General features: G+C 37.9%; 99 protein-coding genes, 1 tRNA gene and 1 pseudogene (1 of these 101 running past the window's edge). 70 read left to right on the top strand and 31 right to left on the bottom strand.

What is annotated here, in order from left to right:
* The 3 genes from DRF61_RS12865 to DRF61_RS12855 form a co-directional block, all read left to right on the top strand.
* Positions 1-426, top strand: the 3' portion of a protein-coding gene (locus DRF61_RS12865) for a hypothetical protein (RefSeq protein WP_111957633.1). 24 nt of this gene lie to the left of the window's left edge; only the last 426 of its 450 coding nucleotides appear in the window; the start codon falls outside the window, past its left edge; its stop codon occupies positions 424-426.
* A gap of 21 nt (positions 427-447) precedes the next feature.
* Positions 448-1,467: a UDP-glucose 4-epimerase GalE gene (gene galE, locus DRF61_RS12860; RefSeq protein WP_111957631.1), complete on the top strand. Its 1,020-nt coding sequence runs from the start codon at positions 448-450 to the stop codon at positions 1,465-1,467.
* 103 nt (positions 1,468-1,570) lie between these two features.
* Complete coding sequence (locus DRF61_RS12855) at positions 1,571-2,023, top strand: adenylyltransferase/cytidyltransferase family protein (protein ID WP_111957629.1); 453 nt, start codon at positions 1,571-1,573, stop codon at positions 2,021-2,023.
* 39 nt (positions 2,024-2,062) lie between these two features.
* Here the strand turns inward: DRF61_RS12855 and DRF61_RS12850 are convergent, their stop codons facing one another.
* From DRF61_RS12850 to pnuC, 5 genes are all read right to left on the bottom strand, one after another.
* Positions 2,063-4,618: a TonB-dependent receptor domain-containing protein gene (locus DRF61_RS12850; protein ID WP_111957627.1), complete on the bottom strand. Its 2,556-nt coding sequence runs from the start codon at positions 4,616-4,618 to the stop codon at positions 2,063-2,065.
* 168 nt (positions 4,619-4,786) lie between these two features.
* Positions 4,787-5,812, bottom strand: coding sequence for an endolytic transglycosylase MltG (gene mltG, locus DRF61_RS12845; RefSeq protein ID WP_111957625.1), 1,026 nt, complete (start codon positions 5,810-5,812; stop codon positions 4,787-4,789).
* A gap of 30 nt (positions 5,813-5,842) precedes the next feature.
* Entirely contained in the window at positions 5,843-6,610 is a 768-nt protein-coding gene (dapF, locus tag DRF61_RS12840; RefSeq protein ID WP_111957623.1) for a diaminopimelate epimerase, read from the bottom strand.
* 90 nt (positions 6,611-6,700) lie between these two features.
* Positions 6,701-7,405 (bottom strand): hypothetical protein, encoded by a 705-nt coding sequence (locus tag DRF61_RS12835; protein WP_111957908.1) that lies wholly within the window; start codon positions 7,403-7,405, stop codon positions 6,701-6,703.
* Positions 7,402-8,079, bottom strand: a complete 678-nt coding sequence (gene pnuC, locus DRF61_RS12830) for a nicotinamide riboside transporter PnuC (protein WP_111957621.1) — start codon at positions 8,077-8,079, stop codon at positions 7,402-7,404. Before pnuC ends, DRF61_RS12835 begins: the two co-directional genes overlap by 4 nt.
* Positions 8,080-8,245: 166 nt before the next feature.
* Here pnuC and DRF61_RS12825 point away from each other — a divergent pair, with 166 nt between their 5' ends.
* The 3 genes from DRF61_RS12825 (at position 8,246) to hemN (ending at position 12,395) form a co-directional block, all read left to right on the top strand.
* The gene (locus tag DRF61_RS12825) at positions 8,246-9,790 is read left to right on the top strand and encodes an APC family permease (RefSeq protein WP_111957619.1); all 1,545 of its coding nucleotides are present in this window, start codon (positions 8,246-8,248) and stop codon (positions 9,788-9,790) included.
* A gap of 53 nt (positions 9,791-9,843) precedes the next feature.
* Positions 9,844-10,857: a WD40/YVTN/BNR-like repeat-containing protein gene (locus tag DRF61_RS12820; RefSeq protein ID WP_111957617.1), complete on the top strand. Its 1,014-nt coding sequence runs from the start codon at positions 9,844-9,846 to the stop codon at positions 10,855-10,857.
* 179 nt (positions 10,858-11,036) lie between these two features.
* Entirely contained in the window at positions 11,037-12,395 is a 1,359-nt protein-coding gene (gene hemN, locus DRF61_RS12815) for an oxygen-independent coproporphyrinogen III oxidase (RefSeq protein ID WP_111957615.1), read from the top strand.
* A gap of 50 nt (positions 12,396-12,445) precedes the next feature.
* On the opposite strand, the gene DRF61_RS12810 is transcribed toward hemN, so the two are convergent.
* Entirely contained in the window at positions 12,446-13,816 is a 1,371-nt protein-coding gene (locus DRF61_RS12810; protein ID WP_111957613.1) for a PQQ-dependent sugar dehydrogenase, read from the bottom strand.
* A gap of 218 nt (positions 13,817-14,034) precedes the next feature.
* On the opposite strand from DRF61_RS12810, the gene secD reads away from it, so the two are divergent.
* From secD to DRF61_RS12780, 6 genes are all read left to right on the top strand, one after another.
* Positions 14,035-16,944: a protein translocase subunit SecD gene (gene secD, locus DRF61_RS12805; protein WP_111957611.1), complete on the top strand. Its 2,910-nt coding sequence runs from the start codon at positions 14,035-14,037 to the stop codon at positions 16,942-16,944.
* 312 nt (positions 16,945-17,256) lie between these two features.
* Positions 17,257-18,492: a TCR/Tet family MFS transporter gene (locus tag DRF61_RS12800; protein ID WP_111957609.1), complete on the top strand. Its 1,236-nt coding sequence runs from the start codon at positions 17,257-17,259 to the stop codon at positions 18,490-18,492.
* Between the two features lie 320 nt (positions 18,493-18,812).
* A complete protein-coding gene (locus DRF61_RS12795; RefSeq protein WP_111957607.1) occupies positions 18,813-19,148 on the top strand; it encodes a Sec-independent protein translocase subunit TatA/TatB in 336 nt (111 codons plus the stop codon).
* Between the two features lie 3 nt (positions 19,149-19,151).
* Positions 19,152-19,718, top strand: a complete 567-nt coding sequence (locus DRF61_RS12790; protein WP_111957605.1) for a phosphatase PAP2 family protein — start codon at positions 19,152-19,154, stop codon at positions 19,716-19,718.
* On the top strand, positions 19,715-20,527 hold the full coding sequence (locus DRF61_RS12785; RefSeq protein ID WP_111957603.1) for a tetratricopeptide repeat protein: 813 nt from the start codon (positions 19,715-19,717) through the stop codon (positions 20,525-20,527). The genes DRF61_RS12790 and DRF61_RS12785 overlap by 4 nt, the downstream gene beginning before the upstream one ends.
* An 86-nt stretch (positions 20,528-20,613) precedes the next feature.
* Complete coding sequence (locus DRF61_RS12780) at positions 20,614-21,072, top strand: tRNA (cytidine(34)-2'-O)-methyltransferase (protein ID WP_111957601.1); 459 nt, start codon at positions 20,614-20,616, stop codon at positions 21,070-21,072.
* Positions 21,073-21,110: 38 nt separating this feature from the next.
* Here the strand turns inward: DRF61_RS12780 and DRF61_RS12775 are convergent, their stop codons facing one another.
* The gene (locus DRF61_RS12775; protein WP_111957599.1) at positions 21,111-21,584 is read right to left on the bottom strand and encodes a 23S rRNA (pseudouridine(1915)-N(3))-methyltransferase RlmH; all 474 of its coding nucleotides are present in this window, start codon (positions 21,582-21,584) and stop codon (positions 21,111-21,113) included.
* Between the two features lie 344 nt (positions 21,585-21,928).
* Between DRF61_RS12775 and DRF61_RS12770 the strand changes: the two genes are divergently transcribed.
* Positions 21,929-22,939 (top strand): YihY/virulence factor BrkB family protein, encoded by a 1,011-nt coding sequence (locus tag DRF61_RS12770; RefSeq protein WP_111957597.1) that lies wholly within the window; start codon positions 21,929-21,931, stop codon positions 22,937-22,939.
* Here the strand turns inward: DRF61_RS12770 and nhaA are convergent.
* The 12 genes and pseudogenes from nhaA to DRF61_RS12710 form a co-directional block, all read right to left on the bottom strand.
* Positions 22,936-24,114, bottom strand: coding sequence for a Na+/H+ antiporter NhaA (gene nhaA, locus DRF61_RS12765; RefSeq protein WP_111957595.1), 1,179 nt, complete (start codon positions 24,112-24,114; stop codon positions 22,936-22,938). The genes DRF61_RS12770 and nhaA overlap by 4 nt on opposite strands.
* A gap of 2 nt (positions 24,115-24,116) precedes the next feature.
* Positions 24,117-26,327 carry a RelA/SpoT family protein gene (locus tag DRF61_RS12760; RefSeq protein WP_111957593.1) on the bottom strand — a complete coding sequence of 737 codons (2,211 nt, stop codon included), beginning with the start codon at positions 26,325-26,327 and terminating at the stop codon, positions 24,117-24,119.
* A 112-nt stretch (positions 26,328-26,439) separates the two neighbouring features.
* Positions 26,440-26,805, bottom strand: a complete 366-nt coding sequence (locus DRF61_RS12755) for a hypothetical protein (protein WP_111957590.1) — start codon at positions 26,803-26,805, stop codon at positions 26,440-26,442.
* 310 nt (positions 26,806-27,115) lie between these two features.
* Positions 27,116-29,029 (bottom strand): annotated as a pseudogene (gene acs / locus DRF61_RS12750) (acetate--CoA ligase); the annotation flags it as partial.
* 54 nt (positions 29,030-29,083) lie between these two features.
* Positions 29,084-30,970, bottom strand: a complete 1,887-nt coding sequence (locus DRF61_RS12745) for an AMP-binding protein (protein ID WP_111957586.1) — start codon at positions 30,968-30,970, stop codon at positions 29,084-29,086.
* A 171-nt stretch (positions 30,971-31,141) separates the two neighbouring features.
* On the bottom strand, positions 31,142-31,504 hold the full coding sequence (locus tag DRF61_RS12740; RefSeq protein WP_111957584.1) for a response regulator transcription factor: 363 nt from the start codon (positions 31,502-31,504) through the stop codon (positions 31,142-31,144).
* 6 nt (positions 31,505-31,510) lie between these two features.
* Positions 31,511-34,207 (bottom strand): ATP-binding protein, encoded by a 2,697-nt coding sequence (locus DRF61_RS12735; protein WP_167409430.1) that lies wholly within the window; start codon positions 34,205-34,207, stop codon positions 31,511-31,513.
* Complete coding sequence (locus DRF61_RS12730; RefSeq protein ID WP_034731116.1) at positions 34,200-34,394, bottom strand: hypothetical protein; 195 nt, start codon at positions 34,392-34,394, stop codon at positions 34,200-34,202. Before DRF61_RS12730 ends, DRF61_RS12735 begins: the two co-directional genes overlap by 8 nt.
* A 68-nt stretch (positions 34,395-34,462) precedes the next feature.
* Positions 34,463-34,690 (bottom strand): DUF6814 family protein, encoded by a 228-nt coding sequence (locus tag DRF61_RS12725; protein WP_111957580.1) that lies wholly within the window; start codon positions 34,688-34,690, stop codon positions 34,463-34,465.
* Positions 34,691-34,734: 44 nt separating this feature from the next.
* Positions 34,735-36,315, bottom strand: coding sequence for an MFS transporter (locus tag DRF61_RS12720; RefSeq protein ID WP_111957578.1), 1,581 nt, complete (start codon positions 36,313-36,315; stop codon positions 34,735-34,737).
* 50 nt (positions 36,316-36,365) lie between these two features.
* The gene (locus DRF61_RS12715) at positions 36,366-37,745 is read right to left on the bottom strand and encodes a porin (protein ID WP_111957576.1); all 1,380 of its coding nucleotides are present in this window, start codon (positions 37,743-37,745) and stop codon (positions 36,366-36,368) included.
* A 283-nt stretch (positions 37,746-38,028) separates the two neighbouring features.
* Positions 38,029-38,445, bottom strand: coding sequence for an IS1/IS1595 family N-terminal zinc-binding domain-containing protein (locus DRF61_RS12710; RefSeq protein WP_111957574.1), 417 nt, complete (start codon positions 38,443-38,445; stop codon positions 38,029-38,031).
* Between the two features lie 160 nt (positions 38,446-38,605).
* On the opposite strand from DRF61_RS12710, the gene DRF61_RS12705 reads away from it, so the two are divergent.
* The 8 genes from DRF61_RS12705 to argH all read left to right on the top strand — a co-directional run bounded on the left by DRF61_RS12705 (position 38,606) and on the right by argH (position 47,330).
* Positions 38,606-39,211 carry a GNAT family N-acetyltransferase gene (locus DRF61_RS12705; RefSeq protein ID WP_111957572.1) on the top strand — a complete coding sequence of 202 codons (606 nt, stop codon included), beginning with the start codon at positions 38,606-38,608 and terminating at the stop codon, positions 39,209-39,211.
* Complete coding sequence (gene argG / locus DRF61_RS12700) at positions 39,180-40,373, top strand: argininosuccinate synthase (RefSeq protein ID WP_111957570.1); 1,194 nt, start codon at positions 39,180-39,182, stop codon at positions 40,371-40,373. Before DRF61_RS12705 ends, argG begins: the two co-directional genes overlap by 32 nt.
* Positions 40,374-40,435: 62 nt before the next feature.
* Positions 40,436-41,398, top strand: coding sequence for an N-acetyl-gamma-glutamyl-phosphate reductase (gene argC / locus DRF61_RS12695; protein WP_111957568.1), 963 nt, complete (start codon positions 40,436-40,438; stop codon positions 41,396-41,398).
* A gap of 270 nt (positions 41,399-41,668) precedes the next feature.
* Entirely contained in the window at positions 41,669-42,808 is a 1,140-nt protein-coding gene (locus DRF61_RS12685; RefSeq protein WP_111957564.1) for an aspartate aminotransferase family protein, read from the top strand.
* Positions 42,809-42,855: 47 nt separating this feature from the next.
* Positions 42,856-43,815, top strand: a complete 960-nt coding sequence (locus tag DRF61_RS12680; protein WP_111957562.1) for a Rossmann-fold NAD(P)-binding domain-containing protein — start codon at positions 42,856-42,858, stop codon at positions 43,813-43,815.
* An 82-nt stretch (positions 43,816-43,897) separates the two neighbouring features.
* The gene (gene argB / locus DRF61_RS12675; RefSeq protein WP_111957560.1) at positions 43,898-44,692 is read left to right on the top strand and encodes an acetylglutamate kinase; all 795 of its coding nucleotides are present in this window, start codon (positions 43,898-43,900) and stop codon (positions 44,690-44,692) included.
* On the top strand, positions 44,667-45,749 hold the full coding sequence (locus tag DRF61_RS12670) for a M20 family metallo-hydrolase (RefSeq protein WP_111957558.1): 1,083 nt from the start codon (positions 44,667-44,669) through the stop codon (positions 45,747-45,749). The genes argB and DRF61_RS12670 overlap by 26 nt, the downstream gene beginning before the upstream one ends.
* A 276-nt stretch (positions 45,750-46,025) precedes the next feature.
* On the top strand, positions 46,026-47,330 hold the full coding sequence (gene argH / locus DRF61_RS12665; protein ID WP_111957556.1) for an argininosuccinate lyase: 1,305 nt from the start codon (positions 46,026-46,028) through the stop codon (positions 47,328-47,330).
* Positions 47,331-47,493: 163 nt separating this feature from the next.
* Here the strand turns inward: argH and DRF61_RS12660 are convergent, their stop codons facing one another.
* Positions 47,494-47,955: an Lrp/AsnC family transcriptional regulator gene (locus DRF61_RS12660; RefSeq protein WP_111957554.1), complete on the bottom strand. Its 462-nt coding sequence runs from the start codon at positions 47,953-47,955 to the stop codon at positions 47,494-47,496.
* 241 nt (positions 47,956-48,196) lie between these two features.
* Here DRF61_RS12660 and DRF61_RS12655 point away from each other — a divergent pair, with 241 nt between their 5' ends.
* The 7 genes from DRF61_RS12655 to DRF61_RS12625 all read left to right on the top strand — a co-directional run bounded on the left by DRF61_RS12655 (position 48,197) and on the right by DRF61_RS12625 (position 57,256).
* Positions 48,197-49,087: an aspartate carbamoyltransferase catalytic subunit gene (locus tag DRF61_RS12655; RefSeq protein ID WP_111957552.1), complete on the top strand. Its 891-nt coding sequence runs from the start codon at positions 48,197-48,199 to the stop codon at positions 49,085-49,087.
* Positions 49,088-49,193: 106 nt separating this feature from the next.
* Positions 49,194-50,267: a carbamoyl phosphate synthase small subunit gene (locus DRF61_RS12650; RefSeq protein ID WP_111957550.1), complete on the top strand. Its 1,074-nt coding sequence runs from the start codon at positions 49,194-49,196 to the stop codon at positions 50,265-50,267.
* Between the two features lie 58 nt (positions 50,268-50,325).
* Entirely contained in the window at positions 50,326-50,676 is a 351-nt protein-coding gene (locus DRF61_RS12645) for a four helix bundle protein (RefSeq protein ID WP_111957548.1), read from the top strand.
* Between the two features lie 56 nt (positions 50,677-50,732).
* The gene (carB, locus tag DRF61_RS12640; protein ID WP_111957546.1) at positions 50,733-53,915 is read left to right on the top strand and encodes a carbamoyl-phosphate synthase large subunit; all 3,183 of its coding nucleotides are present in this window, start codon (positions 50,733-50,735) and stop codon (positions 53,913-53,915) included.
* 171 nt (positions 53,916-54,086) lie between these two features.
* The gene (locus tag DRF61_RS12635) at positions 54,087-55,256 is read left to right on the top strand and encodes a serine hydrolase domain-containing protein (RefSeq protein ID WP_111957544.1); all 1,170 of its coding nucleotides are present in this window, start codon (positions 54,087-54,089) and stop codon (positions 55,254-55,256) included.
* Between the two features lie 180 nt (positions 55,257-55,436).
* Positions 55,437-56,207: an isocitrate lyase/PEP mutase family protein gene (locus DRF61_RS12630; protein ID WP_111957542.1), complete on the top strand. Its 771-nt coding sequence runs from the start codon at positions 55,437-55,439 to the stop codon at positions 56,205-56,207.
* Between the two features lie 2 nt (positions 56,208-56,209).
* On the top strand, positions 56,210-57,256 hold the full coding sequence (locus DRF61_RS12625; RefSeq protein WP_111957540.1) for a bifunctional transcriptional activator/DNA repair enzyme AdaA: 1,047 nt from the start codon (positions 56,210-56,212) through the stop codon (positions 57,254-57,256).
* Positions 57,257-57,266: 10 nt separating this feature from the next.
* On the opposite strand, the gene DRF61_RS12620 is transcribed toward DRF61_RS12625, so the two are convergent.
* Positions 57,267-58,121 (bottom strand): hypothetical protein, encoded by an 855-nt coding sequence (locus DRF61_RS12620; RefSeq protein ID WP_111957538.1) that lies wholly within the window; start codon positions 58,119-58,121, stop codon positions 57,267-57,269.
* Between the two features lie 76 nt (positions 58,122-58,197).
* Here DRF61_RS12620 and DRF61_RS12615 point away from each other — a divergent pair, with 76 nt between their 5' ends.
* Genes DRF61_RS12615 through DRF61_RS12590 form a run of 6 tightly spaced genes read left to right on the top strand, consistent with a single transcriptional unit; the run spans position 58,198 to position 61,396 of the window.
* Positions 58,198-58,716, top strand: a complete 519-nt coding sequence (locus DRF61_RS12615) for a Crp/Fnr family transcriptional regulator (RefSeq protein WP_111957536.1) — start codon at positions 58,198-58,200, stop codon at positions 58,714-58,716.
* A gap of 54 nt (positions 58,717-58,770) precedes the next feature.
* A complete protein-coding gene (locus tag DRF61_RS12610; protein ID WP_111957534.1) occupies positions 58,771-59,319 on the top strand; it encodes a DinB family protein in 549 nt (182 codons plus the stop codon).
* Between the two features lie 42 nt (positions 59,320-59,361).
* Entirely contained in the window at positions 59,362-59,874 is a 513-nt protein-coding gene (locus DRF61_RS12605; protein ID WP_111957532.1) for a methylated-DNA--[protein]-cysteine S-methyltransferase, read from the top strand.
* A 29-nt stretch (positions 59,875-59,903) separates the two neighbouring features.
* Positions 59,904-60,509: a DUF2911 domain-containing protein gene (locus DRF61_RS12600; protein WP_111957906.1), complete on the top strand. Its 606-nt coding sequence runs from the start codon at positions 59,904-59,906 to the stop codon at positions 60,507-60,509.
* 3 nt (positions 60,510-60,512) lie between these two features.
* A complete protein-coding gene (locus DRF61_RS12595; RefSeq protein WP_111957530.1) occupies positions 60,513-61,040 on the top strand; it encodes a GNAT family N-acetyltransferase in 528 nt (175 codons plus the stop codon).
* A complete protein-coding gene (locus tag DRF61_RS12590; protein ID WP_111957528.1) occupies positions 61,037-61,396 on the top strand; it encodes a cupin domain-containing protein in 360 nt (119 codons plus the stop codon). Before DRF61_RS12595 ends, DRF61_RS12590 begins: the two co-directional genes overlap by 4 nt.
* Positions 61,397-61,688: 292 nt before the next feature.
* Here the strand turns inward: DRF61_RS12590 and DRF61_RS12585 are convergent, their stop codons facing one another.
* The 3 genes from DRF61_RS12585 to DRF61_RS12575 form a co-directional block, all read right to left on the bottom strand.
* Positions 61,689-62,432 carry a dienelactone hydrolase family protein gene (locus DRF61_RS12585; protein ID WP_111957526.1) on the bottom strand — a complete coding sequence of 248 codons (744 nt, stop codon included), beginning with the start codon at positions 62,430-62,432 and terminating at the stop codon, positions 61,689-61,691.
* Between the two features lie 122 nt (positions 62,433-62,554).
* Entirely contained in the window at positions 62,555-63,166 is a 612-nt protein-coding gene (locus DRF61_RS12580) for an HAD family hydrolase (protein WP_111957524.1), read from the bottom strand.
* 337 nt (positions 63,167-63,503) lie between these two features.
* Positions 63,504-63,935: a type I restriction enzyme HsdR N-terminal domain-containing protein gene (locus DRF61_RS12575; protein WP_111957522.1), complete on the bottom strand. Its 432-nt coding sequence runs from the start codon at positions 63,933-63,935 to the stop codon at positions 63,504-63,506.
* Positions 63,936-63,942: 7 nt separating this feature from the next.
* Between DRF61_RS12575 and holA the strand changes: the two genes are divergently transcribed.
* From holA to DRF61_RS12525, 9 genes are all read left to right on the top strand, one after another.
* Entirely contained in the window at positions 63,943-64,980 is a 1,038-nt protein-coding gene (gene holA / locus DRF61_RS12570; RefSeq protein WP_111957520.1) for a DNA polymerase III subunit delta, read from the top strand.
* A 225-nt stretch (positions 64,981-65,205) separates the two neighbouring features.
* Positions 65,206-66,147 (top strand): thioredoxin-disulfide reductase, encoded by a 942-nt coding sequence (gene trxB / locus DRF61_RS12565; protein ID WP_111957518.1) that lies wholly within the window; start codon positions 65,206-65,208, stop codon positions 66,145-66,147.
* Between the two features lie 154 nt (positions 66,148-66,301).
* Positions 66,302-66,529 carry a glyceraldehyde-3-phosphate dehydrogenase gene (locus tag DRF61_RS12560; RefSeq protein WP_111957516.1) on the top strand — a complete coding sequence of 76 codons (228 nt, stop codon included), beginning with the start codon at positions 66,302-66,304 and terminating at the stop codon, positions 66,527-66,529.
* Between the two features lie 127 nt (positions 66,530-66,656).
* A tRNA-Ser gene (locus DRF61_RS12555) sits at positions 66,657-66,741 on the top strand.
* Positions 66,742-67,224: 483 nt separating this feature from the next.
* Positions 67,225-67,989 carry a hypothetical protein gene (locus DRF61_RS12550; RefSeq protein WP_111957514.1) on the top strand — a complete coding sequence of 255 codons (765 nt, stop codon included), beginning with the start codon at positions 67,225-67,227 and terminating at the stop codon, positions 67,987-67,989.
* Positions 67,990-68,187: 198 nt separating this feature from the next.
* Positions 68,188-68,817, top strand: a complete 630-nt coding sequence (locus DRF61_RS12545; RefSeq protein ID WP_111957512.1) for a hypothetical protein — start codon at positions 68,188-68,190, stop codon at positions 68,815-68,817.
* 89 nt (positions 68,818-68,906) lie between these two features.
* Positions 68,907-69,389 (top strand): hypothetical protein, encoded by a 483-nt coding sequence (locus DRF61_RS12540; RefSeq protein ID WP_111957510.1) that lies wholly within the window; start codon positions 68,907-68,909, stop codon positions 69,387-69,389.
* 344 nt (positions 69,390-69,733) lie between these two features.
* Positions 69,734-70,315, top strand: a complete 582-nt coding sequence (locus tag DRF61_RS12530) for a hypothetical protein (RefSeq protein ID WP_111957506.1) — start codon at positions 69,734-69,736, stop codon at positions 70,313-70,315.
* Between the two features lie 385 nt (positions 70,316-70,700).
* Complete coding sequence (locus tag DRF61_RS12525; protein ID WP_111957504.1) at positions 70,701-72,500, top strand: POTRA domain-containing protein; 1,800 nt, start codon at positions 70,701-70,703, stop codon at positions 72,498-72,500.
* 303 nt (positions 72,501-72,803) lie between these two features.
* On the opposite strand, the gene DRF61_RS12520 is transcribed toward DRF61_RS12525, so the two are convergent.
* From DRF61_RS12520 to DRF61_RS12510, 3 genes are all read right to left on the bottom strand, one after another.
* Positions 72,804-73,160: a response regulator gene (locus tag DRF61_RS12520; protein WP_111957502.1), complete on the bottom strand. Its 357-nt coding sequence runs from the start codon at positions 73,158-73,160 to the stop codon at positions 72,804-72,806.
* Positions 73,161-73,526: 366 nt separating this feature from the next.
* Positions 73,527-73,697 (bottom strand): lmo0937 family membrane protein, encoded by a 171-nt coding sequence (locus DRF61_RS12515; protein WP_111957500.1) that lies wholly within the window; start codon positions 73,695-73,697, stop codon positions 73,527-73,529.
* A 37-nt stretch (positions 73,698-73,734) separates the two neighbouring features.
* Positions 73,735-74,055, bottom strand: a complete 321-nt coding sequence (locus DRF61_RS12510) for a hypothetical protein (RefSeq protein WP_111957498.1) — start codon at positions 74,053-74,055, stop codon at positions 73,735-73,737.
* A 462-nt stretch (positions 74,056-74,517) separates the two neighbouring features.
* Between DRF61_RS12510 and DRF61_RS12505 the strand changes: the two genes are divergently transcribed.
* From DRF61_RS12505 to DRF61_RS12470, 8 genes are all read left to right on the top strand, one after another.
* Positions 74,518-75,900, top strand: coding sequence for a tetratricopeptide repeat protein (locus DRF61_RS12505; protein WP_111957496.1), 1,383 nt, complete (start codon positions 74,518-74,520; stop codon positions 75,898-75,900).
* Between the two features lie 490 nt (positions 75,901-76,390).
* Positions 76,391-76,777: a helix-turn-helix domain-containing protein gene (locus DRF61_RS12500; RefSeq protein ID WP_146896851.1), complete on the top strand. Its 387-nt coding sequence runs from the start codon at positions 76,391-76,393 to the stop codon at positions 76,775-76,777.
* A 348-nt stretch (positions 76,778-77,125) separates the two neighbouring features.
* Positions 77,126-78,556 carry a hypothetical protein gene (locus DRF61_RS12495; RefSeq protein WP_111957492.1) on the top strand — a complete coding sequence of 477 codons (1,431 nt, stop codon included), beginning with the start codon at positions 77,126-77,128 and terminating at the stop codon, positions 78,554-78,556.
* A gap of 39 nt (positions 78,557-78,595) precedes the next feature.
* Positions 78,596-81,934, top strand: a complete 3,339-nt coding sequence (locus tag DRF61_RS12490; RefSeq protein WP_111957489.1) for a hypothetical protein — start codon at positions 78,596-78,598, stop codon at positions 81,932-81,934.
* 29 nt (positions 81,935-81,963) lie between these two features.
* On the top strand, positions 81,964-82,482 hold the full coding sequence (locus DRF61_RS12485) for a hypothetical protein (RefSeq protein WP_111957487.1): 519 nt from the start codon (positions 81,964-81,966) through the stop codon (positions 82,480-82,482).
* Between the two features lie 35 nt (positions 82,483-82,517).
* Positions 82,518-83,492, top strand: coding sequence for a hypothetical protein (locus DRF61_RS12480; protein ID WP_146896848.1), 975 nt, complete (start codon positions 82,518-82,520; stop codon positions 83,490-83,492).
* A gap of 185 nt (positions 83,493-83,677) precedes the next feature.
* Positions 83,678-84,103: a transposase gene (locus DRF61_RS12475; RefSeq protein WP_228452490.1), complete on the top strand. Its 426-nt coding sequence runs from the start codon at positions 83,678-83,680 to the stop codon at positions 84,101-84,103.
* Positions 84,104-84,108: 5 nt separating this feature from the next.
* Entirely contained in the window at positions 84,109-84,420 is a 312-nt protein-coding gene (locus tag DRF61_RS12470; RefSeq protein ID WP_111957483.1) for a helix-turn-helix domain-containing protein, read from the top strand.
* A gap of 119 nt (positions 84,421-84,539) precedes the next feature.
* Here the strand turns inward: DRF61_RS12470 and DRF61_RS12465 are convergent, their stop codons facing one another.
* On the bottom strand, positions 84,540-85,073 hold the full coding sequence (locus DRF61_RS12465; protein WP_111957481.1) for a hypothetical protein: 534 nt from the start codon (positions 85,071-85,073) through the stop codon (positions 84,540-84,542).
* Between the two features lie 25 nt (positions 85,074-85,098).
* The gene (locus DRF61_RS12460; protein WP_111957479.1) at positions 85,099-88,785 is read right to left on the bottom strand and encodes a DUF6923 family protein; all 3,687 of its coding nucleotides are present in this window, start codon (positions 88,783-88,785) and stop codon (positions 85,099-85,101) included.
* A gap of 701 nt (positions 88,786-89,486) precedes the next feature.
* Between DRF61_RS12460 and DRF61_RS12450 the strand changes: the two genes are divergently transcribed.
* The 5 genes from DRF61_RS12450 to DRF61_RS12430 all read left to right on the top strand — a co-directional run bounded on the left by DRF61_RS12450 (position 89,487) and on the right by DRF61_RS12430 (position 99,275).
* Positions 89,487-91,073: a histidine kinase gene (locus DRF61_RS12450; protein ID WP_111957475.1), complete on the top strand. Its 1,587-nt coding sequence runs from the start codon at positions 89,487-89,489 to the stop codon at positions 91,071-91,073.
* Positions 91,074-91,185: 112 nt separating this feature from the next.
* Positions 91,186-93,768 (top strand): zinc-dependent metalloprotease, encoded by a 2,583-nt coding sequence (locus tag DRF61_RS12445; protein WP_111957473.1) that lies wholly within the window; start codon positions 91,186-91,188, stop codon positions 93,766-93,768.
* A gap of 6 nt (positions 93,769-93,774) precedes the next feature.
* Positions 93,775-97,104 (top strand): SusC/RagA family TonB-linked outer membrane protein, encoded by a 3,330-nt coding sequence (locus DRF61_RS12440; RefSeq protein ID WP_111957471.1) that lies wholly within the window; start codon positions 93,775-93,777, stop codon positions 97,102-97,104.
* A gap of 11 nt (positions 97,105-97,115) precedes the next feature.
* Positions 97,116-98,435 carry a RagB/SusD family nutrient uptake outer membrane protein gene (locus tag DRF61_RS12435; RefSeq protein ID WP_111957469.1) on the top strand — a complete coding sequence of 440 codons (1,320 nt, stop codon included), beginning with the start codon at positions 97,116-97,118 and terminating at the stop codon, positions 98,433-98,435.
* 75 nt (positions 98,436-98,510) lie between these two features.
* Complete coding sequence (locus tag DRF61_RS12430; RefSeq protein ID WP_111957467.1) at positions 98,511-99,275, top strand: LytR/AlgR family response regulator transcription factor; 765 nt, start codon at positions 98,511-98,513, stop codon at positions 99,273-99,275.
* Between the two features lie 55 nt (positions 99,276-99,330).
* On the opposite strand, the gene DRF61_RS12425 is transcribed toward DRF61_RS12430, so the two are convergent.
* Positions 99,331-100,173 (bottom strand): AraC family transcriptional regulator, encoded by an 843-nt coding sequence (locus tag DRF61_RS12425; protein ID WP_174772290.1) that lies wholly within the window; start codon positions 100,171-100,173, stop codon positions 99,331-99,333.
* A gap of 92 nt (positions 100,174-100,265) precedes the next feature.
* Here DRF61_RS12425 and DRF61_RS12420 point away from each other — a divergent pair, with 92 nt between their 5' ends.
* The 7 genes from DRF61_RS12420 to DRF61_RS12390 all read left to right on the top strand — a co-directional run bounded on the left by DRF61_RS12420 (position 100,266) and on the right by DRF61_RS12390 (position 109,029).
* On the top strand, positions 100,266-101,213 hold the full coding sequence (locus DRF61_RS12420; RefSeq protein ID WP_111957465.1) for an NADP-dependent oxidoreductase: 948 nt from the start codon (positions 100,266-100,268) through the stop codon (positions 101,211-101,213).
* Positions 101,214-101,753: 540 nt separating this feature from the next.
* Positions 101,754-103,229 (top strand): hybrid sensor histidine kinase/response regulator, encoded by a 1,476-nt coding sequence (locus tag DRF61_RS12415; RefSeq protein WP_111957463.1) that lies wholly within the window; start codon positions 101,754-101,756, stop codon positions 103,227-103,229.
* A 7-nt stretch (positions 103,230-103,236) separates the two neighbouring features.
* A complete protein-coding gene (locus DRF61_RS12410; protein ID WP_111957461.1) occupies positions 103,237-106,842 on the top strand; it encodes a response regulator in 3,606 nt (1,201 codons plus the stop codon).
* Positions 106,843-107,208: a response regulator gene (locus DRF61_RS12405; RefSeq protein WP_167409425.1), complete on the top strand. Its 366-nt coding sequence runs from the start codon at positions 106,843-106,845 to the stop codon at positions 107,206-107,208. It abuts the gene before it with no gap.
* A gap of 1 nt (position 107,209) precedes the next feature.
* The gene (locus DRF61_RS12400) at positions 107,210-108,040 is read left to right on the top strand and encodes a CheR family methyltransferase (protein ID WP_111957459.1); all 831 of its coding nucleotides are present in this window, start codon (positions 107,210-107,212) and stop codon (positions 108,038-108,040) included.
* 9 nt (positions 108,041-108,049) lie between these two features.
* Positions 108,050-108,622 carry a chemotaxis protein CheB gene (locus DRF61_RS12395; protein WP_111957898.1) on the top strand — a complete coding sequence of 191 codons (573 nt, stop codon included), beginning with the start codon at positions 108,050-108,052 and terminating at the stop codon, positions 108,620-108,622.
* A 41-nt stretch (positions 108,623-108,663) separates the two neighbouring features.
* Positions 108,664-109,029, top strand: coding sequence for a response regulator (locus DRF61_RS12390; RefSeq protein WP_111957457.1), 366 nt, complete (start codon positions 108,664-108,666; stop codon positions 109,027-109,029).
* A gap of 88 nt (positions 109,030-109,117) precedes the next feature.
* Here DRF61_RS12390 and DRF61_RS12385 read toward each other — a convergent pair whose 3' ends face one another.
* Entirely contained in the window at positions 109,118-109,420 is a 303-nt protein-coding gene (locus tag DRF61_RS12385) for a hypothetical protein (RefSeq protein WP_111957455.1), read from the bottom strand.
* A 167-nt stretch (positions 109,421-109,587) separates the two neighbouring features.
* Between DRF61_RS12385 and mug the strand changes: the two genes are divergently transcribed.
* The 7 genes from mug to DRF61_RS12350 all read left to right on the top strand — a co-directional run.
* Complete coding sequence (mug, locus tag DRF61_RS12380; protein WP_111957453.1) at positions 109,588-110,097, top strand: G/U mismatch-specific DNA glycosylase; 510 nt, start codon at positions 109,588-109,590, stop codon at positions 110,095-110,097.
* Positions 110,098-110,190: 93 nt separating this feature from the next.
* Complete coding sequence (locus DRF61_RS12375) at positions 110,191-111,357, top strand: cytochrome-c peroxidase (protein WP_111957451.1); 1,167 nt, start codon at positions 110,191-110,193, stop codon at positions 111,355-111,357.
* Between the two features lie 101 nt (positions 111,358-111,458).
* A complete protein-coding gene (locus tag DRF61_RS12370) occupies positions 111,459-112,247 on the top strand; it encodes an SDR family oxidoreductase (RefSeq protein WP_111957449.1) in 789 nt (262 codons plus the stop codon).
* A 133-nt stretch (positions 112,248-112,380) separates the two neighbouring features.
* Positions 112,381-113,238, top strand: coding sequence for a DUF4240 domain-containing protein (locus DRF61_RS12365; RefSeq protein WP_111957447.1), 858 nt, complete (start codon positions 112,381-112,383; stop codon positions 113,236-113,238).
* A 39-nt stretch (positions 113,239-113,277) separates the two neighbouring features.
* Positions 113,278-113,820 (top strand): helix-turn-helix domain-containing protein, encoded by a 543-nt coding sequence (locus tag DRF61_RS12360; protein ID WP_111957445.1) that lies wholly within the window; start codon positions 113,278-113,280, stop codon positions 113,818-113,820.
* Between the two features lie 87 nt (positions 113,821-113,907).
* On the top strand, positions 113,908-114,846 hold the full coding sequence (locus DRF61_RS12355; protein ID WP_111957442.1) for a hypothetical protein: 939 nt from the start codon (positions 113,908-113,910) through the stop codon (positions 114,844-114,846).
* A gap of 110 nt (positions 114,847-114,956) precedes the next feature.
* A partial coding sequence (locus tag DRF61_RS12350; protein WP_157963383.1) for a glycosyltransferase family 117 protein occupies positions 114,957-115,343 on the top strand: 387 nt, incomplete at its 3' end.

Below are 115,343 nucleotides of genomic sequence, written 5' to 3'. Positions count from 1 at the left end.
AAAAATAAGTTTGCTTATTTTTTTGCAATTATTTTTGTCCTTTGCTGGATGATATTTTTTGCATATAATATGTTTAAAATTTTTTTAAGAGGATATGGATTGGCAGAAGAGTATACTGCATTTAAAATACCTATTTATGCATTATATTTTTTAATACTTCCATTATTAACTGTTACATTTGTGAGTATATTTAAAGAATCTAGGAAAATGTTTTTCTATTTAAACATCTCTTTATTCTTAATGATTATTTTTCATGCAATAATTTTTTATGTTAAATATCAAAGGACTACCAGTCCTGCAACATATTTATTTTTATATGTTTTTTCAAATTTATTATTTGTTGTAGGTCCAGTTGTACTTATAAATTATTTTAAACATATTCCGGCAAAAAGCGAAATAGAAAACATAGGAAAACACAACGATTAAAAAAAATATTAAACAAAAAAAATGGCAATACTTGTTACAGGAGGATTAGGATATATAGGTTCCCACACGGTAGTAGAACTCATCAATAATGGCTTTGATGTTGTTATTGTAGATGATTTATCCAATTCCGAAAGATTTATTTTAAAAAATATCGAAGAAATTACAGGTAAGAAGCCCGTTTTTTATCCTTTCGATTTAAAGAGGAGAGAGCTCCTTACTCAGGTATTTGATGCTCACCCAATTGAAGGATGCATCAATTTTGCAGCTTCCAAAGCGGTGGGGGAAAGCCAGGTAAAGCCTGTGGATTATTATGAAAATAACTTATTCACACTCATTAACATTCTTCAGGAATTCAAGGAAAGAGGAATTTCAAATTTTATTTTCAGCTCTTCATGCACGGTGTACGGACAGGCAGAGAAAATGCCGATTGATGAAAATACACCATTGAAAATGCCTGAAAGCGTTTATGGTAAAACAAAACAGATGGGAGAAGAAATTCTGATTGATTTTGCGAAAGCTTATAACAGAAGGATTTCTCTTTTAAGATATTTTAATCCAATCGGAGCTCACCCGTCTGGAAAATTAGGAGAACTTCCATTGGGAGTTCCTAATAATTTGATTCCATATGTTACCCAAACTGCTGCAGGAATCCGCGAGAAGCTGAATATCTGGGGTGATGACTATGATACGGAAGACGGAACTGCGGTTCGTGATTATATTTATGTTGTCGACCTAGCTAAAGCTCATGTAAGTGCACTTAAGAGCTTGTTACAGAGCAGTGAAGAAACAGTAATTGATATATTTAACCTGGGAACAGGAAAAGGATCATCTGTTCTGGAAGTTTTGAAAGCATTTGAAACGGCTAATGACGTGAAAGTCCCTTACCAGATCTGCGCCAGGAGAGAAGGGGATATTACCATTGCTTATGCTAATGCGGATAAGGCTGAAAAAAAACTTCATTGGAAGTCCGAAACTTCATTAGAGGAATCTTTAAGAACAGTCTGGAAATGGCAGCAGTATCTTGACTCAAGAGCTGTTTAATTAAATTTAAAAGATAAAACAAATTATAAAACCCTTCCCTCAATATTGGTCTTTTATTGGCTAAAAGAATAATTGTTGTAGCGGAATTTTAATTGAACTTATTATGAAAACACAAAAAATAGGTATTACATTTTCCTCATTCGATCTGCTGCATGCCGGTCACATTAAAATGCTTGAAGAAGCTAAAACAGTATGCGATTATTTAATTGTAGGGCTGCAGATAGACCCTTCCCACGACCGTCCTAATAAGAACAGACCGAGTCAGACCATTGTAGAAAGATATATTCAGTTAAAGGCTGTAAATGCTGTTGACGAAATTATCCCATATTACACAGAAGAAGATCTTGAAGATATTTTAAAATCTTTTGTTATTGATGTAAGAATTATTGGTGATGATTATATGGACAGGGATTTCACCGGTAAAAAGTATTGTGAAGAGAAAGGAATTGAGATCTTTTATAATAAAAGAGATCACAGGTTTTCCACCAGCGACCTTAGAAGAAGAATTTATGAAGCTGAAAAGGAAAAATCCGAACACCCTGAAACCGTAAAATAAAAAAAATCCCGAAAAATATTTTTCGGGATTTTTTGTGTATTACATTGGAGCTTGCTGATCGTCGCCAGCTGCATTGGAATTGATATCTTTTTTCCTTTTAGGCTGTTCTACCTTCTCACCCTGTTTGAACCTGTAGGTCAGGGAAACTGAGAACTGTCTCGGCTGCCATTGCATATAAGAATCTCTTACGCTGTTTGCTGTATATGTTGTAGATCTCATCGCTCTGGTATTGAAAATATCCTGAACGTTAAACGCTAAAGTTCCGTCACCTTTCCAAATTGTTTTAGATGCACCGAAGCTGATGGCATACATATCTTTTCTATCCTGGTAAGCCGTTTTCTGGCCTCCTCTATAGAATCCTTGTAGTTGGAAACTGAATGTTTTATCCACTTTAATTGTTGAAGAAAGTCTCGCTCTTGTTGAAAAACCTTTGCCATTAAAATCAGCAACAGCCTGAATAGGGTTTCCATCTTTATCAAAGGTGTCATATAGAGTGCTGCCTTTTGTATTGTAACCAAACATATCTACATTTCCTAAAAATTTCAACCAGCTTGTTGCATCCCAGTTGAAGTTTAAATCTAAACCGAAACGGTCATCTGTACCAAGATTAAGTGGTTTTGTGTGAGATTCTATACGCTTTGGATCAATAATAGCCCCATTTTCATCTGTAGCCAAAATATTATACACTAACATTTTTGTATCATCAGTCTGATGTCTGTAATACAGCGTAGGGTTAATTGTGAATTTCTTTTTTGAAATGCTGTACCCAAATTCAAAAGAATCTACATATGATGGATTAAGATCAATGTTTCCGTCAAAAATATTTTGGTTATCATTATAACTTGGGTTAGGAATCATAAAGAATGATCTTGGGCGGTCTATTCTTCTTGTGTAGTTTAATAGCAACTGATTATCCTTAGCGAATTCATAACTTAAATAGACGCTTGGGAATAAGTTATTGTAATTTTTAGTAGTTGCAGGTACATTTTTCTTGGGGTCAAGGCTTAGGTAATTAATGTCTACATTCGACAATTCATCTCTTACACCCACCTGATAACCTAATTTTCCGATTTTACTTTTGAACTGTAAATAAAAAGCATTGAAAGTCTCCTTATATGTTGCATCATAAGTATATGGCTTAAGGAAATCTAATGGCTTTGTTGTCGTGCTCTCACGAACATCATTACTATAATCATTGGTATTGATATCAATTCTATATCCTGCTTCTAATTTTGAATATTCACCAATAGGCAACTCATAATCAGCCTTACCAATAACAGATCTGTTGATGGTATTTTGATTAATGATATTTTTCAGATTATCATTAGTATCATCAATATTAGTATCGTTGTATGATCGGCTTCTCTGTAAACTTAATGATAATGATAAATTTTGTCCTTTATCATCAAATTTATGATCTAGTCCGAAATCACCTTGAAAAGCGAGGTTGTTATTTGTTCCGAAAGTACTTCTGTTTGATGTATAAAAAGGATTTGTAAGAGGAGTGTAGCGATAATCAATATTTCCGAAATTTTCACTGTCAAAAGTTCTTACGGTTCCGGATGCGTTTACTGAGGTTTTTTCGGAAATGTCATAAACGATACCTGCAGAAGCGTTATAGTTGTTATTTTTACTTTTAGTTTCAGAATCGGTATTTCTTTGTACCAAATCATCCTTTAATACAGCATTGTTAAAATAATCATCATTTCTACTGGTATTTTTTGATTCTCTGTAACCTCCGCCGCCATTTAGAAACCATGTAAAATTTCCTTTTCTCCAGTTAAGATTCGCATTAAGGCTGGTTTGGGGAAGATAACCTAGAGCCCCGATAACACTACCATTAAAACCGGTCTTCTTGCTTTTCTTTAAAATAATATTCAAAATACCCGCTGTACCGCTAGCCTCGAACTTAGAAGAAGGATTGGTGATTACTTCAATTTTCTCGATCTGGTCTGCAGGAATACTCTGAAGTGCATTGGCACCATCATCTATCCCAAGAAGGGCAGAAGGCTTCCCGTTGATCAGGAACTTTACATTGGAGCTTCCTCTCATCGAAACAGTACCATCAGTATCCACGGAAACGGAAGGAACATTGGAAAGCACATCCTGAAGATTTCCTCCCTTGCTTACAATATCCTGGGAAGGATCGTAAGTCCTTTTGTCAAGCTCCACTTTATAAGGTTTTGTTGCCGCTGCAGTGATCACCACGCCTTGTATTTCCTGGGTTTTGCCATCCAGAGTTGTTGCTGCTTCCGGCTGAATGGATAAAGCTCCAATATTTCCGGGACCTGCAATGCTTTTATTGACCACACTTTTCTTGTAGTCGATGGCTTCTACTGTAATGTCGTAATTTCCAGGAGCCAGTTCCAGCTTGTACTGTCCTTTTTCATCGGTCAATACAGCATCGCTTAATGTTTTGTTCGCTTTATTGCTGAACGTCACAGAAGCGTAAGGAACCGGCTGGTTGTTTTTGTTGACAATCATTCCCGTAACTCCTGCTTTTTCCTGGGCAAATGCCATGGCAGCTGCCGAAAGTACAAAAGTAAGCGCTAGCGTTTTTTTTGTGAAAATGTTGACAATTTCCGTCTGATTCATAAGGTATTTTTTGTGTAAAATCGTAAAAGTATAAGTCTTAATATTGTGAAATCATTAATTGGTTCTGATTCCAGATATTACGATTTATGTATTATTTATAGATGTATAAGTCGTATAGAAGTGTTAAAAGTTAATTATCATATTGTTAATAAAAGTTAAATTTATCTTTTATTTTATATTTTTTGAATTCAGCCAGTCCTGATAAGCTTTCGCATTGATGGCATGCTCTTCAGCGCTTGCTGTAAATTTATGATAGCCAAATCTTGCAGGGTCAGCACACATAAATATATAATTGTTGTTTTCTGCATTCAAAACCGCATCTACAGAGCTTTTATCTACCACGCAGATAGGCCCTGGAGGAATTCCTGCATTTGCATAGGTATTGTATGGTGATGGCGTAGACAAATGTTTATAAAGTACTCTTTTGATCGGATCTTTAAAATTGGTCTGTTTGTTAATTGCATAGATCACCGTAGGATCAGACTGTAGCTTCATTCCTTTTCTATAGCGGTTCAGATATAATCCTGCAATTGTTTTCATTTCATCCTTTTTCCCGCCTGACTCTTTATAAACGATAGAGGCCAGCGCATAGATCTGATCTCTCGTCAGGCCGGATTGCTGTTCCTTGTTTTTTCTCTCAGCTGTCCAGAATTCATTGTACTGTTCATCAAACTTTTTGAAAAATTCTCTCGGGCTTACCGTCCAGAAAAAATTATAGGTATCAATGAAAAAATATTTTTTTAAATCTTCTGCATTTTTGTACCCCTTTTCTGCTGCTACTTTATCCAGGTCGTTTACAAAATGTAAAGAGTCCAGCTCCGTTTTTTTTGTAACCTTTCCTATCATCTGGTACATATCTCCAAAATCACCGATCCTGAAACTGTTTTCAGACTGATTTCCTGCTTTAATCATGTTCACAAGGTTGGTATTTCCTGCTCCTGACTGGAAATGATAGCGCCCCGGTTTAAAAAACTTATCAAGATCTTTATCCCTGGCAACCGCTTCAAAAGCTTCCTTATCTTTTACATATGGACCCACAGAATCAAGAATCTGCTTGAAATCCGCTTTATGGGGAATCAGAACATATCCGTCTTTCTCTACGTTGTTTCCATAATATTTATTATAAAATCTCAAACCAAAAAATCCTGCCGCTCCTACAATAATGAGAGCGATAATGAGAACAGTTTTTTTCATTATTAAAAATTTGATTAAAAAGTTTAGTTTTTAAATAAGATCTATTTTACCTCTAAAAACTTGCTTTGCGGGACCTTCAAGCCAAATGTTTTGGAATGAATTTCCGTTTTTTTCAGCATGAACCTTAAGATTTCCTCCTAAAGTTTTAACTTTTACGGAAATTAGATTGTTTTTTTGCAGAAAAGTTAAAGCAGAAGCTGTAACTCCTGTTCCGCAGCTGTAAGTTTCATCCTCAACGCCTCGTTCATAGGTTCTTACGAAAATTTCATCATCAGTAATTTTTTCTACAAAATTCACATTGATGCCTTTTTCCTTATAATTTTCCGAGTTTCTGATGCCGTGTCCTTCTGCAAAAACATTGTAGTTCACCAGATCTTCTACATATTTTACATAATGAGGCGACCCTGTATTCATCACGGCGTCTTCACCATCGCCGGAGATGGTATCCACGTCAATCATCTTTAATTTAATGATACCGTTATGGATCTCTGCTTCATGTTCACCATCTGTTGCAATGAATTTACATTTATCTTCAAAAATATCCAGAAAGAAAGCAAATGCTACCAGGCATCTTCCGCCATTTCCACACATGGTGCTCTCGCCACCGTCAGAATTATAATAGACCATTTTGAAATCATAGGCATCATCATTTTCCAAGAGGATAAGCCCATCGCCACCAATTCCGAAACGTCTGTCACATAGTTTTTCAATAAGATCTTTCTCTTTAGGGAACTGTAGATCTCGGTTATCAATCATGACAAAATCATTTCCAGTCCCTTGATATTTATAAAATTCCATATTTTTAGTCTAAAATTAACGAGCAAAATTAATATATTTAAAATGAAAAACGAACAGTGTTAGCTGTCCGTTTTCTTATTTATAATCGTTTTATCTAAATCCACCTCCGCTTGACTGCTGTCTCGTAGAACCGCTGCTTTGCTGAGTGTTACCCTGGGTGCTTGTACTTCCTCTGAACCCACCGGAAGACTCTGTTCTGGTGCTGTTCTGGTTCTGGTTGTACTGTTGTGTATTTCTGAACCCACCACTGCTTTGGCTATTCTGGCTTCTCTGATTGTTCTGAGAATTTCCGCCTGAATTTCTAAAGCCTCCGTTATTTTGGTTGCTCTGTGGTCTTTGGTTATTATTAGAATTGCTGTTATTCGAATTTCTGAATCCGTTATTACTGCTGTTATTTCTTGTGCTGGTTCCTCTGTTGTTATTGAAACCGTTATTATTATAATTACCTCCGTTGTTAGTATTAGTACGGGTATTCTGGAATCCGTTATTTGGTCTCTGTGAAGTTACCGTAGTTCTTCTTTCAACGTATACTTTTCTTCTGCTGTCCCCTGAATTATAGTAATAATAAGGAACACCGTTATCATAATAATAATTGACATCGTTTCTGTAATAATAGCCGTCATTTCCATAATAACCGCCGTTTCCGTAATATCCGGAAGGTGCATAGTAATATCCGTTATTATAATACGGATCTCCGTATCCGCCATTGTTTGCATATCCGTCACTATACGCCAAACACGATGTTAAACTGCTTATAGCTACGATACTGAATGCTATTTTAAATAAATTTTTCATGACTTTATTGTACTTTTTTCTTTTAAACTTTTTTTCCAATTAAGGTATCCTAAGATAGCCATTATAGTAAATACCAAATATTGAACCGAAGTGATACCAAGTTCCTTAAAAATCATCATAGGGATACAAATAAAATCTCCGATGATCCAGAAAATCCAGTTCTCAATGCGTTGTCTGGCCATGAACCACATACCTACTAAAAATATAGAGGTGGTGATCACATCCAGCCAATTCGCCCAATCCAGATGATACAATCCTAAATGAGTACCCTCCATAGAAAATTGATTGTCGATATAAGGTTTGTAATAATAAATAAGGGTAACCAGTGCCATGCTTAATACAAAAAGCACTCCTGCGAATAATCTCTCTTTTTTTGTTGCCCAGCTTACCTCTACATGAATATGGTCTTCAGAATTTTTCGACCAAAGAATCCAGCCGTAAATACTCATTGCGGTATAATACACATTAATCATGCAATCTCCCAGAAGACCAAAATTAAACAGAATATAAACGTATATCAGCGTAGAAATAATGCCGGTAGGGTATACCCAGATATTCTTTTTTATTGAAAAATAGACGCTCAAAATTCCGAAAAATGTACCGGTGGCTTCCAGCAGAATTTGTAGACCACTGTAGTTTTCATACGGCTTTACAAAAAGATCATATAAATTCATGCGATCAAAAATAAGCAAAAATTAGCACTTTTGAAAATAAATTAAATAATGTGTAAATCAGTTTTTTAAATATTTTTATTTAAAATAAATTACGAAAGTTTATTAATAAACGTTAAGGTTTGTAATTTTTTTATATTTTCGTAAATCTTTAATTAAATAAAAAAACATGTCTAAAATTTGGGTTAAGAAGCCAATGAGCGCTTATGAAGCTGATATCAAAAAGAGTCAGCTGAAACGCGTTCTGGGAAAATGGAGCCTTACTGCTATCGGAATCGGAGCAATCATTGGAGGAGGAATTTTTGTACTTACAGGAACAGGTGCGTATTATAATGCAGGGCCTGCACTGGCACTTTCATTCGTAATTGCAGGAATCGCCTGCGTATTTGCAGCACTTTGTTATGCAGAATTTGCTTCCATACTTCCCGTAGAAGGTTCAGCTTATGCTTATGCTTATGGTACAGTAGGAGAAATTTTTGCATGGATCATAGGATGGGGGCTGATACTTGAATACGCTATGGGATCTATGACGGTCGCCGTATCCTGGTCAGGATATTTTGCCAAACTTCTCAAAATGTTCGGGCTGCATCTTCCTGCTTATCTTACCTCAGATCCACAAACTTATATTGCAGCAGGAAACTCCGGATTTTCTATGAATTTGCCCGCATTTTTAATTGTTTTCTTTGTGATTTCTATTCTGGTAAGAGGAACAAAAGGTGCTGCTAAAGCCAATAACTTTATTGTAATACTTAAAGTTTCTGCCATTATTTTTGTAATCGTTGCAGGAGCATTTATTATTTTAAATTCAGCTGAACCTTTTAAAAACTGGGTTCCTTTTATTCCTGATCCAACCACTATTACCGAAAATGGAGTCTCGCATTCCGCTTACGGTCTGGCAGGTGTGGTTGCGGGAGCATCAGCTATTTTCTTTGCATATGTAGGTTTCGATGCCGTTTCCACACAGGCGGGAGAAGCTATCAACCCTAAAAAAGACGTACCGTTTGCAATCATCGCTTCGTTGATCATCTGTACGCTTTTATATATCCTTGTTTCTTTGGTGTTAACAGGAATGATGCATTATACAGACTTTAACCCGTTGGGTAAATATCCGGATGCGATCAAAGCACCTGTAGCATATGCATTTGATATTGCCGGATATGCATGGGCTGGTTACATTATTACCATTGCTGCTACAATAGGATTGATCTCTGTACTGATGGTAATGATCATGGGACAGTCAAGAATTTTCCTTGGAATGTCTAAAGACGGATTGATCCCGGCTACTTTTTCAAAAGTAAACCCTAAAACTGGAGTACCTACAAAAAACCTTCTTATTTTAGGAGTGGTAATTGCTATTATTGCCTCTCTTACACCGATTAATGATCTTGCCCATATGACCAGTTTCGGAACCTTGTTCGCGTTTACAATGGTATGTGTAGCAGTTTGGGTATTAAGAGTGAAAGAGCCTAATTTACAGAGAAACTTTAAAGTTCCGGCTTTACCTCTTATTGCCTGTTTAGGTATCGCGATCAATGTTTATCTGATCTTTAACCTGAGCAAAGAAGCGCAGATGTATTCTTTTGCATGGCTGATCATCGGATTCTTTGTGTATTTCCTGTACAGTAAAAAGCATTCCAAGCTTCAGAATGGAGGTTTTGGAGAAACTTTTAAAGCAGAACAGGAGCCTTTAGAAAAACCTGATATAGATTTATAAAAAATATCAACTTAAAATCCACAGAATTCTGTGGATTTTTTATTTTTGTCTCTATGAAAAAAACTTTTTCCATTTTATTGGTATGCTTGGGGATATTTATGTTTTCCCAGCAAATAGAAAGCTTTACCACTATTTTAAATGACAAGATAAGCATAAGAGCTCTTGAAGTTTATGATAATAAAGTTTGGTATACCGGAACAGATTCAAAGTTTGGCTTTGTTGATCTTAAAAATAACAAAGACCAAAAACAGCTGGGTCTATCGGATAAAAAGCTTCAGTTTAGAACGCTGGCACAGGATAAGAGTTCTTTTTATGCTATTAATATTGAAAGTCCTGCCTATTTTTTTAAGATTGATAAAAAAGATCTGAAGTCAGAAATTATCTTTACTGATACAGTGAAAACTGCTTTTTATGATGCTCTGCATTTCGTGAATCATCAGATGGCTTATACTTTCAGTGATGCAGATAAGGATAATCTATTGAAACTGGCTGTCTACAGTAATGGAAAATGGAGAATGTTCAAAAGTGATATAAAACTGAACAGCGGTGAAGCGGCTTTTGCAGCAAGCAATACCAATATCGCTTCAACAAAAAAATATCTGTGGATTGCAACTGGCGGAAAAGCATCAAGAATCTTAAGAATGGATTTGAAAAAAGAAAGTATCCAGGTTTTCGAAACCCCTTTTATCCAGGGAGAATCTTCGCAGGGAATGTATTCAATAGATTTTTATGATAACCGATTCGGGATTGCAGTAGGCGGAGATTATACCAAACAGGACGCAAATATCAATAATATTGCCACCACCCATGATGGCGGGGAAACCTGGCAGGTACAGTCTTCCGGAAAGAATGCCGGCTACACGACCTGTGTAAAAATTAAACCGGGATCAAAAGGAAAAGAAATCATTGCTGTAGGCGATAAGCACATCAGTTATTCTTCTGATTTCGGAAAAACATGGAAAAAAATTTCTGATGAGAAAGGATTTTTTGTCTGCAGCTGGTTAGAGGGCAATACCGTTGTTTTTGCAGGAAAAGACAGAATCTCAGTCATGAAATTAAAATTTTAAATCTTAGGGATAGAATTTATCATTATTTGAAGAATTCCAGTAGCGATCATATTTAGACTCATTATAAAATACAGCCTAATATATTTCATGGTTTAAAATTCATTCGTAATGGTTAATTTTGCAGGATGAAATTTATTTTATGTTAAATTTCATGATTCGATAATATTTTAAATTTTGAAATGAATTCTTTAATAGATAAGTATAATATTCCCGGACCACGCTACACATCATATCCCACTGTTCCTTATTGGGACGAATCTACATTTTCTCCTGAAAAGTGGAGGGAGACTGTGATAAGGTCATTTCATGAGAGTAATGCAGAAGAGGGAATTTCTATTTATATTCACTTGCCTTTCTGCGAAGCATTGTGTACGTTCTGTGCCTGCCACAAGCGTATCACAAAACAACACAGTGTTGAAATTCCATACTTGGAAAGTGTTTTGAAGGAATGGAAGCTTTATCTGGAACTTTTTGAAGAAAGACCCAAGCTTAAAGAACTTCACCTTGGAGGCGGGACCCCTACATTTTTTTCGCCAAAAAATTTAAAAACCTTATTGGAAGATATCTTTGAAACCGTAGAAATAGCAGAACACCCTGAGTTTTCTTTTGAAGGGCATCCGAATAATACGACAAGGGATCACCTTCAGACTTTATACGATCTTGGCTTCAGGAGGGTAAGTTTTGGCGTTCAGGATTATGATCCTAAAGTTCAAAAGGCAATCAACAGAATACAATCCTTTGAAAATGTAAAAAATGTAACGGAGTGGGCTAAGGAAATTGGTTACAGAGGAATCAGCCATGATTTGGTTTTCGGACTCCCGCACCAAAGTTGGGATGCTATGGAGAATACCATCAGAAAAACGATGGAACTGAAGCCGGACAGGCTTGCTTTCTATTCCTATGCACACGTTCCGTGGGTAAAAGGGGTAGGACAGAGAGGTTTTGATGAAAACGATTTACCTAGCGGTGAAGAAAAACGCCGTTTATATGAAGACGGTAAAAGACTGCTTGAAAATTTAGGATATATAGAAGTGGGAATGGATCATTTTTCTCTTGAACATGATGACCTGTACCAATCCCTGATTCATAAAAAGCTTCACAGGAACTTTATGGGCTATACTTCAAGCAATACCCAACTGATGGTAGGTCTTGGAATGTCTGCTATTTCAGATTCCTGGTATGCTTTTGCCCAGAATGTAAAAACGGTGGAAGAGTACCAGAAGATTATTGAAGAAGGTAAAATTCCTGTGGTAAAAGGTCACATTCTTGATGATGAAGATCTTACCGTAAGAAGACATATTCTGAATCTGATGTGTCAGCTTGAAACAACCTTTACTGATAAGAATTCTTTCCCGGAACTGGAAAATGCATTTGAAATGCTGAAAGAAATGGAAAAAGATGAATTGGTGGAGATTTACGACAATCAAATCAGGATCACAGAAAAAGGAAGAGCGTTTACGAGAAATGTTGCCATGGTTTTCGATCTCAGAATGATGAGGAATAAACCGGAAACAAGAATTTTCTCTATGACGATATAAAATAAAAGCGGTTCCATCGGAACCGCTTTTTTATTGAAGTAAAATTTCTGTCATTTAATAATAAGTTTCTGGCTGTAAGATTTCACATCTCCCGATTTGATGATCAGGTAATAAACTCCGGCAGGAATTCCTGTAATGTCTACGCTGCCGTCGTTTTCAATTTTTGCTTTTTCCAGAACTATTTTTCCTTCTGTACTGAAAAGATCTGCAGTGCTGTTCAGGTCTTCCAGACCTTCAATGAACACTTTTTCAGAAGAGGGATTGGGATGAATATACAAAGAATTTGAGCGGTCTGTCTCGTCTGTTGCCAGCGCGCCTGTTGTGATTTTAAATATTTTTCCGCTGTTTACCGCTGCCACAAACAATTCTTTCTGAGAGTTCTGCCCGAAAGTAGAAAAATTGTTCCCTGAACTTGGAGAATTCCACACAAGAGAATTATCCGGATTCATGATTCCGATCTGTTCAGAACAGTAATCTGCAAAGAAGTATTTTCCCTGAAGGGCAGGATATTGGCTTCCTCTGTAAATATACCCACCGGTTATAGAGCATTTCCCTCCGGAATGATCATAAACGGCAACCGGAAATGTCATCGTGGACATAGGGGCGCATCCTGCTGTATTGTAAGCATTATTGCCTTCATAACATCGCCATCCGTAATTGATTCCAGCTTGGGTAGCAGGCATCCTGTTGATCTCTTCAATGGCTCCCTGGCCTACATCAGCAATGATTACATTCCCTGTATTTGTGTCAAATGAAAATTTCCATGCATTTCTAAGTCCATATGACCAGATTTCGTCGGCTCCGGTTACTAAATTTCCTGCAAAAGGGTTTCCGGGTGGAATATTATACGGCCCTGTAGCATTCACATCGATTCTTAACATTTTTCCCAGAAGTGAATTGATGTTTTGAGCATTATTGTTGGGGTCTCCGCCGCTTCCCCCATCTCCCGTAACGATCCAAAGATTTCCGTCAGGACCGAAATGAATACTTCCGCCGTTATGATTGTCAAACGGTTTTGGAATATTCAGAAGGATCTTTTCAGAAGCTGGATCTGCAACGTCAGGGTTAGCAGAGCTTACAGAATACCTTGCTACAATGATATTTCCGGCGGTATTGTTGTAATACACAAAGAAATACCCGTTGGTTGAATACTGAGGATGAAAGGCAAGACCAAGAAGGCCTCTTTCCCCTCCGTAAAGAACTTTGGAGCTGATATTCATAAAATCGGCACTGTTAATTGTTCCGTTGGGTTGAATGATCTTAATGATTCCGTTCTGCTGTACGACGAAGAGACGGGTGTCATTGGCGTTCGTAATTTCAACTGGACTGGTAAGCCCGGACGCAAATTCTACTAAATTAATGCTTTGAGAATTAACGATTAAGGAAGAAAAAACGCCTAGGGTAAAAAATAGTTTTTTCATAATATTTTGATATTTAGTGTATTGATAAATGAATGAAAATTTTATACCAATCGGAATTTGAAAATTTCATTACGATAAGGAGGAAAAATTATTAAATCTTAAATAGAAGTTAAAACCCCGATATATCTGAAAATAAACCGTTTCTATTGTTAAAAAATTCATAAAATAATAATAAAATCATTATATTTGCCGACTTAATTTAACGTAGTTATAACAAAATGCAAGGAAAAGGACTTATTACAATTGTTGCTATTGTACTAGGGTTAATTTGCTTAAATGAGCTATTACCAACTTGGTACGCCAGCAAAATTGAAAGGCAGGCGACTGCTGTTGCAGGAGACAATCCGGAAAAGTATCAGAAAGAAATTACAAGACTTTCTAAAGATACTTTGAACCTGGGATTCACAAAACTTTATTACACTAAAGCCAAAGACAAGGAAATGAAACTTGGTCTTGACTTGAAAGGAGGGATCAACGTTCTTTTGGAAATCAACCAAAGAGATTTGGTAAATGATTTAACCAATTATTCTACCAATCCTGTTCTTATCGAGGCTTTAAACAAGACGGATGAAGTTCAGAAGAATTCTACAAAATCTTACATCGATAACTTCTTCGATCAGTTTGAAGCGATCAACAAAGCAAAAGGAACGAACCTTAAGCTGGCTGATCCTGAACTTTTCGGAAATACTAATTTATCGGAGATCAAGTACAATACGACTGATGATCAGGTAAAAAGTATCATCAAAAGAAGAATTGATCTTTCTGTAGGTACTGCTTTTGAAGTAATCAGAACCAGAATCGATAAAATGGGTGCAGTGCAGCCAAACGTTCAGAGAGTACCGGGTACGGCAAGAATTTCTGTTGAAATGCCAGGTATGAAAGATATCGACAAGGTGAAGAAAATGCTTCAGACTTCTGCAAAACTTCAGTTCTGGGAAGTACAGCAGGTTCCTGAAATAGCGCCATATTTCCAGACATTGACTACAATGGTAGGCATAAAAGGTGATTCTATGGGAGTTGCGAAGAACATCAACTTCATGAGTCTTTTAAACCTTGACAAATTAAGATCAAACGGTGTTGCAAGCGTAAAACTTTCAGATACTGCTGCTGTAAACAAAATTTTGAACAGCAAAGTAGGTCAGTCATTACGTCCGGCTAACATTAAATATACACAGTTTATGTGGGGATACAAACCTGAAGCTACAGATGCTGAAAGTTTAGTATTGTATGCAATCAGAGGTAATATCAACCAAAAAGCTCCGGTAGACGGTGCTGTTGAAACGGCAAGCATTGGCTATGATGAGCTAAGCAGAGTGGTAGTAGACATGCAGATGGATTCCAAAGGTGCTAAAGAATGGAAAACATTAACTGAGAAGAACGTAGGTAAGCCGGTAGCGGTAACATTGGATGGCAGAGTATATACTGCGCCAAATGTTGTGAACGCTATTCCAAACGGGAGAACCCAGATCTCTGGTAACTTCTCTCAGGAAGAAGCTAAAGAACTGGTAGATGTTTTGGGAGCAGGTAAATTACCGGCTGGTGCAAAAGTAGTTCAGGCTACAGTAGTAGGACCTTCATTAGGACAGGAATCTATTAACGCAGGGGTTATTTCATTTGCTATCGCATTTTTAATTATTATTGTTTATATCATTTTCTATTACGGTGGTGCAGGGGTGTATGCTGTAATTGCAATGATCATCAACTTATTCTATATTTTCGGAATTATGGATTCCGGTGACTTTACACTAACGCTTCCTGGTATCGCGGGTATCGTTCTTACGATGGCGATGGCGGTCGATACGAATGTAATTATCTACGAAAGAACCAAAGAAGAATTATTTGCAGGAAAGAGCATCCTGGAAGCTTACAAAGACGGTTTCAAACATGCACTAAGTGCGATCGTAGATGGTCACTTAACGACATTATTAACGGCTGGTGTACTTTTCTTATTCGGAACAGGACCTATCAAAGGATTTGCTTTGACTTTAGGAATTGGTATATTAATGACATTCTTTACTTCTGTATTACTTTCAAGAGTAATGATCTTCACAAGATTGAATAAAGGAAAACATCTTTCTGTCTGGACTCCTCCAACGAAGAACCTATTCAGAAATACATGGATCGATTTTATCGGAAAAAGAAAATATGCCTATATCATTTCTGGTGTTTTAACTCTAGTTTGTATTGCATCTATTGCCATCCACGGTTTCAAATACGGTATTGATTTTACAGGAGGTAGAAACTATGTGGTAAGATTTGATAAAGCGGTTAATGCTGAAGATATTGAGCAGAATCTGGTAAAAGTATTCAAAACTGAAGATGGTAAAAATTCTTCTGTTGAAGCTAAAACTTTCGGAAACGACAGACAGTTGAAAATCTCAACAGATTACCTTATTGAAGATGAGTCTTTAAAAGCTGACCAAACTGTAGAGCAGAAATTATACGAAGGATTAAAGGCAAGCTTGCCTGCTAAGACTACATTGAGTGATTTCAAATCTGCGGATAAAGAACATGCAGGAATTATCTCTTCTGAAAAAGTAGGACCTACGGTAGCAGATGATATTCAGACTCACGGTATTCTTGCTGTAGTAGCTGCTTTAGCGGGTATTTTCATCTATATCTTATTAAGATTTAGAAAATGGCAATTCTCGTTGGGTGCTGTTGTAGCTTTGTTCCATGATGCGGTAATTATTTTGGGAGCGTATTCATTGCTTCATAAATTTATGCCGTTCAACATGGAGATCAACCAGGATTTTGTTGCAGCAATCCTTACCGTATTAGGATACTCAATCAATGATACCGTTATTATCTTCGATAGAATTAGAGAGTATTTAAGAGAGAAGAAGGCTTTAACATTGGCAGGATTATTTGATGACTCTATCTCAAGTACATTAGGTAGAACATTCAACACTTCATTTACAACGATCCTTGTGATTCTGGCTATCTTCATCTTTGGTGGAGATAACCTGAGAGGATTTATGTTTGCCATGTTGATCGGTATCGGATTTGGTACCTATTCATCCATCTTTATTGCATCGGCTATTGCTTATGATTTCCTTAAGAAAGGAAAAGAAGATGAGGTGCACGGGAAGACAACAAGTACCAAAGAAGTACTTGCTTCAAAGTAATATCAACTACAATAAATAAGTAAAGGCCGTTTCGAAAGAAATGGCCTTTTTTGTGCGGATGGGGGGTAAGAGTATCAGGGATTTTGGGTTCAAAGTTTTTGAATTACGGATTACCGCATTCTTGGTTTCAAGATCTGGATTTCAAAAATTTAATATTAAAGTTCAAGGTTTAAATTTATATTTGCGTAGCCCAAATCTGGAATCTGATGTCTGAAATCTTTCATCTAAAATCTTGACTCTTGATTCTTGACTCTCCCTTAAATCCACAATTTAGAATCATTATATTTCAGATTTCATTAATTTTGCAGCATTATGGAAAACTCAAGGAAAAAAGCAGCCATCGGCTTTATATTTATTACTTTATTGATTGACATTACAGGATGGGGAATTATTATTCCTGTTGTTCCCAAATTAATTGAGGAACTGATCCATGCCGACATCAGTGAAGCTGCAAAATATGGTGGCTGGCTTGGTTTTGCCTATGCATTTACTCAGTTTATCTTTTCACCGGTGGTAGGAAATCTGAGTGATAAATACGGGAGAAGGCCTATTATCCTGATTTCCCTTTTTGGATTTGCAGTAGATTATATTTTTCTTGCTCTTGCACCCACGATTTGGTGGCTTTTCCTGGGCCGGATTATTGCCGGGATCACAGGAGCCAGTGTAACAACCGCCAGTGCTTATATTGCTGATATTTCTACAGATGAAGACAGGGCTAAGAATTTCGGTCTTATCGGGGCTGCATTTGGTCTTGGATTTATCATCGGACCTGTATTGGGAGGAGTTTTGGGACATTATGGTGCCAGAGTGCCTTTTTATGCAGCGGCAGGTTTATGCCTTTTAAATTTCCTTTACGGTTATTTCGTTCTTCCTGAAAGCTTAGATAAGGATAAAAGAAGAGAATTCGACTGGAAACGGGCGAATCCTGTTGGTTCATTTAAATTTTTAGGTAAGCATCCGGAAATTTCAGGATTGATCTTTGCCCTTATCTTAATTTATATTGCGGGCCATGCCGTACAGAGTAACTGGAGCTTTTTCACCATGTACAAATTTAGCTGGACAGAAAGGATGGTTGGAATTTCATTAGGGGTTGTAGGACTTTTAGTAGGTCTGGTTCAGGGTGTTCTGATACGCTGGACAACTCCAAGATTAGGAGAGGAAAAAAGTATTTATTACGGATTGGCTTTGTATGCATTAGGGATGCTTTTGTTTGCCTTTGCTACAGAAGGCTGGATGATGTTTGCGTTTTTAGTTCCTTACTGTCTGGGTGGAATCTGTGGACCGGCATTGCAGTCAGTAATTACGAAAAGTGTTCCTTCCAACGAGCAGGGAGAGCTCCAGGGAGCATTGACCAGTTTAATGAGCGCTACTTCTATTATAGGGCCACCGTTGATGACTAACCTTTTTTACTTCTTTACCCACGACGAAGCCCCATTTGAATTTTCAGGAGCACCGTTCTTCCTGGCATTTATTTTAATGGCGATAAGTGTGGTGATGACTTATTATGCATTTCAGAAAAAAGATAAAAAGCTGATCAAAAAGCTGTAATTAAAGCAAAGTCTGAAAAGATTAATTATTTAAACCCGAATTAAGATAAGTGTTGAAAATAAGCAGTAGCTTTACAAAGCATGACAGCTTTAAATATTGAACTAAAATCAAAGAGTCAAAAATGCTGGATTTAGATTCGGAATCGAAACTATTATCTGCAAAAAATAATTTACAGCCAGCAACAAAATTCAACAGCTAATCGAAGTGTACTTGATTCTTAAATTCTTGAACTTCATAGCTTTAATCTTATAAAATCTTAAAATTTGTTTAAAATTTTAGTTTCCTGTAAATAAATGTATAATCTTTTGTAATTTTACGGCATGGAATTAAGCATTGGAGAAATGGCTCTGATCGCGGTAGCGATTGTTGTTTTATTCGGTCCGGATAAACTTCCTCAGATAGCGCGTGACCTTGGGGCAGGCGTTAGAAAGATGCGTGGTGCAGTGGAAGACATTAAAACTGAGATCATGAAGGAAACTGATAATCCTGTTTCTGAGATCAAACGCGAAATTGAGAAGGTAAAAGACGCTGCAAAGGACTTCAACCCGATGAAAAACATTGAAAAAGATATCATGACAGAACCTTCCGCAACTAATGAACCTCCGAAACTAAAGCCTGCCGACGATGAAACCTACGAAGGGCCTGTAAGCAGATAATTCATGGAGGAAATCATTCAGGAAGACAAAAAGGTTTTTCTATACCTTAATAATTTGGGCGATACTTCTTTCGACCAATTTTGGATGCTCATTTCCAGTACATGGATATGGGTACCGCTATACATTATATTTCTTTACTTTTTATACAAGAACTATAAGCTAAAATCCTTAGTTTTTATCCTTATATTCATTGCACTTGGAGCTACGGTTTCCGACCAGCTGGCAAGTGTTTTCAAATATGGAGTGGCCAGGCTTCGGCCCTGCCATGATCCCAGTTTAGAACATTATATGAGGATCGTGAAGTGCGGAGGGCAGTATGGATTTTATTCTGCCCATGCTTCCAATACCTTCTTCCTGGCAGCTTATTTAAGTATTTTATTGAAAAAGAAGCTCAATTGGTTTCCATATGCTATATTTGTATGGGCTGTGATAGTTTCTTACAGCCGCATATATTTAGGAGTGCATTTCCCGATAGATATTTTGGTGGGGGCGTTTGTTGGATCTTTATTGGGAGTGATATTTGGAATACTCGCCAAAAAAGTCATCAACAAGCAAAATATACCTTCATGAAAAAATCTTTATTACTGACAGCATTGATATGCTCCTCATTCATACTTTACGCACAGGACAAAATTAAAGCAGAAGAATGCTTTAAAAAAGCCGACTATAAATGTGCGGAAGAGCAATATACCAAACTTGCGGAAAAAGAGCAGATTCAAAAATATCAGTCTGAATACTACAATAATCTGGGAACAGCCCAAAGAAGGCTTGGAAAAACAGCATTAGCTTTGAAATCGTACGAATCTGCAATGAAAGCCAATCCCTTATCGGCTCCAGTATATGCCAATCTTGCATCACTGAACAGCCAGAAAGGAAATAAGGCTAAGGCATTAGAATATATCTCTACCGGCCTTAAGATTGATGCTGAAAATCCGGAATTTTATCTTACCCGTTCCAAAATCTATGACAGCCAGGGAAAAAAAGATCTTGCGCTGAGTGATCTCAAACAGATCCTGAGCTTTGCACCGGATAATATTTTTGCGAAAACGGGGCTGGCCAATCTGAAAAAAAATAATGGTGACTTGGACGGTGCCTTAAAAGATTACAATCAGCTGATCTCTGAAAAACCGGAATCACTGTTGTATAATGGCAGGGCAGATGTTTATTTCAAAATGAAAAAGTCTAAAGAAGCTCTTACAGATGCTAATAAAGCTATTTCCATAGATCCTAAATTTTCCCATTCCTATGTAACCAAAGCATTGATCCTATTTGATACGGCAAAACCAAAAGAGGCCTGTGAAAACCTGGATAAAGCAGTAAGCTTAGGATATGAAAAAGCTATTTTGGCAGATTATTATGCTAAATGTGTGAAAAAATAAATCTTATAGTAAATTCATTCTTACGGGCGCGGCATGAAATGCCGCGCCCGTAAGAATAAAATAAGCCATAAAATAAAGAAATATAGATGTTAAACATTGTTCTTGTAGAACCTGAAATACCCAACAATACAGGCAATATAGGACGGCTATGTGTAGGGACCGAAAGTAAACTGCACCTGGTTCATCCGTTTGGATTTGTAATCAATGATAAAAATCTGAAAAGGTCCGGTTTAGATTATTGGGTACATCTTGATGTTACTGAATATGCAAATGTTGAAGAGTGGGTGAAGAATATTCCCGATCCGTCCCGCGTTTTTTTAATGAGTTCACATGCTGAAAAATCCTATCTGGAAAATGATTTCCAGGATGGTGACTGGCTGGTTTTCGGCAAGGAAAGTGTGGGGTTGAGTAATGAAGTCCTGGATCAGTTTGAAAACCATTTGACGATTCCTATGTCAAAATTGATCAGAAGCTTCAATATTGCCAATTCCGTTGCTTTTGTAGTAGGTGAGGCAAAAAGACAGATTGGTTTACAGGTTAAGTAAAAATAAAGTTTTAACTGACAGTAAAAATTTACAAAGATTTAATCATTATGGTAAGGCTTTCCCTGCAGGATCTGGTCGGCACGGTAGAGTTGTTCCACGATAAATAAACGGATCATCTGGTGGGTAAAAGTCATTTTTGATAAAGACATTTTTTCATTGGCCCGGCTGTAGACATCTTCTGAGAAACCATATGCACCCCCGATAAGGATATGAACTTTCTTTACTGAAGAATTCATCCACGCATCAATTTTTTGTGAGAATTCACGGCTGGTGAACTGCTTGCCTTTCTCATCTAGAAGTACAACTAGGTCATTTTTGTCAATATAATTAAGGAACAGCTTGGATTCTTCCTTCTTCAAAAGTTCAGGTGAGAGGTTTTTTGCGTTTTTTACATCAGGAATTTCGGTGATTTCAAAATTCCAGTGCTTGGGAAGGCGGGTAAGGTAGTAGCTGATTAAAGAGGTAATCTCCTTATCATCCGTTTTGCCGATACAAAGTAAGCTGATTCTCATGTATGGAGGATTTCAAAAGGCAAAGATACCATTTTATGCCGGAAAACAGCTGAAGCCAGTAAAGCCAGCCTGAAAATGTTAAAAATAGAAAGACCAATGATTTCCAGTATTTTCAATGTTTTGGCTATTTAATTTTTAAATTCTTTTCTTGCCCATCATTTCTGTTTATCTACATAAACGGATCCATTGAACCATTAAAAAATTGTTATTTATTCGTTCCTGTGGTATTGAAATAAGAAAAAGGAAAATGTTTATATTTGTATAAAGACTTATTAAAAACAGCAGATCTTCTCCTTCTCAAGAGATAAACAGGAGGGTTTTATTAAGTAAAATACACCAAATAGATGAGTATAAAAGTTCCTAGATTTATCTTGAAGATTCAAGAGTTTTTTGACGGTATACATATTCCTGTTTTGGGCATATCGCTCTGGCAGATGTTCCAGATCTATATTTCCGGAATTTTCAAAGGCAATATCGGAAGAAAGGCGGCAGCTATTTCCTGGAGTTTCACCATCAGTTTATTTCCTTTTCTGCTCTTCCTGCTTTCCGTTTTGCCGTACATGCCGCATTATGACAAGCTGCAGTTTTATATTTTTGAAGTTCTGATGCACAACGTTTTTCCTTCTAGTATGCAAGGGGATATACGTGGGTATATTGAGACTAATATTATTCCTAATATGAAAGGAATCAGTAATCTCACTATTGTGCTGGCTTTGATTTTTGCTACGAATGGGACTTTTTCTCTTATCAATGGGTTTAATGAAAATTCAGATGAAAAGCTTAGTGACGTTAAAGAATTTATTCTTTCATTTTTTATAACGATTGGCTTTATTACCATTGTATTTTTTGCACTTTTTGGAGTGTATTATGCGGAAGTTGTCATAAAACCTTTCACTCCGGCTTACGATATTTCATGGTTGGTCAAAAACCTTTCTAAGATCATTGGGTTTGTATCTTTTCCGCTGTTTTACTTCATCCTTTTAACGCTTTTTTATTGGTTGGGAACGGTGAAAATTGCCAGGTTCAGACAGGCTGTACCGGGAGCTATTTTAACGACGGTCCTGTTTGTTCTTACTACTTTTATCTTCGCGATCTATGTGAAAGATATTGCCAGATATAACGTCCTTTACGGATCTATCGGAAGTATGATCCTGCTGATGGTTTGGGTGAATGTGAATGTGTATCTTCTGCTGTTCGGAAACGAGCTTAATATGGCCCTCAGAAAACTCCGAATCGAAAAGCTGTTGTCTGATGAGATCAAAAGAGAAGCAGCTCACTATCATGCACAGGTGACAGAGCCTAATCTGGAAAGCGATGAAGAGCACAAAAGAAAGCTGGAAGAGGGAAAAGATTAATTTTCCACGGCGTTCATATCTTTTTTAGAACTCATACTTAATATGACAAACCCTAAAACTGCTGCTAAGAAAGAAGCGATCAGGATGGCAAATTTAGCTTCATCCTGAATTGGAATACTATCTTTAAAGGAAAGAAGTGCAATGAAAATCGACATGGTGAAGCCTATTCCCGCCAGTAATCCAACACCGACCATTTGTAGCCATGTGCTGTTTTGAGGCAGTGTGCTGAGCTTTAATTTAATGGCGATAAAAGAAAACACGTTGATCCCGATCAGTTTTCCCAATATCAGTCCACAGATAATTCCCAGACCCAATGTACTTGTCACACCCGCTACCATTTCACTGGTGAAAGCAATATTGGTATTCGTTAAAGCAAATATCGGCATGATCAGAAAACTTACGGGAAAATGAAGCTTGTGCTCCAGTTTTTCAAGAGGAGAGGTTTCTACATCAGATACATTCGTAGGAATGGAAAATGCCAGCAGAACTCCGGCTATTGTTGCATGAATCCCGGAATGATGCAGGAAATACCACAAAAATAACCCTGGAATAATATAAAAAATAAGACGGGTAACTTTCAGGAAATTTAAGAGAAACAGCAGTGCTGCCGTTCCAAACGAAAGTAGGAGATAGGCCCAGTGAATTTGTTCAGTATAAAAAATAGCGATCACCAGGATGGCGCCGAGATCATCTACAATTGCCAGTGCTGCAAGAAATATTTTAATAGAGTTGGGAATCTTTTTTCCCAGCATTGAGATGATAGCCAGTGAAAAAGCAATATCCGTAGCCATAGGAATTCCCCAGCCGCTGCTATATTCTGTTCCGGAATTGAAGAAGGTATAGATTGCTGCAGGAACCAGCATTCCTCCTACGGCTGCAAATATAGGAAGGGAGGCATTTTTGAAAGAAGACAGTTCACCTTCCACCATTTCCCGTTTAATCTCGAGGCCTACAAGTAAAAAGAAAACGGCCATCAGCCCGTCATTAATCCATATGCTCACAGGATAGGTAAGATGAAAAAGCTGAGTTCCCACTTCTTTGTCCAGAAAATTCTGGAAACCTTCTCCTGCGGACGAATTGGCAATTAATAATGAGACAAGCACACAGAAAATAAGTATAATTCCCGATGACTGATTGCTGCTGAAAAATTTTTTAAAATATAAAGATAAATTCATGTCTATGATTGTAATCGTCTCACTCTTGAAACTCCATCAATGCTTTTGAGTTTTTTAAATGTTTCTTCCAGTTGGCCTTTGTTTTTAACTTCAAGATTGATATTGCCCATAAAAACACCGTTGTTCGATTCTATGGACATACTTTTCATATCCATTCCCATACTTCCACTGATCACGGTTGTAATATCATTAATCATTCCCATTCTGTCGAGACCTTCGATTTCGATCTTAACTCTGTTCTTAAAGCTTTCCGCATTCACCCATTTGGCCGGGATGACACGGTAATCGTACTGTGCTCTCAGATTGATTGCGTTGGGACAATTGTCACTGTGGACCTTGATACCATCTGAAATGGTAATAAACCCAAAAATTTTATCACCGGGAATTACCGTACAGCATTTGGCATAGCTGTAGTTTAGTTTCTCCTCATCTTTCCCGAAAACAATCATATCAAGGTTCTGTTCTTTCGGTTCCTCAAAATGTACGTTTTTCGTCGGGGATTTTCTGAACCTTGAAAGTAAATTATTAAATACATTTTTACTTTCGATATATTTTCTCAGACTGCTGACATCCAGTTCATTGCTTTGAAATTTAAGGAACAGTTCCTGAGAAGACTTCAGATTGAAAAACTTCTGAAGCTTATTCACTTCTTCATCATTAAAATTGATCTTTGCATGGCGAAGTTTCCTTTGAAGAATTTCTTTTCCATCTTCCACCAGCTGGTTCTTCTGGGAATTCAGGTAGCTTTTGATCTTGGACTTGGCTTTGGATGTCACTACAAATTCCAGCCAGTCCGATTTAGGCTTCTGATTTTGTGAAGATAAAATATCTATCTGGTCACCATTCTGAAGAACATAAGAAATAGGAACCAGTTTCCCGTTGATTTTTGCTCCAAGACATTTCATTCCAAGGTCGGAGTGAACGGCAAAAGCAAAATCCAGAGCGGTAGCATTTGTTGGAAGGATCTTGATTTCCCCTTTTGGAGTAAAAACAAATACTTCCTTAGAATATAAATTGAGTTTAATATTATCTAAAAGTTCGGACGTGGAAAGATTTTGCTGCTGTTCAAGAATATCACGGATTTCGGTAACCCATCTTTCAAAATTCCGGTCATCAGAACTCTGTTTGTAGCCTTCTTTGTATTTGTAGTGGGCTGCCACTCCTTTTTCTGCGATTTCGTCCATTCTTTCGGAACGGATCTGTACCTCAATCCATTTTTTGTCCGGTCCCAGTACAGTCAAATGGAGACTTTCGTACCCTGTAGAACGTGGCTGTGTGATCCAGTCCCTCATTCTTGAAGGATTGCTGTGGTAAACATCCGTTACGATAGAGTAGATCTTCCAGGCCAGGAACTTTTCGTTCTTTGCATCCGATTTATAAATAATCCTGATCGCATAGTTATCGAATACCTCTTCAAAAGAAACTCCCTGCTTCAGCATTTTTCTGTAAATAGAGGAAATAGCTTTCGCACGGCCTTTGATGGTGAAATTTAAACCTTCTTCTTTTAATCTTTCCGAAGCTTCTTTCTTGAATTCCTCAATATATCTTTCACGGCTTTCTTTCGCCAGTTCCAGTTTTTCTGTGATCTCATTATAAACTTCAGGATTGTTGTATTTCAGGGAAAGATCTTCCAGCTCCGATTTGATATTATACAGCCCCAGACGGTGTGCCATAGGTGCATAGATATAAACTGTTTCCGAAGCAATCTTTTTCTGCTTGTCCGGAGCCATGCTTTCCAGTGTCCGCATATTGTGAAGACGGTCAGCAATCTTGATGAGAATAACTCTGAAATCTTCAGACAGTGTCAATAACAGTTTTCTGTAATTTTCAGACTGTACGGAAATGTTCTGGTGATTCATAATGGAGATCTTTGTGAGCCCGTTCACAATATTGGCGATCTTTTCTCCAAAAATCTTTTTAAGATCTTCATAGGTATAATCGGAATCTTCTATAACGTCATGCAGCAGGGCGCAGGCGATAGATGTGGCTCCAAGACCAATCTCTGTTGCTACAATTTTAGCAACAGCAATAGGGTGGTAGATGTAGGGTTCGCCGGATTTTCTCCTTTGATCTTTATGGGCATCCAATGCAATATCAAATGCCTTCCGGATGAGCTTGTTATTTTCCTCGTCCAGAGTCCTGTATGTATTCGAAATCAAATCCTTATACCGGGCAAGGATCTCTTTGTTTTCCTGTTCTAAATCGTAACTCATTTGTGCTAATGCCTATAATTAAACGAAAATACGAAATTTTTTAAACTTTTCCACCATAAAAAATCCGCAGAGCGTTCTGCGGATTTCCGGTTATTAGATTTTGTGTTTTCTGTCAGAATTTAACTTCTGAATCCATGCCGCTGCTTGATGCCTTTATTTTCACATCAGGGCTGTTATGGATGTCGGCTCTGTTTCTGGCATCAATAAATCGTTTAATTTGATCGTAATGTGCCTCTCCAATACCCATATTCTCGAATAAATAGGTCTTCAGTACTGAATTTTGGTTGAAAATATTTCTCGCGCCATCAGTTTGGTTATTATCTTTTACCGCAACACTCGCAAGATACTGAGAGGTATCAGAGCCGCTATGAAGATATACTATGTAATCTGAACTTTCAAATCCTGAATTTTCCAGATCGGCTTCAAGCTTTTTGTAATCGCTGTGATGTGCAAATAATCCAGCTAATATATTTGACATAAGCAATAGTTTTTAAATTGTACCTAAAGATAATAAATATTTTTCAATATTGTTGTTATTAATTCATTAAAATTTATAATTTATTGTTTTATCTATAATGTAATGTTAAAATGTTTGAAAATGTCTATTGAACACCTGTTTGATTTTAATGATGCTATGAAAGCGAGCAAGATGAGGCGAAAGAATCGGCTCAGCCTATTTCTGAATGGGTGTTTTACAGGTTCTATTGATTTTTTTCATCTGTAAAAATCTGCGGGAAATAAAAAAATAAAAAAACGGGCCGAAGCCCGTCCATTGAATATCATTAATCTTATATCCTTTCATTTTTAATTTCCTCCACAATTTCAGGATTTAGCAGTGTAGAAATATCTCCGAAATTACTGAAATCTCCTTCTGCAATTTTTCTCAGGATTCTACGCATAATTTTTCCGGAACGTGTTTTCGGAAGCCCTGAAACAAACTGTATCTTATCAAGTTTGGCAATAGGGCCTATCTGGTCTGATATCAGCTGATTAATTTCCTTTTTGAGATTTTCCTTGTCACGGCCTTCTCCGGTTTCTTTTAAGATCACAAACCCATATAAAGCATTTCCTTTAATGTCATGAGGATAACCAACAATAGCAGATTCTGCAACAGCTGGATGTTCATTGATGCTGTCTTCGATAGGTGCTGTTCCTAAGTTGTGTCCGGAAACAATAATCACGTCGTCTACACGGCCTGTAATTCTGTAATATCCTACTTCATCCCTCAGTGCACCGTCGCCTGTGAAGTATTTTCCCGGAAAAGCACTGAAATAAGTTTCCTTATACCGCTGATGGTCCCCCCAGATCGTTCTTGCAATTCCCGGCCATGGAAAGCGGATGCATAGGTTTCCTGTTACCTGGTTTCCTGTAATTTCGTTACGCTTATCATCCATCAATACCGGTTGGATTCCTGGTAAAGGAAGTGTGGCATAAGTGGGTTTGGTTGGGGTAACGAAAGGAAGTGGGGAGATCATGATTCCTCCTGTTTCCGTTTGCCACCATGTATCTACAATAGGACATTTTTTATTTCCGACATGATCATTGAACCAATGCCAGGCTTCATCATTGATAGGCTCACCTACGGAACCGATCACCTTCAATGAGCTCAGGTCATGTTTATCTACCCATTCCGTGCTTTCTTTGGCCAATGAACGGATGGCGGTAGGAGCGGTATAGAACTGGGTGATTTTATGTTTTTCAATCACTTCCCAGAAACGGTCCGGTTCAGGATAAGTAGGTACCCCTTCGAAAATCACAGTGGTTGCACCGTTAAGCAGAGGACCGTATAAAATGTAGGAATGTCCTGTGATCCATCCGATATCTGCTGTACACCAATAGATATCATTCTCTTTATAATTAAAAACATTTTTAAAAGTGTAGGCGGTGTATACCATGTATCCTGCAGAAGTGTGAAGCATTCCTTTCGGTTTTCCGGTAGAACCTGAGGTATACAGGATGAAAAGGGGATCTTCGGCATCCATGATAACGGTCACGAAATCTGCGGAGGCTTTTTCATACAGATCCGCCATCCAGTGGTCTCTGCCTTCTTTCATTTTAATTTCGTTGTGTGTTCTTTTCACAACCAGAACGGATTCTACACTTGGTGTTTTTTCCAATGCTTCGTCTACAATGCTTTTCAGATCAAGAACTTTGTTTCCCCTGTAACTGCCATCAGAAGTAATAATCATTTTGGCATTACAGTCATTCACCCTTGAAGCCACCGCGGAAGCAGAAAATCCTGCAAAAATAACAGAATGTACCGCTCCCAGTTTGGCACAGGCAAGCATGGTAACGGCCAGTTCGGGGATCATGGGAAGGTAAATGCAGACTCTGTCGCCTTTTTCAATTCCCATTTCGCGCAGAACATTGGCGGTTTTATTAACCCGTTGATACAGTTCATTATAGGAAATATGCTGTGCTTCTTCTTTAGGATCGTTGGGTTCCCAGATAATGGCTGTTTTTTCACCTCTTACGGCAAGATGCCTGTCTATGCAGTTTTTAGTGATATTTAATTTGGCATTCTTAAACCATGTGATTTTGGCTTCATTCATATCATACTTAACCACCTTGCTCCATCTCTGATACCACACGAAATTTTGGTCTGCAATCTTATCCCAGAATTTTTTAGGATTTTTGATAGACTTTTTATACTCTTCAAAATAATGTGGCAAATCTTCAATTAAGTAATTTCTCATATCCCTTTGTTTTTTGAAATTTGAATTTTATTAATATTAAATATATGTTTAATTTATGGCTTAAGCCCTATAGTCATTGATCTTTTCCTGAATTTCTTCAATGATTTTTTCATCATCTATCGTGGATGGAACCTGAAAATCTTTTCCATCCAGCAAGGTTCTGATCAGTTTCCTTAGAATCTTTCCTGAGCGGGTTTTGGGTAAACGTTTAACAACCATTGCATTCTTTAAAAAAGCCACAGCACCAATCTTTTCGCGAATCATTCTGATGATATCTTTTTCTATTTCTTCCTCAGAGATTATTGTTCCGTTTTTTAAAACAACCGTAGCAAAAGGAACCTGCCCTTTGAGTTCATCATCTATTCCTACAACAGCACATTCTGCCACATCGGGATGGGAAGAGACAATTTCTTCCATTTCTGAGGTGGAAAGCCTGTGTCCGGCTACATTAATGACGTCGTCCACTCTTCCGGTAATGAAAATATAGCCGTCCTCATCCTGAATAGCACCGTCTCCCGAGAAATAATACCCTTTGTACTGCGAAAGATAACTGTTCTGAAAGCGCTCATCGTCATTCCAGATGCCTAAAAGCGCGCCGGGAGGAAGCGGAAGTTTGATAATTAAATAACCTTCCTGATGGGCATCAAGCTCATATCCATTCTCATCAAATATCTTAATGTCGTATCCCGGAATCGGCTTTCCGGCAGATGCTCTTTTAATCTGATAATTATCGTCGAATGTCATTAGGCCCAGCATTGGCCATCCGGATTCTGTCTGCCACCAATGGTCAATAGCAGGAATTCCTATATGCTCTGCAAACCAGTCTAAAGTGGCCACATCGCATCGTTCGCCAGCTAAAAACTGCTTTTTGAAATGGGACAGGTCGTATTTTTTTACCAGTTCTCCATCCGGATCTTCTTTTTTAATAGCCCGGATGGCTGTAGGGGCAGTAAACATTGCAGAAACTTTATATTCTGAAATAATTCTCCAGAACGTACCTGCATCAGGAGTCATGATGGGTTTTCCTTCGAAGATGATGGTTGTATTCCGGTTGATAAGAGGACCGTACACGCTAAAGCTATGTCCGACTGCCCACCCGAAATCAGAAGCTGCCCAGTAAGTTTCTCCGGGTTCAACACCATAAATATATTTCATAGAGAATTTCAATGCGGTTGCATAACCTCCGGTGTCGCGTGCAATTCCTTTAGGCTTTCCTGTGGTTCCTGAAGTATAAAGCAGGTATAGGGGATGGGTTGATTCCACGGAAACGCAGTCTGCAGGCTCTGATTTTTGAACTAATTCTTCATAATCAATCAGTCCGTCGAACATTTCATGCTGGTTATCCACCAGTTTTCTGTTGTAAACAATAATGTTGTCTACTTTGTCCTGCGCCAGTTCAATGGCTTTTTCAACAAGTGGCAAATAGGGAATTCTTCTCGCTATTTCTACACCGGCAGTAGCGGTAATCAGGGCTTTTGGCTTACAGTCATCGATTCTTACCACCAATTCGTTCGGTGCAAAACCTCCGAAAACCACATTGTGAATCACCCCGATTCTTGCACAGGCCAACATTGCAAACAGAGTCTGTGGGATCATCGGCATGTAAATAACGGCTGTATCACCTTTTTTTAAACCTAATGAAACGAGACCTCCTGCGAATTTTGATATTTCTTCTTTGGCCTGATCAAAAGTATAGGTGATTTTCTGATCTGTAACCGGAGAATCATAAATAATGGCGGTCTGATTTCCAAAACCGTCTTCGATGTGTTTATCAATGCACAGATAGCACATATTGAGCTTTCCGTCACAATACCACTGCGGATAATCATTTTTACCATTGGAAAGAATCTGTTCCGGAAACTTAAACCACTGTATTTCTCTAGCCTGTTCCTTCCAGAAATTTTCCTTGTCTTCTATGCTTTGCTTAAACAAGTTATCTGCGTCCATATTAATTTTGTGTTTTATGTTTTTTTTGTCATTGTGAAGAGCGAAGCGACGAAGCAATCTCTAAAGTAAAGCTGAGACTTAAGCTCTTAAAAACTTTAAGAATTAAGATTATTAAGAAATTGCGTAGCTTTATTCACAATGACGATGTATTATCTTGATTCTTGAATCTGTCTATTCAAACATCTCCTCAATCTGCTGCTGCAGTTTTTTAATGGAATAGGGCTTCGTGACATAAGCATCAGCGCCCATTTTCAGTCCTTTTTCAATATCTTTAGGATTATTTTTTGCGCTAAGAAAAATGACTTTTGTGTCTTTCATTCTTTCATCTTCTTTGATGGCTTCCAGAGTGCTGTATCCGTCCAGATTGGGCATCATGATATCCAGAAGAATAACGTCCGGAACCATTGTTTTCAGGAACTCCAGAACTTCTGTTCCGTCTCTTGCGATGTAAACGTCGTAGCCGTTTTTCTTAAAGCTGTATTCAAGTGACATTAATATTTTATGTTCGTCATCGGCAATAATGATCTTTCTCATAGATGGTTATTGGTTTTGTTCAACTTCATTTTTTGTTATGCTGTAAGGAATGCTTATCGTAAAAGTTACGCCCAGACCGCTGTTTTCTGCTTTTATGGTTCCGCTGTGTGCCTGTACAATTTTCTTTGAAATAGCCAGTCCGAGTCCGCTTCCTGTTGGTTTTAAGATATTCTGGTTTTTTGACTGATAAAATTTATCGAAAATCATTTCCAGATCCCCTTCGGGAATATGCTGTCCGGTATTGAAAATGGTAATGATCAGGTGATCTTCTTTTTCAGCCAGTTTGGTCTGTATTGTTCCCTGGTCATCGGTAAATTTTAAAGCGTTTCCGAGGATATTCTGGAAAAGCTGGATCATTCTCGCTTCATCATATTCAAATACGGTTTGATTCAGAAGATTCACTTCACTTAAATGAATGTTTTTTTGCTGTATCAGATGGAGTAGAGGGTTTAAAGCTTTTTTGTAGGTTTCAAGAATATTGTTTTCTTTAATATTCAAAGCAATTTCGCCATGTTCCAGTTTATCAAGGTAAAGAATATCGTTGATGATTTCACTCAGCCTGTCGGATTCCGTGATGATATTGTTTAAAAATTCCTGCTTAATGTCTGTTGGAATATCATCATCGTCCGCTAAAATTTCGCCTGCCGAACGAATGGCAGTGATCGGGGTTCGTAATTCATGGGCTACAGAATCCAGGAAATCGTCTTTCTGACGGTCTTTAACAATTAGGTTTTCGTTGGCCTTTCTCAGGTCATTGGAAAGCTTCTGTAATTCTTCCGACTGTTCGGTGAGTTTTTTGTTAAGGATAATATTTTCTTTAGATTCCTCTAAAATATTTAAAACTTCTCTTAAAGATATTTTATCTTCTTTCGTTACACCTTCGATCAGAATTTTTGCGGATGCGGTCCCGATTCTTCCTGCCAGAAGGTTCTCAGAGAATTTGATAAATCTTGAATCTGCCGTTTCAGTGTTGGAATCGATATTGTATTTCAAATTAAAGATCCTTAAAGCCTGTTCCGTTTTATTTTTGCCCAGAAATCTTTCCAGAATATTCCTGATATCTGAAACATAAGCAGTTCCGCGCCAGACAAAAGCATTTTCATGATTTAAAATATGCTTGTCAATATCCACATATAATTCTGCAAAATTTCTTTCCCGGTAGTTGCCTTTAACACTTACGGAAATGATGGTAAACAAAGCTGTGTTAACAAAAATGGACCAGAAAAAAATCTGTGAGATCCTGCTTAGAAAAGGAATATTAAAAAATGTAAAAACATCATACATTTCACGGATAATCCCTTTGAATTCCTGGTTGTACGAGAAATAATACTGCGGAATGATCAGTCCGAAGTAGCAGATTGCTAATCCTGCAAGAAGTCCCGCTACGGCACCTTTATAACTTCCTCTTCTCCAGAATATCGCACCGAAAAATGAAGGAGCCAGCTGTGCGATTACAACAAATGAGATAAGTCCTACAGAATCCAAAGATGTTTTCAGGATAAAATATTTATAGAAAACAAAGGCCATGATGATCAGGGCAAAGATGCTGAATTTTCTAATGTTTGTAATGTTTCTTGTATTCTGAACCTCATTGTCAGATTTGAATTTCCCCAACAAACCGTAAGGGATGATGAGGTTATTGGAAAGCATGATGGATAAGGTAATAGCTGAAATGATGATCATGGAAATACATGAGCTCAGTCCGCCTAGAAATACAAAAACTGTGATTAACGTATTGTCAAAATGCTGTGGAATCAGAATAGAATAGAACTCCGGATTTACCTTCTCTCCGTCAAAAATTAATCTTCCGCCCCAGGCGATCGGGAAAATGAAGATCGTGAAGATCAATAAGTAAAGAGGAAAGAACCAGATTGCAGTCTTGATATGCTTCTCCTGTCTGTTCTCAATAATTGCAGTATGAAATTGTCTTGGAAGAATGCAGATGGCCGTAGCAGAAATCATACACAGAACCATCCAGTTCATAGCATCTTCAATTCCCTTAAATGTGTTTTTTTCTTTAAAATCTTCAAACTTGCTTGCCTTGTCATAGATGTCTGAAAAACCGTCAAATACAAAATAAATGACAAATATGCCCAAAATGATGATAAAGAAAAGCTTTAAAAAGCTTTCCAGGGCAATGGCGGAAATAATACCCAAACGTTTTTCTGATGCGTCTACATATCTGGTTCCGTAATAGGAAGAGAACAGGGCAATTAAAACAACTACAAACGTTGCATTGTCGGTTAGTATATTATTGGATATTGAAGTCTCAGTAACCAGGTGAAAAGTTTCGGAAATAGCTTTGATCTGAAGCCCAATATAAGGAACAATGGCTAACAGGCATACAATTGTGATGATTGCACTGAAGCTTCTGCTGTTTCCATATCGTAAAGAAATAAAATCGGCAAGGCTGCTGATTTTGTTGACTCTGGAAATTCTTACAATCCTTGTATTGATGTAGATCCATGCAGGGATAATCATAATAGGACCAATGTAGATGGGTAAATAATTCAGTCCGCTTGTAGCTGCAACGCCGATACTTCCGTAATACGTCCACGCTGTGCAGTAGACTGCCAGAGACAATGCGTAAATGTAAGGGTTGTTCACCCACCGTTTGCTTCTCTTCTTCTCTGCCAGGTGGGCAACCAAGAACAAAAGGGCGAGATAGAGTAAAACAACAGCAAATAACGCGAGGCTACTCATCATATTTTTTTACGATTACAAAAGAGATAATGATGGAGATCATCCAGACCGCGAACAGATAGATCAGAATCATCGGGTAGCCAAAAACATCTTTTTCACTGTTGAAAAGCAGTGAAATAGGAATGCTGAAAGCCATCATCAGCCCGATGCTCAGGATAATCAGTTTTTGTTCGTGTCTTTTCTTCATACATGATGATTGATAAAAGATAATTGATGAGTGCGGGTACTCATCAATTATCATTAATCGTTTATAAATTAAATTTTATCGTCTGAATATTCTCCTATCAGCGAATAGTACCCGAAAATAGCCATTCCACCGGAAACAATCGGCACCAGTATAAAAAGTATAATGATACCGAAAACAAGATCTTCCTGTTTTCCTGAAGTTATTTTAGGGATTCCCATCACGGTAATTCCGAAGTACGCAACAACCAGTGCAACCAGAATCCATACAATGCCTAATATTTTTTTTAATCCGTTCATTTTAGTAGATTTAAAATTAATAAATTTCTGAATGATTATCTCTATTAATCGTGGATATTGTTGTTCTTATTTTTAAGATAAATCAATCCGATGACTAAACAGACTGCAGCAACTCCAATCGGGTACCAAAGTCCTTCCAGGTACCATGTTGCATGCCCTGCATCCTTTCCCTGGGTGACCAGGTAGGTTGCCACAGCCGGAAGAAGCCCTCCGAATACTCCATTACCAATGTGATACGGTAGAGACATCGAGGTATAGCGGATTCTTACCGGGAACATTTCAACAAGGAATGCTGCGATCGGACCGTAAACCATCGTCACAAAAATCACCTGAATGAAAACCAGGAATACCAGATACCATCTTGTATCATTGCTTAGTGTAATCGATTTGGTAATCTTCGGCTCTTCCGCTTTTCCGTCTTTCATGACAGGACCGGCTGCAGACCAGTGTACAATGCTGTCTTTTTTAATGAAAGTTCCGTCTGTAAACGTAGTTTCTTTGTGAAATGTAATTAGACTGTCCGATGCAATATCTTTATGGATTGCAGCACTTCTTGTCTCTTTGATTCCATTGCTGGCAACGGTTTTAGCTTCGATATTTACGCTTTTATACATGCTGTCGTAAATAGGCCTGTAGGCTAAAATCGCCACCAGCATACCTGCCATCATAATCGCTTTTCGTCCGATTTTATCCGAAAGCCAGCCGAAGAACACGAAGAACGGTGTTCCCATTAACAATGCTGTAGCCATCATATAATCGACCTGCATCGAGTCTATATTCATCACTTTTTGTAGGAAACTCATCGCATAGAACTGTCCGGTATACCAGATAACACCCTGTCCCATCGCAGCACCGAACAGTGCCAGTAAAACAAATTTGAAATTGAATTTATTCCCGAAACTTTCTTTCAACGGGTTTTTAGATGTTTTTCCTTCACTTTTAGCCTTTGCGAAAAGCGGAGATTCTTTCATGTTTTTTCTGATGAAATAAGATACTCCCACCATTAAAATTGAAATCCAGAACGGAACTCTCCATCCCCAGGAATCAAATTCTGCTGCAGATAGCGAGTTTTTAGTAATTAAGATGACAATTAATGAAATAAAAAGTCCTGCAGTGGCTGTAGTCTGAATCCACGAAGTCCAGTAGCCTCTTCTGTGTGGCTGTGCATATTCTGCAACATAGGTCGCAGCACCTCCGTATTCTCCTCCCAATGCCAAACCCTGTAAAAGTCTTAAAATTAAAACTAAAACCGGTGCCAGGAATCCAATTGTTTCGTATCCGGGAATACACCCGATCAGGAAAGTGGAGAATCCCATGATCAGCAAGGTGACAAGGAATGTATATTTTCTTCCGATAATGTCGCCTAATCTCCCGAAGAACAAAGCTCCGAAAGGACGTACTACAAATCCGGCTGCAAAAGTCGCCAGCGTAGATAAAAATGCTGCGGTAGGATTGTCGGCTGGGAAGAATTTGGTCGCTAAAACAATAGCTAAACTTCCAAAAATATAAAAGTCATACCATTCTATCAGAGTGCCGAGTGATGAGGCGGTGATCACACTCCAGATGGTGCGGTTCTTCTGCCGGTCGGTCATATTCTCGTAGTTTTCGTGGTGATTTTCGCTCATGTTGATTGATTTTGATGTTAATGGATTAAGATATTGAGTTCATCCTGTGTTTAAAGATAAATTTGAAACTGTACAATGAATTCGCCTTTTGAGGAAGGGCTTTCCGTAGGACTGGTGTAAACCGGTCTTGTGGAATATTGCGTAGTGATTTTTGCGTGATGTCCGTCTATGAACCAGTTGGCACCCACATCAAACTGCGAAGATGATTTATCGAATGCTTCAAAGTTTTTGTGTGTATACGCTGCGAAAGGCTGTATTCTGATCTTTGGTTTTTCTGTTTGGTTGGGTAGAAGTAAGCCTGCCTGAGCATACACTACATTTCCCGTTCCGATCATAGGTTGTAAATTTCCAGGCCCTGCAATAGCTCTGTTTCCTGCAAAATTAGGATCATTGGCGGCAATATTCATGGTTCCCAGATTTCTGATGTAGTTGGGACCGAAATTGTAGTTATAATATCCGGCATAGGCAGAAACAGCCATTTTGTGTTTCGCATTTCCCAAAGGAATGTCTGCAAATGCATCCACTGCTACAAGCGTGATATCATGTTTTTCAATATTGGAATTGATAGAAGTTCTGGTCCCGTCAGCCTGATGATAAAAACCTGCGCCTATATTGAATACTTTTTTTGTCCCCAAATAGGAGCCTACTTTGAAGGGGAGCGTATTGGATTCTTCATCCAGAAATTGGTATTCAACATAACCTGCTTTTGAAAAGCTAGGATTTCCATTATTGTCAACGGCTGCAGCTCTTGAAGGATCTGTAACATTCACAGGAACCAGATCTGTTGCAAAAGGTTTGTTTAAGCTGAAGCGGTATTCCAGTTTACCATATTTTCCTTTAGCGAACATTCCGAGCTGTCTTGCAAATTGATCAGAGTTATCAATCAACGGCCATGAGAAAATAGGAGAGTCTACAGTAAGAAAATTCAGAGTTGAAGCCATGGTCATGCGGGAAAGTCCCATATAGTAATGAAGCCCAGCTCCTAAAGATAAACTGAATTTTCCGGCTTCTCCAGGTAAAATAACTGCATATTCATTCCATGCATCATGAAAAAACAGCTGTGGTTTCTTTCCATTTCCATAACCTCCTGTTCCAGTGGTGCCTGTAGCTCCTCCGTTGATGAAGGTTTGGTTATTGATCCCGAAATGGGCCAGGATCATATATCTTTTGGAGATTTGCGCGTATACTAATGCACGTAATCTTCTGTTTCCTAGGCTCCAAGAGTTGTCGGTGGCTTCTCCTGCTACCATACTTCCGGGGTTCATTTGAGTATTTCTGAGCCAGAACTGGTCCCATAAAATAAATCGGATGTACTTATCTCCTTCCGGATTGAGGTTTAATTTTAATCCGCCTCCGTAATCAGGAGAACCCTGTGAATATAAAGAACTGCTTATTAAGGCTAATCCAATAAATGAAAGTAATTTCTTCATAAATTATCAATTTTTGGCGTTGTTTTTTGTGAAAGCCAAATTGTAATTAATAATTTATTTACAAAAATTTAATATATATTATTGGTAATAGTATAGTTTTGCTGTAATGATCTGGTTTTTAGATGTGAGTTACGAGTTACGGGGTTGGAGAGTTCGAGTGTTGGGGATAAATGAGTCTGAAGAGGTTTTTTAGTTAAATGATGATTAGTGAGAGTGTATATCTGGTGGCTGAAGCTCCCGAAGCTGATGTCTTGCATCTTGATTCTTGGCTCTTGAATCTTCTCTACTTCTTAAACCTCTCCCATTTAATCAGCATGTACTTATCTGCAAACTGAGTAATGATAAGCCCGGAGTTTTTGATGTTGTCTTCCTTGGCAATATATTCTATCAATTCATTTTGTTTTAATATTTTATAAACGGGATGGAATTCAGAATGGGGTGGTCTGGTGATATTGTATTTTTTGATCCAGGAGCTGATCGTAACGTGGGAAACCCCGATAATCCGTTCTATTTCACGGAAACTTAATCCTTCAAGATAAAGTTGTAAAGCCTTGGTTACGTAATAGTCATCGATCTGTTTCCCTATTTTTTTGACCGTAAAGTAATATTTGCAGTCTTTGCAGAGAAAACGTTGTTTCTCGTTGATGATTCCGCTTTTTACAATTGTACTTCCACTGCATTTAGGACATTTATTTTCCATAGCTATATGTTTTTAGCAAATATATAATAATTTAGCAATATTATAATTTCCAATAAAGATAAAATTACCTGTATATTCTATTAAAACAAAAAAAATATCTTTTTAATTTGGTTTTTAAAGTTATTATGCTTTAAATTTGCCAAAAAATTCAGATAAATAAATGGAAATAGAAATTTCCTCATGCGAACATCTAATGTATGTGAGTGAAATACAGCAGGAAATGTATGATTCTGCACAGCGTAGAGGAACGGGCATCGCAAAACGTTCCATCGAATATTTAACGAAAAAGATTTCAGAAGGCAATGCTGTGGTTGCTACTGAAAACGGCAAATGGGTGGGGTTCTGTTACATCGAGACCTGGTCGCACGGTCAGTTTGTAGCAAACTCAGGACTTATTGTATCTCCGAACTACAGGAACAGGGGAGTCGCCACTTTGATCAAGAATAAAGTTTTCCAGTTATCTAGAGAAAAATATCCCAATGCAAAAGTATTTGGGTTGACCACAGGACTTGCGGTCATGAAGATCAATAGCGATCTTGGTTATAAGCCAGTAATTTATTCTGAGCTCACTCAGGATGAAGAATTCTGGAACGGTTGCAAGAACTGTGTGAACTATGAAATTTTAATGAAAAAGGAACGTAAAAACTGTCTGTGTACAGCGATGCTTTTCGTTCCTGAAAATAATAATAAAGTAAAAGGGACTGAAATTCAGCAGTCCGAAATTGATGAGTACAATGGAGAAAAAGAAAGTCGTCTTAGCGTTTAGCGGAGGTTTGGATACCTCTTACTGTGCAAAATATCTTAGTGAAACACTGGGATATGAAGTGTATGCAGTGACTGTAAATACCGGAGGTTTTTCTAAAGAAGAAGAAAAAGAACTGGAGAAAAAAGCCTTCAATCTGGGGGTGAAAGAATACAGGTGCGTTGACGCTCAGGAAGATTATTATAATTCTTGCGTAAAGTATCTGATCTTCGGAAATGTGCTGAAAAATAACACTTATCCATTATCTGTAAGCGCTGAACGTACGGTTCAGGCGCAGGAAATTGCAAAATATGCTATTGAAACCGGTGCTGATGCTATTGCTCACGGAAGTACAGGAGCTGGAAATGATCAGGTTCGTTTTGATCTGATTTTCCAGGTGATGTGCCCTGAAAAGGAAATCATTACACCGATCCGGGATATGAGCCTGTCCCGCGAAGAAGAAATTGAATTCCTGAAAAATTATGGGTATGAAATGGAGTTCCATAAAGCACAGTATTCTGTGAATAAAGGATTGTGGGGAACATCAGTTGGAGGAAAAGAAACGTTAACATCGAGAAATTCTCTTCCGGAAGAAGCTTTTCCATCGCAAATTAAAGAAACTCAGCCGTCAGAACTGGAAATTGAATTTAAAAACGGTGAGGTTGTAGCGGTAAACGGAGAACATTTTGAACATTCCGTGAAAGCAATTCAAAAAATTGAAGAACTGGCTTCCGCTTATGGAATCGGTCGTGATATTCATGTTGGAGATACTATTGTTGGAATTAAAGGAAGAGTAGGATTTGAGGCAGCAGCGGCATCAGTGATCATCAAAGCGCATCACTTATTGGAAAAACATACGCTTTCAAAATACCAGCAGATGATGAAGTCCCAGCTTTCCGACTGGTATGGAAACTGGCTTCACGAAGCATTATTCCTGGATCCTGTGATGAGAAATATTGAATCTTTCCTAACGGATTCTCAGGAAACGGTCAGCGGAAAAGTATTTGTAATCCTTTATCCATACAGGTTTGTTTTGAATGGAATTGAATCTAAACATGATTTAATGTCTGAAAAATTCGGAAGCTATGGTGAAGCCAACAGAGCCTGGACGGGAGAAGATGTAAAAGGATATACAAAAATTGTAAGCAATTCTTTAAACATATACCACCAGATCAATTCAAAATAAAGAGTTTTAAAAGAGGGATTTAACCAATGATAGGATGAACTCCTGTCGATCAAAAAAATCATATGAAAAAAGTAGGAATTGTAGGCGCCAACGGCTACACAGGAAGCGAATTGGTCCGTGTGCTGGCTTTTCATCCCAATGTGACATTGAGTTTTTTATATAGCCGTTCCAATTCGGGAACAAAGATTTCAGATTTGTACCCGGATTTAGCGGCAGTTTGTGAGCAGGTTTTAACGGACAGACCGCAAGATGTGGATATTTTATTCCTATGCCTTCCTCATAAGGAAAGTCAGAACTGGTTGAGCCAGAATCCTGTTAAAGATGAAACTTTAGTCATTGATTTAGGGAACGATTTCCGTCTGGAAGGAAAATTTGGAAACAGAAATTTTATCTACGGACTTCCTGAAATCAATAAAAAAAATCTGGCAGGAGCAAAAAGCATTGCCAACCCGGGATGTTTTGCAACAGCTATTCAATTGGCTCTTCTTCCACTAGCAGAAAAAGGTTTGCTGGATGAGGTTTATACAACAGGAATTACAGGTTCAACAGGTGCGGGACAATCTTTACAGGCAACGACTCATTTTACGTGGAGGAACGATAATATTTCGGCATACAAAACATTGACGCATCAGCATGTGGATGAGGTTTTAAAGCAGTTGGTTTCATTCAACCATAAAGCTGTAAGTCTGAATTTTGTTCCATGGAGAGGAGATTTTGCAAGAGGAATTTTTACAAGCTCTACAGTGAAAACAGAATTAGTACTTTCAGATATCATTCAGTTGTATCAGGATTTTTATGAAGAGGAGCCTTTTGTGAAGGTAAGTGAAAATGCAATTGATTTAAAGCAGGTTGTCAACACCAATCGCTGTGTGATTCATATAGAAAAGAGTGGAAATGTAGCAGTCATTCACTCAGCGATTGACAATTTGTTAAAAGGTGCCTCCGGACAGGCCGTACAAAATATGAATATAGCGATGGGTTGGGAAGAAAACCTGGGATTGAACTTAAAGCCGATAGCATTTTAAAAAAGTGAATGGTCAATAAGTCAATTGTGAATTGAAAAACCGAAATATTCGACTTAGGAAAATGGAGCGTTAAGAAAATTAATTCTATGAACGTTAAGAAAATTCTACTGTTTGAAGCGCGACAAAAATGTTGAACTGAAAAACAAATGCTGAATTCGCGCAAGTTTTAGAATTTTTAGAGAATAGAAATAATTTTTAGCGGAAGTTTCCAGGTCTTGAACTTTTGTTTCTTTTGTTTCAAGACAAAAGAAATTAATTAAAACAAAAAAAATGAATTTATTCAACGTATATCCATTATTCAACATAAACCCTGTAAAAGCCCAGGGATCTTTCCTTTGGGATGATAAAGGAGAAAAATATCTCGATTTTTATGGCGGTCACGCAGTGATTTCCATCGGACACAATCATCCGCATTATCAAACTCAATTGAAAGAGCAGCTGGAGAAAATATCTTTCTATTCAAATTCGGTTCAGAATGAATTACAGACTGAACTGGCTGATAAATTGGGCAAGCTTTCAGGCAATGAAGATTACAATCTTTTTCTGTGTAATTCAGGAGCTGAAGCTAATGAAAATGCATTAAAACTGGCCTCCTTCCATAACGGGAAAAGTAAAGTGCTTTATTTCTCAGGATCCTTCCATGGAAGAACTTCTGCGGCGGTTTCTGTGACAGATAATCCAAAAATTGTTGCTCCGGTTAATTTTTCTGAAAGATTTATCAAATCTGAATGGAATGATATCGAACAGCTTGAAGAGATCTTTGAAACTCAGGGAAGTGAAATTTCATCCGTCATTATTGAAGGAATTCAGGGCGTAGGTGGAGTTATGATCCCAACAGCAGAATTCTTATCCAAAATTAAAGAACTGTGCGAAAAATATGATGCAGCTTTGATTCTTGATGAAGTTCAGTCAGGGTACGGAAGAAGCGGATATTTCTTTGCCCATCAGGAATTTGGGATCGAACCGGATATGATCACGACAGCAAAAGGAATGGGAAATGGTTTCCCGATCGGCGGTGTTTTGATTCACCCAAAATTTCAAGCAAGTAACGGTTTATTGGGAACCACTTTCGGAGGGAATCATTTAGCCTGTGCTGCTGCAATTGCGGTTCTGGATGTGATGAAGGAGGAAGATCTTATGGTCAATGCTCAGCAAATGGGTGATTATATTGAAAACGAAATTAAAGGCCTTCCCCATATTAAATCCATCCGAAGGAAAGGTTTAATGATTGGAGTAGAGTTGGATCAGGACTGTTCCGAAGTGAGGAAAAGTCTATTGTACGATCATCACATTTTTACAGGAAATTCCAATGACAAAAGTGTCTTAAGGATCCTTCCGGCTCTCAATATCGGCAAAGAGGAAACAGATCTTTTTGTCGGTGCTTTAAAAGTAGTTTTAGATAAGGTTTAAACCACAAATGGGGTTAAGATTATCACAATTAATTAAAAAATCATCAAATGAAAAAATTCACCTCTGTAAGCGATGTAGAAAACTTACAGGAAATCATAAAAAAAGCTTTACAAATTAAAGAAAACCCCAATTCCGAAACAGAAAAAGGAAAGGGAAAAACAATAGGCCTGGTATTTTTGAATTCAAGTTTAAGAACACGTTTAAGCAGCCAGATTGCCGCTCAAAATTTAGGTTTAAATGTCCTGACTTTAAATGCAGCTCAGGAAGCCTGGAATCTGGAGTTTGCAGACGGAGCCGTAATGAACGGTGACACCGTTGAACATATCAAAGATGCAATAGAAGTATTAAACCAATATTGTGATATCATTGCAGTACGTTGTTTTGCGGGAATGAAGTCTAAGGAAGATGATGTTAATGAAAGTATCCTGAGTCAGTTTGAGCAGCACGCTAAAGTACCTGTGATTTCTCTGGAATCGGCAACGCGACATCCGCTTCAAAGTCTGGCAGACTGTATTACCATCACAGAAAACTGGAAGGAAGACCGTAAACCGAAAGTGGTTTTGACATGGGCACCACACATCAAGCCGATTGCCCAGGCTGTTGGAAACTCTTTTGCAGAATGGATGCAGGAAATGGATGTTGATTTTGTGATCGCTAATCCCGAAGGGTATGATCTCGATAAGAAATTTACAAAAGATATTAAAGTGATCCATAGCCAGGATGAAGCTTTAAAAGATGCAGATTTTATCTATGTCAAAAACTGGTCTTCTTTCGATGACTATGCAGCTATGCCGGAAGTGAAAGACAGCTGGATGCTGACCGGAGAAAAGCTGGAAAATACGAATCATGCAAAAGTAATGCACTGTCTCCCTGTCCGTCGTAATGTAGAACTAAGCGATGAAGTAATGGACGGAGAAAACTCCATTATCTATCAGCAGGCCAAAAACAGAATTTTCTCTGCGCAAGCGGTTTTTTCAGAAATTTTGGATGAATTGAATTCTAAATAATGGAAATCAATCCTTGTCAAGGTTCTAAACCCTGACAAGGACAAGGATTAGAAAAAGAGCAAGAATTTCAAAAACGTTGACAATGAAAGAAAAATTATACATCATAAAAATAGGTGGTGCTCTGATCGACGATCCAGAGTTGCTTGACCAATTTTTAGAGCAGTTTTCTGAAATTAAGGAAAAGAAAATTTTGGTTCATGGAGGCGGAAAATTAGCAACCACCCTGGCTGATAAATTAGGCGTTGAACAAAAAATGATCAACGGACGAAGAATTACGGATAAAGATACGCTGGATATTGTGGCGATGGTGTATGCAGGAGGAATCAATAAAAATATTGTGGCAAAACTTCAGCAGAAAAAATGCAGGGCAATAGGTTTTTCCGGAGCTGATGCGAATTTGATTAAAGCCAAAAAAAGAGAACATGCAGAGATAGATTTCGGATTTGTAGGCGATATTGAGAAGAAAAGTGTGAACAGGAAATTGATCTCAAAATTAATTAAACTAAAACTTGTTCCTATTTTTTCAGCGATTACCCATGATAAAAAAGGAAATCTTTTTAATACCAATGCAGATACGATTGCTTCGGTCATTGCCCAGGCTTTATCTTCAAAATATGATGTGGAATTATTGTATTGTTTTGATAAAGAGGGAGTTTTGGAAAATGTTGAAGATCCAGGATCCGTTATAAAAAGGGTATCCGCAGAAGAGTTTTCTGCTTTAAAAGAAGCGGGAAAACTTCATAAGGGAATTTTACCCAAACTTGAAAATGCTCTCGGAGCTGTAAAAAATAAGGTAAACAAGGTGTTCTTAATTAAAGAAACCCAATTAAAAAACCATATACAAAATCATCATGGAGGAACTGAAATCTGTTTATAGTAAAGAAGAGCTACTGACTCAAGCAGTTGAATTGCTTAAAAAACTGATTGCAATTCCGTCATTCAGCAAAGATGAATATAATACGTCTGTGGAAATTGAAAACTTTTTTAAGAAACATCATATTCCTGCAAAACGTTTTAAAAACAACATCTGGGCAGTTAATAAAAACTTTGATGCATCCAAGCCATCTGTTTTGCTGAATACCCACCATGATACGGTAAAGCCCAATAAAGCCTACACGATAGATCCGTTTCTTCCGGTTGAGCAGGACGGAAAACTGTACGGTTTGGGAAGTAATGATGCCGGAGCTTCTCTGGTTTCCATGGCTCAGGTCTTTTTACATTTTTATGAGAAAGAAGATTTAAAATATAATTTAGTGATTGCTTTGACAGCTGAGGAGGAGATTTCAGGATTTGATGGAATTGAGGCCTTATTTCCACAGCTTCCGAACATCGAATTTGCCATTGTAGGAGAACCCACGCAGATGAATCTGGCGATCGCGGAAAAAGGGCTGCTGGTGATAGACGGGGAAATGAAAGGAACTCCTTCTCATGCTGCTCATCCGAATGATGATAACTCAATTGTAAAATGTATGGAGGATCTTCACAATATTCTGAATTTCAGATTTCCGAAGATTTCCGATTATTTAGGGGAAGTTAAGGTTACATTGTCAGGCATTCACGCTGGTGTTCAGCATAATGTAGTTCCGGAAGCCTGCACTTTTACTTTGGATGTAAGGGTTACCGATGAATATTCCAATAAGGAAGCTTTTGAGATCATTCAGTCACAGATGAAATCATCATTAAAGGCCAGGTCTTTAAGGTTAAATTCCTCAAAAATTGAGATGGATCACCCTTTTGTTCAGGCAGGTCTGGAAATTGGAAGGACAACATACGGTTCACCAACATCATCTGACCAGGCCATCATTCCATGTACGTCCGTGAAAATTGGCCCTGGTGACAGCAGGCGCTCCCACACGGCAGATGAATATATCTATATAAAAGAAATTGAAGAAGGAATCGAGATCTATATAAGGATCTTAGAAAAAGTTTTATAAAAAGAGAAGTTAGAGGTTAGAAATTAGAAGTTAGATTCCGGAAAATTATACATACACCTTAGTACTGATATCTAATTTCTAACTTTAATATCTAAAAAAAATAAATGTTTTAACCAGGCTCAGCAGGCAAAAAAGTCTAGTTTTTAATAAAGATTTATGCAAAAAAGAAAATTAAAGACGAAGGCTTTTGAATGTGGAGATGTTTTTTTATAGTTTAATAATAAGGATGCTCTGCTGGGCAGGTTGAAACGAATTGAATATTGTAAAAAGAATATTATGAAAAAAATATGGCAGAAGGATGACCTGGCCACCAATATATTAGTCAACAAATTTACAGTCGGGAAAGATCTTGACTTTGACGAACGTTTAGCAAAATATGATGTTAAAGGTTCCATGGCACACTGCCAGATGTTGGCAGAAACCGGAATTATCTCCGGTGAAGAATCAGAACAGATGCTTTCTGTTTTGGCAGATATTTTAAAAGATATCGAGAACGGAAACTTTGAGATCGATAAAGAAGCAGAAGATATCCATTCTCAGGTTGAAGCGATATTAATTGAAAAATTAGGCGATACCGGAAAAAAAATCCATACGGCAAGATCCAGAAATGACCAGGTTTTATTAGATATCAAACTTTATCTGCTGGATGAGATCCGCGAAATAACATCTTTGACTGATGAGTTTTTCCAGATTTTAGTCAAACTGGCCGATCAACACAAAAATAAATTGCTTCCAGGCTATACCCACCTTCAGATTGCAATGCCGTCTTCGTTTGGATTATGGTTTGGAGCGTATGCCGAAGCATTGCTGGATGATGTTGAACTGTTGTTTTCGATGAAGAATATTATCAATAAAAATCCTCTGGGTTCAGCAGCAGGATACGGTTCCTCTTTCCCGATTGATCGTGAAAGTACGACTTACAACTTAGGTTTTCAGTCTATGAACTATAATTCTGTATACGCGCAGATGACCCGCGGGAAATCCGAAAAAATGCTGTCTATGGCAATGGCTACTTTAGCAGGAACGCTTGGGAAGTTTGCTTATGATGTATGCTTATATTTAAGTCAAAACTTCGATTTTATAAGCTTTCCCAAAGAATTTACAACAGGAAGCAGCATTATGCCGCACAAAAAGAATCCGGATATTTTTGAGTTGGTTCGTGCGCGATGCAACAGAATTCAATCTTTGCCGAATGAATTGATCTTACTGACAAATAATTTACCGTCAGGTTATCACAGAGATGTACAGCTGACAAAAGAAATTCTTTTCCCGGCTATCGATTCATTGAAAGAATGCCTGGAAATCTTAAGTTACACCCTTCCGAATATTCAGGTTAAAGATGGAATTTTGGAAGATGAGAAGTACAAATACCTTTTCAGTGTTGAGAAGATTAATGAAGAGGTGAAAAAAGGAAGCTCATTCCGTGATGCTTATGTAAAAGTAGGGCAGGAAATTGAAAATAATGAATTTGAGTTTGAAGTTGGAAATCTAAATCATACCCATCAGGGAAGCATAGGAAATCTTTGTCTGGATAAAATAGAATATCAGTTCAACAAACTGAAGAATAAATTATTGGGTTAATAATTTTTAATCACGTGGATTTTTAAAGTTGATTAAAAGTTTGATCAGATGCTTCGGCTCCGCTCAGCATGACCAATCTAATACTAAACGTCATTTTGTAGCGATGTCATGCTGGGAGGAGTCGAAGCATCTTTAATAGAAGGTATATTGATCTGGCAAAGAATTAGTCCAGATCAATTTTAAACTTAGTGGATTTTTTCACCTCGTGAAGGACAATAGAACTATGGTACTGGCCAATATTTGGAATATTTGAGATCACATTAACAGCGAAATCATTATAAGAATTAATGTCCTTTGCAATGATCTTCAGCATGTAGTCGTATTCACCGGAAAGACTGATGATTTCCTGGACTTCATCATGTTTCATAATGTTTTTTTCAAAAGTTTCCAGTACTTTCTGAGATTGCTCTTTAAGACGGACATTACAGTAGACGACAATGTTCAGACCCAGTTTTTCACGGTTCAAAAGACCAACATATTTCTCAATAATACCCTGCTTCTCTAATTGTTTGATGCGTTCATAAGTTGGAGTAAACGTAAGACCGATCCTTTCTGAAATTTCTTTCACAGATAAAGTAGAGTCTTCCTGAATAATACTGAGAATCATTTTGTCTTTTAAATCCATAGAACAGGTTTGAGTTTTAACAAAATTATCAATTATAAATGAAAATAAGGAATGATTAAGAGGTTTTAATTTATTTTAAACTTTGGTTTTGTAGGTTCGTGAAATTTTTGTATCTTTGCACCTAATGAATAAAAGAGTATTTATATCATTAGATTTACCGGGCGAAAGCGCCCTTTACGATATTTATTATTATTAGCGAAGATGTTGTCTTCGCTTTTTTTATGCTCAAAAATTAAGAATTATGTTTACGATTACAGAACTAAGCACCGAGAGAATCAACAGTATACTGACAGAAGCACTGGCTTTTGCCAACGGGAAAACTGCAAAAATTGAAGGAGAAATTTTCTGCTCAAATCTTTTCTTTGAAGACAGTACAAGAACAAAGACAAGCTTTGATATTGCAGAAAGAAAGCTGGGCCTGCAGGTAGTGCCTTTTGATGCCTCCCACAGTTCTGTAAACAAAGGGGAGAGTCTTTATGATACTGTTAAGACGATTGAAAGCCTGGGTGTAAATCTGGTAGTAATCAGAGATAAAAAAGACAGGTATTTTGAAGAGTTAAATAACATTAATATTCCGGTGATCAACGGAGGAGACGGAACAGGAAACCATCCCTCCCAGTGCATGCTGGATATGATGACGATCTTTCAGGAATTCGGAAAATTCGAAGGGCTGAAAATAGGAATTGTTGGAGATGTAAAGCACAGCAGGGTAGCCAACTCCAATGCACAAGCATTAAGAAAATTAGGGGCTAAAGTATATTTCTCCGGACCGGAGGACTGGTTTGATGAAGGTGCTTTAATTAACGGAACTTACTTGCCTGTAGATCAGCTAATTTCTGAGGTAGATGTACTCATGTTATTAAGAATCCAGCATGAGAGACATGATGCAAAAATGAGTTATTCCGCTTCCGAATACCACAGGAAATATGGTTTGACGAAAGAAAGAGAAAAAGCAATGAAAGACGGTGCGATCATTATGCATCCCGCACCCATCAATAGAGGTGTTGAGATTGATACAGACCTTGTAGAATGTGAACGTTCAAGAATTTTTAAACAGATGCAGAACGGCGTATTCGCAAGAATGGCAATTTTGAAAGAAACCCTGGAAAAAGAAGGGTATACCTTTAAATAATTGTAAAAAGTATAATGTACAAAGTGAACATACACTATACAACCGACATTATACATTGTACAAAATAAATTAGACAGAATAAAAATAGAATAAAGAGATAAATAAAATGAAGAAAAAATTAATACTGGAGTCCGGTGAAGTATTTCATGGAGAAGGTTTCGGAGCAGAATTGGAAACTGCCGGAGAAGTAGTTTTCAATACCGGAATGACAGGTTATCAGGAGTTAATCTCCGATCCGTCATACTGCGGTCAGATTGTTTGCATGACCTATCCGCTTATCGGAAATTATGGTATTAACCGTGATGATTATGAAAGTATCGAGCCGGCTATTAAAGGACTTATCGTAAAAGAGCTTTGCGATCTACCCTCCAATTTCCGTACTCAGATCACTTTAGATGAATTATTTAAAAAGAAAAACCTTTCAGGAATTTCAGGAATTGATACCAGAAAACTCACCAGAATTCTTCGTAATTCAGGTGTTGTGAAGGGCAAAATCGTAAATGTTGAAGCTGATGAAAATGAAGTTGTTGCAGAATTAAAATCTACAACTTTCCCAACTAATCAGGTGGAAACTGTTTCTACAAAAACAGCTTACGCCAATCCGGGAAGAGGATTTAAAGTAGTGTTGGTGGATTTTGGTTCCAAGTTAGGAATTATCAGAGAGCTGTCTCAAAGAAACTGTGACATCACTGTAGTTTCCCACGACACAACAGCAGAAGAGATCCTATTGATGGATCCGGACGGAATTATGCTTTCAAACGGTCCCGGTGATCCTGAAGACAACCCGAAGGCACTAGAAATGATCCGCGGATTATTAGGAAAAGTTCCCATCTTCGGAATCTGTTTAGGACATCAGCTGATCGGTTTGGCTTGCGGTGCAAAAACTTTTAAACTGAAGTTCGGACACAGAGGAGGAAACCACCCGGTACTGGATCTGGAAAAAAACAAAGTATCCATCACTTCTCAAAACCATGGCTATGCTGTAGATCAGGAAAGTCTTAAAGGAACAGACCTTGTTGAAACCCACATTGCACTGAATGACAGAACCAACGAAGGTCTGAAACACAAGATCCATCCTTGCTTCTCTGTTCAGTACCACCCGGAAGCAAGCCCGGGTCCAGAAGATGCGAATTATTTGTTTGATGAGTTCATTGATTTAATGGAGGGATTTAAAAAATAAGAACCAAGAATCAGGACACAAGAACCAAGACGTAAGAATTAAGATTAATAGACTACAGATGCACAATTTTGAGAAATTACTTTTCTGGCAGAAATCTATCGTACTGGCAAAAAATGTTTACATTATCTGTCAGGAAATTAGTAACGATGAAAAGTATGGTTTGATTTCTCAAATTAAAAGATCAGCAGTTTCTATTCCTTCTAATATTGCGGAAGGTTCTGGTAGAAATGGAAGTAAAGAGTTTAATCATTTTCTGGCGGTTGCTCTGGGTTCAGCTTTTGAACTGCAGACACAGCTAATCTTGGTTAGGGAACTAAATCTCTTACCGGAAGAAAAAATAAATGCTTTACTAAGTGAAGTTTCTGAAATTCAGAGAATGATTTATTCATTTAAAAATAATTTAAAATAAAAGTCCGGAATCTTGGCTCTTGGCTCTAGAATCTTGACTCTACAACAAAAAGAAAAATGGCAAAACGTACAGATATAAAAACAATTTTAGTAATCGGTTCAGGACCCATCATCATCGGTCAGGCAGCTGAATTTGATTACGCAGGAACACAGGCTTGCCTGTCTTTGAGAGAAGAAGGCTACAAGGTGATTTTGATCAACTCAAACCCGGCAACCATTATGACGGATGTGGAAATCGCAGATAAAGTATATATTGAACCGATTTCCCTTCAGTTTGTAAGCCACATCATCAGAAAAGAACGTCCCGACGCTTTGCTGCCTACATTAGGAGGCCAGACAGGTCTGAATATGGCGGTAGAACTGGAAAAATCAGGAATTCTTGAGGAATGTAAGGTAGAAGTATTAGGAACTACACTTTCTGCCATCAACAGAGCGGAAGATAGAGATCTTTTCCGTGAGCTGATGAGAGAACTGAATGAGCCGGTTCCGGAATCAGACATTGTAACTACAGTAGAAGGAGCGATCCGTTTCGCTGATGAGATCGGGTATCCGGTAATTGTTCGTCCTGCCTTTACCATGGGAGGAACAGGAGGAGGTATTGCCTCTACCGAAGCTGAGCTGAAAGAAATTGCTGAATTAGGATTAAAGTACAGTCCGGTGACGCAATGTCTTATTGAAAGATCAATTGCAGGTTTCAAAGAAATTGAATACGAAGTAATGCGTGATGCCAACGACAATGCGATTGTGGTTTGTAACATGGAAAATATAGATCCGGTAGGAGTTCACACGGGAGACTCTATCGTAGTGGCGCCTTCTCAGACACTTTCCGACAGAGAGTATCAGTTATTGAGAAATGCTTCCCTAAAGATCATCAGAGCCTTAGGAATTGAAGGAGGTTGCAATGTACAGCTGGCTTTAGACCCGCACTCATTCAACTACTATATCATCGAGGTGAACCCTAGAGTTTCCCGCTCATCAGCATTGGCAAGTAAAGCGACAGGATATCCGATCGCAAAAATTGCAGCGAAGATCGCGGTTGGTTTAACACTTGACGAGATCATGAATCCGGTAACAGGAAAAACATACGCATGTTTTGAACCAGCCCTTGACTATGTGGTGACAAAATTCCCGAGATTCCCTTTCGATAAATTCGAAACAGCGGACAGAAGACTGTCTACACAGATGAAAGCGACCGGAGAAGTAATGGCCATCGGGAGAAATTTCGAGGAATCATTACAAAAAGCCGTTCGTTCCTTAGAAACAGGCTTAAGACACCTGGGATTAAAAACAAAACAGGCTGCCGCTTTAACGGACGAAGATATCGAAAGAAGAATCAGAGTTTGTGACGATGAAAGACTGTTCATTATCTGTGATGCTCTGAGAAGAGGTTACGATTGGGAACAAATTGTAGAATGGAGTAAAATTGATAAATTCTTCATCTGGAAATTAAAGAAACTTGTTGATTTTGAAAAAGAAATAGCTGCTCATCAATTCGACAAAGAAATTTTAGTTCAGGCTAAAAAATTAGGTTTCTCAGATCAGAATATCGCTCATTTATGGGGATCTTCCCAGAGAGAAGTATATAATTTCAGAAAAGAAAACGGGGTGATACCGGTTTACAAAATGGTAGACACGTGTGCAGCAGAATTTGAAAGTGAAACCCCTTATTTCTACGGAACTTATGAAGAAGAAAATGAAAGTATAGTAACGGATAAGCAAAAGGTGGTCGTTCTGGGTTCAGGACCTATCAGAATCGGGCAGGGAGTTGAGTTCGACTATGCAACGGTTCATTCGGTTTGGGCGATCAAAGAGATGGGTTACGAAGCGATTATCATCAACAACAACCCGGAAACGGTTTCCACAGACTTCTCGATTTCAGATAAATTATACTTCGAACCTTTAACGGAAGAAGATGTAATGAATATCATTGATCTTGAAAAACCGATGGGAGTGGTGGTTCAGTTCGGAGGTCAGACAGCGATCAATTTAGCAGATAAACTGGCAAGTTACGGCGTGAAAATTCTGGGAACTTCACTGGAAGATTTAGACCGAGCTGAAAACAGAGATAAATTTGAAAAGGCCCTTCAGGAAATGGGAATTCCACAGCCTTTAGGAAAAACGTCAACATCAAAAGAAGAAGCCATTAAAATAGCCAGTGAGATCGGGTATCCGGTTTTGGTTCGTCCAAGTTATGTTTTGGGAGGTAGAGCAATGGAAATTGTGTACACCGAAAGCGAATTGGCCCATTATATGGAATTTGCGGTAGATGCCAGCCCGGAGCACCCGGTTTTGGTAGACCGTTATATTACAGGAAAAGAAGTTGAGGTTGATGCAATCTGCGACGGTGAAACGGTAATTATCCCTGGGATTATGGAACATATCGAAAGAGCGGGAGTTCACTCCGGAGATTCTATTGCAGTGTATCCGCCTCAGAATGTTTCACAGCAGGAAATTGATACTCTGGTAGATTATACCCAGAGACTGGCCAAAGGATTGAATGTGATCGGTTTAATGAATATCCAGTATGTTCTTTTCGAAGGAAATGTATATGTGATTGAAGTGAATCCGCGTTCATCAAGAACAGTTCCTTTCTTATCTAAAATCACTGAAGTACCGATGGCTAACCTGGCAACAAAAGCAATTTTAGGTCAGAAACTGAAAGATTTAGGGTACAAAAATGGATTAGTTCCGAATAAAGAAGGAGTTTTTGTAAAAGTTCCTGTGTTCTCTTTCTCAAAGCTGACAAAAGTAGATATCTCCCTGGGACCAGAAATGAAGTCTACAGGAGAAGTAATGGGGAAAGACACCACATTGGAGAAAGCCCTTTACAAAGGACTGATCGCAGCAGGAAGAAAAGTTCCGATGCACGGTTCAATTTTGTTTACCGTTGCAGATAAACACAAGCAGGAAGCTGCGGATCTGGCGACAAGATTCCATGAAGTTGGCTTCAGAATCTGGGCAACAGAAGGAACTGCTAAATTCTTCGAAGAAAAAGGAATTCCTTGTAAAATCGGATACAAGATAGGAGAAGATGATGTGAACCTTATCGATCTGATCCAGAAAGGTAAAGTACAGTATGTAGTGAATACCATGACCAAAGGTAAGCAGGTAGAAAGAGACGGATTCCAGATCAGAAGAATGAGTGTGGAAAACGGAGTTCCTTGTTTAACATCCATGGACACCGTAGAAGCCATCCTGAAAGTAATTGAAAGCATGAGTTTCAAAATGGAGACGATGTAATTTCGGATTCAAATGATATAATTTCAAACCCCGTAAGTATTCTTGCGGGGTTTTGTTTTGTGAAGATTTTAATTACCAACTGATTATGGAAATTTGTACATTGCATACATTTGGAATATCAGCGAAAATTTTAAAGACATTGAAAATTATTTTAATAGTAATACAGCCTAAATGATAAACATCAAATCTAATTTCTTATACATTATTATATGTATTGGAATCCTTTTTTCCTGCACCTCTGCAAAGCATATTGCGGCTGAGTCTAATGCTGGTGTTGCTTCTGAGAAAACAGATTCGCTCTATGCGGAAATTCAAAGACTTGGTTTGGAATATACCCAAAAAAGTAATGTTCCCGGAGTCGCTGTTGCGGTTATTAAAAACGGAAAAATTGCATGGGTACAATGCATTGGATATGCTGATGTAGTAAGCAAAAAGCCAGTGACCACTCAGACCATTTTTAATGTAGGTTCTGTTTCAAAGGTAGTCGCTGCATGGGGCTTTATGCAACTGACAGAAAAAAGAATGATTCAATTGGATGATCCTGTTAACCAGTATTTAAGCCGTTGGAAATTACCTCAATCTTTATTTGATGTATCAAAAGTTACCCTCAGGCGAATCCTAAGCCATACAGCCGGACTTTCTGTACATGGATATGGAGGCTCTGAGCAAGGGGCTAAACTGTTATCCCTGGAAGAGTCTTTATCAGGAAAAACAAAAAGAAACAGGGAAAGCGTAAGCGTTATCATGGAGCCCGGAACAAAATGGAAATATTCAGGTGGTGGTTACACGCTTGCACAGCTCTTACTTGAAGAAAGAACCAAAGAAAACTTTGCTGAATACATGAGAAAAAATGTTTTTAAGCCTCTGGGATTAAATCACAGTAACTACGATTGGACAGAAGAAATGAAAGCAAATTCCGCCACAGCGTATGATACATTAGGTAAACCTATAAAAAATAGGATATTTACTGAACAGGCTGCTGCAGGATTGCAGACAACAATTTTAGATTTTGCCCGTTTTGCTGAATTATCCATCACAGCTGATCCAAAAGAACTAAATAAAGTTTTAAAACCCGAAACGATACGATTGATGGAGCAGCCTGTCCAGCCCGGTTCCAGTGAAGGAGAAAGCGGCCTTGGATACCGGTTCTTCAATTTTGACAATCTTCCAACTGTCGGGCATACAGGTGAAAACGATGGTTGGTGCGCTTCTATGTTTTTGCATATGCCTACTAAAAGCGGTTTAGTCATTCTTTGCAATGGCTCTAACTGGAAAGATGATGTGAGGAAGCCAATGTATAGTACCTGGGCAAAATCAATTTTAAAAAAACTCGGGAAATGATGATTTGATGTGAACAATAACTGAAAAAATGTGATCTGGACTTCGATCCAGAAAGGAAAAAGACAGTATCATTTTAAACTCCGTAAGTTTTCTTACGGTTTTTTTTATGACCTAAAAATACTTGTCCGTTTTTCGGTTGCACAAAAACCGCATCTGTATTAATTTTGATAAAAAATTAAGATGACAGCAATTCAGAGATTCAGAGAACTGCATGAGCAGAATGATCCATTATTGATAGGAAACGTTTGGAATGTCCAGAGCGCTAAGGTTTATGAAAAACTGGGCTATCAGGCAGTAGCGACTTCAAGCTCGGCTGTAGCATTCAGCTTGGGATACGAAGACGGCGAAAACATAAGCTTTGATGAGTATTTTTATATTATTGAAAGAATTTTAAAGTCTGTATCAATTCCATTATCTGTTGACCTGGAAGGAGGCTATGGAAAAACGGCTGATGAGATAGTTTTAAACATTTCCAGACTGGCGAAGGCAGGTGTTGTCGGGATCAATATAGAAGATAGTGTTATTGTTGAAGGTAGCAGGAAATTATTAAGTGCAGACGATTTTTTTAATAAATTAAATGCAGTTATTCAAAAGTTAAAAGAGCAGAATATTGAAATTTTCGTCAATGTCAGAATAGATCCGTTTCTGCTCGGTGTAGACAATGCAGCAGAAGAAAGTTTGCAACGGATGAAAATCATAGAAGAAGTGGGAGCGGACGGGATTTTTGTTCCTTGCATTACTGAAACACAGGATATTGAACGCCTTACCGCTGCTGCAAAACTTCCGTTCAGTGTTATGGCTATGCCTGAACTTCCGGATTTTAATACCCTTAAAAAAGCAGGCGTTAAAAGAATTTCATCCGGAAATTTCTTAAATGGTTATATTTATGGGCAATTGGAAACTACATTAAAAGACATCGGTGAGACCGGGAGCTTCTCCCCAATTTTTTAAACATGATAAAGCTTACAGAAGAAAGAATGTATCAGGCGTCTTTAGAGAAAGATTCCTCATTTGAAGGCATTTACTGGATGGCTGTAAAAACTACGGGTATATTCTGCCGCCCAACCTGTACAGCCAGAAAGCCCAAAAGAGAAAATGTAGAATTCTTTATCAATACAGAAAAAGCAATAGAAAGCGGCTACAGACCTTGTAAAATTTGCAGGCCGCTCGAAAAACTGAATGAAACACCCCGATATATTCAGGATTTGTTGGATGAACTTCAGCAGAACGAATCATTAAAAATCAAAGACGCAGACCTTCTGAAAAGAAATATCGAACCGGTAACCATCAGACGCTGGTTCCTGAAAAACCATGGAATGACATTCCAGTCTTTTCAAAGAAAATTCAGAATGAATAAAGCATTTAAAAAAATAAAAAACGGCGAAAGCATCATAGAAGTGGCACTGGAATCAGGGTATGAAAGTTTAAGCGGCTTCAACGAGCGTTTTAAAGAGGTAATAGGTACTACACCTAAACATACAGGTCACCGGACCATCATTGATCTGAAAAGGATTGAGACCCCATTAGGACCGATGTTTGCCTGTGCCTGTGATGAGGGAATCTGTCTGCTGGAATTTACAGACCGGAAAAATATAGACAGGCAGTTTGTCCATTTGTCCAAAGTGATGAATGCAGAAATCGTTCAGGGTGAAAATAAACACTTCAAGCAGTTGGAAGAAGAACTCAATGAGTATTTTGATGGAAAACGGATGAAGTTTGATGTACCGATTTATACCACCGGAACGGATTTTCAGAAAAAAGTCTGGAACCTTTTAACTGAAATACCCACAGGAGAAACCCGAACTTACAAACAGCAATCCGAAGTTTTGGGCAACCCTAAAGCCGTACGTGCCGTAGGAACAGCTAATGGAATCAATAAAATAGCGATCATTATTCCCTGTCACAGAGTGATAGGGTCAGATGGTGACCTGGTAGGCTATGCGGGAGGAATATGGCGAAAGCAAAAACTTCTGGAACTGGAAGGAGCTATCTTATTTTAAATAGGCTCCGCTAATTGATTGTATAATAGGGTTCTGAAAAATACTTACTCGGTTTGATATATGCCATTTTTCTGTCAGCATCAAAGATCCAGTTGAATCTTCGCAACAGATCCGCACCCAAATAATTAACCGTCTGTTTTTTTAAATCACCGATAAAAAAACCTGCTGAAACATCTTTTAAAACACTATTTCCTATTTTCAAAAAAGGAAGGATACCCTGTTTCGTAATAATGCTTTTTCCGCTTGAATTTTTTAATGTTTTTTCTCCTGTGATCTTTAGTTTTTTGTCAAGTTCTTTTTCTGCAGCAAAATCGTTGCTGTATAAGAGTCCTCCTGAATATCCGGATTGAAGTAAAAAATAGGCTTCTTCTTGCTTATCTCCATCAATTACATTGTCGGCTGCAATGTAAAAAGCATCCTGATCATACAGTATCGGAATGGGTTGATATCCTCTCAGATCAGGCTTTTGGTCATAAATAACAAATTCGTTGGTATCATAATCAATTTTAAATGCTTTTCCCTCAAAGAGAGTCGTTCCGATCTTTCCATCTGCTTCATGTCCTGCCAGTTGATTGTCAGAAAAACGGACATTTTTTTGAGTAAATTTTCCGATCTCAACTGTGTTATGATCGCTTATTTCATCTTTAGTAAAAACAATATGGTCTGCTTTTCTTTGCCGTTCCGGAGAAATTGAAGCATCTTTCATAGCGATCTGGAACATCAGATCCAGAGAATCCTTTTTATTCACCAGGGTTTTGATGATGATATTGTTATGTTTTGTTATTCTGAAAGGGATCGTCTGCTGTGCATTGATGCTGAAAAGACCTGCAGAAAGCAGTAAGATAATGCTTGATTTTCTGAACATTCTGATGTGATTATGGGTTAAATTCCGGAATTTTAAAATTACCTATTATCTTTGGAACAGCAAATACTAATATCAAATGATTCAAAAACTGCTTAACAGTGGTCTTCATTGGGAGAGCAAGGAATTCAAGCGGAATGAGTTTCTGAAAATTTCAGGAAGTACCGACACCGATATTTATTTTGTAGAAAACGGCAGCATCAGGATCTTTATGATGGACGAAAACGAAGAAAGAATCATCCGTTTCGGATATACGGGAAATATTATTGTTTCCCTTGATTCCTTTTTGTCGGGCAAACCGTCAGATTTTTATATCCAGGCGATTAAAAAAACAGTGGTAAGAAAAGCTCTGAAAAAAGACTTCTACAGATTCATTCAGTCCAATGAAGAAAATCTTAGGTTCTGGATTGGTGTTTTAGAAGATCTCGTCCTGCAGCAGATTGAAAGAGAAAAAGACCTGTTAACCCATTCACCTAAAGAACGGTATCAGAGAGTATTGAAAAGAAGTCCGAAGCTGTTTCAGGAAGTCCCGAATAAATACATTGCAAACTACCTCAGAATGTCTCCGGAAACTTTATCGAGGCTTAAAAAATCTTGAGTTCAGTCAAGATTTAAGAAAAAACTGATCCCGAAATTTGTATAAAAATCAACAATGAAAATTTCTACATCGCAATTACTGGATGAGCTGAGAACATTAACTAAAAGACATATACAATACGCAGAGAACCTTCTGCAGGAAACTGATGATAAACTGAATTTCAGGGTCTCGGATGAAAGCTGGAGTGTACTGGAATGTCTGGAACACCTAAATCGTTACGGAGATTTTTATATTCCGGAAATCAACTGCAGAATTTCTTCTTCCAAAACTTCTCCCACACCTATTTTTAAACCGGGAATGTTGGGAAATTACTTTGCAAAAAGCATGCTTCCCAAGGAAAAACTTAACAAAATGAAAACCTTTAAAAGCATGAATCCGATAAACAGTCAGTTGGATAAAGAAGTAGTGAACGAGTTCATAAAACAGCAATATCAACTCATAGAATTGCTGGAAAAAGCAAAAGATACCGACCTCAATGCTGCTAAAACCAACATCAGTATTTCCAGGTTGATCAAGCTGAAACTGGGAGATACTTTTCGGTTTGTGACTTATCATAATGTGAGACATATTTGTCAGGCAGAAAATATTCTGAAGGATATTTAAGGTTTTTTTACAGAGATTCCAAATATGTATTAATTTAGAACTATGGAAATCATTTACCGTAAAACCATACAGACTCCTCTGGGAGAAATGGTAGCTTGTGCTGTTGAAGAAGGAATCTGCCTGCTTGAATTTACCGACCGGAAGAATTTTGAAAAACAGTTTACCTCCTTATCAAAAGCATTAAAAGCTGATATCGAACAAGGAGATCACAAACACTTTATACAGCTTGAAAAAGAATTGGAAGAATATTTTGAAGGAAAAAGACAAATTTTCGACGTTCCCATCTACATTACCGGAACCGAGTTTCAGGAAAAGGTCTGGCAGCTTCTGCGTGAAATTCCGATGGGAGAAACCAGAACCTATAAACAGCAGTCGGAGTTCTTAGGAAATCCTAAGGCAATACGTGCGGTGGGAACAGCAAACGGGATCAATAAAATTGCTATTCTGATACCATGCCATCGTGTTATCGGTTCAAATGGTGAGCTGGTAGGTTATGCAGGCGGAATCTGGAGAAAGCAAAAATTATTGGAATTAGAGAAGGCTATTTTATTTTGATTTTTGTAAATTTAGGCAAAAATTTACACGTGAAAAAGTTACTATTTGCACTTTGCATATCAGCTTCGGCTTTAAGCTTTGCTCAGGATTACTCAGTGCCGGCAGCAAGCCCGCGTCAGAGGGTAGAGCAGCAGTTTTCTATGTCCAAAATCAGTATTGACTATGGAAGACCGGGAGTGAAAGGGCGTAAGATCTTTGGAGAACTGGTTCCTTACGGACAGGTTTGGAGAGCAGGCGCTAACTCATCTACAAAAATCACATTCGGACAGTCTGTTAATTTCGGTGGAAAAATGGTTCCGGCGGGAACGTACGGACTTTTTATCGTTCCTACAGAAAAAGAATGGAAAGTGATATTAAATAAAGATTTCCAGCAGTGGGGTGCTTATACCTACGATCCAAAACAGGATGTGGTAGATGTAACAGTACCGGTAAATAAACTGGCTGACAAACAGGAATGGTTTGAAATCACCTTGAACCCAACCGATGAAAACTCAGGAAATCTGGTGATTAAATGGGATATGGCTCAGGCAGAAGTTGCTTTAAAACCTGCAAAACCGGATGCTGTTATCAAGATTGCAGATAAACTGAAAGAGATCAAGAAAATAGAGGCAGACGCTGCAAAAACAAAAAGCTAAATAATGAAATTTTCAATTCAGCCTGTTTTAGAAAATCAGGAATATAAATTAATCCCCTTACAGCAAGGGGATTTTGAGTCTTTATATGAAGTAGCCTCCGATCCTAGAGTTTGGGAGCAGCACCCCAATAAAGAGCGTTATCAGAGAGAAGTTTTTGAAAACTTTTTCAGAGGAGCCATGGAAAGCGAAGGAGCCTTTAAAATAATAGAAAAATCCTCCGGTGATGTTTTGGGCAGTACGCGTTTTTACGATTTTGATGAAAATGAAAGCCGCATATTTATTGGCTATACTTTCTATGGAACAAAATCATGGGGAAAGGGAATTAATCCTCAAGTGAAAAAGCTGATGCTTGATTATATCTTCCAGTATGTAGATAAAGTCCATTTCCATATCGGGAAAGAGAATTTCCGTTCCCAGACGGCTCTGGAAAGAATCGGTGGACAGAAGATCGCGGAAGAGGAAGTGGCTTACTTTGCAGAGCCTACACGAACCAATTTTGTCTATGAAATAAAAAAAGAAGACCATTCATGAAAAAATATAAAATCCAAACATCACCTTTTGTAGTACCTACCACAGACGGAAAATTAATTGAAGAACACTGGGGAAATTCTACAGGAAATTCAAATGTTTCCATTGCCCACATGGTAGCTCCACCGGATTGGAGCGAACCGCATCAGACTCCCGAATTCGATGAGTTTACCCTTATTGTTTCAGGAAAAAAGCAATTTGAGATAGATGGAGAAATCGTCATTCTTGAAAAAGGACAGAGTATTTTGATAGAAAAAGGAGCAAGAGTTCGTTACAGCAACCCTTTCTCAGAACCTTGCGAATATATAGCCATCTGCCTTCCTGCGTTTTCTATGGATTTGGTAAACAGGGAAGAATAAAGAGTTTGAGAGTCGGTGGGTTTGGGAGTTCTAGAGCAGATGTTTACCGGATTTTGCCTATTTGTTGTCACCACATTACGTAATATAATGCTTCGACTCCGCTCAGCATGACAACGCTAATACTAACTGTATTTTTTTTTACTGTCATGCTGAGCGGAGTCGAAGCATCTTTTTAAATAAAGTAAAATATTTGTAAATCAACCCATGTAGCAGTGTAACAATAACCAATTTGATTCGTCGGTAAAGTATTGTTACACTGCTACATTGCTGCATCGTTATATTAAAATTAAATTTATTTCAATATTTCTTTCAAGAACATCAATGTATGATTCCAGGCTCTTTTGGACATTACTTCATTATAATCTGGCGATTTCGGATCGGTAAATGTATGTTTTGAATGGGCATAGGTAATAATCTGCCAGTCTGCATTACCCTCGTTCATTTCTTTGATTAAATTATTATAGTCTTCCGGCGTTACTCCCTGATCATCCGCAGGATTTTCCACTAAAATCTTTGCGGAAATCGGTCCGTTTTTTCTGGTTTGATCCTTTCCTATGCTTCCGTGGATGGAAACAACTCCCACAACCGGAAGGCTTCCTCTCGCAGATTCTAAAGCTCCAGTTCCGCCGAAACAGTATCCGATCACAGCAATTTTATCAGCAATTGCCCCATTTTTCTTCAATTGTTCTAAAGCCAGAGAAATCCGCTTTTGATAAGCATCGTAATTCTGTTTGTAATATCCGGCTGTTTTGCCGGCAGAAGCATTATCAGCGGGAATATTTCCTTCTCCGTAAATATCGGCAATGAAAGCAATATAACCCTGTTTTTCAAGCTCGGCAGCAGCTGTTTTGGCTTCATCATCAATACCTTTCCAGGCCGGAAGAATCAGGACACCCGGAAGCTTTTTACCTGCATTCGAAGTGACCAGACCATTCAGCTTCTGTGCGCCATCCTGGTAAGAAATTGTTTTAAGTTTTTGGCTGAGAAGTGTTCCTGCACTTATCATGCATGCTGTTAATAAGAGGTTGCGTATCATATTCTGTAATTGGTAAAATATTAAAAAGGTTTTAATTATGAATTCAGGTTAATTAAAATCCTCAACTAAATTACCAAAAATAACTTATATTGAGGATGAAAATATTGTAAAGCCAAAGGTGATCAGAATTGAATTCCCAAATCTGCCAGTTCTTTTTCCAGATCAGTATCCGGATCGATTTTTATGGTCCTAAACCCAAGTGAATTGGCCATTTCGATATTTTTAGGATTATCATCGATGAAAACAGATTCATTGGCTTTAAGATTATATCTTTCCAGCAGAATATGCCAGATTTTAGGATCCGGTTTGATCAGTTTTTCTGTTCCCGAAACCACGATCTTTCCGTTAAAAAGCTTGAAGAAGTCATAATTTTCCAGGGCATAAGGAAAAGTTTCCTCAGACCAGTTGGTAAGCCCGAACAATTGATAGTCTGTATTTCCTAAGCGTCTTAAAATCTCTACATTCTGCGGAATATCACTTTTCAGCATTACAGTCCAGTTGTCATAATAAGCTCTGAGCTCCTTTTCCCATTCAGGGAATTTTTTAATCTGGATGTCGGTGCCTTCTGCCAGGCTTCTGCCGCGGTCCTGCTCTTCATTCCATTCCGACTGGGCAATGTTTTCAAGAAAATATTCCATTTTCTCATCGTCATTGAAATAGTCTTTAAAAAAATATCTGGGATTCCAATCCATGAGTACGCCGCCAAAATCGAAGATGATATTCTTAATTTCCATATATGTTTTAAACTTTTTTAATTTTATTTAACCACAAAAGTCGCAAAAGTTTTTAATTTTAAACACTTGAGAGCACTTTAGTTTTAAAAGTTTTACCAGGCTGAAAATAATAAGATCACATAAGGAGAAAATCAGAGACTTTCATGAAAACTTAAGTGTACTTCTTTGCGCAGTGTATTCAACTTAAATACACTTAAGTGTTTCAAAAGCTTTTGTGACTTTTGTGGTTGATATGTATCTTTTTAAACCACCCCGTCAAAAATTCTTTGAATTTTCGCCACGCCTCCGGTGGAAGGGAATGTGATCCCCGTCAATTAAAAACTGGTGGTTAGAAAGTTTACTCCGGTTTATAAAACTGATATTGCCCGTTTTCATAATAAGCATTGATGTGCTGCAGGCCATTGGTCAGGATAATTTCTTTCGCTCCGATAATGGAATTGTACCGCGCTGTCTGTTCAAATGTTTTCTCTGTAAGCTTAATTTGGGGCGCTTTGCATTCAATCAGGATAATGGGTTCTGTTTTCTCGGTAACCAGCAGGTCGATTCTTTTGGTAAGGCCGTTCAGAAGGATCTTTTTTTCGGTAATAAGAGCGGACGGAGAATAGGCCTTTACGGTGAGATAATAGTGTACCCAGTGCTGCCTCACCCATTCCTCAGGGGTAAGGAGAAGATAAGTTTTACGGATCAAGTCATAAATAAAAAACTTATCTTTGTCTTTCTTGAATTTAAAATCAAAAGTTTCCTGAAAATTCAGTTTTGGAAGTTCCATTAATAAGATGAAAGAATTAGATTTAATCCTCAAAAATATTAAAAATAAAGAAGTTTTACCTATTTATTTTTTCCACGGAGAAGAACCTTACTTTATTGATGCTGCTGTAAAAGTGCTAGAACACGACTTTCTGGAGGAAGATGAAAAAGCTTTTAACCAGACTGTTGTATACGGAAAAGATACTTCTTATCAGGAGATTCTTTCCCTGGCAAGACAGTTCCCAATGATGGGGGACAAGCAGGTGATCATTGTAAAGGAAGCTCAGGATTTGAAATTTAATGAAGAGGAAAACAGAGTTTTGGAAACCTATGTTGAAAATCCTGTACCATCTACCGTGCTTGTTTTTGCCCATAAGCATAAGAAACTGGACAGCAGAAAAAAAGCCACAAAAGCTTTGGACAAAGCCAAGGTTCTTTTCTTAAGTGAGTCGGTGAGAGATACCAATCTTCCGAAATGGATTGCTGATGAATGTACACGCCTTAAAATTAAAACAGCTCCGAATATTTCCCATCTGCTTGCAGAATATCTGGGAAACGACCTTTCAAGAATTGCCAACGAACTGAATAAACTAAAGATCATCCTTAAAGAAGGTGAAATGCTGGATGGGACGATCGTGGAAAACCATATCGGAATCAGCAAGGAATATAATGTTTTCGAGCTTCAGAAGGCTTTAGGAACCAAAAATGCTGATGCGGCCTTTAAGATTGCTCATTTTATGGGTAAAAACCCAAAGAACAATCCTTTTGTTATGATGCTGGCAAGCCTTTACAGCTACTTTTCCAATGTGATCATTTACCAGACTATGGCCGGACAGCCGCCACAGGTTATTGCTTCGCAGATGGGGGTTAACCCTTATTTTATTAAAGATTATGCAGAAAGTGCAAGACTGTATCCACTAAAACATGCCACAAGGGTCATTTCTATTTTAAGAGAGTTTGATATGAAAGGCAAGGGACTTGGTGCAGTGAATATGGGAGAAGCTGAACTGATTAAGGAGCTGGTATATAAGATTATCAATGTGGATAAAATTAAAATGAAGGTGTAATGAATTGATGAGTTTGAGAGTGGGAGAGTATGAGAGTTGTAGGGGTAGAATGAGAATGAAAATAGCCCGTAACTGCACATTATAACCTGCATTCCGAAACACGAACAATTTATCGACAGTTCACATATTTGATATTGACAAGTATCATTAAAAATACTTTAATAAAACATTAAAAATTACGAAATTAGCGGACTGAATTAAAATCTTTTTGAACAAAGTAAATTTATGGAGCAAAATATTTTAGATTGTGTGATCGTTGGATCTGGACCTTCTGGTTTCACAGCGGCAATATATGCAGCAAGAGCAGACTTAAAACCTGAACTGTATACAGGTTTGGAGCCGGGCGGACAATTAACAACAACTACGGAAGTTGATAACTTTCCAGGATATCCGGCAGGGATTACAGGACCTGAAATGATGATGGATCTACAGAAGCAGGCGGAAAGATTCGAGACTAAAGTTCATTATGAAATGATCACCAAAGCTGAATTCTCTAAAGAAAACGGCGGTGTTCATAAATTATATGCTGGGAATAAAGAGATCCTGGCAAAAACAGTGATTATCTCTACAGGAGCTACAGCCAAATATCTTGGCCTTGACGATGAGAAGAAATACGCGGGAGGAGGTGTTTCGGCATGTGCTACATGCGACGGTTTCTTCTACAGAGGAAAAGATGTGGTAGTAGTAGGAGCGGGAGATACAGCAGCAGAAGAAGCAACTTACCTTGCAAAGCTTACGAGAAAAGTAACCATGCTGGTAAGAAAAGATGTTTTCAGAGCTTCTAAAGCGATGATCCACAGAGTAGAAAATACTCCGAATATTGAAGTGAAATTCAATCATGAGCTGATTGGTATTGAAGGTGAAAACAGCCTTGTAGAAAGAGCCCTGATCATCAACAACCAAACGCAGGAAACCTCTGCCGTTGACGTAGAAGGTATCTTCATCGCGATCGGACACAAGCCGAATACAGATATCTTCGTGGGACAAATTGATCTTGACGAAAACGGATATATCCTTACTGAAAAAGGATCTACAAGAACGAATCTTCCGGGAGTTTTTGCTGCAGGAGATGTTCAGGATCATATTTACAGGCAGGCGATCACCGCTGCAGGAAGCGGATGTATGGCGGCAATGGATGCAGAGAAATATCTGGCTGAATTACATTAATATTCAACCTATTATCATACAAGCGTACCCACCGGGTACGCTTTTTTTATTGTATTTTATCTTCTTTTTTATCACAAAAGTTACAAAAGCTTATTAAACCCTTAGCTACTTTAAGTAAAATTCCTAAATTTAAATCCCAATCAAAAAAAATAATATGCACAAGAAAGTCATAAAAATAAAGCACATAACAGGAACCTATACGATTGAAATCCAGGATGGAAGACTGAATGAAATGCAAAGCCAGCTGGACAAATGCCTGAACGATGAACAGGCGGCTATTGTAGTGAAGGGAGAAAATGGAGATCAGTTTGTGTATCCATCAGATCTTATAAAAAACAGTTTCATTGCTATAGTAGACAGGGAAGAGGTCAGGGTGTCCTAGAAAAATAATTCCCCTGATTTTAAGTCTATTATTAGGTTTAGTTAAAATTTCTCGCAGAAAAGTTTTGCAGAACTGTAAAATCGTTTTATATTTGCACCACTGAAAACAACGGTATAGCCGTTATTCAGGAGAGATGGCAGAGTGGTCGATTGCGATAGTCTTGAAAACTATTGACTGTAACAGGTCCGGGGGTTCGAATCCCTCTCTCTCCGCAAGTTGGGGGACCAAAATAAGCTAAAACGCTGTAAACATCAATGTTTACAGCGTTTTTTATTTTTATGCTAGTGTCAGAAAAATCAAATAGGTTACCATTTATATGATCTGTTTAATTACAGAGGTATCTACTTCTGTATTCCTGACTGAAAAAATAGATTTCCGGTTCTAAAAGGAAAAATTAAAACTTCCTGAGTTTAAAATCCAGAAAAAGGAAGAAAATCTGAAAATTTTGAAAAAAGGTATACTGAATTGAAGCCTGACATTGAATCAAAAATCAACATTTTCCTCATCATCTTCATCTATTAATCCTGGCCTGGATTTCTAAGTTAATGATGAAAGCTTGATTTTATCATTGAAGATCTCTTGTTATCTTAAATGCTGAGTATATTATATAAAATGATAGTAAAGAAACTGATTTATTAAGTATCATCATTGTCACCAAATAATATTATAAATTTATATCTTACAATCAATAACTCATGAAAAATAAAATTTACCTGATCATCGCATTATTCCTTCTTACATCCTGTCATTCTCAAGACAACAAAATTGTTGATCTGGCAAAAATATCAAACGATTTTAATGCCTCAGAATTTTATATGAACAAGATTAAAAAAACCAATGAGATCATTTCGAAAGATCCTAAAAGTATGGATAAGAAAGAAGCCCTGAATCTTCTAGATAATGCATTTTTTGTCAAAGATACTTTAGGTTACTATAAAACAGATGGGAGGTTCCCTACAGACCTGTCTTTGGAATCAACCAATGACTGGATGGTAAGAAATAAAAAACCAACCGAAATATTTGGTTATGGATACAAGACGGTAGCGTATGATCCTGAAAAAGATAAGCTAGCTATTTTAAATACAGTAGCATTCCCCAAAATAGATATGGCGGAAGACCGTAAAGGCAACTTAATGTATCTTGAAGTGGGAAAGACTTCAAAAAATAATGCTGACTTTAATAAGATCAAAGACTATATCAGTAAGAACTGCAAGAAACTTGCTGTTGATGATAACGATCCAAATGCTTCTTATTGGGAGGGTAAAACTTTCTACTATTATCTTTTTAAAGATGATCATAAAGAAGAGGAGATCTCTTTCGATTCACAGGGAAATAAAATATCCAGATCGGTAGATGCAACAGAAATTAAATTGTCAATGTTTGAAAAATCTTACATTAAAAAAATGGAAGAGCTTGGGATCTATTCGGCAGGATACAGATTTTGGAAAAAATCTCTGTGATGTAAACCAATTCATCCATGAGGATAGTTAGGGGTATCATCATAATAAAATTACTATTTCTTTAATGAGTTATATTTTTCGTATTTTAACATGGTAATATTCTCTTGAATTTTGCTATGTTTTCTTTTCAGCTTAAATAAAAATTTTGAAAAAATTCGGCAATCATGTGATATATTACAGAGTTTAAATACATAACAAATGACACAAAATAGCAAACTATTATTCTTCATATCTCTGTTATTATTTATTAGTGCCACTGCACAGAAAAGTAAAGCAGTTATCCCCAGTACATTTCCGGACTGGAGAAAGGACACTTTTGATTATGCAAAGCAGATTGTGCCTTCAAAAATAAAAAATGATAATACTGGAGAGCTGATTCCTGTCACGCTAAAAAAAGCTTATATCACAAAAGCAGACAATGATCCGGTTGTATTGGCAATCTGCACAGTAGAGAGAGATGATAAAGAGACATCATCATTAACCTACTTTTTTATCAGCCCGGAAACAAATCAGATGGTTTCAAAGTTTAAATCTGTTCTGACTGTCAAAGGTTGTGATCTTACTATTCCTGCGTTCGTTATCAAGGACATCAATGGAGATAAAAAGGACGATTTTATATTTTTAGAATTATATAATGACAAATGTAAAGGCGATTATTGGATAGGCTCAAATTTTCATCAGATCAAACCTGCAACGACAAAAAATGAATTGGATTATTATCTGAAACTTAGAAATGATATGAGAATCAACCGAAAAGTGACAACGGCTGAAACAGGTCAGTTACAGAAAAAATTGGAAGAAGTAGTTGCTGAGTTATTTAATCATTAATTAGTCAGAGAATTAGTTCAGGCTACGAAGAGAATATGGAGAAACCATAAGTAGTATGCGGTACCAAAAACATCATTAAAAAAAATAATATGAAAACTAAAACATTATTGGTAATGGCAGCAGTTGCAGGAGCATTATTAACAGCCACATCGTGCTCCTATTTTGAAAGTGGTAAAAACCGTGAGAAAGGAAGACCAGTAGAATCGTCCAAAACAGCGGTCCAAAAAATAATCGCAGCCAAAGAGGTGAATGAAGGCAAACGTTTTTCTATTACAGGCTATTTGAATTATTCCGCGGGAATGACGGTGTACATTGACAGGCCTCAAACCGTATATGTGAATACAGCACCTGGCGATGACGGAGAAACAATTACGCCAGTAGAGATGGATTGGAAACAAGATGGACACAACAGTGTTTTTGTTCCTGAAGATGCAGGACGTGGTTCCGATAAAACAATATTCTACGACAACGATGGCCAACCCCTAACAACGAATGATAAAGTAGAAGTTTCATTTGAAGTTGGAAAATCATCAATTTATCCTGTTGAAGTACGAATCGACAAAGTAAAATAATATGGTATGCAGGTCAATTATTTTATACTCTTATTTACGGGGCTTTTTTTAATCGGTACATACATCAATTACAGATATACTCAAAAGAGAGGGCTGGTATTCAGATATAAGCCCGTTTTTTTAATTATTATAGCTGTTTTATTTGTGGTTTCTTTATATGGAGTTATCTTCGGAAAACCATTTAATGAAATTCTGTCTTTTATACGGTAAAATAATGTTGTTAATTGTTGTTGAGATTTTCAGAAAATAGCTTAGGTGATATAGCCATTAAAAACCAAAAATAAATGAATAGAATTATGAACAACATTTACCTATACTTTATATTCATTTTAATTTTAGTCCCAATGAATTTATCTTCCCAAAATATTAAGACTAAAGACAATTATACGTATCAGGTCAGGGAAGAAAACGGTGACTTAAATAATGACGGCAAAATGGATAAAATAACCGTGAAAATGGATACAGTAGACGAGACAAGACCGTTAAGATTACAAATTTTTCTGTCTCAACCCAATGGAAAATTAAATTTGGCTGTATCTTCAACTCAAATCATCGAACCGCAATATCCCGTCGAAAACCAAGGTAAATTTAATGGATATCAAATTCCCGATTTCTTTATTGAAAACGGGATTTTAAAAATGTGGAGTGAAATTAAAAGCGGGAATATTACATATGATTTCAAATATCAAAATGGTAATTTTGAATTAATTTATGTCAATAAGCTCACGAATAATGCAACCAAAGGTTATACTGATGAAAATACCATATTTACAGAAACCAAATTTGATTTGGTTACAGGGATCAGAACCGAAACTGATGAAATATCAGGTTCAGCCAAAGCATTGAAAGCAAGAAAAAAAAGAGTTTTAATAAGACCCCTGCCTACAATACAGGATTTCAAATTTTCTGATAAAGAATTCTATTAATTAATAGTTTCCAAGCTGAATTACTGAATCATGAATCGCGTAGAGCCACCTGTGGTCGGCCAAGGTGCTATTGTCTGGATGTTTCTCCCCGGGTTACTCCGGTCTGTGTTAATGCTTCATTGGTAGTTGGAAATCGATCATTTTACCTGCAGGTAAATATTTTTCCACAGTAAGTCAGGTATTAATTTTTAACCGTTACTTGGCAGAGTTACGTATCGCATTCATTCCGAAGCTTTTAAATTCCAATAAAAATCCCCTAATTAGACCATTGAAGCACCCATCATAATTGTATGGGTAATTGCCGGAAACAGAAGGTGCAACTAAATTATTATATTACCCTATATTGGCTTATTAATTGATATTAAATTTTAATTTTTAATTATTGATGAACAAATCGGCCGTAATTCTTATTTTCTTTTTAAATTGTTTTTTCTTTTTAAGTGCACAGGAAAGAAAGGATTCACTTTATTATAAAATTGAAAACTTTTCGGATAAAAGAAAAGTTACCAAATTTATTCACCGTTTTATATTTCGTAGGGAGGCAGATTCTGCCTCTGTTAAAACAAGAACTGAGAAACTTTTACAAAAGACTCACAATGGGAAATATATCAGAAATATCAGGATAGAAACAATTGACCCTTTTGGATATGGTTCAAAAGAAAAAAAGGAAAAATCCAGATGGTATGATTGGTTCACCAATCACCTTCATGCGAATACAAGAACCTCTACTGTTAATAATTATTTACTTTTTCAGGAAGGTGAAGAATATAATGCTCAGAAACTCTACGAATCTGAACGTTTGCTAAGAGCAATGCCTTTTATAAACAGAGTGAATATTAGTGTTTCCGACAGTACTTCCAGCAAAGATTCTATTGATGTTGTGGTAAAAGTTCTCGATTCCTGGAGTCTAAAGCCGAGAGTCAGTTATTCAGGAAGTAAAATTGGCTTAGGTGTTTCCGAAGAAAATCTATTGGGATTAGGACATGAATTGAATTTGCTTTATAGAAATGATTCCAAAGAAAAGCAGGACTATCTTTTAGGAAGCTATACTGCATTTAACCTTTGGGGTTCTTATATTAATGCTCAGATATTGGGAGAACGTGATTTTTTGAAAAATGAAAGAATCAATTTCAATGTCAGAAGAGATTTTTTCTCACCCCTTACAAAATGGGCAGGTGGTTTTACTTTCGAATATTTTATGCGGAATGTTTCACTTCCAGTAGAGACAGGCACCACATTTCCGGAAGTGCAGATCAAGGTGTACAGCCAGGATTTATGGGGTGGTTATCAAATCCCTGTTTCATCTGATTCAAATGAAAAAGTCGACAGTAATATTGCATTGATAGGAAGATTCCAGAATTATCAATATAAAGACAGTCCGGGAATTGACCAATATCAATATTTTAGCTCTTACAGCAGTTTTCTGATGTCTGCCGGATTTATTCACAGAAACTTTTCAGTTCAGAAGAATATTTTTCAATATAATTTGCCGGAAGATATTGCCTATGGCAATTCAATGAATCTTACTGCCGGAGTTTTATCAAGAAGTAATGAGGTGAAGCCTTACGTGGGAGTTTCTGCATCGTATGGTAATTTTATAAAGATCGGTTATTTCAATGTGAAAGCTCAGTTTGGAAGGTTTTTTAATGAAGACAGTCAAAACCGTGAGTCTTTTCGTTTAGATGGAATTTATTTTACTAATCTTATGGATTGGAAATTTGCCAAAGCAAGACATTTCTTTTCTCCAACTTTAGCATTAGGAAATCCGCAGCATAATTATTCTTATAAAGACAGAATTAATCTTTCCTCTGCAGATGAATTTCCTGTTTATAATTCAGATTATATAGGAACAAAGAAATTAGTTTTGAGATATCAGCTTCAGCTTTTTATTAATAAAACCTGGAAGAATTTTCATTTCAGTCCCTATCTGACTGCTGCAGTTGGGTGGTTGGGTATGCCTGATGATAAATTATTGAAAACAAAAAGTAACACTAAAATAGGAATTGGTGTTTTGATAAATAATCCATATTTGGTTTTCAATAGAATTCAAATTTCTTTTACGTACTATCCCCGTGTTCCTTTCGATAATAATTCTATTTTTGATTTTAACAGCAACCGGAACAATGTGTTGCCAGTGAATGACTTAGGGACAGAAATCCCACACTTTGTGAATTTCGGAAATTAATGGTGTTATTTTATATAGGAGCTTCAATACCACATACAGCTATACAAAACTTGGAGATGTTGACAATCCGACCGAATTTGCTGCTACATTGGGTAACAGAAATGCCGCAGTGAAATTTGAGAATAATTAAAATCAAATATTGAAAAGGGTGGTGAACAAACGAACGAAAATGTTTGAAACTACCTATAGAAGCATTAAGGTAAATAAATCCTAATTTGGGAACTAATATCGGCAGTTTGTAAATTTTCTTTCTATCTTGCGACACACAACCAATTTTTTTAACCAGGTTGAGTATGGACCTGATTAAGAATTTTTTTTAACCACTTCTATCATGTGATCAATATCAAATGGTTTTTCAATATAGTCATCTGCTTTGCATTCTTTTGCTTTCTCGGGTAAATCATGAGCCGTAGAAGTCAGGACAGCTGATATATCTTCTGTTTCCGGCACAGATTTTAATTCTTCGATGACCTCTGATCCCTTTTTATTTCCTTTGATATAATCATCTACAATAACGACGTCAGGTTCAATCTCGTCGATTTTTTCAATCGGTTCAGTTGTTAATGATGAAGTAACATCAAAACCTTCTTCTTTCAACACTTGATCCATTATATCCAAGATGGCTTCATTATCTTGAACAAGGACAACTTTTTTTGTCATAATAACTAGTATATTCTGTAAATATAAGGAAAAGAATAATTGAATATCTATTGGTGAAATATAAAGAGAATTTATAATTTTAGTAAGGCCATTTACAGCTGCAATAACCCAAGTATGATGACCTACCTTAAAAAGTGATTTATTGCGAATAGTGGTTGGATTCCAAATGTTTACGAAAATATTCAATGCGTTGAAAACCGTCACATTGGATGTGAAATCCGGGCATTCTCATGTTTTTATTTTAGGCTCAAAAACTGAATTGGATGGGTGAGATTATTCTCTGAAGTAAAACGAAGGATTCCCTGTGTTGAGAACAAATAAAAAAGGATGCCAAGTAGCATCCTTTTATTGGTTGTTTCCTGATATTTAATTCAGGGGCTTTCGTCCTGTAAATAAATTGATCAAAATAACAATAACAGCAATAACCAGAAGAGTATGAATTAAACTTCCGGTGTCCATACCAGGGATAATCCCCAGCATTCCTAATAGCCATACAACGATGCAGATTACTGCAACAAGCCATAATAAATTTCTCATAATACTATTTTTTGTGGTTGGTAATAGGGGTGAAGCTTTAATGATGCCTTACCCCTTTATGATGGTAAGTAACATTCTTGTTTGCCGTTTGTTGTTTTAAATGAGTGTTCCCATTCATTGTACCGTAAAAGGTGTTTGATTTAGGAAAGTGGTCATCTAATTCAGGAGTCTCAAAATGAAACTCTTTACCATTCTTAAACAATTTGTTGTCATAAGTGCGGTAAATTTCATTTTCTTTATAAGTATTTCCGTCGGGGGCAAGAAATACCTCTTTCTTTTTGTTTTTTTTTCGCAGACCCATATAAAGTAAAGAACTTCCTGCCGCCAGGGCTAACGCTATTTTTACTGTATTGTTCATAGGATATTTTTATTGATATGATTACAAATTTTCTGCCATCGGAAGAAATGTGGTATCTTTTATAGAAGATCCTTTTTTCTTGTCCTCTGTAGCCATCCATTTCGGACCTTGGTCACTACGTTGCCGGCTACAGAGATTGTATATCTAATGCTGTCTATTGGTAACGGTTACTTTTAAAATTAAAATTTTCTGTTTTAATGTGTTGAAAATGTTTATTTAATTATCTATTCTGAATATTAGGCGTATACTTCGTAGAATACAGTAATATAACAGTCATATTTTTAAATTATCGTTATTTATATGGAATAATGGTTAAATTTTATTAATTTTAGTAAGTACTGATTGTGACTGTTAAATCTTGCTCAGAATAACTTGCTTATCAGATGTGTTATCTAAAAATATATGTACCGTTTTATATTGCCCTTTTTTTTGTTCCTGTCCTGTGTATTTTATACTCAGCAGTTGTCCCCGTCCGAAATAGATCAGTTACAGAAAGATAAGTACTATCAATATTTTCAGGAAGAAAAGTTCTATGAAGGTATAGAGTTCAGTAAAAAAACAATTAAGCTGTCAGAGAAAATTAATTATGCTAAGGGAAAAGCACGGGGATATATTTATATTGCAGGTTTTCTGCATTCTCTAGGAAAATATGATGAAGTGCTACAATATCTGCAAAAAGCAGAAGATCTGACTTCCGAATACGGAGATGACCCAGCTTTATTATCATCATTATTTACATGGTACGGAAAAAACTATTATGCATTAGGCTTCACTGAAAAGTCAAATGAAAATTATAATAAGGCATTAAAAGAGGCATTTAAATTAAAGGACAAAAAACAGAAACAAAAACAGCTCCATTTTATTTACGGAAGTAAAGCTGTCAATTTTGGATTGCTCAAGGATAATGATTCAATGTACTATTATGTCCACAAAGCATATAAGATTTCTCCCCGGGTAGTGGAAGCAACTAATCTTACAGATTATTTTATCACCCAAAAAAAGAACAAAGATTCCGCGAAATTTTACTTGGATAAAGCTGAAAGTCTTTTAAAAAAATCTACGGAAACTTTTGATTATTTGGTGTTTAATTATATGTCGGGTCGATATTATAAGTATAAAGGTGAATACAGTAAAGCCTTGGCGTTTTATGAGAATTCCCTCGAAGCATCCATGAGAATGAAGAGACCTAAAAATGTAATGAAGAATTATAAAGACATAGCTGAAATATATAGTTCACAAAACAACGTTTATAAAGCTAATGAGTATTTACTGAAGTACACAAAATTAAGAGATAGTTTAGCTGAAAATAATATAATAGCCATACAGGCTACTGAAAAAAAGTTTATTAATGATGAAAAGAAACAGAATCAAAATTCAAACATGAAGCTGTATTATCTTTTAGGGGGACTATTTTTAGGCGTTATTATTATAATCAGTGTGTTAAGTTTTTCACATTACATGAAAAATAAGAAAAAAGACTTTTTACTTACAAAAAATACAGCAGCTATTTTACAGCAAGATCAACAGGTAAGAGCACTTAAGAAGAAAGTAAATGAAAGTTTTGAAGAAGTTATACAGCTGGCAAAAGAAAACAGCCCGGAATTCTGGGGCCGCTTTCAGGAGGTATATCCCGAATTTCGCGAAAGAATATTGATCATTAATCCTAATTTAAAAACGTCGGAGCTCATCTTATGTGCCTATATTTACTTGGGATTTAATACGAAAGATATTGCCCGATATACTTTTAAGGCTGTACAGACGATAAAAAATAATAAATATAATCTTAGAAAAAGGTTGAATGTTCCTCAGCAGGAAGATATTACACTATGGATGAGAATCATTTAGGTAAGGCCTAATTTCAGCACAAATTTACCAATCAATCTTTTAATGGAAAAGGATAGATTTTCTATTATAAAAAAATTAAAGATATTCACTGCATAAAACCAATTTGAGTGATTAAGTAGCTGTTATTATTGTATTTAGCATAAAAGGTACCTCGTTGGTACCTTATTTTTTTTGTTTTCAACTCTGACTTCTCTTGCTTTGTGGTTTAGATTTCAAAATTCTTTATTAACACAAAAACTTAAAACACGATGAAAAAGGATGCATATTTCTACTTTAAAATGATATTGTACAACGAGCAGCTAGACATTGGGCCTAAGCAATCGACTACAATTCATCTTTAATAATTGCGGTTTAAACACGCCATTATTACTCATGTCTTTAAGAATTATTAATCAATGGTACTTAATTTAGCATGTTAGCAAAACAACACAAAAAAAGAAAAAAGAAAAATCTTATTATATATTATTTATTGATCGGGAGTGCTGTCACAATGATTCCATTAGTTTATAGGATGCTATTGGCTTCAAGTAAAAAGAAAAAAAATACACAAGCTTTATTATCGGGGCAGAAAACCAGTGAAGCATTTGATGGAATAATGTATCTGGCTAAGAACAACAGCCCTGAATTTTGGGGACACTTTCAGGAAAAATATCCGGATTTTCAGAAAAAGTTATTAGAAATCAATTCTAACCTTAAAGTTTCTGAGCTTATTCTTAGCGCTTATATTTATTTGGGATTTAATACAAAAGATATTGCGGAGTATACTTTTAAAGCTGTCCAGACCGTAAAAAATAACAAATACAATTTAAGAAAAAGACTTTCCGTACCTGCAAAAGATGATATGGTTGTATGGTTCCGGAATAATCTAGGTAATTAATTAACGTTTTGATTTACAGGTTGTTAAAAATTGAAGTACTCTGTTGGTACCTCGGGTTTTTGTTTCTGATAGAATATTTTTATTGATTTGTAAGCGAAAACAAATGATAAAATATTCGGAAGCTTATTTAGAAATCACGTTATAAAATTTTATACTTATTTCTATACAATTTTGGCAGCCTTATAAAAACACAACACAAATGATGAAAAATACTGTAACCCTTCCTATACCTTTTCTATACAGGTATAATAATCTAAATTACCAATAAGTTGAGATCGGAAGTGAATTATCACTTTTCCTTCTTCTCGCTTTTTGATTAAACAGACATTCTAAAAACAAAACAACACAATGAAAAAAAATGTAATTTCTGCAGGAATTTTCCTGATTTCAACTTTCTCATTTGCTCAGGTTGGCATAAATACTTCTACTCCTAATCCTGATGCAGCATTAGATATCGTTTCAGCTAACAAAGGACTTCTGCCTCCAAGGCTAGCATTAGTTTCCACAGTTTCTCCGGCTCCTCTATCAGTTCACGTAGCGGGAATGGTAGCCTATAACACAGCAACAGTAAATGATGTGATTCCGGCATTATATTATGATGACGGGACAAGATGGGTATTGGCAAAAAACTCAGGAATCACAACCAATGTATTGGGCTCAACGGGCAATACGATTACTTCCACCGTGAACGGAGTTGCAGCGAGTACTACGGCTGTAAATACTGTAAGCAACACCTCTTCAGGGAACGTCTTATCTACAACGGTTAATGGAGTGACGGGGGCTACTGTTCCTATAATTAATACTAATGCATTGTCATTATCCGGGAGCAGCTTAACAAGCACGGTAAATGGAATTGCAAGCAATACGGTTAATCTGGGTCCTGCTATTACGGCAGCTACCACGAACCTGTTAAGCAGCTCAGGTAACACGATGACCTCAACGGTCAACGGGATTGCACGTACAGCACCTATCATCAACAGTGTGACCAACACCATTTCAGGAAATACACTGACTACTACAGTCAATGGGATTTCTTCAAGCTCCGTTACCCTTCCGCAGGGAGTAAATATTTATAATTCTGATGGGACTCTTACGGGTGACAGAATGGTTTCAACCAATAACAAAATGCTGTGGTTTCAAAATGGAACTACCAACACAAACAATCATATAGCGTTTGATATTAATGTAGCTGTCCCGGGCAGCACAAGGCTGATTACAAGAGGAAGCAGTAGCTCCTTGATCAGAGCTTTGATTGGCTCCAGCCGAATGTTGGATATGGAGCTTTTAACGGATGGGACTTCTAGGTTATTATCTACCGGAAGCACGGAATTATTCGTAGGGACCAACACTTCTTCCGGGCCCTTGGTTTTTGGAGTGGGAACCAACAGAGCTGTCCTGGCAACCAACGGGAATTTCGGGATAGGAACAATGAGCCCTTCGCAAAAGCTGCATGTTATTGGTAACATTTTAGCCTCGGGAACAATAACCCCTGATTATGTGTTTGAAAAGCATTTTGACGGATTATCAAAGCTAAAGCCATCTTATACAATGATGGACCTGGATCAGGTGGAAGAATATACACGCCTTAATAAGCATTTACCTGGAGTTCCTTCTGCCTCTGAAATAGAAGCTCAGGGTGGAATTGTACTCAACAGAGCTGCGGAAATAAACCTGGAAAAAATAGAAGAACTGTATCTGTATGTTTTTGAATTAAAGAAAGAAATAAAAACTTTAAAAGAAAAAAATATGCAGTTGGAAAAATTTATTAATAAAAATTAATGAGTTTAATTGTTCAGTTGTTGGAGAAATAAAATACAAATGATGAAAAATTTTAATTTTTTAGTTGGCTTCTTTACTATATTCTTGTTTTTTTTGGCAGGAACAAATATAGTAAAAGCTCAGGATTCAGATAGTGATGGCATTACAGATGTCATTGATCTGGATGACGATAACGATGGTATTCCGGATGCGGAAGAATCGCCGGACTGCTTCTATACGGTATATGAAGCCAACAGGATTACTTCTGTCATTTCAACATTAAATGGGGGAGTCGGGGATCCTGCGGCCGGAAATACGATCCCGTTGCTTTATAATGATAACCTTAATGACGGAACTACCGTTACTGCTTATAATTTTGCAGCATTACAAACCATCACTTCAGGATCAGGAATCTTTACGGTACAGTATCCAACTCCGGTAATCCTAAAATCGATGTCGGTTACCCAGGCTGCCAGTGGAATGGCGGCTAGTGGTTTTGCCAAATTATACGGTTCTAATGATGGTACCACCTTTACGCTTCTTACCACAGGTGCCGGAATTAGTATAGCTGGTACCAATCCTACTTTTACAAATACTTCTACAACAGCATATCTATATTACCAGATCAGGTATATAGGAACCGTTTCTGCAGGTAATGCAACCTCTGTAACTGCGGGTACGGCTGCAATACACGAAATCTCATCCCTGCTTTCAACAGCTACGGTTTATATCCCTTCAGCACATCCGAAACCCGGAATTTGCAGTGTAGATACGGATGGAGACGGAAAGCCCAATCATTTGGATACCGACAGTGATGGAGATGGCTGTCCGGATGCATACGAAGGAGGAGCGACTTCCAATAAAACGATCAGCATTTTACCTGCGCCTTACGGAGCCAATGGTTTGGCGAATGCAGTAGAAACCAGTGTAGACAGCGGACAGGTCTCTTATGTTTCCACCTATGCAAAATATGCCAGCAATTCTAATCAGAACCTGTGTACCGACACAGATAACGACGGGGTTCCAAACCCTATTGATATAGATGATGATAATGACGGAGTACCAGATACTACCGAAGGAGAATTCTGCGGAAGAATAGACAGGAACATCAGGGTAGGATATTTAAACAGTGGCGTAGGAGACGATGGTTTGGCTTCCAATATGCTGTTAAACCTAAATAACTTTGGTCCCTACGGTACTTATAATAAAACCACAGGGATCACATTGGTGCCTTTTGCTACCGAAGCCAGTATCACTGAAGCCAGCTTACTGGCCAATAATGTAGATGTATTTTTTGTAGGTTCCTCGGCGGCCGATGCTACCACCAGTGCAGACAAGGTATCTACAGCCCTTAATACCAGACTGATCACCTGGGCCCAGAATAACAGCAAATCCATATTTGCCCTTCAGAATAATGCTATAGATTATGGGTATACCATTACCCCTAATAATGTCAATCCCAACACACCTTCGGGAACTATAGGAACGAATACCTACACCAACGGATATTGGCCAACTTCTTCCCTGAATCAGTCAGGGACAGTTCAGATGACGATCCAGTCTACTACAAGGCAGTTTGACATTCTGATGACAGATGCGAATCTCAGACCTGTAGTGATTACAGATAGAGGATATAATTTGCTGATTTTCCCGGATGCTACCATATATAATGCTGAATCCGGCATGGTCACTCCGACGACCAATGACCAAAAGGCCATTGCAGATACCTGGACCTATTTTTTTGACAGATTTGTTACGCCTCAGTGCAGCACACTAGATACGGATGGGGATGGTACTCCCAATCATCTGGATTTAAACTCAGATGGGGATACCTGTAGTGATGCTTTAGAAGCCGGAGCAACAACTTCTTTAACTCCTAACTATACCTTTACTTCACTTGCAGGTACGGCAACAGATACCAACAGTGATGGTTTAGCAGATATTGTAGATACCAATACTAACGGGATTCCGGATTATCTGAGTACTTATGATCCTCAGGCATTGGATGCTACGATCAGAAAATGTCTGGACAGCGATGGAGATATTCTACCAGATGCTGCAGATTTGGATGATGATAATGATGGTATATTGGATACAAATGAAGGGAACGTTTGTAGTGGATTGACCAGAAATCTGAGAATAGGGTATCTAAATACAGCTCTTGGAAGAACCGGGTTAATGATCAACATGCTCAGCAATACAGCTAATTTTAGCCCTACAGGCACTTATGACAAAATTCCAGGGATTACATTTGTACCTTATGCTACTGAAGCAGCCATTACTGAAACACAATTATTGACTGATAATATAGATATTTTCTATGTAGGGTCCTCAGCAGCTGATGCCCAAACCTCCGTGGATAAGCTTTCAACAGCCGTAAATACCAGAATACTTTCCTGGTCCGAAAATAATAGCAAGGGAGTGATTGTTTCCCAGAATAATGCAACAGATTACGGATATCAGGTTACTAATAATAATTTAAATACAGATGTTCCCTACGGACTTATTGGTGATGCTGTTTTTACCAATGGATATTGGCCGGAAAGTACATTCAACCAGTCCGGAGCAATACAAATGACCATTGCTTCCTTAACCAGAACCTATGAAGCAGCAATGGTAGATGCCAATGGGAAAGCTGTTTTTATCCGGGATGCAGACAGGAAGATCGTGTTTCTGCCGGATGCAACTGTTTTTACAACCTACCAAGCTACGGCAACAATCACCAATGCTGAATTAAGAGTAGCTGCAGATGTTTGGGCGTATGGTTTTGATGTGTTTTTAGACGGGCAGGAGACTTGTACTTCCATAGATACTGATTTGGATGGCATTCCTAATCAGCTTGACCTGGACTCAGATAATGACGGATGTGTGGATGCACTGGAAGGAGCTGCTAATATTGCAAGCTTACAATTAGTAACTGCGGCAAGCAGCCTCTCTGTAGGAACAGGGTCTACGGCTTCTAATCAGAATTTATGTGCAGGCTCTTCATGTGTTGATGCTAATGGTGTTCCCACTATTGCAGGAGCTGCAGGACAGGCAATAGGTGATTCTCAAAATGCGTCCATCAGTTCAGGATGTTTCTGTTACAAGCCGGCAGCACTGGCCGGAACCGTATTGGATACTAAATCTGGTATAACAGCACTGGGAAGAGCAGGAATAAACAACGGCAACTGGCCCATGGTTCGTAAAGGAGCATGGACAGCACTGGAGGCTAAAACCAAAGGATTTGTCGTGAACAGAATCCCTACCACAGCCCAGGTGAATGCCATTGCCACTCCTGTAGAAGGAATGATGGTGTATGATGAAGAAGCTGACTGCTTAAAGATCTATACCACCACAAATAATGGAACTTCATTCAGCTGGCAGTGTTTCAACACACAAACCTGTCCGGATTATTAATAACCCTATCAACTCATAATATTCTCAAAATGAAAAAAATATTCATCTCAATATTGGCTGTTATTTCTACCTGTGTTTCTTCACAGGTGGCAATAGGCAAGAGCTCAGTGACCAACTCATCTGTTTCACTGGAGTTTGGAACAGAAAACAGGGGACTGTTATTACCCTGGGTGACTTCCGCAGCAGGAGTAACAGGAGCTGTAGATGGTACCATGATCTATGATATCACAGATAAAAAGATCAAATACCGCAAAAACGGAAATTGGTTTGACTTAAGCATAGATACTACAGGAGCTGTGAATACCACATTACAGGATCCGCTTGTTGAAAAATCTTCCGCTAAAACGGGAATAGGAACCAATGCTGCTACTGATACCACTCCGGGTGTTTTAGTGTTGACAGATATTAATAAAGCAATGATCCTTCCCAAAGTGGACAGCCCGCATGCAAACATCATCAGTCCTTCTGCAGGAATGATTGTGTATGACAATGTGAAGCATCAGCTTGCTGTTTTCAACGGAACAGTATGGTCTTTCTGGAAACCCTAATGAAATTATTCTCTATTATCAATTTATAAAATATTATGATGAAAAAAATAGTATTTGCGGCTTTAATCATGCTACCATTCGCTGTTTATTCACAGGCGGGAAATGTTGGAATTAATACTTCCTTGCCGGGAAGTACCCTGACAGTCAATGGTTCTATAGCCGGACAATATAAAAATGTATCAACATCCACCACGCTTGGGGGCAATGATTTCTATATGGCATTTAATGGCAGTACTCCTGCTACATTTACTCTGCCGGTAGCTGTAGCAGCCAGTCCTGCTGCTGGAAATATCCTGGGAAGGGTATATTATATTAAAAATACCGGAACAGGCCAGCTCACCATTGCAGCAGGTGGAACGGAATTAATAGACAACCAATCGGGAGCAGGAGTGGCAAGCTTTAAGTTGAATCCTGGTGGCTATGCTATGATGATCAGCAAAGGAACAGCTTCCGGTACCACATGGGAGCTGGCTACATTCATCGACAAAACAACGGCAACTATTGCCGCGCTGGGAGCCACGGATACAGTAACTTATACAGGAACTGCATTTACCGCTTTTAATAACAGTACTCCACAAATTATCCCATTTTCTGTAGGAGATGTTATTGTTAATCAAGGGGGATCTGTATCATGGAATGATGCAGGAGATTACTGGCAGATTTTGGAATCAGGAGTGTACAAAATAGAAGGATATTCCTATTTTGGGAGTGGCGGCGCGCCTTCGGGTGCTTTTCAATGGACGGGGATTAACCTGAATATTACTAAAAATGGGACATCTGTTGCGAATATTATTGGTGGTAATCGGGGAAATTTTATGGATATCATTGCCCAGTCAGCGAATACACCTATTAATGTAAATTGTATAGTGCATTTGAATGCAGGAGACCGGATTTATCTGACGATGAATTGGGGAGCCGGAGATAAACCTACTACAAATGTACAAATTACGGCTCCTAATTCCCTTGTAGAAAGCCGGAATTTCTCAATGCAACAACTATCTGTACCTTAATATAATGAATCCAATGCATCACAATGAAAAAGAAATAAGAAACTTTATTTTAGAACTGATTGATACTAAGCAAAAAAGCATTTCACAAGTTTCCAAAGAAAATAATATCTCTAAGAAAAATCTTTATAAATGGATGATTTATAGATGGGTAGAAAAGCATATAAAAAAAACTAATCTTCAATAATATGGATATAGATTTTAAAGAAATACATATAGGAAGTTATATTAAAGAGCAGATGGAACAGAAAGAAATTTCTATTGAAAGGGCGTGCAATTTCTTCAAAACCGGAGAGAAAGAGGTAATAAGGATGTATGGCAATAAAAGTATAGATACAGATTCTCTTCTAAAATGGAGCAAGCTGCTAGAATATGATTTTTTTAGAATATATGTAACCCATCTTTTATTGTATGACGGGATCTCTCATACTAAAAACAATAAGAAAATAAGAGAGAGCGGAGAAAAGATTATTTTCAGAAAAAATATTTATACCAAGGAAATCAAAGAATTTTTGGTTGGTCTGGTCGCTTCTGATCAAAAGACTGTATCACAGATCACTGAAGAGTATAATATTCCAAGAACTACACTGTATAAGTGGCTAAGAAAACATTAAAATCTATGAGAACACCTAATTACCAAAAAATTTATTCTGATCTTCTAAAATGTAAAGGCTTGGAAAAAGAGATTTCCATTCCACCATTGGATAAAAGCATTGATATTATTAAATTCAATAATTTGATATCAAAAACGGTAGGGGAGAAAAAGTCTTATATCACTCAACAGTCAAAATCTTATGATGAAGAATCCATCATTGTATTGCTCCGCTATCAAAAAGAATATGATCTTAATAATACACAATTAGCTAATGAGTATAGACTCAGCAGGAATACTGTGGCAAAATGGAAAAAGATTTATCAGGAAAAAATATAATAAAGTTTCAGTAATCTTGACTAGATTTTAAATTAAGGTGTAGAATAATTCAAGATTTCAGGGAAAAAATAAGCAGCCTCATTGAGGCTGCTTATTTTTTTGATTTGTAAGTTTATATATTACTGTTTCCAGAAAGTCCAGACGTTACCGTTAAAAACAGCTAACTGTTTATTAAAAGTATCATACACCATCATTCCCGGAGCCGGGTTGATGATATTAAGATGTGGACTGTCCACTTTGGGAAGAATCATTGCTTTATTGGTGTCTTCCAAAACCAAAATACCCGGAGTAGAGGTTGGAGTACCTATGGATGTTTTGGCAGCTGTATTTTCTGTAGCTGTATTTTGGATAGTTACCCCATCTACACTAGTCAGCGGATCAACGGTAGTTCCTGAATTGTCCACTGAGAGATCTTTCCAGCCTGAAACATATTTTACCTTCACTTTTTTATCAGTAAGGTCATAGGCCATTGTCCCGTTCACAACACCTGCTACAGCTCCTGTTGAAGTTACCCAGGGGAGTACTATTCCCCGGTTGGCAGTTCCAAAATCCAGTGAAGCAGATGGAGACGAAACGAGTGTCTTTCCTATTGCAACCTGCGAAAAAGCAAGCTCACAGAATAAGGTCAATATGATTACGAAAATATTTTTCATCTTGAATATATTAAAAGTAAGTTAATTAATTAGTAGGACAAGTTTGGGTATTAAAGCAAGCCCATCCGGCAGCAGTCCCATTGGTATTAACCTGTAAACAATCCAGGGTAATATTATACACCATCATTCCTTCTACCAGATTAGCAGCCGGGATAGCAGTAATCTGTGCTGAAGTCAGCCTATTGAGCACAAACCCTTTCGTTTTGGCTTCAAGAACAGTCCAGGCGCCTTTTCTTACCATCGGCCAATTATTACCTCCTGTAGAAGCCCCGGCTCTTGCCAGGGAAGTAATTCCCATAGGAGAGTCTAAAGCTGTTCCTGCTGTTACCGCCGGCTTATAACACACTGCCTGGGTATCCGTATCTGTTGCCGTATTATTGGTATTATTTACTTCAGTTATATTAGACGGAGGAGTAATGGTTACTGTATTAACAAGATTTCCCGAATAGGCAAAAGGTATATTTACCACCACTGTATAGGTTACAGTACCTCCAACGGGAAGGCTCACCAGGTCATTAATTGCTCCTGATTGCGTTCCGGATACGGATGTAGTGGCTCCGCCTGCCGCAACTGCGGTATAACTCACATTTGCAGGTGGAATTCCTGCAGGAACAGGATCTGAAACAGTGGCCCCTAGAACTCCAAACGGCCCACTGTTACTCACTGTTACAGTATAAGTGGTAGAGGTACCTGGAGCATAGGTTGTAACACCGTCTGTTTTAGTTACAGCAAGATCAGCACTGAAAACTATAGGGGTATTAACACAATGTGCACCGTCATTTCCGGAACTTGGAGGTGCATTGGAAATAAGAACTCTCTGTCCGGTGGTAAGATTAAACTGATAAAAACCTCCTGTATTATCAACGCCAAACATTTCACTTGTGCTGGAAGCAAACATAGCCCCAAAATTAACAGCTCCAGGTGTAATTCCTATTGGGACCACAGCTCCTGTAGTCGGATTAACGGACACGAGCTGCCCATTAGTTGAGTTAACACCATACAACAGTCCCGTAGTTATGCTATATGCCATATCAGGTAAATTAACACTAGCTGAAAGCGTAATCAATGTAGCAGTTAACGTTGTCAGGTTTATTCTGTAAATCTGATTATTATTGGTATTTAATTTTACATAATAGTTTCCCAGATTATCTATTTCTCCTGAGTTATATATAACTGCACCAGGTAAACCTGTTACCGCTCCGAGTGTATTATAGGTACCGTCGGCATTGATACGGATAATCGTATTAGAGTTGGTAAGCATTCCATACATGAAACCATCAAGCGGATTAATGCCTATTGCATTATAATTTGTAGCGGCGGCAGGTCCGATCTGTGTATAGGTAAAAGGATTGGTAGCAGTGTCTACATTATATAATGTATTTAATTGAGAAAGGTACATATTGTTAGTACATCCGAACCCTGTTAAACACTGAGTATCCTGAATCGCCGAATTAGCTGAGGTTCCGACTCCTTGTCCCTGATCTGCACCTGAATCTGCAGCTCCACCAGAATTAACGATCACGGGTACCCCTTGGGCGTCAACAGCTCCTGCAATACTTCCATTTGGATTCAACTGTGCAACAAGTACATTTTCATCTCCTTCAAGAGAATCATAACAGCCATCTCCGTCGGAATCCAGATCCAGATAATCCGGTGTTCCATCTCCGTCTGTATCTCTGTGATTACAGAAAGTAACCGTATTCTGTGAAATAGTGATCAGTCCTCTGTCACCAGCATTTCCGGCGCCTGTGCCTGCTGTACTGGTAAATGCTGTGTAATTCCATGTATAGGTATTACCGTAATTTACCCCAAAAGGCAATGTTGCAGCTCCAGCCCCTGTATTGGTAGTGTTCTGGAATTGCATTCTTGAATAATATCCGCTTCCCAGAACTGCTCCTGCATTGGAGGCATTAAAAGTCGAAAATAAATTGAGTGCAGTATTGCTACTATAAGAAGAAGTTCCCGTTACTGTAGGTAAACTTCCTATGGTAGTGGTGTAATTTCCTAATTGAGAAATTCTATTGGTGCTTAGCAGATATCTGAACCATGAGTCTGGTGTATTCGGTGAGGCACCACTCTGATCTTCAGTGGTTGTATTATTAGTAGGTAAGCCGGTATACAAAGAAGTTGTATTGGGAAGTATTCTGAATTCAGTTGCTGAAGTATTGAATATACTCCAGGTATGGTTTTGTGCATTCACCGTATTGTTAAGATCTGAATAGGAGAAAGGAACATTAAAACTGCTTCCTAATGATGCTACTGCTGGACCGGAAGTTAGGGTATATACCAGATTAAAGCTTCCGCCATTAACTCCTATGGTAGCTCCTGCCAAGGTGCTGGCCATATTCAAAGTATAGACACTTTGAGATGTACAAAAGCCTTCATCTGTATCTAAAATGCCGTCATTATCATCATCAAGATCTACAGTATTATCAATCCCATCACCGTCTGTATCAGTAATAACCGGTGTTGGTGTTACGCTTGCGGTATTATTCGTACTATCAGGATCCAGAAGATCTCCGGAAATAGTAGCTGTGTTCATATAGCTACCTGTGCTTTTCACGATTGCATTAACTTGTAAAGTAGCGCTTGCACCAGCATTTAGACTTCCTATGGTCCAGACTCCGGTTCCGCTATTATAGGTCCCAGTAGAGGTTGTAGAACTAACATAAGTGTATCCCGAGGGAAGAAGGTCATTTACGATCACATTGGTATTATTGGAAGCGCCCGTATTATTTGCCGTCACAGTGAAGTTGATAGTGCTTCCTGCAGCTGGTGTTGAGTTATTAACTGTTTTTGTAACGCCTAAGTTCGATTCTGAGGCAGTTACCCCCAGCATATATCCATCTCCTGCTGTGTTTGTTGTTCCATGCCAGTTAGTACCTGTATTGGCAGCTGCTCCACGTGTAAATATTCTCAAGGTTATAGTTGTTATACCTGTGCCGGATACCAATACAGTTCCTCTGGAAGCATTGGCGGCTGCACCATCAGGAGTTGTGGCTGAATTTAGTATCTGAGTGGAAGTAACATTCAAAAGCGCCGTACCCGATATCTTTGAAAAAGTTACCGGCACATTAGAAGACACATAATCAAATTCTGCTGTATAAGATTGTCCGTTTGACGTTCCTCCGAGTGCATTAATCTGTAAATATGGATTATTAACCGGTCTGCTGAAAGTAAGCGTTAAGTCCGCCATTTGCCAACGTTGATTTGTGGCTCTTCCAGCAGCTGTCAGTGGCTGAACATTGGTGGAAAAATTGATAGCCCTGTTTGTTGTAATGTCAATACCAGTCCCTACCGGTGCATCACTGCTCGTAAAAGGAGTATTAGCAGTTGTATTTCCGAAAGCATTCATTAATGTCAGAATAGGTTCTCCCGGATATCCCATGAAAATAGCTCCGTTATAGCCGGTAAAATTGGTTTGTGTATACTGCTGATTGCTCATAGTATACGTAACATTCAAAGCACTGGGATTTGCATAAGTAGCATAAGTACTACCAGTAGGGTTGTCTGTATTGTTTCGTAGTCTGATTACAGTACTGCCTACAACATTGGTTACATTGGTAGTGGGATTACTGTCACCTGCGGCCATCTCTAGGGAAGGGGATTGTGCTTTTGAGCAAACCGTGGATAATACCACTATCAATAAGAAAAGTTTGCCCCTAATAGCTTCCTGGCCATAACTGGGTTTAGAAAATAGGTTTTTTATCATGATTTACATTTTATGCTACTTAAAAATAGAAATTATTATTTGTATTTTTAATAAATTTTTAACAATTTTTTATTTATTGAATATAAATTTTAATAAAATTGAAAATAAACGCCTGAAATGGCAAGAAAAGAGGTATTGTCTCATTAAGAACAAAAAAGACCTTTGTAAATTTATTAACAGAAAAAATCGATCAAAAGTCAGGAAATGAAGGAAATTTCGAACCCAAATTAGTTGCTAAAAGACAAAAATTAGTAAAGGTTGGGAAATATTATCTCATTTTATACTGTAGATAAACTATTGAAAGATACTCTTTTGTATCAATAAAATCACACTTGTTTTTGTAACGGATCTCTTGATAGAGTACATTAAATTCTTAATTTCTTTTTATATTTGTAATCCCAAACTAGAGTTCTTGGTTTTAATTGTTTGATTTTCATATTCAAAGTGCTCATTTTGAATTGATTAATCTCCATTTATAAATCAAATTATATTGTTGCTCCTTATATATTCTAAAAGTGAACCGCAGTGAAATTGAGAGCTTCAAAAAAGCATTAGATTAAGTATTCGCTTAGTTGAATCACCAAAGATTGTTCCGTCTTAACAGCCTTAGTGCATGCAAAGTATACTAAGCTTCGTTGAAAACAGACACCAACAAAATATTAATATGATTATTAAAAATCAATGTAAAATAATCATAAGAATTGAATATTAATTTTAAACACATAATATCTCAGAAATCTATTTATATAGCGGTTCTGTCGACCTGTTTAATTGCCGCAACCGCTTTTGCCATTCTGAGTGTTCTTATTACTCATGACAGCCGGAAAAATAATGAAGAATTTGCCCGGAAAACATTTTTCAGGAAATACGAAACCATAGAAAAAGAATTCAGGAATATCGAAGACTATCAGTATCTTCTTCGGGCCTTGATCCAGAAAGACGGTCTGAAAAATTATAAAGAATACTCTTCCGTTCTGAACGACCTGAACCGAAAACGTAATCTGCTGCCTTACAGTTGGTATGCTTACTATAGCCATGCTTCCGGGAAATTTGAAAGCGGCAGCCCTTTATCTTACCTGTTCAGAAAAAAAGGAAAAGAAGGGAAGTACATAAAGATAGACAATAACGGCTCCGGACATTTCCGTGATTTTTTAAACATCCGTAAAGACAGTATGTACTGGGTAAGTTATGACTCTCTTACACTGTCCAATAAAGATCTGTTGTATTATGGCTCTGCAGTAAGCCTGGATGATCTTCACGAATACTTCATCAATATAGATAAAACCCCGAACAATTATGCCTACGTTTTTACCAAAGAAGGTGTCTGCATTACCCATCCTGAAAAGAAATATTTAGGCAAAAATATTTTTGCGTTTACTAACATTAAACCAAAAGACACATTAACGGGTAATACAAAATCGGGATATACAGAAGGAAGCACGGTCTCCGAGTATCTGAACGTAGACGTGACCCGCTTTATAAAATCACTGAAGACTGATAATTTTGAAGGATACACCGTCGTAAATCACGTGAACTTCCTGATAGATGAGAGTGTCAATAAAACAAAGACCTACACCGTGTATATCTTTCTTGCAGCTCTTTTTCTTATTGTTACCGTTTTTATCTTATTCCAAAGATCCACAGCGTTGGCATACAGAGAAAAAGAAAAGATCCAGTCTGAAAAAAATCTCCTGCTGGTGGATAACGAGAAAATGCACAAAGCAGAAGCCCTGCATCAGCTTCAGCAGCTTAAAAATAACATCAATCCCCACTTCCTGTTCAACTCCCTGAATTCTCTTTATATGCTCATTGGGATCAACAAAGAGAATGCACAGAAATTCACCATGAATCTTTCCAGGATTTACCGGTATCTTATTGTACCTCCCAAAGAAAATATTGTTCCTGTTGCCCAGGAAATCAGTTTTATTCGGCAGTATATGGATCTTTTAAAAAGCAGGTTTGATGAGGAACTTACTTTTGATCTCGTCATCAATGACCAAAAAAGTCTCGAAAAGCGGATTCCGTATCTTTCTCTTCAGATGGTCGTGGAAAATGCCATCAAACATAATATTGCTACCATAGATCATCCATTGGACATTATCATTACTGTAGAACATGATGGTATTAGTATTAAAAATACATGGCAGCCAAAGACAGAAGAAAAGGTTCAGGGCGAGAAATTCGGAATTGATTATTTGAATCAGGTTTATGACTATTTTAAAAATAATTCTGTTAATATTTCAGTAGATGGTGAATATTTCATATGTTTTTTACCCTTATTGGAATAAAAAATGAAATCCACTCACTCCCAAAAATACACCTCTCACTCCCTATTAATGTTGATATTATTTCTTTACCTATAGTTTTGCGGCAGAAACATGGGATATCTAATAATTTGGAATGAATAGGACTATTTTAATGAAGAACTACAGACTGGCACTGTACTTAGGACTCGCTTTAACCTCACCGGCAGCACTTGCGCAGAAAAAAGACACTTTAAAAACAGATAAAGAAAAATCAGAAAAAACAGACTCTTCATCAAAAAAAGCAAAGAAAATTGATGATCTGATCAAAAAAGGAACTTACAAAAAAGGACTTCTTAATACCATTCAGGTAAAAACAGATGTATATTTTGAAATTCCTGACAGCCTGATGGGACGTCAGTTTCTGGTAGTCAATAAACTGTCACAGGTCCCGATGCAGGTAAACGAAGCTGGTCTGAATAAAGGAATGAACTATGAAAACAAAGTCATTTCCTTTCACCGGGACACCGTAGCCAAAAAAGTTTGGGTGAAAACTGTGGTTCCACAGGTATCATCACCTAAAAATGACGCCATTACAAGATCTGTTAAAGATAACTTTTCAGAATCTGTGATTGAGGTTTTTGATATTGAAGCCCAAAACAGCGATTCTACCTCTGTAGCCATTAAGGTCAATAAAATATTTGACGGAAATCAGAAAAGTTTCAATGATGTTCTGGCCAATGTAGGTCTTGGGGGATCCGTAAAATCAAACCTTTCCTACATAGAAAAAGTAAAAACCTTTCCTCAGAACCTTGTGGTGAAGTCTCAACTGACGACATCCGTAAACGAAGGAGGCGTGGACCTGCCGGTAACCCTTGGAGTTACTACCAACCTCGTTTTGCTTTCCAAAATACCGATGCAGCCGAGAACAGCTGATTCAAGAGTCGGATTTTTCAGTGAAAAACATTGGACATTCAACGACCGTCAGCAGAAAATGGATGAAAAGCAGCTCATTACCAGATGGAGGCTTGAACCCAAAGATGAAGATAAAGAACGATACTTAAGAGGGGAGCTGGTAGAACCTAAAAAACCGATTATTTACTACATAGACCCATCAACACCAAAGCAATGGCGTGAAAAAATCATTGCAGGCGTCTATGACTGGCAGGCAGCTTTTGAAAAAGCGGGCTTTAAAAATGCCGTTATCGCTAAAATGCCCGATGAAAAAGATGAAGATTTTGATATTGACGATGTAAGATATTCTGTGATCACATATGCTGCCTCACCTAAGGCCAATGCGATGGGGCCGTCGGTAGTGGATCCGAGAAGTGGTGAAATCATTGAATCGGATATCATATGGTGGCATAATGTGATGACATCCCTTCAGGAATGGATGAGAATCCAGACAGGACCGATAGATCCAAAAGCCAGGGGAAATACATTCAGTGATGAGCATATGGGGGAAGCAATCCGTTTCGTATCCTCCCATGAAGTGGGGCATACCTTTGGATTGAAGCACAATATGGGAGCGTCCTTTGCATTCCCTGTAGAGTCACTTCGTTCAAAAGAATTCACTGATAAAATGGGTGGAACTGCACCTTCCATTATGGATTATGCAAGGTACAATTACGTTGCCCAGCCGGAAGATGGGGTTACGGCCATTACTCCAAAAATAGGAGTCTATGATAAATATGCTATTGAATGGGGTTACCGTTGGTATCCGGACGAAATATCCGAGAAAAAAGCACTCAGGAATTTAATAGAAAAACACCAGGATGATCCTATGTATTTCTATGGAGAACAGCAGAATTACCTGGAAACCATCGATCCGCGTTCACAGTCTGAAGACCTGGGCGATGATGCCATGAAAGCCGGTGAATACGGGATCAAAAACCTGAAGACTGTTGTAAAGAACCTTTTAACATGGACCTATGAAGACGGAAAAACCTATACAGATGCCGGAAAGCTGTATCTGGGAGTAATAGGGCAATGGGATCTCTACACAGGTCATGTTATGGCCAATGTAGGAGGCATTTATCTGAATCAGACGGTTTTTGGCAGCAATAAAAAAGCCTATGAGGCAGTACCTGCTGAAACTCAGAAAAGAGCCGTCGATTATCTCATTAAAAATGCAATAGAACTTCCGGAATGGCTGTTTTTCAATCCGATTACAGAGAAAACCTATCCGGTTAAAAACTCACCGATGGGACCGTTCGAGCAGACTCCTTATACTTTAGCGAGAGGGATGCAATATGGGAATATTTACTCCCTGTTTATGGATGACCGACTGCTCAGAATGATCGAAAATGAATTAAAACATGAAGTTTCCGGTTCAAAAGAAGAAATCTACACCGTAGAAAATTTATTCAACCAGGTTCGTGCGGCCATTTTCAACAAAAAAGGAAGTTTAACCATTCTTGAAAAGATGACCCAGAAAAATTATGTGGATGCTTTAATCGTTTCCGTCAATAAACTATTTGAAAAAACAGCTGTAAAAGCTCTAAAGGTTGAAAATACGCTGAACGTTCCGATGATCTGCAACTTCCATGGAGAAGATCAGAGCCTTAGGAATATCAATTATTCATCCATGAAAAGAGTATCTGAAGTAACCACTTATAAAAGAGCAGAACTCCAGAAAGTACTGAACTTACTATATAAAACTAACAATAAAGGAGATGAAGCTTCCAGGGCTCATTACGCAGACTTGATCATCCGGATAAAAGAGGCTTTAAACAAATAATCAGCTATGAAAAAAACTCTAATACTTTTACCTCTTTTGGCGGCTCAGATTGCGTTGGCCCAGGAAAAGAAAACTATTACAGGAAAAATTGAAGACGAAAATACCTCTGGTGTTATTGTAGGAGCATCTGTAAAAATAGAAACACAGTCCGTTTCCACCAAAACCGACCTTGAAGGAATTATTGAAAGCGTATCCGTAGGTACGGTAACCGATAAAAGCGGAAAATTCATCCTTGAAATTCCTGCAGATACCAAGTCTGTACTGATCAGCTATCCCGGCTATGAATCCAGGATCATTCAGATCAGTGAAGATAAGACTAATTATACAGTAAGACTGATTCCTGAAGTTACAGACAAAAACAAAATTCAGGAAGTTATCATTACCGGATACCAGAAAATTGAAAAACGCAAGCAGACTTCTGCTGTTTCAACGGTGAAGATGGATAATATCAGCCAGGCCGGTGTTGCCAGTGTGGATCAGATGATGGCAGGACAGATTGCCGGAGTTGTAGTAACACCGGAAACAGGAGCTCCGGGAAGCCCTGCAAAAATCAGAATCAGAGGAACGGCTTCCCTTTCCGGTCCACAGGATCCGTTATGGGTAGTTGACGGTCTTCCGTTAGAAGGAAATGATGTGCCGAATTTCAGTGATAAAGACAATATTGACCAGCTTCAGAATTTTTCTATTGCCGGACTTAATCCTAATGATATTGAAGATATTACCATCCTGAAAGATGCAGCAGCTACAGCCATTTATGGAGCCAGAGCTGCAAACGGTGTGATTTCCATTACAACAAAAAAAGGAAAGAAAGGAACGATGAAGCTGAATTTCTCAGCAGATACTTTCGTGACGGCACGCCCTGATTTCGACAGACTCAACCTGTTGAATGCCTCTGAAAAAGTTGATCTCGAATTGATGCTTGCCAGCCGTGCAGACCTGACTTATCGTGCGGATAAAGGTGAAGTCATGAGAATTTTAATGAAAAACAGTCAGCTTGATGCCTTCAGAAACGGAGGTTTGGGTGCATTGAATTCTTTTACCCGTCAGCAGATCGATGGTTTAAGAAATAACAATACGGATTGGGGGAAACTGTTGTATAGAAATGCCATCAACAAGCAATACGGATTAAGCCTTTCAGGAGGCAGTGACCGTTCGGATTATTATTTCTCACTGGGATATTATGATGAAGAAGGAACCACCATAGGGACGGGTTTTGAACGATATAACCTTACTTTAAAGAACAATTACAAAATAAGTGATAAGCTGAATGCAGGAATCTCTGTTTTTGGAACACGCAGCGAGAAAGAGTCGTTTATGACAGATGCAGACGCATCAGCAAGCCCGGTTAATTATTCAAGAAATGCCAATCCGTATATGAATCCTTTCAATCCGGATGGAAGTTATAGCTATGACAAAGATATCGACGGTTTTGCAGATACTTATATTCCCTTCAATTTTCTTGAAGAAAGAGAAAATACAGAGTATACCCTGAAGAATCAGTCATTAAAGGCGATATTGGATTTAGAGTATAAAGCATCCAAAAGTCTCAGGTTTACTTCACAGCTGGGCATTCAGTATGATACCAATAAGACAGAAAAATACGCCGGACAGGAAACCTATTTTACCAGAAAGATGAAAGAGGGAACCCGTTACTATAAAGATGGTGCCTACCGTTATTTCCTGCCTGCCGGAGATATTAAGCAAAACTGGAACAATGATTTCTTTCAATACAACTGGAAATTACAGGGGTTATACAGCACAAGAATTAATTCGGTGCATGAGATTGATTTGATGGCCGGAACTGAAATCCGTAAAACAGAGGATAATACTACGGTTACCAGAGCTTTTGGTTTTAACAGTCTTACCAAAACAGGAACCCCGATCATATTTCCCAACTCTGATTATGCAGGAGATAAAAAATACGAAACCTATCGTGAAATGCCTACGGTAGAGAACGCTTATGCTTCTATGTTTGCTACGGCTTCTTATACTTATGATCAGAAATATACATTTTTCGGAAGTGTGAGATATGATGGGACCAATCTTTTTGGAGTCAATAAAAAGTACAAGTACCTGCCAATATGGGCTGTTTCTGGTTCCTGGCTGGTGACAAAGGAAAACTTTATGAAGAATGTACCTCTTATTTCCAATCTGAGATTAAGGGCTTCCTATGGTTTACAGGGAAATATTGACCGTAATACCTCTCCGTTTTTTATCGGTGAATATGGAGAAGCCAACATTCTTCCCGGAACAAAAGAAGAAATTATTAATGTAATCACGGCTCCGAATGATAAGCTCCGCTGGGAAAAAACCACCAATGTGAATCTAGGGCTTGATCTGGGCTTGTTTAAAAACCGTATCAACCTTACTGCCGATGTATACAGCAGAAAAGGAACAGATATGATCAGTATGAAAGAAACACCTCTTGAAACAGGATTCAATTATACGATGATGAATTGGGGAAGCTTAACGAACAAAGGTTTTGAATTGGCAGTTTCTACGAGAAATATCGATAATGAAAACTTCAAATGGTCAACCACGATTAATTTTGCTCATAATAAAAGTAACGTCATTACTGAGCAGCCCCGTCAGAATTCAATGCTTCCTTCGAGGGAAGGACTTCCTGTAAATGCTGTATTTGCTTTGAAAACGGCAGGGATGGATGAGAACGGGAACCCTATGTTCTGGAAAGGAAACGAAAAGGTGAAAATTGAGGATTTCTTTAAACTCTATGATGTGTATGAAGAATTCCTTCCGGGGCAGCTGGTCGGAACAAAGCTTACCGCTGAAGAAATGAGAGGCCTTTTTACCTACGTTGGAGACAGGGATCCTAAATTTACCGGGGGTATTATAAACACCTTTAAAGTACATAATTTCGATCTGACTGTTTCAGCAGCTTTCAACTTTAAACAGACGGTGATGAGGTCCCCTTCTTACAGAGGAATGAATTTGGACAGAGGAAGAAATTATACAAGGGATATCTACGAAGCAGGAATTTCACTTCCGGCCATAACAAGTCCTGATATGGAAAGCAACCCGGGATGGATGGGGAACAAATGGCTTACCGATAGCCCGAACAACACCTATGGTCTGCTTGATATATGGGCAAAAGAGATTAGTTACCTGAGAATCAGCAGTATCCGTTTAGGATATACACTTCCTAAAGAATTCACGAATCCTATGGGAATCAGCAGTCTGAGACTGAGTGTGGAAGGGCGTAACCTGTTTGTATTCAGTAACGGGTATAAAGGATATTTTGATCCCGAAACCTATGGTAATATTTATGCGCAGCCTATTGCCAAATCAGTGACAATTGGCTTTAATGTTTCTTTTTAAAACTTGAAAAAATGAGAAAAATAACTACATTCATTGCTCTGGCAGTCATCAGCTTTACAAGTATCGGCTGTGACCGCTTTCTGGATATACAGCCTGAAGGGAAAGTGATTCCGGTTAGCGTTGAAGATTACAGAAAAATACTGACGTCCGCCTATTCCAAATATCCTATTCATAAATCCCTTTCTGCACTTCGTACAGATGAGATGGTAATAGATGAAAATACCAGTGATTTCCCTTACTATCGTGAACTGGCTATGTGGAAGGACAGCAATTATGATGCTGAAACAAAAGAATTTCAGTGGGCAGATTTTTATACGGTAATCTTCTACCTGAACCAGGCGATCAACGAAGGCAGCAAGACCATGAAAGATTCTCCTGAAAAAAATCAGATTCTGGCAGAAGCTTATGCATTGCGTGCGTATTCCTATTTTGATTTGGTTAATTTGTATGCAAAACCTTATAATGCTGCTACGGCTTCCGCGGACAGGGGAGTTCCTATCAGTTTAAAAGCTGACATGGAAGCAGTACTAAAACCTTCTACCGTACAGGAAGTCTACAATCAGATTCATGAAGATATGGAAAAAGCGGAGGGGCTTATGGTGGAACAGCAGCAGGCTGCCGGTGCTAACTATAAATTTTCTAAAAATGCTCTGATTGCTTTTAATGCAAGACTTGCTCTTTATCAGGGAGACTGGAATAAAGCACTGTATAATGCACAGACGGTATTGGCTGTAAAAGGAGAATTAAGTAATTTAAATACCAGCAATACTGCACCCAACCTGTATACGTCCGTGGAATCTATTCTGGCATTGGATAACCCATTGAATACCAATGTTCAAAATGTAATTTTCGCCTCTCCGGAATTGATTTCAAAATATAATTCCGCTACAGACAAAAGATTTGGAATCTATTTTGAAAAAAATAACAATAAGTATAAAGTGATTAAAGGAGGCAGTAATAATTTCAGGGTCTCTTTCAGAACAGCTGAATTATACTTTATAAAATCTGAAGCATTATTAAAGCTCAACAGGCTTGATGAAGCCAAAGAAGCATTGCTGAAAGTTTTAGCCAACAGATATACTCCTGCAGGATATACCGCAGTTCAGAACGAGATCAGTCCAATGAATGCTTCACAGCTCATGAGCTATCTTCTGGACGAAAGATTCAGGGAGTTTGCTCTCGAAGGCCACAGATGGTTTGATCTGAGAAGAGCAGACCAGAAAAAAATTATTCATATCGTCAACGGTGTAGAATATATTCTTCAGCAGAATGACCCGAGATATACCATAGAATATCCTATGAGTGCCAAGAAGAATAATCCGAATTTATAAAACATTTATATTAACATCCTCTGAAACCGCTTGAACGTAATAGTTTAAGCGGTTTTTTCGTACTTTTGTGAGGTTATGAAAATCGCCATTATAGAAGACGAACTGCTGGCTGTTAATTATCTCAGGGATCTGCTGGATAAGCAGACCATAGTCCCTGTCACAGAAACCGTGATTCTCCGTTCAAAAAGACAGGCCATAGACTTCTTCGAAAACCATTCTGCTGACCTTATCTTTATGGATATTCACCTGGGGGACGGTATGAGTCTGGAGATTTTCGACCAGGTGGAACTCTTTACACCCATTATTTTTATCACTGCATTTGATGAATATGCAATACGTGTTTTTAGGCATTTTACCATAGATTATCTTCTGAAACCTTTTGAAGAAGAGGATTTGCATAAAGCATTACAGAAATTCATTTCCATACGGTCCAATTTTGATCCCGAACCTGTCTTACAATCTATTTCGACATTACGTCAGGCCGAAAATCCTGGAAAGATGAATCATTTCATGGTACGGGAAGGAAACAAGCTGAAATCAATAGATGAGCATAATACCGCTTACTTTTTTGCTTCGGGAAAATACCTTTTTCTTACCACGATGGACAACCGGACCTATATTTATGATGATACCATTAAAGATATCATCCATAAGCTGAATCCGGATCTGTTTTTTAAGATCAACCGCAAATTTATCATCAATAAAAATGCTATTGTTGAGATTATCAAGCATTCCAGTCAAAAAGTAGAATTAAAACTTTCTCCGGCTCCTGAAATCAATTCAGATGTATTTATCAGTAAAAGACAGATTACGGAATGCTTAAACTGGCTGAAAAGCTGATTAAGACATAATTGTGTTTAAAACGGACTTCCAGAGTGATCATTTAAAATGTATTTTAGTCTTTTAATGATTTAATTCCCACTCGGTATGCTTTAAGACTCAATCCCTTATGTCGTTTGAAAAACTTATTGATATGGCTTTCATCAGCAAACCCAAATTCATCGGCTATTTCATGAACTCTTTTATCACTGAAACGTAATCTGTGCTCTATCAGCCGGATGCGGTAAGAAGAGATATACTGCTGTATAGATTCATTGCATTGCTTACGAAAATAGCTGCCAAGATAGGTAGGGGATAACCCGAATTTTTCAGAAATTATGCTAATCTTTAATAATTCAGGACGGCTTATATGTTTCTGAATGTAATCCAGAATTTGCAAAATACGGCTGCCAGCATTGAGTGTGATCAACCTTGGCTGAATCATAGCCATGTTCCTTGCAGCGATTACGATAACAGCATTCACGAAATGTCGGATGAGGTCTTCATTGTAAATAGATTGATTTTTAATAGCTTGCTGTAGGTTTTGTATCACTAAATCAACCATTTTTCTGTCATCATTATTAACAAGTACCGAGCCTGGTATATGGGATGCATAGTATAAAAGACATTCTATATGGTCTATACTTTTCCATTGATATTCCCGGATATAGCTTTCTCCAAAACGGATCACCATAAATTCGCAGGTATGTTCAAGATCAAATGCATGACAGTCATTGGGCGTTATGAGAAATAGATCTCCTGCAGAATACCAAAACTTATTTCCATTCACAGTGTGATTTCCCGTGCCCGAAATGACGTATACAAATTCGAAAAAATTGAACTGCCTGTCACGTAGAGGACAATCATTCACTTTTTCGTAGAATACTTCAAGTGGCTGATGGATGTTTTCTTTTGCCATATCGTAAAGATACCTAAATAAGCTTTAAATGTACCTTTTTTTACTCTGTTTTCCAGTCTATTTTTGTAAAATTAATACAGTAAAGAAGTACTATGAAAGCAATCGTGTTGGAGAAATTTGGAGGAACTGAATGCCTTATTTATAAAAACATAGAAAAACCTGAAATAAAAACAAATGAAGTACTGATTAAGGTGAAAGCTGTAAGCATTAATCCGGTAGACATCAAAGTAAGAAGCCGACAGGCTCCGCTGGCAAAAGAACTCGCACAATATAATCCATTGATTTTAGGTTGGGACATTTCTGGAGAAGTGGTGGAAGTCGGAAGTGAGGTCACGCAATTTCACATTGATGATGAAGTGTTTGGGATGGTCAATTTCGTGGGACACGGTAAAGGGTATGCAGAATATGTTGCAGCTCCGGCCGAACATTTCACTTTAAAACCGAAGAATATCACTCACATAGAAGCTGCCGCAAGTACCATGGCGGCTTTAACGGCATGGCAGGCATTTAACAGCTACGGTAAGTTGAGATCAACAGATAAAGTGCTTATCCATGCTGCTTCGGGTGGTGTGGGACATTTTGCTGTACAAATAGCAAAATACAGGGGCGCCTATGTCATTGGTACATCTTCATTGTCCAATCGTGATTTCGTATTAAAACAAGGGGCTGATGAGCATATCGACTACCATGCAACTTCTTTTGAAAAAGTACTCAGGGATTTAGACTTTGTTCTTGAATCCATTGGAGGCAAAAACTTTCAAAAATCAGTACAGGTATTAAAACCATTTGGAACCATTGTCACATTACCGTCAGGACATACGGAAGATGACGAATTGAGAGCCCGTGAAAAAAAACTACATGCCTGTTATTTTATGTCTGTCTATTCCGATGGGATCGATATGAAGCAGATTGCGTCCTTACTGGGAGCAGGTATATTGAAACCTTATGTCTCCCATGTATTTGAATTTGAAGAAATGGCTAAGGCACATCAGCAAATTGAAACCGGGCGGACGGTTGGGAAAGTGGTGGTGAGGTTTTAAAAAATCTGTGCAGGAAATGAGAGTGGTTTTGGGAGATCATTTATTTTAATTATTCCTAAAGTAACCGGACAAACAGATGATAACAATTTTAGGTCGTATTTCATTTGTTGTATGATCATTTGTGAAAAGGATTATTTTTGCCATACTTCAATTGATTCTATACAATGAAACGATTTTACTTTCTGATCACAGGCCTTCTTATCCTTATTTCATATCAATGCCAATGCACAGACCGATAGTTTAAAAAATTATATCGTCAGTGCTCTTGGCCTTATGAAGGTCAAATCTGTCAATAAACATCGGATCACCTGGAATTCGCCGTATATGTTCACTTGTCCGGTATCATTTAAGTATTAGATTTAAAGCTTTTTTTTGAATATAATAAAATTTTCATATTATTTTTTTTAAAAATTGATTTATAAGTATATACGTGTGGTATGTAGACGTAAAATGAATAAAAAAATCAATGTTTTTCGAAATTTTGTGAGTATTTTTGGCGGGACTTAAATATAAAATAAACCCCAAGTACTGATTCATTTTATGATCTTAATTGTTGATGATAACCAAAGCAATCTTTATTCATTGAAAAAACTGCTGGAATCTAAAGATTTTCAGGTAGATACAGCCAGTTCCGGAGAAGAAGCATTAGGAAAGGCCATAAAAAATAATTATGCATTGATTATTTTGGATGTGCAGATGCCGGGCATGGATGGATTTGAAGTCGCAGAAACATTAGCTGATTATAGCAAAACAAAAGAAGTTCCCATTATATTTTTATCCGCAGTCAATACCGAAAAGAAGTTTATAACCCGCGGATATGCCTCAGGAGGAAAAGACTACGTCACCAAACCGGTAGACCCTGAAATTCTGTTGCTTAAAGTGAAAACTTTTTACAGTCTTCAGGAGCAGAATCTTGCCATGAAAAAGACACAGCAGAGTCTGGAACTGGAAGTTAAAGGAAGACGCGAATCACAGGTAACCATGAAATCCCAGATCGATCACTTTCAGCTTATGCTTGAGTCACTTCCGCAGATTGCATTTACACTCAATGAAGATGGGAATATAGAATTTGTCAACTGCAAGTGGTATCAATACTCGGATACAGATGTGGATTTTCCCGAAGTGCATCCCGATGACCTTAATATCAGAGAAGAATTTAACCGCTGCCGCAAAAAGAGCCAGGCACTCGAGCTCGAGGCCAGGATAAAGAAAGTGGATTCCGGAGAATACAGATATCATCTCCTGCGAATAACCCCGGTGAATGACGGAAATGTAATAAAAAACTGGGTAGGAACCTTTACCGATATTGATGATCAGAAAAAAGTAGAAAAAGAAAAAGATGAATTCCTGAGTATTGCCAGTCATGAGCTGAAAACACCTTTGACCAGTATAAAAGCTTATGTTCAGCTTTTGGACCGTAAATTAAAACTAGATAAGCAAAGTGCTGAAGCAGGCTTTATGAACAAGGTACAGGACCAGATCGAAAAACTGAATAACCTGATTACTGATCTGCTGGACGTTTCCAAAATAGAAAACGGAAAGCTTAAAATCAACAAAAAGCCAACCAGCCTTGAAAACATTATAAGCAATGCGGTTGAAACCATTATCCAGACCCATGACGAAAATAAAGTCAAGATAAAACGGCATGGTATAAATCCGGATATACTGATTCCTTTAGATGAAGTACGCATAGAACAGGTTCTCATTAACTTCCTTACCAACGCCATCAAATATTCTCCTCAGAATAACCAGATTATAGTCACTACGTTTGTAGACCAAGAAAAGCAGGAAGTAAAAGTAAGTGTCACAGATTTCGGAATAGGAATTCCGGACTTTAAACAGGACGCCGTATTCCGCAAATTTTACCGTGTAGAAGAATCCTCACTGCAGTTTCAGGGAATGGGTATCGGATTGTTCATCTGTTCAGAAATCATCAAACAGCACCACGGAACCATAGGAGTATCCAGTAAAGTAGAAGAAGGTTCTACTTTCTATTTCACTTTACCTTTAAACTAAATTTCTCATGCCTAAAAAAATAATCAGAAATCTTCAGTTTGGGGTCGGGTTATCTTTGCTGATCCTGATTGCGAGTTCAGTTGCATCTTATCTGAGCATTCAGAAACAGATGGATCATCGTGAAAGCCTTTCCCAAAGCAGAAGATCCATAACGGCTGTAAAAGACGTTCTTGTTGCCCTGCTGGATGCCGAAACTGGAAACAGAGGTTATCAGCTTACAGGAAGAGAAAATTTCCTGGAACCTTACAACCGCAGTTTAAGCGAATTTTCTAAAGCGATAGAACGGGCAAAATCTTTAGATATCTCAGATCCAAAACAGCAGCAGCGTTTAAATGACCTGGAAAAAAATGTTAACAATAATATTGACAATTTAAAGCAGTTTGTCCACAACAGACGAAATGGTATTATAATGACCCAGCAGCAGATCCTGTTGAGCAAAAGCTATATGGACAAATGCCGCCAGATCGTCCGCGATTTTGTACAATACGAAGAAAGCCAGCTTGAAATTAAAAATAAAGATCTCAACCGCTCATCCGGTACAACTGTTATGTTTATTATTGTTTCGGCAATATCAGCAGTAATTGTTACCCTGTTTTTTTATATTAAGCTGAGAGCAGATCTGATCCGGAGAGATAAATTAGAAAAAGAATTAAGATCAAAAGATCTGGAAATAAGCAGGCGTGTAAGTGCTGTTCAGCAGATAGCGAACAGGGTGGCCAATGGAGATTACAGCCAGAAAGCAGTAGATCATTCGCAGGATGATCTTGGAGATCTGGTAGATTCCCTGAACCATATGACCGATTCTCTGAAAAAGTCATTTGATCAGATCAATAAAAGTGACTGGCGTCAGAAAGGATTAGCCTTGCTCAATGAATCTCTGGTAGGCAATAAATCCGTGAAGGAAGTCTCTGATGTATCCTTAAACCAGCTTGTAGAATATAGTAAATGCATCAACGGTGCTTTATATCTGTTTGATGAGGGAATACTTAAGCTTAGTACAGCTTTCGGTCTGGAAAGTACAATGAAAAAAACTTTCGAACCGGGGGAAGGAATGGTTGGCCAGGCTTTTGCCAATGAAAAAATGCAGGTTTATAATAACCTTCGGGAAGATGATTTTGCCGTAAGCTTTGCCAGCAGCAGAATAAAAATTAACAGCATATTATTATTTCCGGTTCATGCAGACGGCCACTGTATCGGGATACTGGAATTAGGATCAACATCAGATTTTGATGAAGACAAAATTAATTATTTTGCTGAAAGCAGCCGCAATATCGGAATTGCTTTAAATGCTGCCAAAGGCCGCGAAAAAGAACAGCAGCTCCTGGAAGAAACCCAGGCTCAATCAGAAGAATTGCAGGTGCAACATGCCGAACTGGAAAATCTGAATACCGAACTGGAAGCCCAGACACAAAAGCTTCAGGCGTCTGAAGAAGAGTTGAAAGTACAGCAGGAAGAACTGATGCAGGCCAATGCCGAACTGGAAGAACGTTCAAGAATGCTTGAAGAAAAAAATCACCTGATTGCAGAAAGAAACAGCGAAATCCAGAAAAAAGTTGAAGAACTTGCCTTAAGCACCAAATATAAATCCGAATTTTTAGCCAATATGTCCCACGAACTGAGGACTCCGCTAAATTCAATTCTTCTCCTCTCAAGATTAATGGCCGAAAATCCTGATGAAAACCTGAATGAAGATCAAGTAGAATCTGCAAAAGTTATTCAGAGCTCCGGAAGCAGCCTTCTGACCCTTATTGACGAGATTCTTGACCTGGCTAAAATAGAATCAGGCAAAATGTCACTGGAATATCAGGATGTAGCGATTGATGATGTGGTGAAAGATCTGAAAAACTTATTCAATCCCGTTGTTCAGGAAAAGAAACTCGGATTTGATATTCAGATAACGAATGATGTCGAAAATACAATCGAGACCGACAGGCTTAGAGTAGACCAGGTATTGCGTAACCTTTTGTCAAATGCTTTGAAGTTTACATCAGAAGGAAGCATTACGCTGAACATCGCAAAAGATCCTAAAAATAAAAACTTTATTGTTTTCACTGTAAAAGATACCGGAATAGGAATCCCGGAAGAAAAGCAGGCTATTATTTTTGAAGCATTTCAGCAGGCGGACGGCTCTACACGCCGAAGATTTGGCGGGACAGGATTGGGATTATCCATAAGCCGTGAAATTGCCAGACTGCTTGGAGGAGAGCTAACCCTGAAAAGTAAAGTAAATGAAGGCAGCGAATTCAGTCTGATTATTCCTGTAAAAGCTGTGGCTGAAACAGTTCAGCCTGAAACCGACGTGCATTTGGTGGATATCATCCGTGAAGATGTTGAAGTGATTCAGAATATTTTAGAAGATACAGAATCCCAGCCAGCCTTACCGGTAGAAGTATTGCCGATTCCGGAAGCTATAGACGATGACCGGGATGCAATAACTGCACAGGATAAGGTAATTTTAATTGTTGAAGACGATATTCATTTTGCAAAAGCTTTACTCAAATATGCCCGTATGAACCAATACAAGGGGGTAGTAGTGGTAAGAGGAGATTATGCACTATCCGCAGCCGTTCAGTACCACCCACAGGCTATTTTGCTGGATGTTCAGCTACCGGTAAAAGATGGATGGCAGGTGATGGATGAGCTTAAATCCAATGCTTCAACCAGGCATATTCCGGTACATATGATGTCCGTATTGCAGCTTGAGAAAGAAAGTCTGATGAAAGGGGCCATTGATTTCATTAATAAGCCGATGGCACTCGATAAAATGACCGATGTTTTCAGGAAAATTGAAGAAGCTCTTCTGAAATCTCCTCAAAAGGTCCTAATTGTTGAAAACAATGCTAAACATGCCAGTGCACTGGCTTACTTCCTGAGTAATTTCAATATTTCCTTATCCGTAGAAAATAATGTGGAAGACAGCGTGAAAGCCCTGACGTCATCTCATGTGGATTGCGTCATCCTGGAAGCTTCAAAAGGGAATGAATACCAGATCATTGAATCTATCAAAAGTTATGAAGGACTGGAAAACCTGCCCATCATTATTTTTACAGAGCACAGTCTGTCCAAATCCGAAGAGCTTAAGATCAAGCAGTATGCAGATTCCATTGTCGTAAAAACCGCCCATTCTTACGAACGGATTTTAGATGAAGTAGGTTTGTTCCTGCATTTGGTGGAAGAAAAAAATAACTCTGTTGAAACAGCAAGAAACAAAGTTCTAGGATCATTGACTGAAGTGTTGAGCGGTAAAAAAATACTGATTACCGATGATGATGTCCGTAACATATTCTCTCTGACCAAGGCTTTAGAAAAATATAAAGTTGAGGTAGTTGTGGCTATGGATGGAAAACATGCCCTGCAGCAGATTAAAGAACATAAAGATATAGACGTTATTTTAATGGATATGATGATGCCTGAAATGGATGGCTATGAAACCATAAAAGAAATCAGAAAAATGCCGGCCCTTACAAGACTTCCTATTATTGCCATTACAGCAAAATCTATGATTGGAGACCGTGAAAAATGTATCGAGGCCGGAGCCTCAGATTATATATCGAAACCTGTGGATATTGATCAGTTATTGTCCTTACTGCGTGTCTGGTTATATGAAAGTTAAATGATGAATAAGAAAATTTTAATTGTGGACGATGATCCACGTAATATATTTGCACTCAAACTCACCCTGAAATCCCGTGGATATCAGATTGAAAGCTGTATCAGCGCTCAGATAGCTATTCAGATTTTAAAAGAAAATGAAATAGATATTGTCCTTATGGATATGATGATGCCTGAAATGGACGGTTATGAAGCCATAAAGATGATCAGAAATACGCCGTCTATCAGTCAGATTCCTGTAATCGCTGTTACAGCACAGGCAATGCCGGAAGACCGTCAGAAATGTCTTGATGCCGGAGCTCAGGATTACGTATCAAAACCGATTGATGTAGACCAGCTGATCGCAGCCATAGAAAAGCTTCCATAAAATGTTAGAGCCCAGTATTGTAAAAGATGAAGAAGTAGAATACCTCATAAAAGATGTTTATGAGATGTACGGCTATGACTTCTCAGAGTATAGCAGAGCTTCTTTTAAGCGTCGGGTAAACCGCATCTGCCTGATTGACAGATTTACCAGCTTTGCAGAGCTCAGGTATACCATTCTTAATGATCCGGAATACCTGAAGCGCTTTGTAGAAGAAATAACGGTGAATGTTACAGAAATGTTCCGCGATCCCCATTTCTTTAAAGCCCTCAGAGAAAAGATCTTACCACAGCTCGGGACCTATCCGCTGATCAGGGTCTGGGTAGCAGGCTGCTCGACCGGTGAAGAAGCCTATTCCATGGCTATACTGCTTAAAGAAGCCAATCTTTACCATAAGTCACTGATATATGGTACAGATCTTAATCCGTCCGTTTTGGAAACTGCGCGTTCAGGCGTTTTCCCTTTGCAACAGATGAAAACCTATTCGGAGAATTACATTTTATCCGGGGGCAAAAAAGATTTTTCAGATTATTATACCGCGAACTATGACAGTGTGAGATTTGATAAAAGCTTACAGGAAAAATTAATTCTATCTACTCATAACCTGGTTTCGGACAGCTCTTTTAACAGTTTTCAGCTCATCATCTGCAGAAATGTACTGATCTATTTTGACAGAGGACTGCAGGAGCGTGTCTTTAAACTTTTTGATAACAGTCTTGAAAATTTAGGCTATCTCGCACTGGGAGCAAAAGAAACCCTTAGATTTTCCAAACTTGACAGGAATTACCATCAGGTAGATGACCAGCGCATCTGGAAGAAAACAGAGCATATGTAAAACATGATCATGGAAACAGAAAACACAAAAACAGAATTAGTGGTCATAGGAGGGTCCGCAGGAAGTCTGCAGGTCATTCTTGAAATGCTTAAAAAATTGAAAGATAAGCTCAGTTTCCCTATTGTTCTGATACTGCACCGTAAGGCTTATTCAACCAATATCCTGCAGACACTGCTGCAGCAGTTCATTTCCATTGAAGTGGTGGAAGTGGATGATAAAACAGAAATTCAGAATAATAAAGTATATGTGGTTCCTGCAGATTATCACCTTCTGTTCGAGAACAAAAATATGATGTCACTGGATTTTTCAGAGAAAATGAACTATTCGCGGCCATCCATCGATGTAACCTTCAAATCTGCTGCGGAAGTGTATGGTAAAAACCTGGTGGGCGTTCTGCTGTCAGGAGCCAATGCTGATGGAGTGGAAGGTTTGGGATTTATCAAAAAAAATGAAGGAATAGTCTGGATTCAGGAACCGGAGACGGCCGAGGTAGAGTATATGCCTAAGCATGCGCTGCAGGAAGTTGCCTATGATTTAATCATTACACCGGATAATCTGGCAGACTATATCAATCAATTATAAAAAATACAGTATAACAACCCTAAGATTTAAATAGAAAGAATATGAGCGCAAAGAAGATTTTGATTTTTGATGATGATACCACTATTTTAGAGATCATTACCATCATTTTTGAAGAGAATGGATATCAGGTCGAAATTTCAGAAACATCTCATGATATTTTGGAAAAAGTTTCGCAGTTTCAGCCAGATGTTATTCTCATGGATAACTGGATTCCAAAAATTGGAGGAGTTCAGGCAACCCAGCTTCTGAAAAGTCATGAAGAGTTCAGGTCAATCCCGGTTATTTATGTAACAGCCAACAATGACATTGTGAGGCTGGCACAGGAAGCTCAGGCTGATGATTATGTGGCTAAGCCATTCAACCTTGATGATCTGGAAGAAAAAGTAGCTAAATATTTACAGCAATAAATAAACTAAACTAGCAGGAATCGTATAAAATGCGATAATATTAGAATTATAGAATAATCCTTACTTCATCTGTAAGGATTTTTTTTGTTTAAATAATTCTTTTGACTGGCAGATACCTTATTTCCTCAAAATGTTTGATTTTTTCACGGATAAAGTCAACAGTGCAATTTCCGTTATTGATTTCAGTAATCAGTGCGGTTAAAAATAATTTCAGTTTAGGATAAAGTAGTATTTTGTTTGTAAATGTAGAAGCAATGATGGTCTTTTTAGATACGATATTCTGTGTAAAGGTATATTCACCTTCCAAATCAACGGTTGAGTAAAACTGGTGTGTTATACTGATAGATAAATACCGGTGTATCAGTTCTATATTTTGTAACATGTTTTCCATCTGGTGTATTTATATGATATACAATAATATTTATGCCACAATTGTTTTTTAATGATTTTTTTATTGATAATCAGCTGCAACGAAGATGATCATTGGATATTTTAAAATAAATATTATCTTGCTGTTCATAGAGAATTGTAGACCAATAAATTATACCTGCTTTTAACATGTTGAAAGATATCATTGCCAAAAATATCACCGTTATTTTTTGTGGAATCAATCCCGGTTTAAAATCTGCTGAAAAAGGATACCATTTTTCCGGAAAGAGCAACCGGTTCTGGAAAGTGATGCACCAGGCAGGATTTACTCCGTACCAGATCGAAGCTGAAAATGATCGAAGTATTTTAGATTTCGGATATGGGCTTACTACTGCTGTAGCAAGAGCAACATCCCGTGCCGATGAGCTTTCAAAAGAGGAGTTCGACGGCTCCCTGGAATTTTTTAAAACAAAAATGACGGAATTTCAGCCAAAATATATTGTATTTCTCGGTAAGGCAGCGTATAAATATTTTTCAGGAAAAAAAGAAATTCCATGGGGTTCACAACCCGAAGATTTTTGTGGATGCCGGGTTTGGGTCTTACCGAATACAAGTGGTTTGAACCGCGAATTTAGTTTAGAGGATCTTGTCCAGGCATATGGAGAGCTGTACAGAGAAATTCATAATAACTTTTTGTAAAACTTGCTGTATGTAAAATGAAAAACAGAATCTTCCCATCAATTTTTGAAATGTATTTAAGAGATTCCCTATTTTTGCCAAAATCCAATATTCATGAAGAATGTCCTGAGCTGGATATTAATTGCATTTCTTACGGTATCTCTTTTGAATAACTGTTTCAGCAATAGTGTTCAAAAGGAAATCAGGGAAAAATCCTCATTCCTTGCTGAACTGAGGAAATTATATTCTTCCGGAGACCCTTCAAAATGGCCGAAACCAATTCTGGATCCGCAAGCTGGACCTTATTTTTCTGAAATAGGACATCTGCCTGAAATTCAGTTCCCTGGGGATAATCCCTATTCTGAAGATAAAGCTTTGCTGGGAAAAACACTTTTCTACGACCCGCGGCTTTCCCAATCCAATCAGATCGCATGCGCTTCCTGCCATGATCCTGAACTGGGATGGTGTGATAACCGGACCTTCTCTTTTGGGCACGACAGGCAGCTTGGTACCAGAAATGCAATGAGCATCCTGAATGTAGCTTATGCGCGGTCATTATTTTGGGACGGCCGCGCCGCATCCCTTGAAGAACAGTCCGAAATGCCGATTCGTGATGAAAGAGAAATGAACGGGCACATTGATCTTGCAGCCGGAAAAATTGCAAAGATTAAAGGCTATGAAATATTATTTGAAAAAGCATTTGGAGATAAAATGGTCTCAAAAGACAGGATTTCCAAGGCAATAGCGGCTTTTGAAAGAACCATAAAGAGCGGAACTTCTAAATTTGATCAGTTCATTGATGGGAAAGCAGATGTCTATTCTGATGATGAACTGATGGGGCTGCATCTTTTCCGGACCAAAGCCCAGTGCATGAACTGCCACAGCTCCGGTTATTTTTCCAACAATCAGTTTGAAAATGTAGGAACTTCTTCATTGGGATCGAAAGAAGAAGATCTGGGCCGGTATCTGGTGACCAAAAACCCGGAAGATGCCGGGAAATTCCGCGTACCCGGACTGCGTGAAGTCGCGAGAACAGGACCATGGATGCATAACGGCTCTATGGCCACCCTTACGGAGGTGATCCAGTTTTATAGCAGAGGAAACCCTGAACATTCCCAAAAACGGTCAACAGTTCATCAGGGAATAGCACTTACTTCTGAAAAATCAGGTTTTGTAAGGCTGCTGGATCTTACGGATGAAGAAATTACTCAACTGGAAGCATTTCTAAGGACTTTATCCACAAAGCCGGAAAGAGTGCTGCCTCCTGCATTACCCAGGTAAAATACTTTCTCGTATAATCAGTAATTAGCGTTTTATTGGCTCAGGATGTCAAGCTTTTTTGCTACATTTATATACCCATAATCCTCAATAATGATCCACTTATGAATATTGAACTTTTTTCAAAAAATGCTTTAGTAGGAGCTGCTACCCAGGGAATCGGTGCAGGAATAGCATTGGAGCTGGCCAAATGCGGAGCTAACGTAACTGTAATGGCCCGCAATGAAGCAAAACTTAAAAAGATGGTATCTTCATTGCCTGTAATCAATTCCGGTCAGAAGCATCAGTATCTGGTGGCTGATTTTTCTAATTTTGAAGAATACAGAAGGATTATTTCCGAATATTTCAGCAATAACTCTATAGATATCCTGGTTAACAATACCAATGGCCCGGAACCGGGGCTGGCACAGGATAAAAATGTAGACGACTATCAAAAAGCATTTGATCTGCTTTTTAAAACGGTTTGTGAGACAACTCTACTGGCTTTGCCACATATGATCAAACAGAAAAATGGGCGTATCATCAATGTTTCTTCATTATCTGTCAAAGAGCCGATCAATAATTTATCCCTTTCCAACTCCATCCGTTCAGCCGTGATTGCCTGGGCAAAAACATTATCCAATGAAGTGGCACAGCATCAGATTACGATCAACAATATTTTGACAGGATATTTTGATACGGAGCGTATTCAGAATCTGATCAGTCACGAGTCGCAGCAGACAGGCAAATCTCAGGAAGAAATAAAAAAAGCCAGAGAAAATAAAATTCCGATGAAAAGACTGGGTAAAACCGAAGAATATGGTCATTTGGCTGCTTTTCTGGCATCGGAATATTCATCTTATCTTACCGGAGCCAGTATTCCTTTAGATGGAGGACTGAATAATACCTATTAATTCTCAGGAAGATATTCAGCTAAAAAACTTACTAAAATTCACTGAAAACGTTTATCATTAAGGGATTATTCTTTTTTGATTCCACGATTTTTTGTAGTTTCACCACTTTAAGAAAACACCATCACAATTTTTTATGAAAAGGAACTTTATCAACCAAAAAGAGCTGTCTGACAAATTTTGGAATATTGAGTATTCCGGAAAAGTACAGAAAATATCTTTTGGGAAAACCGGAACTAAAGGACGGGAAACAGCTAAAGAATATGCCGATGAAAGCAAATGCATTCAGGAATCTGAAAAACTGATTGCTCAAAAAATAAAAAAAGGCTATACAGAAATTCAGGAAAATGATGAAATCCCACAAAAAGCGGAGCTTTCGGATAACGAAAAAGCCGATATTTATTTTTGGGAAGCCATTGACAAATCCAACAAATATAAAAAAGCCCACTGGAGTGAATATGATATTGATGAGCATATTGAGAACCTGACCGATTATTTGTCCAAATTTGGGAAAGACAGAATGATACTTTTTGAAAAAACACTTCAGGAAAAACTAAGTGAGCTTTATACCGCTGAAATTGCAGAACTCTCAATCATTCTGGAGGGTGATTTTAAGAATGAAAATGGAATATATGTCTTTGATGATTATCTTTCTGATGATGGATTTATCTATTTCAGATGTTGGCTGCTGCTGAAGGGAAAAGACTTCTTTGAAGATATAAAAGCTGATATTCAGTCGTTCGTAAGTGGAAAATACAGTTTTAATATCGGAGACTGCTGGGCAGAAGGTCTGCTGTATGTTGCTGATGAGGCGTATGCCCAAAATCACGACGATGAAGAATCCATTATAAAAGACACCGTATACGAATTATATCCTGAAAACGATTACGACGGCATGGAACGCAGCATGAACCGGGAACCGAAAAGAGGAACGGATTTACAGAAAATGTATCCAAAGCTGGTAAAAGAAATTGGTGAGCTAAGAAGTAATTAACGTTAAAGTCTGACAAAAGCTATTAAAATTAATAACCCAATGAAAAATAAGGTTAAGATTTTGAGAGAAGGGAAGAATATGACCCAGGCTGAACTTGCCGAAAAGTCAGGCCTTTCATTACGGACGGTTCAGCGCATTGAAGCAGGAACTGTTCCTAAAGGATTTACCCTGAAAGCTATTGCCGGTATTCTGGAAACAGATCCTGAAAATCTGATCTCTGCAGATGAAGAAAAATCCTCTGTTGATAGAGCAAAATTAATTAATCTTTCTGCCCTGCTGGGGCTTATTATTCCGTTTGGGGGAGTTATATTCCCTTTGATTTTAACTTACAAAACCGAAGATCCGGTCAGTAAAGAGCTTGGGAAAAATATAGTAAGCGTTCAAATCATTCTGGCAGTTGCTGTCTCTGTTTTAATGATCATAAGTCCGTTCATCCAGAAACTATTGTCAGTGAAGATTCCACTTTTTCTGGTCTTTTTAATTGCTTTTCTCTGTGCCAAACTGTTTGTAATTATTAAAAATGGTATCTGTTTGAATACAAAAAACGATTTGTGTATCAAATTGAAAACCAGTTTCTTATAGCTATTGTCGTACAAATGGCATAAACTTGTCATATTGTTTTTGCAGGAAAATCAAATGATAATGCTGAATCTTGCAGAAAATTGAAGTATGAAAATCTTTAAGAAAATTGCATTATCGGTTGCCGTATGTACTGTTCTGTTATTATTGGGTGGTTACTTATATTTTGATCAAAAATTTACACCAGCGGAAAACAATCTGGCTGTTTCAGGTATTGCACAAAATATAGGTATGCGATGGGACTCTGCCGAAGGAAATGCTCATGCAGCAGTTCTTCTTCCTGTACAATTCAAAGGTATTGACAGAACATTTTATATGCAGCTGGATTCCGGATCTCCAACGACGCTGTTTTACAAAAAATCCATAGAATCTCTCCGGGAAAAATTTCAGAATCAGATTCCGTCTCAAAAACAGGAAAACCAGATTTCACTGCAGTTCAGCATAGGAAATATGAGTATAACGTCTGACCGTTTTGAACTGTTAAATTATGGGAGGGCAATACATCCTGATAATACCGAAGCGGTTCATATCATTGGAACTATCGGAACAGACCTTTTGGAAAAGCGGATTATGATTCTGGATTTTAAAAACACGGTATGTTCATTTGTTGAGAATATAGATGAAAAAGGTTTTGAAACCTTTGAATTTAAAAAGCGTAAAATATTGTTTCCTTCAGAACTGGGAAATCAAAATCTGAAACTGCTTTACGATTCAGGGACCAGCGGATATGAGCTTATTACCAACAGGGAAGAATGGGAAAAATACAGAACCTCAAACGGGAATGTCAAAAAAGAAAAAGGAAATTCCTGGGGAAATATTTTAACGGTTATTTCTGCACCTGCCGACCAAATAATCAAGATTGGAAACCGCAACCTTAAGCTTTCGGAAGTGACCTATATAGAAGGAACCTCAAAGATGCAGAACCTTTTAATGAAAACCTCCGGAATGCAGGGAATGATAGGGAATAAGCTTTTCCTGAATCATAAACTGACGGTAGACTGTAAAAACAGAAAATTCAGAGTTGAGTAATTTTTTTGGAGTACAATCTTAAATTTATTTAATGATATTAAGTTTTTTAATGACTATGTAATAATTCCCCAATCTGGGTTGTCTTACTATGTATTGAAACTACATAGTTTATGAAGAACTGGTCTTTTAAAAAATGGAACACTGTTTTAGGATGGGTGATTTTTGTGATCGCACTGATTACCTATTTCTCCACCATGGAACATTATCTTAGCTTCTGGGACTGCGGCGAGTATATTTCCTCAGCTGTAAAACTTGAAGTAACGCACGCTCCCGGAGCTGCTTTATTCCAGATTGTGGGAGCTATGGCCAGTATATTTGCATTGGGAAATGAACAGAATTATGCTGTTGTGATCAATGCAATGTCTTCACTCTTCAGCGCATTGACCATTTTATTTCTGTTCTGGACGATTACCCATTTTGTAAGACGGCTGCTGAACAAGGATTTTGATGAAATTACAAAACACCAGGAAATCTCCATTCTTTTTGCAGGAGCAGTA

Origin of the sequence: Chryseobacterium lathyri (genome assembly GCF_003290185.1) — a bacterium.
GTDB classification, from domain to species: Bacteria; Bacteroidota; Bacteroidia; order Flavobacteriales; family Weeksellaceae; genus Chryseobacterium; species Chryseobacterium lathyri.
This window is presented reverse-complemented; position numbering and strand designations above follow the sequence as displayed.

What these genes read in the sequence shown, in the direction of transcription:
- DRF61_RS12405 (WP_167409425.1), top strand. Translation starts at nt 106,843, where the DNA reads ATGATGAATAAGAAAATTTTAATTGTGGACGATGATCCACGTAATATA.
- DRF61_RS12770 (WP_111957597.1), top strand. Translation starts at nt 21,929, where the DNA reads ATGAGTATAAAAGTTCCTAGATTTATCTTGAAGATTCAAGAGTTTTTT.
- DRF61_RS12360 (WP_111957445.1), top strand. Translation starts at nt 113,278, where the DNA reads ATGAAAAATAAGGTTAAGATTTTGAGAGAAGGGAAGAATATGACCCAG.
- DRF61_RS12710 (WP_111957574.1), bottom strand. Translation starts at nt 38,445, where the DNA reads ATGGAAAATAAATGTCCTAAATGCAGTGGAAGTACAATTGTAAAAAGC.
- DRF61_RS12775 (WP_111957599.1), bottom strand. Translation starts at nt 21,584, where the DNA reads ATGAGAATCAGCTTACTTTGTATCGGCAAAACGGATGATAAGGAGATT.
- DRF61_RS12550 (WP_111957514.1), top strand. Translation starts at nt 67,225, where the DNA reads ATGAAAAATAAAATTTACCTGATCATCGCATTATTCCTTCTTACATCC.
- DRF61_RS12415 (WP_111957463.1), top strand. Translation starts at nt 101,754, where the DNA reads ATGATCTTAATTGTTGATGATAACCAAAGCAATCTTTATTCATTGAAA.
- DRF61_RS12720 (WP_111957578.1), bottom strand. Translation starts at nt 36,315, where the DNA reads ATGAGCGAAAATCACCACGAAAACTACGAGAATATGACCGACCGGCAG.
- secD (WP_111957611.1), top strand. Translation starts at nt 14,035, where the DNA reads ATGCAAGGAAAAGGACTTATTACAATTGTTGCTATTGTACTAGGGTTA.
- DRF61_RS12540 (WP_111957510.1), top strand. Translation starts at nt 68,907, where the DNA reads ATGAAAACTAAAACATTATTGGTAATGGCAGCAGTTGCAGGAGCATTA.
- nhaA (WP_111957595.1), bottom strand. Translation starts at nt 24,114, where the DNA reads ATGAATTTATCTTTATATTTTAAAAAATTTTTCAGCAGCAATCAGTCA.
- DRF61_RS12355 (WP_111957442.1), top strand. Translation starts at nt 113,908, where the DNA reads ATGAAAATCTTTAAGAAAATTGCATTATCGGTTGCCGTATGTACTGTT.
- DRF61_RS12435 (WP_111957469.1), top strand. Translation starts at nt 97,116, where the DNA reads ATGAGAAAAATAACTACATTCATTGCTCTGGCAGTCATCAGCTTTACA.
- DRF61_RS12780 (WP_111957601.1), top strand. Translation starts at nt 20,614, where the DNA reads ATGTTAAACATTGTTCTTGTAGAACCTGAAATACCCAACAATACAGGC.
- DRF61_RS12630 (WP_111957542.1), top strand. Translation starts at nt 55,437, where the DNA reads ATGACAGCAATTCAGAGATTCAGAGAACTGCATGAGCAGAATGATCCA.
- argG (WP_111957570.1), top strand. Translation starts at nt 39,180, where the DNA reads ATGGAGAAAAAGAAAGTCGTCTTAGCGTTTAGCGGAGGTTTGGATACC.
- DRF61_RS12545 (WP_111957512.1), top strand. Translation starts at nt 68,188, where the DNA reads ATGACACAAAATAGCAAACTATTATTCTTCATATCTCTGTTATTATTT.
- DRF61_RS12670 (WP_111957558.1), top strand. Translation starts at nt 44,667, where the DNA reads ATGGAGGAACTGAAATCTGTTTATAGTAAAGAAGAGCTACTGACTCAA.
- DRF61_RS12795 (WP_111957607.1), top strand. Translation starts at nt 18,813, where the DNA reads ATGGAATTAAGCATTGGAGAAATGGCTCTGATCGCGGTAGCGATTGTT.
- DRF61_RS12510 (WP_111957498.1), bottom strand. Translation starts at nt 74,055, where the DNA reads ATGAACAATACAGTAAAAATAGCGTTAGCCCTGGCGGCAGGAAGTTCT.
- DRF61_RS12660 (WP_111957554.1), bottom strand. Translation starts at nt 47,955, where the DNA reads ATGGATTTAAAAGACAAAATGATTCTCAGTATTATTCAGGAAGACTCT.
- DRF61_RS12855 (WP_111957629.1), top strand. Translation starts at nt 1,571, where the DNA reads ATGAAAACACAAAAAATAGGTATTACATTTTCCTCATTCGATCTGCTG.
- DRF61_RS12525 (WP_111957504.1), top strand. Translation starts at nt 70,701, where the DNA reads ATGAACAAATCGGCCGTAATTCTTATTTTCTTTTTAAATTGTTTTTTC.
- DRF61_RS12810 (WP_111957613.1), bottom strand. Translation starts at nt 13,816, where the DNA reads ATGAAAAAACTATTTTTTACCCTAGGCGTTTTTTCTTCCTTAATCGTT.
- DRF61_RS12620 (WP_111957538.1), bottom strand. Translation starts at nt 58,121, where the DNA reads ATGTTCAGAAAATCAAGCATTATCTTACTGCTTTCTGCAGGTCTTTTC.
- hemN (WP_111957615.1), top strand. Translation starts at nt 11,037, where the DNA reads ATGAATTCTTTAATAGATAAGTATAATATTCCCGGACCACGCTACACA.
- DRF61_RS12735 (WP_167409430.1), bottom strand. Translation starts at nt 34,207, where the DNA reads ATGAGTAGCCTCGCGTTATTTGCTGTTGTTTTACTCTATCTCGCCCTT.
- pnuC (WP_111957621.1), bottom strand. Translation starts at nt 8,079, where the DNA reads ATGAATTTATATGATCTTTTTGTAAAGCCGTATGAAAACTACAGTGGT.
- DRF61_RS12520 (WP_111957502.1), bottom strand. Translation starts at nt 73,160, where the DNA reads ATGACAAAAAAAGTTGTCCTTGTTCAAGATAATGAAGCCATCTTGGAT.
- DRF61_RS12595 (WP_111957530.1), top strand. Translation starts at nt 60,513, where the DNA reads ATGAAATTTTCAATTCAGCCTGTTTTAGAAAATCAGGAATATAAATTA.
- carB (WP_111957546.1), top strand. Translation starts at nt 50,733, where the DNA reads ATGGCAAAACGTACAGATATAAAAACAATTTTAGTAATCGGTTCAGGA.
- DRF61_RS12385 (WP_111957455.1), bottom strand. Translation starts at nt 109,420, where the DNA reads ATGGAAAACATGTTACAAAATATAGAACTGATACACCGGTATTTATCT.
- DRF61_RS12645 (WP_111957548.1), top strand. Translation starts at nt 50,326, where the DNA reads ATGCACAATTTTGAGAAATTACTTTTCTGGCAGAAATCTATCGTACTG.
- DRF61_RS12470 (WP_111957483.1), top strand. Translation starts at nt 84,109, where the DNA reads ATGAGAACACCTAATTACCAAAAAATTTATTCTGATCTTCTAAAATGT.
- DRF61_RS12500 (WP_146896851.1), top strand. Translation starts at nt 76,391, where the DNA reads ATGATTCCATTAGTTTATAGGATGCTATTGGCTTCAAGTAAAAAGAAA.
- DRF61_RS12585 (WP_111957526.1), bottom strand. Translation starts at nt 62,432, where the DNA reads ATGATACGCAACCTCTTATTAACAGCATGCATGATAAGTGCAGGAACA.
- DRF61_RS12685 (WP_111957564.1), top strand. Translation starts at nt 41,669, where the DNA reads ATGAATTTATTCAACGTATATCCATTATTCAACATAAACCCTGTAAAA.
- DRF61_RS12745 (WP_111957586.1), bottom strand. Translation starts at nt 30,970, where the DNA reads ATGGACGCAGATAACTTGTTTAAGCAAAGCATAGAAGACAAGGAAAAT.
- DRF61_RS12495 (WP_111957492.1), top strand. Translation starts at nt 77,126, where the DNA reads ATGAAAAAAAATGTAATTTCTGCAGGAATTTTCCTGATTTCAACTTTC.
- argB (WP_111957560.1), top strand. Translation starts at nt 43,898, where the DNA reads ATGAAAGAAAAATTATACATCATAAAAATAGGTGGTGCTCTGATCGAC.
- DRF61_RS12755 (WP_111957590.1), bottom strand. Translation starts at nt 26,805, where the DNA reads ATGTCAAATATATTAGCTGGATTATTTGCACATCACAGCGATTACAAA.
- DRF61_RS12825 (WP_111957619.1), top strand. Translation starts at nt 8,246, where the DNA reads ATGTCTAAAATTTGGGTTAAGAAGCCAATGAGCGCTTATGAAGCTGAT.
- argC (WP_111957568.1), top strand. Translation starts at nt 40,436, where the DNA reads ATGAAAAAAGTAGGAATTGTAGGCGCCAACGGCTACACAGGAAGCGAA.
- DRF61_RS12395 (WP_111957898.1), top strand. Translation starts at nt 108,050, where the DNA reads ATGGAAACAGAAAACACAAAAACAGAATTAGTGGTCATAGGAGGGTCC.
- DRF61_RS12410 (WP_111957461.1), top strand. Translation starts at nt 103,237, where the DNA reads ATGCCTAAAAAAATAATCAGAAATCTTCAGTTTGGGGTCGGGTTATCT.
- DRF61_RS12465 (WP_111957481.1), bottom strand. Translation starts at nt 85,073, where the DNA reads ATGAAAAATATTTTCGTAATCATATTGACCTTATTCTGTGAGCTTGCT.
- DRF61_RS12590 (WP_111957528.1), top strand. Translation starts at nt 61,037, where the DNA reads ATGAAAAAATATAAAATCCAAACATCACCTTTTGTAGTACCTACCACA.
- DRF61_RS12390 (WP_111957457.1), top strand. Translation starts at nt 108,664, where the DNA reads ATGAGCGCAAAGAAGATTTTGATTTTTGATGATGATACCACTATTTTA.
- DRF61_RS12530 (WP_111957506.1), top strand. Translation starts at nt 69,734, where the DNA reads ATGAATTTATCTTCCCAAAATATTAAGACTAAAGACAATTATACGTAT.
- DRF61_RS12650 (WP_111957550.1), top strand. Translation starts at nt 49,194, where the DNA reads ATGAAGAAAAAATTAATACTGGAGTCCGGTGAAGTATTTCATGGAGAA.
- DRF61_RS12425 (WP_174772290.1), bottom strand. Translation starts at nt 100,173, where the DNA reads ATGGCAAAAGAAAACATCCATCAGCCACTTGAAGTATTCTACGAAAAA.
- trxB (WP_111957518.1), top strand. Translation starts at nt 65,206, where the DNA reads ATGGAGCAAAATATTTTAGATTGTGTGATCGTTGGATCTGGACCTTCT.
- DRF61_RS12375 (WP_111957451.1), top strand. Translation starts at nt 110,191, where the DNA reads ATGAAGAATGTCCTGAGCTGGATATTAATTGCATTTCTTACGGTATCT.
- DRF61_RS12445 (WP_111957473.1), top strand. Translation starts at nt 91,186, where the DNA reads ATGAATAGGACTATTTTAATGAAGAACTACAGACTGGCACTGTACTTA.
- mltG (WP_111957625.1), bottom strand. Translation starts at nt 5,812, where the DNA reads ATGAAAAAAACTGTTCTCATTATCGCTCTCATTATTGTAGGAGCGGCA.
- DRF61_RS12725 (WP_111957580.1), bottom strand. Translation starts at nt 34,690, where the DNA reads ATGAACGGATTAAAAAAAATATTAGGCATTGTATGGATTCTGGTTGCA.
- DRF61_RS12715 (WP_111957576.1), bottom strand. Translation starts at nt 37,745, where the DNA reads ATGAAGAAATTACTTTCATTTATTGGATTAGCCTTAATAAGCAGTTCT.
- DRF61_RS12490 (WP_111957489.1), top strand. Translation starts at nt 78,596, where the DNA reads ATGATGAAAAATTTTAATTTTTTAGTTGGCTTCTTTACTATATTCTTG.
- dapF (WP_111957623.1), bottom strand. Translation starts at nt 6,610, where the DNA reads ATGGAATTTTATAAATATCAAGGGACTGGAAATGATTTTGTCATGATT.
- DRF61_RS12400 (WP_111957459.1), top strand. Translation starts at nt 107,210, where the DNA reads ATGTTAGAGCCCAGTATTGTAAAAGATGAAGAAGTAGAATACCTCATA.
- DRF61_RS12580 (WP_111957524.1), bottom strand. Translation starts at nt 63,166, where the DNA reads ATGGAAATTAAGAATATCATCTTCGATTTTGGCGGCGTACTCATGGAT.
- argH (WP_111957556.1), top strand. Translation starts at nt 46,026, where the DNA reads ATGAAAAAAATATGGCAGAAGGATGACCTGGCCACCAATATATTAGTC.
- DRF61_RS12560 (WP_111957516.1), top strand. Translation starts at nt 66,302, where the DNA reads ATGCACAAGAAAGTCATAAAAATAAAGCACATAACAGGAACCTATACG.
- DRF61_RS12820 (WP_111957617.1), top strand. Translation starts at nt 9,844, where the DNA reads ATGAAAAAAACTTTTTCCATTTTATTGGTATGCTTGGGGATATTTATG.
- DRF61_RS12740 (WP_111957584.1), bottom strand. Translation starts at nt 31,504, where the DNA reads ATGAGAAAGATCATTATTGCCGATGACGAACATAAAATATTAATGTCA.
- DRF61_RS12785 (WP_111957603.1), top strand. Translation starts at nt 19,715, where the DNA reads ATGAAAAAATCTTTATTACTGACAGCATTGATATGCTCCTCATTCATA.
- DRF61_RS12760 (WP_111957593.1), bottom strand. Translation starts at nt 26,327, where the DNA reads ATGAGTTACGATTTAGAACAGGAAAACAAAGAGATCCTTGCCCGGTAT.
- DRF61_RS12615 (WP_111957536.1), top strand. Translation starts at nt 58,198, where the DNA reads ATGATTCAAAAACTGCTTAACAGTGGTCTTCATTGGGAGAGCAAGGAA.
- DRF61_RS12485 (WP_111957487.1), top strand. Translation starts at nt 81,964, where the DNA reads ATGAAAAAAATATTCATCTCAATATTGGCTGTTATTTCTACCTGTGTT.
- DRF61_RS12850 (WP_111957627.1), bottom strand. Translation starts at nt 4,618, where the DNA reads ATGAATCAGACGGAAATTGTCAACATTTTCACAAAAAAAACGCTAGCG.
- DRF61_RS12575 (WP_111957522.1), bottom strand. Translation starts at nt 63,935, where the DNA reads ATGGAACTTCCAAAACTGAATTTTCAGGAAACTTTTGATTTTAAATTC.
- DRF61_RS12625 (WP_111957540.1), top strand. Translation starts at nt 56,210, where the DNA reads ATGATAAAGCTTACAGAAGAAAGAATGTATCAGGCGTCTTTAGAGAAA.
- DRF61_RS12655 (WP_111957552.1), top strand. Translation starts at nt 48,197, where the DNA reads ATGTTTACGATTACAGAACTAAGCACCGAGAGAATCAACAGTATACTG.
- DRF61_RS12515 (WP_111957500.1), bottom strand. Translation starts at nt 73,697, where the DNA reads ATGAGAAATTTATTATGGCTTGTTGCAGTAATCTGCATCGTTGTATGG.
- DRF61_RS12365 (WP_111957447.1), top strand. Translation starts at nt 112,381, where the DNA reads ATGAAAAGGAACTTTATCAACCAAAAAGAGCTGTCTGACAAATTTTGG.
- DRF61_RS12605 (WP_111957532.1), top strand. Translation starts at nt 59,362, where the DNA reads ATGGAAATCATTTACCGTAAAACCATACAGACTCCTCTGGGAGAAATG.
- DRF61_RS12420 (WP_111957465.1), top strand. Translation starts at nt 100,266, where the DNA reads ATGAAAGCAATCGTGTTGGAGAAATTTGGAGGAACTGAATGCCTTATT.
- DRF61_RS12835 (WP_111957908.1), bottom strand. Translation starts at nt 7,405, where the DNA reads ATGAAAAATTTATTTAAAATAGCATTCAGTATCGTAGCTATAAGCAGT.
- DRF61_RS12730 (WP_034731116.1), bottom strand. Translation starts at nt 34,394, where the DNA reads ATGAAGAAAAGACACGAACAAAAACTGATTATCCTGAGCATCGGGCTG.
- galE (WP_111957631.1), top strand. Translation starts at nt 448, where the DNA reads ATGGCAATACTTGTTACAGGAGGATTAGGATATATAGGTTCCCACACG.
- DRF61_RS12705 (WP_111957572.1), top strand. Translation starts at nt 38,606, where the DNA reads ATGGAAATAGAAATTTCCTCATGCGAACATCTAATGTATGTGAGTGAA.
- DRF61_RS12680 (WP_111957562.1), top strand. Translation starts at nt 42,856, where the DNA reads ATGAAAAAATTCACCTCTGTAAGCGATGTAGAAAACTTACAGGAAATC.
- DRF61_RS12635 (WP_111957544.1), top strand. Translation starts at nt 54,087, where the DNA reads ATGATAAACATCAAATCTAATTTCTTATACATTATTATATGTATTGGA.
- holA (WP_111957520.1), top strand. Translation starts at nt 63,943, where the DNA reads ATGAAAGAATTAGATTTAATCCTCAAAAATATTAAAAATAAAGAAGTT.
- mug (WP_111957453.1), top strand. Translation starts at nt 109,588, where the DNA reads ATGTTGAAAGATATCATTGCCAAAAATATCACCGTTATTTTTTGTGGA.
- DRF61_RS12460 (WP_111957479.1), bottom strand. Translation starts at nt 88,785, where the DNA reads ATGATAAAAAACCTATTTTCTAAACCCAGTTATGGCCAGGAAGCTATT.
- DRF61_RS12440 (WP_111957471.1), top strand. Translation starts at nt 93,775, where the DNA reads ATGAAAAAAACTCTAATACTTTTACCTCTTTTGGCGGCTCAGATTGCG.
- DRF61_RS12610 (WP_111957534.1), top strand. Translation starts at nt 58,771, where the DNA reads ATGAAAATTTCTACATCGCAATTACTGGATGAGCTGAGAACATTAACT.
- DRF61_RS12800 (WP_111957609.1), top strand. Translation starts at nt 17,257, where the DNA reads ATGGAAAACTCAAGGAAAAAAGCAGCCATCGGCTTTATATTTATTACT.
- DRF61_RS12370 (WP_111957449.1), top strand. Translation starts at nt 111,459, where the DNA reads ATGAATATTGAACTTTTTTCAAAAAATGCTTTAGTAGGAGCTGCTACC.
- DRF61_RS12430 (WP_111957467.1), top strand. Translation starts at nt 98,511, where the DNA reads ATGAAAATCGCCATTATAGAAGACGAACTGCTGGCTGTTAATTATCTC.
- DRF61_RS12475 (WP_228452490.1), top strand. Translation starts at nt 83,678, where the DNA reads ATGGATATAGATTTTAAAGAAATACATATAGGAAGTTATATTAAAGAG.
- DRF61_RS12790 (WP_111957605.1), top strand. Translation starts at nt 19,152, where the DNA reads ATGGAGGAAATCATTCAGGAAGACAAAAAGGTTTTTCTATACCTTAAT.
- DRF61_RS12480 (WP_146896848.1), top strand. Translation starts at nt 82,518, where the DNA reads ATGATGAAAAAAATAGTATTTGCGGCTTTAATCATGCTACCATTCGCT.